The sequence below is a fragment of the Novosphingobium sp. NBM11 genome (assembly GCF_015390225.1).
In the GTDB taxonomy this organism is placed as follows: Bacteria; Pseudomonadota; Alphaproteobacteria; order Sphingomonadales; family Sphingomonadaceae; genus Novosphingobium.
In genome coordinates, this window is sequence record NZ_VUOG01000001.1 from 1744731 (window position 1) to 1855864 (window position 111134).

The window sequence follows — 111134 nt, forward strand, 5'->3', positions numbered from 1 at the left end:
CGCGCGGCAAAGCGCGCGCGTGACAGAATCCTTGCAGACCCGCGGGCGGCGTGCAGCGGCCACGGATCGCGCAGAACAGGGCATGGCGCGGGCCATGACGGAAGGCAGCAGGCAGTGAGCCACGACGTCCTCATCATCGGTTCCGGCGCGGCCGGGCTAACCGCCGCGCTGGTGCTGGCGGAAAAGTGCCGCGTCCTCGTGCTGGCCAAGGGCGCGCTCGATGGTGGGTCGACCGCCTGGGCGCAAGGCGGCATCGCCGCCGTGCTCGACGAAGGCGATACCTTCGAGGACCACATCCGCGACACGATGATCGCCGGGTCCGGGCTGAACCGGCACGAGACGGTCGAATTCGTGATCGAGCACGCGCCGGAGGCGATCCGGCGACTCGCCGACCTCGGCGTGCCCTTCAATGCCGAGGCCGGCGCGCTGCACCTGACGCGCGAAGGCGGGCATTCGCACCGGCGTATCGTCCACGTCGACGATGCCACGGGCGCGGCGGTGCAGAAGGCGCTGCTGCAGGCGGCGCGCGAACACCCCAACATCACCCTGCTGCCGGGACGGGCCTGCATCGATCTGATCACCGGGCGGCACGAGCAGGCGCGCTATTCCGGATCGGGCCGGGTCTGGGGAGTCTATGCGCTCGACGAGGCCAGCGGCACGGTGGAAGCGCACACCGCGCGCGCCACGATCCTCGCCACCGGTGGCGCCGGCCGCGTCTATCAGTTCTCCACCGCCCCGCGCGGCGCGACCGGCGACGGCATCGCCATGGCCTGGCGCGCCGGCGCGCGCGTCTCCAACATGGAGATGATGCAGTTTCACCCCACCTGCCTCTATCATCTGGAGGTCAAGAACTTCCTGATTACAGAGGCGGTGCGTGGCGAAGGCGGGCGGCTGATCAATCCGCGCACCGGCAAGCGCTTCATGGAATTCTACGACGCCGAACGGCTCGAACTCGCCCCGCGCGATATCGTGGCGCGCGCGATCGATTCCGAGATCAAGCGCTTCGGCCTCGATTTCGTGCATCTCGACATCAGCCACATGCCGGCCGGCTTCGTGCGCAGCCACTTTCCCAACATCTACGAGAAGCTGCTCGGCCTCGGCATCGACATGACCAAGCAGCCGATCCCGGTTGTGCCCGCGCAGCACTATACCTGCGGCGGCATCCTGATCGACCTGGCCGGCCGTACCGACCTGCCCGGTCTCTACGCGGCGGGCGAATGCACCGAAAGCGGGTTGCACGGCGCCAACCGCCTGGCCTCCAATTCGCTGCTCGAATGCTTCGTGTTCGGCGATGCCGCCGCGCGCGACATCCTCGCGCGGTGGGATAGCTTCGACGCCCCACCCGCGGTGCGCCCGTGGGACGAAAGCCGCGTGACCGATTCCGACGAGGAAGTGGTGATCAAGCAGAACTGGACCGAAATCCGCCGCTTCATGTGGAACTACGTGGGCATCGTGCGCACCGACAAGCGGCTGGAACGCGCCGCGCACCGGATCAAGATGCTGGAGGACGAGGTGAACGACTACTACGGCCACTTCCGCGTCTCGACCGACCTGATCGAACTGCGCAACCTGCTGCAGAGCGCCGACCTGATCGTCCAGTCGGCCCGCGCCCGGCACGAAAGCCGGGGCCTGCACTACAACCTGGATTATCCGCAGACCGACGATGCCGCGCGCGATACCGTCCTGACACCGCGCTGAGCCCCGGCCCCGGGCATCAGGCCATCACGTTGAACAGCGTGCCCGGCTGGAGCGACGCGAGGTAGTCCTGCGCCTTCTGCTCGTCGCTCTTGCCCGTCTTGGTGCCCGACGTGGCATTTGTCGAACCGGTATCGGGTTCCGTGGTCACGCTGGTCTGCGTTTCGGTGCTGCCGTCGCTATAGGTGATGACCGTGGTCATGATCCCGCCGGCGACCGTTTCCACGCGCGAGACTTCGGTCTTGGTGTCGCCCCCACCGCCTCCACCATGACCACCGGCCGGCCGCGCCGAACCGGCCGCCGCTGCCGTGACCGAGGCTGCTCCACTGGCGTCGGTGGAAGCGCTTGCGCCGGAAGCGGTTCCCTCGATCTGATCGAGCGCCTTGCCGACCGCCTCGGCATCCTTCGCGGTCAACTTGCCCGAAGCGACATCGTCGGCGATCTTCGCATCGATCGCGGCGCGGAACGCGGTGCTGTCGACCGTGCCCGAAACGCTGGCCGACATGCTCGACGCCAGCGATTGCTGGGTGTCGGCGAGATCACCTTCGACGATCTTGATCTTGTCGGCGGACAGACCGCTCGTCTGCAACAGGCTGGCCAGCGTGCTGCCGGACGAGGCGGCCGACGTGACGGCCGATGTAATGGAACCGATCGACATGGCTATTCTCCTTGCCCTCGCAAGGACGGACCGAAATGGCGGAATTCTAATATTTTTCGCTACATTTCACCGCGTTTCACACCCTGTCCGGATGCTGCGCGATGTAGCGCCAGATCGCCCCGATTGACGGACTCCTAGTCCAGATTCGGCCGCAGCCACCGCTCCGCCGCAGCCAGGTCCATCCCGCGCCGGCCGGCGTAGTCCTCAAGCTGGTCGCGCCCGATGGTAGCAACGCCGAAGTACTGGCTTTCCGGGTGGGCGAAATAGAAGCCCGAGACCGCCGCCGTGGGCAGCATCGCCTGGCTCTCCGTCAGCACGATCCCGGCGTTCTCTTGCGCGCCCAGCAGATCGAACAGGATCGGCTTCAGGCTGTGATCCGGGCAGGCCGGATAGCCGGGCGCGGGACGGATGCCGCGATACTGTTCCCGGATCAGCGCCTCGTTGGTCAGCTGTTCGCCCGGCGCATAGGCCCACAGCGTCGTGCGCACGTGCTGGTGCAGGCGTTCGGCGAAGGCTTCGGCGAAGCGATCGGCCAGCGCTTTCAGCAGGATGTCCGAATAGTCGTCGTGCGCGGCCTTGAAACGCTCCAGATGCGGTTCGATGCCGTGGATGCCGACGGCGAAGCCGCCCAGCCAGTCGCCCGCCGGATCGATGAAATCGGCCAGGCAGAAATTGGCCCTCCCCGTTCCATTTGGCCCCCGGCTCTTGATGAATTGCTGACGCAGGAACGGCAGGCGCACTGACCGTTCGTCGTCATCGGGATGCAGCACCACGTCGTCGCCGTGGCGGGCGCAGGGCCAGAACCCGGCGACAGCCTTGGCCGTCAGCCACTTTTCGGCGACGATGGTTTCGAGCATCGCGCGGGCATCGGCGTAGAGGTTGCGCGCGCTTTCGCCCACCACCGCGTCGTCGAGGATCGCGGGATAAGTGCCGGCCAGTTCCCAGGCGCGGAAGAACGGCGTCCAGTCGAAACAGTCGACCAGATCGGCGAGATCCCATTCGGGAAATACGTGCAGGCCCGGCTGTTCGGGCGGCGGCGCCTTTTCCGAGAAATCGGGGGCGAAGGCGTTGGCGCGCGCATCCGCCAGCGGCAGCAGCTTGGACCCGCCCTTGCCCGCGCGGGCATCGCGCACGTGCTGGTAATCGGCGGCGGTCGCCTTCACGAAGCCATCGTGCTGCGTATCCGACAGCAACTGGCTGGCGACCCCGACCGCGCGACTGGCGTCGAGCACGTGGACCACCGGGCCGTCATAAGCCGGATCGATGCGCAGCGCGGTGTGGACCTTGCTGGTGGTGGCCCCGCCGATCAGCAGCGGGATGGTCATGCCGGCGCGCTGCATTTCCTCGGCCACGGTCACCATCTCGTCGAGCGAGGGGGTGATGAGGCCCGAGAGGCCGATGATGTCGGCCTCGTTCTCGTTGGCGGCCTGCAGGATCGTCGCCCACGGCACCATCACGCCCAGGTCGATCACCTCGTAGCCGTTGCACTGCAGCACGACGCCGACGATGTTCTTGCCGATATCGTGCACGTCGCCCTTGACCGTGGCCATCACGATGCGGCCCTTGGCCTTGGAGCCGGCGTCCTTCTCCGCCTCGATGAACGGGATCAGGTGGGCCACCGCCTTCTTCATCACGCGCGCGGACTTGACCACCTGCGGCAGGAACATCTTGCCCGATCCGAACAGGTCGCCAACGGTGTTCATGCCTTCCATCAGCGGGCCTTCGATCACTTCGATCGGGCGGCCGTTGCGCGCGGCGATCTGCTGGCGCGCTTCCTCGGTATCGTCGACGATATGGGCGTCTATGCCCTTTACCAGCGCGTGTTCCAGCCGGCGCACGACATCCCAGCCGCGCCATTCCTCGGCCGCCTTCTCGGCCGCCTTGTCCTGGCCCTTGTAGCTTTCCGCCAGATCGATCAGCCGCTCGGTGGCGTCTGCCCGGCGCATCAGCAGCACGTCCTCGCAGGCTTCGCGCAGCACGGGATCGATCTGGTCGTAGATGTCGAGCTGGCCGGCGTTGACGATCGCCATGTCCATGCCCGCCGGGATGGCGTGGTAGAGGAACACCGAATGCATGGCGCGCCGCACCGTCTCGTTGCCGCGGAACGAGAACGAGAGGTTGGACAGGCCGCCGGAGATGTGGACGTGCGGGCAGGCCGCCTTGATCTCGCGCGTGGCCTCGATGAAATCGAGCGCGTAGCGGTCGTGCTCCTCGATGCCGGTGGCAACGGCGAAGACGTTGGGATCGAACACGATGTCTTCGGGCGGGAAGCCGATGCCGGTCAGCAGCGTGTAGGCGCGGCTGCAGATTTCGACCTTGCGCTCCTTGGTGTCGGCCTGGCCCTTTTCATCGAAGGCCATCACGACCACGGCCGCGCCATAGTCCATGCATTTGCGCGCGTGATCGAGGAAGGCTTCCTCGCCTTCCTTCATCGAAATCGAATTGACGATCGGCTTGCCCGAGACACACTTGAGGCCCGCCTCGATCACCTCCCACTTGGAGCTGTCGATCATCACCGGCACGCGCGCGATGTCGGGCTCGGCGGCGATCAGCTTGAGGAACGTGGTCATCGCCTCGACCGCGTCGAGCAGGCCCTCGTCCATGTTGACGTCGATCACCTGCGCGCCGTTCTCGACCTGCTGGCGCGCGACCTCGACCGCCTTCGCGTAGTCCCCCGCGAGGATCAGCTTCTTGAACGCGGCGGAACCGGTAACGTTGGTGCGTTCGCCGACGTTGACGAAACGGGAAGAGGCTTGGGTGGTCATCTGATGCTCCCCCCTCCCGCTTGCGGGAGGGGCCGGGGGTGGGTTCTTTTCTCTTGGAGCGGGCGCCGTTGCGCTGCCCACCCCTGCCCCCTCCCGCTAGCGGGAGGGGAACTGGTTCACGCCGCCATCACGAACGGTTCCAGCCCGGCCAGGCGCGTGACCTGATCGGGATGGGGCAAGGCGCGCGGGGCAAGCCCGGCAACCGTCTGGGCCATCGCCGCGATGTGATCGGGCGTGGACCCACAGCAGCCGCCGAGGATGTTGACCTGGCCGTGATCGGCCCATTCCCGGACGAGACCGGCGGTGGTCAGCGGCATCTCGTCGTATTCGCCCAGTTCGTTGGGCAGGCCGGCGTTGGGATAGACCATGATCAGCGTGTCGGCGATTTCCGACAGCGCCTTCACGTGCGGGCGCAGCTGGGTGGCGCCGAACGAGCAGTTGAGGCCGATCGTGACCGGCCGGGCATGGCGCACCGCGTACCAGAACGCCTCCACCGTGTGGCCGGAGAGATTGCGGCCGGAAAGGTCGGTCAGCGTCATCGACAGCATGATCGGGATTTCGCGGCCCAGCGCCGCCTCCACCTTGCGCACCGCCATCACCCCGGCCTTGGCGTTCAGCGTATCGAACACCGTCTCGATCAGGATGAAGTCCGCCCCGCCTTCGACCAGCGCGGCGATCTGTTCGGCATAGACATCGACCAGGAAATCCCAGTCGATCTCGCGGAAGCCGGGGTCGTTGACGTCGGGCGAGAGCGACAGCGTCTTGTTGGTCGGACTGATCGCGCCGGCAACGAAGCGCGGGCGGCCATCTTTGGCGGCGAACTCGTCGGCGATCCGCCGGGCGAGCTTCGCGGATTCGAGGTTGATCTCGCGCACCAGATGCTCGGCCGCGTAATCCGCCTGACTGATGCGGTTGGCCGAGAACGTGTTGGTTTCGGCGATGTCCGCCCCGGCCTCAAAATAGGCGCGGTGGATCGATTCGGGCACTTCGGGCTTGGTCAGCGCGAGAATGTCGTTGTTGCCCTTCTGGTCCTTGGCCAGCCCCAGCGTGCCGGCATAGTCCTCCTCGGACAGCTTCCAGCGCTGGATCTCGGTGCCGAAGGCGCCATCGGTGATGAGAATGCGCTGGCGCGCCTGATCGAGCAGCGCGGCGCGGGCGGAGGATGGGGTGAGAGTCATGCGGCCTTTTCCAGTGCGGGACGGCCGGGACGCAGACCAAGCAGGTGGCAGATCGCGTAGCTCAGTTCGGCCCGGTTGAGCGTGTAGAAGTGGAAATCGCGCACGCCGCCGGCATAGAGGCGGCGGCAGAACTCGGCGGCGATCGTCGCGGCGACGAGTTGGCGCGAGGCGGGATGCGTGTCCAGCCCTTCGAACAGGCCATCCATCCACGCCGGGATCGCCGCGCCGCAGGCCGCCGCAAACTTGCGCGTCTGTGCGACGTTCGACACGGGCAGGATACCCGGCAGCACCGGCGCATAGATCCCCGCCGCCGCCAGCTTGTCACGGAAGCGGAAGAACGTCTCGGGTTCGAAGAAGAACTGGCTGATCGCGCGCGTGGCGCCGGCATCGAGCTTGCGCTTGAGGTTGTCGATATCCGCCTGGACGCTGGGCGAATCCGGGTGGCTTTCGGGATAGGCCGCGACCGAAATCTCGAACGGCGCGATCGCCTTCAGCCCGGCGACGAGTTCCGTCGCGTTGGCATAGCCTTCGGGGTGCGGGGTGAACGGCACGCCCGGTGCGCCCATGTCGCCACGCAGCGCCACGATATGCCGCACGCCGGCTTCCCAGTACCCTTCCGCCACCTCGCGGATTTCCGCCTTGCTGGCGTCCACGCAAGTCAGGTGCGCGGCGGCCGGCAGGCGCGCTTCGGAAATGATCCGCGCGACGGTGCCGTGGGTGCGATCGCGCGTGGAGCCGCCCGCGCCGTAAGTCACCGAAACGAACTGCGGCTCCAGTGGCGCCAGCGTGGTCACCACATCCCAAAGCTGCGTCATCAGCGCGTCGGTCTTGGGCGGGAAGAATTCGAAGCTCACGCGAATGTCGCCGGGAAGCCCGGCGAACAAAGGCGTATCGAGAGCGGTGCGCGCTTCGCGCAGCTGATCGTAGGACGTGGTCATGACGTGGCCTTCCGCCCGGTGCGGGCATGTTCGGGCTGGATAGAGGTAACGTTGCCGGCCGGAGCAGCCTGGACGTGCGCGCTGCGGACGCCGGTCCAGACCTTTACGATCAGTTCGTGCCCCGGCAGCGCACGTTCGCCATCGGGTTTGAACCCCGCATCGAGCAGGAGCTTTTCCACCTGGGCGTCTGAAAAGCCAAGACGCGCATGGGCATGGGCAGTGCGCAGTTCCTCGCGGTCGTGCGCGGCGAAATCGACGATGGCGACACGGCCGCCCGGCGCGGTGACCCGCGCGGCTTCGGCCAGCACCGCTTCCGGCGCGATCGCATAGTGCAGCACCTGATGGAACAGCACGGTATCGAAGCTGCCCGGCGCGAACGGCAGTTGCGCGAAATCGCCCTGCACCAGTTCGACCCGGCCGGCGGGCAGATGCTGGAGCCGGGTGCGGGCGACGCGCAGCATTTCCGGGCTCTTGTCGAGCGCCACCACACGATCGGCCCGCGCCGCGAACAGTTCGGCCATGCGCCCGGTGCCGGTGCCCACGTCCAGCACGCGGCCCAGTGCCGGGGATTCCGCACCCTGCCCCAGCATCTCTACCAGCGCGGCTTCCACCGGGCCGTCGGCGATGTGCAGGCTGCGCAGGTGGTCCCATTGCTCGGCATGGCGCGCGAAGTAATCGGCGGCATGCGTCTCGCGCAGGGCGCGCACCGCATCGAGATGCTGGCGATCCTCCGAACAGCGCAGGCCGAACCCGGCATCCGTCTCTTCCGCCACGGCCAGCAGGCGGGCCACCACCACCCCGATCGCGGCGCTCTCGCCCCCGGTATCGGCATCGCTGCCGATCGCGGCGCGCAGGAACACCCATCCGCCTTCGCGGCGGCGCTCGGCCAGCCCGGCATCGCACAGGATCTTCACATGGCGCGAAACGCGCGGCTGGCTTTGCCCCAGCACTTGCGCCAGCTCCCCCACGGCCAGCTCCATGCTGGCCAGCAGCCGCATGATCCGCAATCGCGTGGGATCGGCCAGGGCACGAAGAGTGTCGAGCAGGGTCATGAAGGCACCATATAAAGAAGTCTTTATATCAATCAAGCCACATAAAGACTTCTTTATATCAGTCGTTAGGGTTGCTACCTAAACCCCTTATCAGCGACGTGTCGGCGGCGCAGGTCCCTTTTGTGGTTTGCCTTGGCCCCGCCACGCCGATAGAACGCGCCCGAACGGAAATACAGTAGAGGGACCCCATGAAGAAGATCGCCTTCACCGCCATCGCCTGCGCCGCTGCCCTTTCGCTCAGCGCGTGCGGCAAGTCCGAGGACGCCACCGAAGCCGCCGCCACCGACAACGTCGAGATGCCGGCCGAGGAACTGCCCGCGGTCGATACCTCGGCTGCCGCCGCGCCGGTGGAAGCGCCCGCCGCCGATGCCACGCCGCTTTCGGCAGAAGATGCCGCGCGCAACGCAGCTGACAGCGCCGCCGCCGCCGCTGCCGACGTCAAGAAGGCCGCCGCCGACGCCGCGGCGGACGCCGAAAAGAAGATGTGATCCCGTGCGCCCCGACCGCACCGGCGGGGCGCAGCACGGATTCTCGAGAACGAAGGGGGCGGCAGATGGGAATCTCCGCCCCTTTTCCTTGCCTTTCCGGAGTATCGCGATGCGCGCCCTCAAACCCGCCCTCAACCGGGCGCCGTATCTTCTCCCGCTGCTAGCCCTGGCGAGCTGCGGCCAGAAGGACACCGATCCGGGGCCGGGCGGCGTGACCGTGGGCGAAGCCCGCGCGCTCGACGAAGCCGCCGAAATGCTGGAAAAGCGGCCAGCCCCACCCACGACGGACGCGGACGTGCCGCAGGCCAGCGCCAGCGCGGCCGCCGCTACCCCGCCGGTTCAAGCCTCAGCTCGGGCCGACGCGCCAGCGCACTGAGCGCCCGCCCCAGCTCGTCGAGCGCGGCGGCATCGCGCGATCCGGCGAAGATCGTTGCCGAAAGGCAGAACCGCACCGGCGCAGCGGGCACGACGACGCCCACCGAACAGACGCCGGCGTGAATGTAGCCGTCGTCCACCGCATAGCCGCGCTGGACCGCTTCGGCGACCTGACCCAGCCAGGTGGTGAAGCCCAGCGGGGTACGCCAGCGCACCCTTGCGAAGCGGGCGGCGAGATCATCCCGGCCCAGCGCTTCCGCCGCCGCCAGCGCCCGCCCGGCGGCACCCCCGCCCAGCGGTTGACGCTGGCCTTCGACCATGTGGATGCGGGTCTCCGCCCCGCTTTCGCCCAGCGCGATCAGCGACAGGCGCTCCCCGGCCTGCACCTGCCATAGCCCGGCGGTGGCGTCGTGCGCGGCAGCGAACCGCGCCAGCAAGGGCCGGACGCGAGCGGCGAAACGCGAAACCGCGTTCGCCTGCAGCACCCCAAGATCGCCCCAGCCCGCCGCCAGCCGGTAGCGCTTGCCGCCGGTATCGCGATCGACCGCCCCTTCGGCCACCAGCGTGCGCAGCAGATTCAGTCCGCTCGAGGGGCTGAGACCGGTTTCCCGGCAGATGTCGGACAAAGTCAGCGCTTCGCGCACAGCCAACAGGCGCAGAATGGTGAACCCTTGGGAAAGCGAGCGGACAGGACCGGACATGACGGCATCATATTTTTCATAATGATGAAAAACAATTCCCAATATTGAATTTATCCGCCTGCACGTTTAGCTTCGGCATCGAACCGACTGGAGAGAATCGTTGTCCGGAATCCTGGAAGGCAAGGTCGTCGCGGTAACGGGTGCGGGCCGTGGCATCGGTCGCGAAATCGCACTGCTCTGCGCCCGGCACGGCGCGGCCGTAGTGGTCAACGATCCCGGCGTGGCGCAAGGCGGCGACGGCGGGGATGCCGGGCCGGCGGACACCACCGTCAACGATATCCGCGCGGCGGGCAGCAAGGCCTGGGCCAACCTCGCCAACGTGGCCGACCCCAAGGCCGCCGCCTCGATCGTCGAGGATGCGGTGCAGCGGTTCGGGCGGATCGACGCGGTGGTGAACAACGCCGGCATCCTGCGCGACACCATCTGGCACAAGATGTCCTACGAGGACTGGACCAGCGTGATCGACGTCAACCTGACCGGCGCGTTCAACGTTTCCAAGGCGGCAACGCCCTATTTCCGCGAGCAGCAATCGGGCAGCTTCATCCACTTCACCTCCACCAGCGGGCTGATCGGCAATGTGGGGCAGGCCAACTATTCGGCGGCCAAGCTCGGCCTTGTCGCTCTGTCGCATTCGATCGCGCTCGACATGGCGCGCTGGGGCGTGCGCTCGAACTGCATCGCGCCGTTCGCGTGGAGCCGGATGACCGCCTCAATCCCCGCCGAAACGCCCGAGCAGAAGCTGCGCGTCGAACGGATGAAGACGATGAGCGCGGACAAGATCGCCCCGCTGGTCGCCTATCTCGCCTCCGACGCGGCGAAGGACGTGACCAACCAGATCTTTGCGGTGCGCAAGAACGAGATCGTGCTGTTCAACAAGCCGCGCCCGGTCCGTTCGATGGTCAAGCTGGAAGGCTGGACGCCCGAAGCGATCGCGGAAGAGCTGATCCCCGCGTTCCGCCCCGCCTTCGCGCGCGCCGACGAGGTTTCGGCCCACGTCTTCCCCTACGATCCGGTTTGAGGAGAGGCCCGGTGAGCACGGTGAACCCCGGCATGGATGCCGATGTCTTCGAACAGTTTCTCGACCAGCTGAAGCGCTACGTCCGCGAACGGCTGGTGCCGGCCGAAGCGGAGGTGATCGCCCAGGATCGCATCCCCGACGACCTGCTGGACGAAATGCGCGAGATGGGTCTGTTCGGCCTGACCATGCCCGAGGAATACGGCGGCGCGGGCATGAACGTGTCGCAATATATCGAGACCATCCACACACTGAGCTATGCCATGCCGGCCTACCGCTCGATCGTGTCGATCAACCTCGGCATGGTCTGCTCCGCGATCAAGAACGGCGGCACGGAGGAGCAGAAGGCCACCTGGCTTCCCCGCCTCGCCGCTGGCGAGATCGCGAGCTTCGGGTTGACCGAGCCGGGATCGGGATCGGATTCGGCGGGGCTGCAGACCACCGCCGTCCGTTCGGGCAACGGCTATGTGCTCAACGGCACCAAGCGCTACATCACCAATGCCCCCTTCGCGAAAGTCGCGCTGATCATGGCGCGCACCGCGAAGGAGAATCTGCCCCGCAACGCGCATGTCTCGGCCTTTCTCGTTCCGATGGACACGGCCGGCGTCACGGTGGGCAAGTCCGACAAAAAGATGGGCCAGTCCGGCAGCCACATCGCCGACATCATCCTGGAGGACGTGTTCGTGCCCGGCGACGCGTTGCTGGGTGGCGAGGAAGGCAAGGGCTTCGCCACGGCGATGCAGAGCCTCGACAACGGCCGCCTTTCGGTGGGCGCGGCGAGCACCGCCTATGCCCGGCGCATCCTGGATACCGCCGTGCGCTATGCCACGGAACGCAAGGCGTTCGGCGAACCGATCGCCAACTTCCAGCTGATCCAGGCGATGCTGGCGGACAGCCACGCCGAAATCTACGCCGCCGAATGCATGATGCGCGATGCCATCCGCAAGGCGGACGAAGGGCGCAAGATCCTGCTCGAAGCCGCCGCCTTCAAGATGTTCGCCAGCGAGATGTGCGGCCGCGTTGCCGATCGCTGCGTGCAGGTCCACGGCGGTGCGGGCTACCTCGCGGAGTACGAAGCCGAACGCTTCTTCCGCGACAGCCGCATCTACCGCATCTACGAAGGCACCACGCAGATCATGCAACTGGTGATCGCCAAGCAGATGCTGCGCGATTTCGCCGCCGGCGCGCAAGGCTGAGGGGGACGCAGCGGGTGTACGATCTCCTTGGCGGCCTGTCGGTGATCGAGGCGTCGTCGTTCGTCGCCTCGCCCACCGCTGGTCTCTATTGCGCGCAGATGGGCGCGGACGTGATCCGCGTGGACCAGATTGGCGGCGGCCCGGATTTCCGCCGCTGGCCGGTCACCGCCAACAACGATTCGCTCTATTGGGAAAATCTCAACCGCGCCAAGCGGTCGGTCGCGCTCGATCTGGGCCGGCCCGAAGGGCGCGCGCTGCTGCAGGAACTGATCCGCGCGACGGGGCAGGTCATCACCAACTTCCCGATCGGCGGCTTCATGGCGCATGACGTGCTGGCACAGGGCCGCGCGGACCTGATCACCGTGCGCGTGATGGGCTGGGCGGACGGTTCGCCCGCGCTGGACTACACGGTCAACAACGCGGTCGGCTATCCGATGATGACCGGCCCCGGCCCGGACCCGGTCAACCACGTCCTGCCCGCGTGGGACCTGTTGAGCGGCGCCTATGCGGCCTTCGCGCTGCTTGCCGCGATCCGCCGGCGCGAAACTTCGGGCGCGGGCGGCGAGGTACGGATTCCGCTGTCCGACGTCGCCATCGGCACCGCCGCCAATCTCGGCAGCGTGGCCGAAGTGCTGTACGAAAACGCCAACCGGCCGCGCTTGGGCAATGCCGTCTATGGCCTGTTCGGGCGCGATTTCATGACCGCCGACGGCGTGCGCACGATGATCGTGGTGGTCACCCCGCGCCAGTGGACCAATCTCGTCACCGCGCTGGACCTTGGCGGTGCCATTGCCGCGATCGAGGCGGAACGCGGTGTGTCCTTCGCGAAGGACGACGGGCTGCGCTTCACCCACCGCGATGCGCTCTATCCCCTGTTCGAACGCGCGATCGGCGCGCGCGCGCACGCAGACCTGGCCGCCGCGTTCGATGCCGCCGGCATCGTCCATTCCGCCTATCGCACGATGCTGGAAGCGGTCGAGGATCGCGCGCTGGTGGCCGACAATCCCGTGTTCGGCGCCTGCGATAACCCCAGCGGCTTTACCTATCCGGCGGCGGGCGCCTTCGCCACGCTGCCCCAGGCCGACCGCCAGCCGCCCCGGCCCGCCCCGCGCAACGGCCAGCATTCCGAAGAAGTGCTGGCCACGCGGCTCAACCTTTCGTCGGGCGAAATCGCCCGCCTGATCGATGCCGGCATCGTCGGCACCGCCCCAACCGGAGAATCCTGATGACCCTGCGCCGCGCCGCCATCGTCGCCCCGATCCGCACCCCCGTCGGCAAGTTCGGGGGGGCGCTGTCCGGCCTCACCGCCGGCCAGCTCGGCGCGGTGATCCTCAAGGCACTTGTCGAACGGACGAAGATCGATCCCGCACGGGTGGACGATGTCGTCTTCGCGCAAGGCTATGGCAGCGGCGAAGCGCCGTGCATCGCGCACTGGTCGTGGCTGGCGGCGGACCTGCCGCTGGAGGTGCCGGGCTACCAGCTCGACCGGCGCTGCGGATCGGGCCTGCAGGCGATCGTCAACGCGGCGATGATGGTCCAGACCGGCGCTTCGGACGTGGTCGTGGCCGGCGGCGTCGAATCGATGTCGAACGTCGAACACTACACCACCGACGTGCGCAAGGGCGTGCGCGCCGGCAGCCTGACGCTGCACGACCGGCTGACGCGCGGCCGCGTGATGTCGCAGCCGGTGGAGCGCTTCGGCGTGATCACCGGCATGATCGAGACGGCGGAAAACCTCGCCAAGGACTATGGCATCACGCGCGAACAGGCCGATGCCTATGCCGTGCGCAGCCATCAGCGCGCGACGGCGGCCTGGGCCAGCGGCCTGTTCGCCGACGAACTGGTGCCGGTGCCCGTGCCGCAGAAGAAGGGCGATCCGGTGCTGTTCGATCACGACGAAGGCTATCGCCCGGACGCCAGCCTGGAAACGCTGGGCAAGCTGCGCGCGCTGGAAGGCGGCGTGGTGACGGCGGGCAACGCCAGCCAGCAGAACGACGCGGCGGCCGCCTGCCTGGTCGTGGCCGAGGACAAGCTGGCCGAACTGGGCCTCGAACCGATCGCGTGGTTCCATTCGTGGGCCGCCGCCGGCTGCGATCCCAGCCGCATGGGGATCGGCCCGGTCCCGGCGGTGGAGCGCCTGTTCGCGCGCACCGGCCTCGGCTGGTCCGACATCGATCTGGTCGAGCTGAACGAAGCCTTCGCGCCGCAAGTGCTGGCCGTGCTCAAGGGCTGGGGTTGGAGCGAGGACGACAGCCGCAACGAGATGCTCAACGTCAACGGATCGGGCATCTCGCTCGGCCATCCGATCGGCGCCACCGGCGGGCGCATCCTTGCCAACCTGACCCGCGAACTGGTGCGGCGTGGCGGGCGCTATGGCCTCGAAACGATGTGCATCGGCGGCGGGCAGGGCATCGCCGCGGTGTTCGAACGGGCGTGACGACACAAGCCGCGCTGGAGGCCGCGCGCGCCTATCGCGCGGCGGCTCAGGGCGCCCTGGCCGACCGGCTGGCGACGCGGCCGATCGACGCCGAACAGCGCGCCGCCCACGGCTTCGCCTGGGTGGCGACGAGCGTGGCCGCGCTCGAAGCGATCCACGGCTGGCTGGCTGCCAATGACGACACCAACCCGGTCGACGCGCTGGTCGGCCGACTGGCCTTCGCCGAAACGCTGGCCCAGCTCGCCGGCGGGCTGCCGATGGGGCAGAACGAGCTGTTCCGTCCGGCGGACCTTGGCCTTGGCCCTGCCGCGCGCGCGCTGGCGGAAGCCTGCGCCGGTCTGCTCGATGCCGATCACGCCGCCACGCGCGCCACCCTCGTCGCCGCGCTCGCCGAAGGGAAGTGGCCGAGCGAGACGTTCCACGATGCCGATCTCGACGCGATCCGCGACCAGTTCCGCAAGTTCACCGAGGCGGAAATCCTGCCGCACGCGCACCAGTGGCACCTCGCCAACGCGCTGATCCCCGATGCCACGGTGCAGGCGATGGCCGATCTCGGCACGTTCGGCGTGTGCATCCCCGAAGCGTTCGGGGGGCTCGGCCTCAACAAGCTGGTGATGTGCCTTGTCACCGAGGAGCTTTCGCGCGGGTGGATCGGTGCCGGTTCGCTCGGCACGCGCTCCGAAATCGCCGGCGAGCTGATCGCGATGGGCGGCACGGACGAACAGAAGGCGCACTGGCTGCCCCGCATCGCCAGCGGCGCGGTGCTGCCGACCGCCGTGTTCACCGAACCCGATGTCGGATCGGACCTCGGTTCGTTGCAGACGCGCGCGCGGTTCGACGGCGAAGACTGGGTGATCGTCGGGGCGAAGACCTGGATCACCCACGCCAGCCGGTCCGACCTGATGACGCTGCTGGCGCGCACGGTGCCGGACGCGAAGGGCTATGCCGGCCTGTCGATGCTGCTGGTGCCCAAGCCGCGCGGAACCGAAGCCGATCCCTTCCCCGCCCCCGGCATGACCGGCAGCGAGATCGAAGTACTGGGCTATCGCGGGATGCGCGAATACGCGCTCCAGTTCGACGGAATGCGCGCGCCGGCCGACGCCCTGCTGGGCGGCGAGGAGGGCATGGGCTTCAAGCAGTTGATGCGCACCTTCGAAGGCGCGCGCATCCAGACCGCCGCCCGCGCCGTGGGCGTTGCCCGCCGCGCGCTGGAGCTGGGGCTGGACTATGCCTTGACGCGCCGGCAGTTCGGCAAGGCGATCGTCCACTTCCCGCGCGTGGCCGACAAGCTGGCGATGAGCCTCGTCGATTTCGTCATGGCCCGCGAACTTTCCTACGCCGCCGCGCGCGCCAAGGATTCGGGCAAGCGCTGCGATATCGAGGCCGGCATGGCCAAGCTTCTGGCGGCGCGCGCGGCGTGGTCCAACGCCGATGCCGCGTTGCAGATCCACGGCGGTAACGGCTATGCGCTGGAATACGAAATCAGCCGCGTGCTGTGCGACGCGCGCATCCTCAACATCTTCGAAGGCGCGGCCGAAATCCAGGCGCAGGTGATCGCCCGCGGCCTGGTGGGCGGACGCAATTGAAAGGCGGATCGAGCCGATGAGCGAATGGGCGGCATGGGTCGGGCGGGAGGAAACCCGCTCCGACCGGGTGGACGCGGGCCTGCTGGCGCGCTGGTGCGCCACGCTCGACCGCGCGGCCCCGGTCGGCGGCGCCGCACCGCAGGGCCTGCACTGGTGCCTGTGCCTGCCCGATGCCCCCACCGCCGCGCTGGGGCCGGACGGCCACCCCCGCCGCGACGACGGCCCGGAGGGTTTCCTGCCCCCGGTGCCGCTGCCGCGCCGGATGTGGGCATCGAGCAAGGTCGAGTTCCTGCGCGCGCTGCGCGCGGGCGAAGCGGTCGAGCGGCGTTCGCGCGTGCTGTCGGTAACGCCCAAGCAGGGGGGGTCGGGCCATCTGGTGTTCGTAGACGTGGCGCACGAGACGCTGGGCGATGGCGTGCCCGCCGTGCGCGAGGTGCAGTCGATCGTCTATCGTGAACCCGCGCCCGCCGGCACCCCGCCCGCCCCGCCGCCCCTGGGGGAAGGCCGGTTCGATCCTGCGGCATGGGATGCGGTGCGCACGGTGGAGCCGGATGCGGCGCTGCTGTTCCGCTATTCCGCGCTCACCTTCAACAGCCACCGCATCCATTACGACCGGCCTTACGCCACGGGCGAGGAAGGCTATCGCGGGCTGGTCGTCCACGGGCCGCTGACCGCCACGCTGCTGCTCGATCTCGCCCGGCGGCAACTGGGCGACAACGTGCTGGAACGCTTCGCCTTTCGCGGGCTTTCGCCGGCCGTGGCGGACGAGCCGCTGCACCTTGCCTTCCGCCGGGCGGATGCGGGCTACGAAATGGGCGCCTATGCCGCCGATGGCCGCGCGGTGATGGGAGCGACCGCCGGATAGGGACGCTACAGCGGGATAAGGACGCGACGGCTGCGGCGCCGCTTCAATCCAGCCGCACCTTGCCACGCCCGGCCTTCACCGCGCCGCGCTTCTTCTTGCCTTCCAGCCGTGCGGTCTTGCCCACGCGGTTGAGGCGGGACTTGGCGCGCTTTTCCGGCAGGTTCGTCGCCTCGCGCAACAAGTCAGCCAGGCGCTTGCGCGCATCCTCGCGGTTGGCTTCCTGCGTGCGGTGGCTGCGCGCGGTCAGCACGATCTCGCCCTTCGCGGTGAACTTGCTGCCGGCCAGTTCCTTCAGGCGGTGGAACACCGGCGGCGAGAGGCGCAGCGCGAACACGTCGAGCCGCACCTGCACCGCCGTCGCCACCTTGTTGACGTTCTGCCCGCCCGGCCCGGCGGCCGCGATGAAGCTTTCCTCGATCAGCGGCAGCGCCCGGGCGATGATCTGGTCGGCATCGTCAGCCAAGATCGAATCCCAGCGCGTGGAAATCCGGCGGCAAGGGCGACTGCGCTTCGATCGGCGGCTTGCCTTCACGCGGGACGGTGAGCGCGGCGGCGTGCAGCATCGTCCGCTTGGCACCCTTGCCGTTTCCGTACACGGGATCGCCCACCAGCGCATGGCCCAGCCCCGCCAGGGCGTGCACGCGAATCTGGTGGGTGCGGCCGGTTTCGGGGCGGAATTCCACCAGAGTCAGCGCGTCGCGCCGATCCACCACCCGCCAGTGGGTGACGGCGGGCTTGCCCTTCTTGGCCGGGATCATCCGCCAGCCGTCCTTTTCAGTGCTGACCTTGGACAGGCTGAGGCTCACCGTGCCACTTTCGCCCTCCACCGGCCCCGCGACCACGCCCAGATAGACCTTGCCCACCTGCCGCGCCTCGAACGCGGCGGAAAAGCGCTTCAGCGCCTTGGGATTGCGCGCCAGCAGCAGGCAGCCCGACGTATCGCGATCGAGCCGGTGGACCGGGAAAGGTTCGCGCTGGAAGCCGAACCGCAGATCGTCGAGATGATCCTCCAGGCACGGGCCGCCCGCGCGCGGCCGGTCGAGCGGCAGGCCAGCGGGCTTGTCGATGACCAGCGCTTCGCCGTCTTCAAACAGGATGGAGAAATCGATCATCGCGCAAAAATCCGTTCATGCTGGGCTTGGCGAAGCGCGCACGCCCGCGTGCCGTCTGCGACCGGCTCGGGGTGAACCGCAACGGGCGGCAGGATCATACCACGGCGCCGGCAATGCGCCGCAAGGCTTCTTCCAGAGTCGCCTCGTCGGCCGCGAAGCTGATGCGGAAGCCGTCCCGGCCGCCAAATGCCGAAGCCGCGACCACGGCGACGCCGTGCTCCAGCAAATGCAGGCACAGCGCCTCGTCCGCGTTGGGGCTTTCGCCGCCGAAGCGCGCCATCAGCGGCGCGGCATCGACCATGCAATAGAACGCGCCATCGGGCACCGGGGTCGAAAGGCCCGGAATCGCGTTGATCGCGGCCACGCACAAGTCGCGCCGCGCGCGGAACCGTTCGCGCCAGGCAAGCAGGAAATCCTGCGGGCCTTCGAACGCGGCAACGGCGGCGGCCTGGCTGATCGAGGCGGGATTGCCCGAGGAATGCGATTGCAGCCGCGCCATGGCGTTGATCAGCCACAGCGGCCCGGCGGCGACGCCGATGCGAAAGCCGGTCATCGCGTGGCTCTTGGACACGCCGGACACGGTCAGCACGCGATCGGCCAGGTCCGGGCATTCCACCGCCAGCGTGGCGTGCGCGCCCGCGCCATAGCGCAGCGGCGCATAGATATCGTCGCTCATCACCAGCACGCGCGGGTGGCGGCGCAGCACCTCGCCCAGCGCGCGCAGTTCCTCGGCCGGATAGGTGGCGCCGGTGGGATTGCCGGGGCTGTTGAGCAGCAGCCAACGCGTGGCGGGCGTGATCGCGGCCTCGAGCTGCGCGGCGCTGATGCGAAAGCCCCCGTCCGCCCGCGTCGGCAGGTCCACCACCTCGGCGCCGGCGAAGCGCACGATTTCCGGATAACTCACCCACCACGGACTGGGGATCAGCACCGCGTCGCCCGGATCGAGCGTGGCGAGCAGCGCGTGGAAGATCGCCTGCTTGCCCCCGGCGCTGACGATCACTTGCGCCGGCGGTACGACGATGCCGAGATCGCGTTCGAAATGGAGCGCGGCCGCCGCGCGCAGCCGGGCCGATCCGGCGACGGCGGTGTATTTCGTGTCGCCGGCGTCGAGCGCGTCCTTCGCCGCCTGGACGACATGGGCGGGCGTGGCGAAATCGGGCTCGCCGACGGACAGAGAGATGATGTCGCGCCCTTCGGCCCGCAGCGCCATGGCTCGGTCCGTCATCGCCGTGGTGCGCGACGGCGCGATGCGCGCCAGCGCGCGGCTCAGGGTGGAGTCGGTCATGCCTGTTCGCCGAGCAGCCGCGCCGGCAGCAGGCCGCGCAAGGCGTTGCCGATGAAAAAGCCTCCGGAGAGATCCGCCAGCGTCAGGTCAGCCTCCGCCGCGCGGCCGCTCTCGATCAGGCTGCGGCGCAAGACGCCGGGCAGCAGGCCGAATTCGGCGCGCGGCGTGAGCAGCAGCCCCTCCCGCTCGACGAAAAGATTGGTGAAGCTGCCTTCGGTCAGCAGCCCGTCATCGCGCAGGAACAGTGCCTCGCCCGCGCCGGCCGCCTTCGCCGCGCGCAGTGCCGCTTCGTAGAAGCCGCGATCCGATGTCTTGTGGCGCAACCGCCAGTCGCCGTCGGCCACCGGCAGCGGCAGCACGGCGCACCTCACCGGTCCATTGGCGGGCGCGGGCAGCGCCGATGCCTCCAGCGCCAGCGCGCCGGCCTTCGACACGACCAGCCGCACTTTCGATGGCGCTTCCAGATCGAAGCACAGCGCGTGGATGGCGTTGCGCGCGGCATGACGATCGAACGCGAAGCCCAGCGCCGCCGCACTCCCCTTGATGCGTTCCAGATGCAGTTCCAGCAGCGCGATGCCCTGCGCGGGATCGAAGGCCATCGTTTCGATAAGATCGGCATTGCCGGCGGACAGGCGCAAGAAATCCCCCTTTACCACGCATTCCCGCCATTCGCCCAGCATCGCGGAATCCGCCACGACCGCCGAACCCACCCCCATCACCGCGCGGTCCGTCCGGGGATCGAGGCGCACCGTGCGGATTGCCACATTGAATGCCGCATCACCAGAGGGGTCGATCCGGCCGAACGCGCCACAATAGAGCCCACGCGCATCGCGTTCGGCCGCGTCGATCAGTTCCATCGCGCGAATCTTGGGCGCGCCGGTGATCGAGCCGCACGGGAAGATCGCCCGCACCAGTTCGCGCGCGTCCGCGCCAGCGGTCAACCGGGCGCGGACGGTGGTGACCATCTGGTGCACGGTGGGATAGCTTTCGATCGCGAAAGGCTCTTCCACGCGGACGCTGCCGGGCACCGCCACGCGCGACAGGTCGTTGCGCATGAGGTCCACGATCATCAGGTTTTCCGCGCGGTCCTTGGCGTTGCCCGCCAGCCCGGCGCGGAACGCCTCGTCCTGTCCGGGCGTTTCGCCGCGCGGCGCGGTGCCCTTCATCGGGCGGACCGTGGCCAGGCCGTCCTTCAGCGCGAAGAACAGTTCGGGCGAGAACGACAGGTGCCAGTGCGATCCGTCCCAGCACACCCCGCCATAGCCGGCGCGCGCATCGCGGCGGATCGCGGCGTAGATCGCCAGCGGATCACCCTTCCAGCCCCCGCCCAGCGGAAAGGTCAGGTTCGCCTGATAGATGTCGCCCGCACGGATCGCCTCCTGCACCCGATCGAACGCGCGGCCATAGCCGCCGATCGAGACTTGCGGGTCGAGCGGACCAAGGTTGCCGGGGCCTGCGCCGTGCCGCTCCAGCCAGTTCTCCACCGCATCGGCGGGAAGGGTCTCCACCGCCGCGAAGCGCGCGAACCAAACCAGCGGCCCGGTCGCGCCGGTGCGCGCGGCGGCCAGCGGCATCAGGCGCGGCTCCAACGCCAGCCCGGCCTCATAGGCGATGTAGCCCGCCCATTCGCCCGGTTCGGCGCCGATCCGGGCGAGCGCCGGCGCCACGTCCTCCGGCCGGCGCGCGACCACGATCTCCAGCGGGTCGCGATAGACGCGCGCGTCGCTGGCCCCACCGTTGCGAGCATCGTCGCTGCGGGCATCGTCAAGCAGGATGAAAGGCGTCTGGTCCATGGCCGGTGGCGCGCGCTTTAGCGGCACACCGCCGCGGATGCAAAAACCTCTCGCACCGGGCGCCACCTGTTCGTAAACCCGTGGCGGGACCGGACGCTTTCTTGCGGGGACGACTGTTACATGGACGATATCTACCTTGGCCTCGGCGCCAACGGCGAACGGCAGGTGCTGCGGCTCGGCCGGGCCAACCGGCACGGGCTGGTCGCGGGCGCGACCGGCACCGGCAAGACGGTGACGCTGCAGGGCATCGCCGAACAGTTTTCCGCGCGCGGGGTGCCGGTGTTCCTGGCCGACGTGAAAGGCGATCTTTCGGGCATCGCCATGCCGGGCAGCCCCACCTTCAAGAACGCCGACAAGCTGGAAGCCCGCGCCAAGGAACTGGGCATCACCGATTATACCTATTCCGACAACCCGGCGGTGTTCTGGGATCTCTATGGCGAAAGCGGCCACCCGATCCGCACCACGATCTCGGAAATGGGGCCGCTGCTGCTGGCCCGGCTGATGGGCCTGAACGAAACGCAGGAAGGCGTGCTCAACATCGCCTTCCGCTACGCCGACGAAAACGGCCTGCTGCTGATCGACATGGACGACCTGCAGGCGGTGCTGGCCGCCTGCGCCGAAAACGCCGGCGAACTCGCCACCAAGTACGGCAACGTCACCAAGGCCAGCGTCGGTGCGATCCAGCGCCAGTTGCTCGCCTTCGAAAGCCAGGGCGCGGACCGCTTCTTTGGTGAACCGGCGTTCGAGATTCACGACTTCCTCCGCACCGACGACAAGGGCCGGGGCCTGGTCAACATTCTCGCTGCGGAAAAGCTGATGCAGAGCCCCAAGCTCTACGCCACGTTCCTGCTGTGGCTGCTGTCCGAACTGTTCGAGGCGCTGCCCGAGGTGGGCGATCCTGAAAAGCCCGTGCTGGTGTTCTTCTTCGACGAGGCGCACCTGCTGTTCGACGATGCGCCCGAAGCGCTGTTCGACAAGGTGGAGCAGGTCGTCCGCCTGATCCGCTCGAAGGGCGTGGGCGTCTATTTCGTCACCCAGAACCCGATCGACATTCCCGAAAAGATCGCCGGCCAGCTGGGCAACCGCGTGCAGCACGCGCTGCGCGCCTTCACCCCGCGCGATCAGAAGGCGATCAAGGCCGCGGCGCAGACTTTCCGCATCAACCCCGATCTCGACGTGGAAAAGGCGATCACCGAACTGAAGGTGGGCGAGGCGCTGGTTTCCACGCTGGATGACGATGGCGCGCCCGGCGTGGTGCAGCGCACTCTGATCGCGCCGCCGCGTTCGCGGCTGGGGCCGGTCTCGGCACCCGAACGCGCCGCGATCCAGGCGGCGAGCCCGGTGGAAGGCAAGTACGATACGGCGGTGAACCGCGAATCCGCCGCCGAAGTGCTGGCGAAGAAGGCGGCTGATGCCGCCGCCGCCGCGCAGCAGGTGCAGGAACAGGGCGCGGAGGCACAGCGCGCGGCGCCACGCCAGTCGCCCTCGCTGTGGGACAAGGCGGGCAAGGCGGCGATCGGTGCGGTGGCTTCGTCCGCCGGCGCGGTAATCGCGGCGCAGATCAGCGGCAAGAAAACCCGCGCTTCGCCCGTCGAATCCGGTCTCAGCGCGGTGGTCGGCTCGGTCGCCACCAGCCTGGGCGGCGCCGCGTTCGGCCGCTTCGCGCGCGGCCTGCTGGGCGGTTTGCTGCGCTGATCGCTCCGGCCTGAACGCCTCTATGCCCCCCCATGTTCGACGAACACCATCGCGTGTTCGTCGAACGCGGTTGCGCATGAAACCGGTTAGGCCCTAGTCAGGTGCATTTTCCATTTCCGGAAAGGCTTTCATGCGCTCCTTGTTCCTTGCCGCGACCATGCTTGCTAGCTGTGCCGCGATTCCCCTCGCCCACGCCGAAACGGCCACCCCGCCCGCCGCAGCCATTCCCACCGAAGCCGGCCCAATGCCTGCAGGCAAGCTCGACGGTTCGGTCGTGCCCTCCACCTACCGGCTGGACCTGACCGTCGATCCGGCCAAGGAGCGGTTTTCCGGCCACGTCGAGATCGACGCCACCAGCCGCAAGGCCAGCCGCTTCGTCTGGCTGCACGGCAAGGAACTGAAGGTTTCGCGCGTGACCGCCACGGCCGGCGGCAAGACGCTGACCGGCACGTTCGCGCAAGTCGATCCCACCGGGGTCGCGCTGCTGACCTTCCCCGAAGCGCTGCCCGCCGGCGCGGTGACCTTCGCCTTCGATTACGACGCGCCGTTCGGCGAAGGGCCGGCCGGCATGTTCCGCGTGAAGGTGGGCGACGACTGGTACAGCTGGACCCAGTTCGAATCGATCGACGCGCGCGCCGCCTTCCCCGGCTTCGACGAACCCGGCTTCAAGACGCCGTGGACCGTGACCCTGCGCACCCCCGCCGGCCTCAAGGCGGTGAGCAACGCGCCGGAAACCGCGACGCGGACCGAAAACGGCATGACGGTCCACACCTTCGCGCCGACGCTGCCGCTGCCGAGCTATCTCGTGGCGATGATGGTCGGGCCGTTCGCCACGGTCGAAGGCACCGTGCCGGCCACGCCGCAGCGCGCCACGCCGCTGCCGATCCGCGTGGTCTCGACCAAGCAGAACGCCGACAAGCTGGCCTTCGCGCTGGAAGGCACCAAGGGCATCGTCCAGCACCTCGAAGCTTATTTCGGCCAGTCCTTCCCCTATCCCAAGCTCGACCAGATCACCGCGCCGATCATGCCCGGCGCCATGGAGAACGCGGGCGCCGACCTTTACGAAGACTCCATCCTGGTGATGGACGACAAGGCATCGACCAGCCAGAAGCGCACCTTCGGCATGGTGGTGGCGCACGAGCTGGCGCACCAGTGGTTCGGCGATCTCGTCACCCCGGCATGGTGGGACGACATCTGGCTGAACGAAAGCTTCGCCAACTGGATGGGCTTCCGCATCGGCAACGCTTGGCGGCCGGACCTCAACATCGGCGCGGGGGCGCTGGAAGAAGGCTTCGGCGCGATGAACATCGACGCGCTGATCGCCGGCCGGCCGATCCACCAGCCGATCCCGAAGAACGCCGATATCGACGCCGCGTTCGATACGATCACCTATGGCAAGGGCGGGCATGTGGTGGCGATGATCGCCGCGTTCATGGGCGATACGCGCTTCCGCGATGGCGTGCGCGGCTACATGGCCAAGCATCGCTATGGCAACGCCACCAGCGCAGACTTCTTCGGCGCGATGGCCGATGCGGCGGGTGATCCGCGCATCCTTTCGGCGATGCAGAGCTTCACCGACCAGCAGGGCGTGCCGCTGGTGACGTTCGCGGACGGCAAGAACGGCGCCTGGACGGTGACGCAGAGCCGCTACGTCCGATTGGGCACCCCCGCCCCCGCCACGCAATGGGGCATTCCGCTCTGCGCACGGCAGGGCGATGACCGCCAGTGTTCGCTGATGACCGGGCCGACGATGAAGCTGACGCTGAAGGGCAAGGGGCCGGTGGTGCCCAATGCCGGCGGCACCGGATACTATCGCTTCGAACTGCCGGCGGCCGAATGGGACAAGCTGATCGCCAGCGCGGCCAGCCTGCCCGGCGGCGAGGCTCAGGCGCTGGAAGACAGCATCGCGGCCAGCTTCATGGCGGGGCGCGCCACGCCCGCGCAAGTGATCGCCGCGTCCGCCGCGCTGGCCCGCAACCCGGATAGCTACGCCAGCGGCAACGCCACCTCGCTGCTCGAAACGATGGCTGCGCGCGGCGTGATCGACGAGGCGGCCAAGCCCGCGTTCCGGGGATTTGTCGACAAGCTCTACGCGCCGCAGCTTGAAGCGATGGGCTTTGATCCGCGCGCCGGCGCCCATGCCGGCGACGATCCCGACAAAGCGCAGCGCCGCGTGGCGCTGGTCGCCACCCTGTCGGACACCGCGCGCGATCCGGCGCTGCGGGCGCGGCTGACCACGGCGGCCGAGGGACTGCTGGGCGGCGACAAGGCCGCACTCGATCCCGCGTTCTACGGATCGGGGCTGCGCGCCTGGCTGGCGCAGAACAAGCTGGCCGGTGCGCAAAAGCTGGCGGACAGCGCGCTCGGGTCGGAAGATCCGGTGTTCCGCCCCAGCGCCCTGCGCGCCGTGGCCGCCAGCGGCGACGCCGATACCGCGCGCTGGGTGCTCGACGGGTTCAAGGATGCCCGCCTGCGCCCCAGCGAGCGCCTCAGCATGATCGCCGGCATCCTGGTGACGCCGGAAACGCGCGAGATCGGCTACATCTGGCTCAAGGCGCATCTCGAAGAGATGCTCAGCGGCTCGGGCGGCATCTTCCTCGCCGCGCGGCTACCTGGGACACTGGCCGGGTTCTGCTCGGTCGATCAGGCGAAGGAATTCGAGGCCCTTCGCCCCCGCTTCGCCGGCCGCAGCGGCGCGCTGGAACTGGAACGCACCATCGAGCGGGTCCGCGATTGCGGCGTGCTCAAGGACGCACGCGGGGCGGAACTCTCCGCGGCGGTGGCGAAGATCAAGTAAGCCCAAATGCGGTGAGCATCGCGCACCGCATTTGGGTCAAGCCCGTGCGGCGCTTGAGCATTTCCAAGCCGTGATGCGTCAGCATTTTGGGAGCTTGGCATAAAACACCATCCCGGCACGCGCCGTGCGTGCCGGGATATTTCTGTCACGTAACAGGCAGGCGCAGCGTCGCCACGAGCCCCGCGATCCGGCCCGCTTCCACGCGATTGGCGAGTACCAGCGATCCGCCGTGCTGGTCGGCGATGGCCCGGGCCAGCGTCAGGCCCAACCCGGTGCCGCCGGTCGCGGTGTTGCGCGAGGCTTCGAGGCGCGTGAACGGCTCCATCATCCGGGCGATCTCGCCTTCGGGAATCCCCGGCCCGTCATCCTCGATCCGCAACACGGCCTCGTTGCCCTCGCGCACCAGCGATACGCGCGCGCGCTGGCCATAGCGCAGCGCGTTGGACACCAGGTTGCGCATCGCGCGGCGCAGCCACGTCGCGCGCACCGGCAACACGATGCGCGCGGTATCGCCCAGCGTCACGTCCTCGCCCATGTCCTCGAACTCGTCGGCCACGTCGGCGACGAGCGCCGACAGTTCGGTCATTTCCAGCGGGTCGGACGGACGGCCCACCCGCGCCAGCGAGAGGATATCGTCGAGCGAGCGGTTGATGTCCTCGATCACCTTGGCCATCCGGCCGCGCTCGGCGTCGTCCTCCACCGCCTCGATCCGCACGCGCAGCGCAGCCAGCGGCGTTTTCAGATCGTGCCCGATCGCGCCCAGCATCACGTCCTTTTCGTCGAGCAGCCCGGCGATGCGTGCTTCCATCGCGTTGTGCGCCTCGATCAGGCGGCGGATGTCTTCCGGCCCGCCGGGAACGAGCTGGCCATCGATGCTGCGGTCGCGGGCGAAGTCCTCCACCCGCCGCGTCAGCGCCTTGAGCGGCTGCGCGATGCGACGCAGGATCAGCGCCACCGCGCCGATGAGGACGAGATACAGCAGCACGGTCTGCCACAGCAACGAGATCAGCAACTGCCGCTCGCCCGCCGGCGTCAGGACGCGCGCGGACAGCCACGTGCCGTCGGAGCGCTTGAACGAGGCGATCACCAGGCGCGGCGGCGGTTCGCCATTGCTGAAGGCGGCGAAGCGGTGGCGTTGCTGTTCCCACCATTCGGCAATCACGCTGTCCTGATGGGGATCGCGTTCGAGCACGACCACTTGTGACACCGCGACGCCCTGGTTTTCCAGCACTTCGGTCAGATTCTTCTCGGCCGCGGCGATGCGCCGGTCGCCGGGCTGTTCGGGGCTGGCGTTATCCACGCGCACGCGCAAGGGGCGTGGCAGCCGGTAGCCGTCATCGGGCGGCGGCGGACGACGCCGGAAGCCGGGCGCCCCCGGAGGGCCGCCTTCGCGCGCTTCCGGCCAGCGATCGCGGCGCGTTCCGCCCCGTTCGCCGCCTTCCGCGCCATAGAGCGGAGGGCCAAGCAGACGGAAGGCGGCGGAGTTCACCAGCGCCCCCACGTGCCGTTCATGCTGCGCGCGCCAGATAAGCGCCGCCGAAAGACTCTGCGCGATCAGCAGGGCGATGGCGATGGCGAACAGCATCTGCCCCTGCAGGCTGCGCGGCCAGGGCACGAAACGGGAAAAGGCGCGGGGCAGGTCTCGAAACAAGCGACTACCCCCGCGACGCGATCTTGCGCACTTCGGTGGCCAGCATGTAGCCACCGCCCCAGACCGTCTGGATCAGTTGCGGATTGCGGCTGTCCACTTCCACCTTGCGGCGCAGGCGGCTGATCTGGTTGTCGACGGCGCGGTCGAACAGGTGTGCCTCGCGCCCCTGCACCATGTCGAGCAGGCGATCGCGATCGAGCACCTGGCGCGGATGGTCGAGGAAGGCCATCAGCAGGCGGAACTCGGCGGAGGAGATCGCCACCAGCGCCCCTTCCGGATCGGTCAGCCGCCGCTTGAGCGGATCGAGCTGCCAGCCTTCGAATTCATAGACCACCGCGTCCGCCGGTTCCGCCGCCTGCCGCACCGCGCGCCGCAGCACGCTGCGCACGCGCGCGACCAGCTCGCGCGGATCGAACGGCTTCACCACGTAATCGTCGGCGCCGATTTCCAGACCGACGATGCGGTCGGTCGCCTCGCCCTTGGCGGTGATGAAGATCACCGGGATCTGCCGCGCCTCGACCAGATGGCGGCACAGCGACAGACCGTCCTCGCCCGGCATCATGATATCGAGCAGCACGATGTCGAAGGCGGCTTCCACCAGCCGGCTGCGCGCCTCGGCGGCGGTGCCGGCTTGCGTCACGGCAAACCCCTGGCGGACGAGATAGTCCGCCAGAGGCTCGCGCAGGGCTGCTTCGTCGTCGACGAGCAGCACCCGGATCGGCGAAGTTTCATTCATGCGCTTCGCCGCTCCCCGTCATTCGCCCGGAGGGGGAGGCGGAGGCGGAGGCATGTCGCCGCCCGGCGCACCCGGCCCGCCCGGCCCGCGGCCGAAGCGGGCGCGCATGGCATCGCGCGCGGCCTTGCGTTCTTCCTTGCTGATCTTGCCGTCATGGTTGGTATCGACCCTGTCGAAATGCGCCTTCACCGCCGCATCGTACTCGGCCTTGGTCACAACGCCATCCTTGTTGGCATCGGCCATGCGCAGCACCATGCCCGGACCGCCCATCATGGCGCCATGCATACCAGGTCCGTCCGGACCGGGGCCGCGTCCTTGCGGACCACCGCGTCCGCCGCGATGCCAGCGATGGCCTTCGGCCGGACCGGCGCCCGGACCATCGGCACGCGGACCATCGGCTCCGGGGCCGCGCATCGCATTGTGATGGGCCAGAAACTCGTCGCGGCTGATCGCCCCATCATGGTTGGTATCGATCGCGTCGAACTTTTGCATGACCTTGGCATCGCGATCGGCCTGGTCGAGCTTGCCGTCCTTGTTGACGTCGAGCTTCGCCCACATCTCGTCGGCCTTGGCCTTGGCTTCGGCCCAGGTAACGTCGCCCGCCGGACCTTCGGGGGCAGCGGCATAGAGGGCACCGGCGCCCAGCGCGAACGCGGCGGCGGAAATGCCCAGAACAATCTTCTTCATCGATCCTGACTCCCGTGTGTTCGGAAAGGGGAGGACGTTGCGAGGCCGCCATGAAGGGGGAGAGAGGGAGGCACCCCTTCAGGGGAGGCTGGCGGCCTTCGCAACGACCATGAGCAGGATATAGGAGGCAGTTGTCGCGCAAATATCCCGGCGCGGGCCCGACATTGTCGTAATTTGTCGCGTTTGAGAAAGACCGTTCATTTGGCGGCAAGCGAAGGCCCCGCCCGGTCCCCTCACCCCGTCGTTACCGTGCGCGATGCTCGGTTCCGACGCCCGCCGTGATGAACAGCGCCGATGCCTCGGCCGCGGCATCCGTGGCCACGATATCCGCGGTGTGCCACACGCCCGGCGGATTGATCGCATAGTCGCCGGGCGCGAGCCGGACCAGCTCCAGCCGGCCGTCTGGAAATTCCTGATGCAGCACGATTTCGCCGGAGAGGCACAGTACCACCTCGTCGCCAGCCGGGTGCATTTCCCAGCTGTCCCAGCTTTCGGCGAAACGGAACAGGCTGACCAGCCGGCCTTCCTTCCCGTCATCGGCGTGGCGCGCGACATAGCCGGCGTACCACTCCATTCCGGTGAAGGCCGGCTCGGCCACGGCGCGCGCGCCGAGGCCGAGATGGACCGGGTTTTCCGCCAGCCGATGGCCCGCCCGGATCTCCTTCATTCCGGCGCCGCCATGAGGAAAGCATTGAGCTTGTTGCCATCGGGATCGCGGAAATAGGCGGCATAGAACCCGCCATCGCCGCGCGGCCCCGGCTCGCCTTCGCAGGTGCCTCCGTTGGCCAGCGCGATCGCGTGCAGCCGGACCACCTGTTCCTTGTCCTTCGCCTCGAACGCCACCATCACACCATTGCCGACAGAGGCCGCATTGCCGTCGAACGGCTTGGTCAGGCCGATGCCCGCGCCACCGCCGGGTGCGCCCCAGGCGATCGCGCCGTCCCATTCCATCATCCGGCCCACACCCAGTTCGGCTGTCAGCGCATCATAGAACTTCGCGCCGCGTTCCAGGTCATTGGTGCCGAGCGTCACGTATCCGATCATCGAAACTCTCCCTTCAGCGAATCATGATAGATGGAACATAACACGGACAAATCACCTCTCAAAGCGGCGCGCAGGCCCCTTCAAGCCAGATGCGATCGGCGCCTTCCAGCTGCGGCGAGAGCAGCGCGAGCGTGCCCGCGTGGTATGCGTTCCACCAGTCCCGCTCCTCGGGCGTCAGCAGGGCGACATCCACCAGGTGCCGGTCGATCGGAACGTGCGTCAGCGTCTCGAAGCCATAGAATTCGCCTTCCGCGCCCTCGATTGCACGCGGTTCCACCAGCACCAGGTTCTCGATGCGGATGCCGTAGGCGCCGGTCTTGTAGTAGCCCGGCTCATTCGACAGGATCATGCCCGGCATCAGCACCTGGCCAGTGCCGGCCTGCCCGCCCGCGGCCTTGGCGATGCGCTGCGGTCCTTCGTGCACCGACAGGAAGCTGCCCACGCCGTGCCCGGTGCCGTGCGCGTAATCCAGCCCCGCCGACCACAGGAACTGGCGGGCGAAGCTGTCGAGCTGGCTGCCGGCCGTGCCCTTGGGAAACACCGCCCGCGCCAGCGCGATATGGCCCTTGAGCACGCGGGTGAAGCGGTCCCGGACCTCGGCCGGCGGCTGCCCCGGACCGACCCATACCGTGCGGGTGATGTCGGTGGTGCCATCGACATACTGCGCGCCCGAATCGACGAGATAGACGCTGTTCGGCTCCAGCGTACGGTTGGTTTCCTCGCTGACGCGATAGTGGACGACCGCACCGTTCGGCCCCGCGCCCGAGATCGTGTCGAACGACAGATCGCGCAGCAATCCGCCTTCGGCGCGGAACGCTTCGAGCCGATCGGCCGCCGCCAGCTCGGTCACGCCGCCGCGCGGCGCTTCCACCGAGAGCCAGTGCAGGAAGCGCGAAACGGCGGCTCCATCCCGCGCCTGCGCCGCGCGCTGGCCCGCCTTCTCGACCTCGTTCTTGATCGCCTTGGGCAGCACCACCGGATCGGTCAGCGCGATGGTCTTGGCCCCGGCGCGATCGAGCGTGGCGAAGATCGCCGCAACGGCCCGTTCCGGGTCGACCGCCACACGCTTGCCCGCCATCGCTTCCAGCGCGGGCACGAACCCGTCGCGATCATGGATGCGCACCGCGTTGCCCAGGTGCTGGACCAGCGCCGGCGTGACCTTTTCGGGCGCAATGAACAGATCGGCGGTGCCATCGGCGTGCGCCAGCACGAACGACAGCGCCACCGGCGTGCGTTCCACATCCGCGCCCCGGATATTGAGCAGCCAGGCAATCGAATCGAGCGCAGACACGACGACCGCGTCCAGCTTGCGCTCCGCCAGCCATTCGGCCACCGCCGCGCGCTTTTCCGACGCGGACTGGCCGGCGTGGTCATCGGCATGGACCAGCGCCGGCGCAATCGACGGCGCGGGCCGGTCGGCCCAGACCGCGTCGACGGGATTCGAATCGACCGCCACCAGCCGCGCCCCGCGCGAAGAGAGAGCACTCGCCACCGATTCCACCCACGGCCGGCCGTGCAGCCAGGCGTCGTAGCCGATCCGCGCGCCTTCCGGCGCATGTTCCCCCAGCCATGCGGCGGGGCTGGTCTGCGGCACCGACTGATAGCTGTAGAGCCGGCCATCGACCTGCTCGCGCACTTGCAGGGTATAGCGCCCGTCGACGAAGATCGCGGCTTCATCCCTGAGCACGACCGCCGTGCCGGCCGAACCGCCGAAGCCGGTCAGCCACGCCAGCCGCTGGGCATAGGCGCCGACATATTCGCTCATGTGCTCGTCGGAAATCGGGATGACGAAGCCATCGAGACCGTCCTGCGCCAGTTGCTTGCGCAGGGCATCGAGGCGGGCTTCGTGGGTGTGCATCAGCATGGGATCGTCCTGAATGAAGGCGGCCCGCCTTGCGGGCATCATGGAGGCAACATAGATGCGGGGAATGAGCATTGCCACACCTCCCGTCGCCGCGAAGAAACCGCAGAGCATCACGCACCATGGCATCACGGTCACCGACGATTACGCCTGGCTGCGTGATCCCGGCTATCCCGAAGTCACCGACAAGGCCGTCCTCGCCCATCTCGAAGCCGAAAACGCCTGGTTCGAAAGCCGCATGGCCGATCGCCAGCCGGCGATCGACGCGCTGTTCCGCGAAATGCGCGGGCGCATCAAGGAGGCCGACAAGTCGGTGCCGCAGAAGGATGGAAACTGGCTCTACTGGATCGAATTCGAGGAAGGCGCGGAATACAAGAAATGGTGGCGCCGCCCGGTGGGCGCGGCAGACGATGGCAGCGCCGACGAACTGATTCTCGATGAAGTGACGCTTGCCGAAGGGCTGGACTACTTCCGCCTGGGCGCGATCGCGGTTTCGAACGACGGCACGCGGCTGGCCTGGTCGGTGGACGACAACGGCTCCGAACGCTTCACCGCGCGGATCAAGGTGATCGCCACGGGCGAAGTGCTGCCCGATGAGATTCCCGGCACGCTGTCCGGCCTGATCTGGGTCGCGAACGATACGGGCCTCGTCTATTCGCTCGCCAACGAGAACTGGCGCACCGACAACGCGCGGCTGCACTGGCTGGGCCAGCCGGCCGAAAGCGACATCGAACTGTACCACGAGGACGACGAGGGCTTCCGCGTCGGCGCCGCGCTTTCCGCCAACGAGAAATGGCTGATCGTCTCGACCGGCGATCACGAGACCGGCGAAACGCGCCTGATCCCCGCCGCCGACCCGCTGGCCCCGCCGATCCTCGTCAAGCCGCGCGCCAAGGGCGTGGAATACGACGTCGATGAGCGCGACGGCGTGCTCTACATCCACACCAACGATACGCACGAGAACTTTCGCCTCGCCACCGCGCCGCTCGCCGATCCGGGCAACTGGACCACGCTGATCGCGGGCAGCGACGATTTCTATCTGACCGGGTTCGAGCTGTTCCGCGATTTCTACGTGGTCGAGGGGCGGGTGCGCGGGTTGGACCGGATCGAAGTGCGCTACTACGACGATCCCGCCAGGATCGAGCCGATCGCGTTCCCGGAAGCGAGCTACGAGGCGAGCCTGGGCGACAATCCCGAATGGGCCATGACGGTGCTGCGCGTCGGCTACGAATCGATGGTCAGCCCGGCCTCGGTCTATGACTACGATGTCGCCACCCGCAGCCTCACCCTGCTCAAGGTGCAGGAAATCCCTTCGGGCTACGACGCCACGCTCTACGATACCGCGCGGCTGGACATCGCGGCGCGCGATGGCACGCTGGTCCCGGTCAGCGTGGTCTGGCGCAAGGACCGCGCGCCCGGCGGGCCGCTGCATCTCTATGGCTACGGCGCCTATGGCATCGCCATCGGTCCGGGCTTCTCGACCTCGCGCCTCAGCCTCGTCGATCGCGGCTTCGCCTATGCCATCGCGCATATCCGGGGCGGCGACGATATGGGACGCGCCTGGTACAAGGCGGGCAAGCTGGAACAGCGCACCAACACCTTCAATGATTTCGTGGACGTGGCGAAGGGCCTGATCGCGCGTGGGTTCACCCAGGCGGGGAAGATCAGCATTTCCGGCGGATCGGCCGGGGGCGAGCTGATGGGCGCGGTGATCAATTCCGATCCCGGCCTGTGGGGCGCGGTGGCGGCGCACGTGCCGTTCGTGGACGTGCTCAACACCATGCTTGACGAAAGCCTGCCTTTGACCCCGGGCGAATGGCCCGAATGGGGCAATCCGATCGAGGACAAGGCCGCGTTCGAACTGATCCTGTCCTATTCGCCCTATGACCAGGTGCAGCGCCAGGCCTATCCGCCGCTGCTGGTGACGGCGGGCCTCAACGATCCGCGCGTGACCTATTGGGAGCCGGCAAAATGGGTGGCGAAGCTGCGCGAGCTGAAGACCGACGGCCACGAACTGCTGCTCAAGACCAACATGGGCGCAGGCCACGGCGGCAAGTCCGGCCGGTTCGAAAGCCTGAAGGAAACCGCGGAGGAGTTCGCCTTCATCCTGTGGCAGCTGGGCGTAGAGGCCTGAGGTCCAGCCCGTGAGCAACCGCCATCGCCTGACCTTCACCGCCGCGCCGCAGCACATCGACGAACTGGGCCACGTCAACAACGCGGTGTGGCTGCAGTGGGTTCAGGACATCGCGGTGGCGCACTGGGAAGCGGTAGCCGCGCCCGCACACCAGGCCGCCTATGTCTGGGTCGTGACCCGGCACGAGATCGATTATCGCGGCAATATCGGCGCGGGCGAAAGCGTGACGGCGGAAACCTTCATTCCCGAAGGCCCCACCGGCGCGCGGTTCGACCGGCGCGTGGACTTCACCAATGCCGCCGGCAAGGTGATCGTCAGCGCGCGCACCACCTGGGCGCTGCTCGACCGCGCCTCGGGCCGCCTGCTGCGCGTGCCGCGCGACGTCGCCGCGCCGTTCCTGCCGGAGGGTGCAAACCCCTGAACCGCATGGGAACCGTGCCCTGATTGCGCTTGCAATCCGGCCCTTGGCACCCCATATCCAACCCATCGCCCATTATCGTCTTGCACGTGGGTGGCTGAGAGACCGTCGCGCTCCCGCATTAGGCCGGAGCATGTCGATGGACCTGAATCATCTTCTTTATCACCACCAGCTCTCGATCATGCGGGCGGCATCGCTGCCCGCTGCTTCCAGGGCCGGCGCCTGCAGGCTGGTGAAGCACTATCAGACACGGATCGACCGGCTGCGCCACCAGATGGGTGTCTCTTCCTATCCCGACTGGTGCGGCGGCGCCGTCCCGGCGGGCGCGGTATCATGAGGGCCACGCGCGGAACGGGCCGCGCTAGTGCCGTTGCGCACGGTAGCAGCGGCATAAGTGACCCCCAGGCCCTCAAGCGGCGTGCCGAAGCATTCAACCTGGCCTTCGTGCTGCTGGGCGGACGCCGCGCGGCCAACGGCTTCCTGGATTCCGTGCATCCGGGCATGATCGACGTTCCCCGCCAGCGCGTCGGCGCGTCGGAGCTAGGCCTGATAGAGGTCGTCCGGGTGCTTCGCCGCCAGGCCTTGCGCGCCGCCCCATTGGAGATTCAACCATGACCAAGACCCCCACGGCGTCCAGAAAGCGCGCGCCCGCAAAATCCTGGACGGAACCGGTCGAAACCAGAGTCACGCGGGCGATGAACCTGAACCTGGCCGAACAGGACGTGATCGACCGGTGCCACCGCGAGGCGATCGCGATCAGCGCCATCGAAACGCTCCTGTCGGGTGGAACGCACCTGGTCTGCGTCACCATCGAAGGAGCCGACGAGGCGCGCCACCTGTTCAGGCAGGACGTCAATCTCGGGCCTGTCCGCCGGGCCTCGTTCCAGCGGGTCGATACACCCCGCTTGCGGTAAGTCCGGCCGCCCCCGGACAAGAGAACGCCCCGGGCTGCCTAGATCGACACCGCCTGCGTCAGCGGCTCGACCGGCTCGCCAGCCAGCAGATCGCGCACCGTGCGGTTGCGGCCGCTGCGCTTGGCTTCATAGAGCAGGCGGTCGCAGTGGGCATAGAGGCTGTCGAACGCCCCCAGATCCGGGTTGTCGCCATCGTGCTCGACCAGCCCCATGCTGGCGGTGACGATGCGGTCCAGCCCGGCCACCTCGGCCGCGACACGCGCGGTGATCGCCCGGCGCGCGCGTTCGGCGCGTTCAGCGGCGAAGGGCCCCCGCAGCAGCAGCATGAACTCCTCGCCCCCCATGCGGATCGCGTGGGTATCGCGATCCCCGGCGATCGCGCGCGCGGTCGCCTTCAGCACCGCATCGCCCGTCGCATGGCCGTGGGTGTCGTTGACGTCCTTGAAGTGATCGAGATCGATCACCGCCATGGTGCGAAAGCCGCCTGACAGCAGTTCATCGAACCGACGCTCGATCGACAAGCGGTTGTTGAGCCCGGTCAGCGGATCGCGCCCGACGATGCCTTCCATTTCCTCGGCGCGGGTCATCGCTGAATCGCGTTCCTGCCGCAGCAGGATGAAGCGACCGACGATGCCTACCGCCGTCACGATCACCTCGATCGCCAGCGCGAAGGAATAGAGCACCGATACATCGGGCGTGGCCGAACCGGGCAGGACATAGGTCACGATGCGCAGCAGGCCCACGCCCATCGCCGGTGTCCAGCCCAGCAGCGGATAGATCACCATCCGGCTGCCCTTGCGCCAGGCGTCGTACAGCGCCAGCGAGACGAGCCCGAGCGGAAACAGCATGTTGAGGTGGACCAGCGTGGTGGACCACACACGCAGGAACGGCGCCTGCGAGGTCGTGATCAGCCCCACCACAGCCACTACCACCGCCGCCTGCCGCATGAAGGCGCGCAGGCGCGGGTCGAGGCATTCCGGCTCCAGGAAATTCGCCGCGAACATCATCGCCGCCGCCGCCATCGCAGCGTAGCAGATGTTGGATATGATCGCTTCGGCCGGATCGTGGATGGTCATGACCAGGTGGATAAAGCCGGTACCGATCGCAGTCTGCGCCAGCATGGCCACCACCATCACGAGATGCCAGACCACGAACCGTTTCCGGCAGCACGCTGTAGAACGCCACGTTGAGCAGCAACGGGACCACCAGCATCCCGCAGACGATGCCCAGCGCCGCCACGCGCCACAAGGGCCAGCCGGTGCCTTCGGGCGCGCTGTCCAACCCGGCTTCGGCGAAGATCGCCTTCACCCACGGGCGGTCGATCCGCACGACCACCTCGCGCGTGCGGGCCGTCACGTCGGGCAGCGCCATGCTCATCAGCGGCGCGGCTTCCAGATGGTGCGCCTCGGGCAGTGTGTAATCGATCGTCCGGCGCGCGCCATCGTCATCGATCGCGGTGATCGCGATCTTCTCGAACCGCACCGCATGGGTCACGAAACTGCGCGGCAGTTCGTCCTCGCTCTCGGGCAAGGTGAAGCGCAGGAAGGTGGAATCGGCGGCGATGTCCCAGCCGCCCGGATTGCACGACCAGCGGGCGGCGCGCGCCGCCACGGCGTCATAGCTTTCCCCGATCGCGGCGGCGGCATGGCACAGCCGCGCGCCCTCGACCGGCGCGGCAAGTGCCACGGCCGGCACAAGCCAGCCCAGCAACGCTGCCAGCAGCACAAGGATCTTGCGGCCCGGGACCATCCCCGAAGCCTAAGCCCATGACGTTATAAGGGCGTTAACTCAGTGAAGAATTTCGGCGGAAGACACGAATTCGTAACCCAGTTCGCGCGCCACAGCCTCGAACGTGACCTGGCCGGCATGGACGTTCAGCCCGGCGGCAAGGTGGGGATCGGCGCGCAGCGCCGCGCGCCAGCCCAGATCGGCGATGCGCAGCGCATGGGGCAGGGTCACGTTGTTCAGCGCATAGGTGCTGGTCCGCGCCACCGCGCCAGGCATGTTGGCCACGCAATAGTGGACGATGCCATCGACCAGATAGGTCGGCTCGGCATGGGTCGTGGCATGGCTGGTCTCGAAGCAACCGCCCTGGTCGATCGCCACGTCCACCAGCACCGCGCCGGGCTTCATTGTGCCGAGCATGGCGCGCGTCACCAGCTTGGGCGCAGCCGCGCCGGGGATCAGCACCGCGCCGATCACGAGGTCGGCCTCGGCCACGCTTTCGGCAAGGTTGGCCGTGTTGGAAAAGCGGGTCTTGGCCCGGCTTTCGAAATGGATGCCCAGGCGTTCGAGCGCTTCGGGATCGCGATCGAGAATGGTCACGTCCGCGCCCAGCCCCACCGCCATCTGCGCCGCGTTGAAGCCAACCACGCCGCCGCCGATCACCGCGACCTTGCCCGGCATCACCCCCGGCACGCCGCCCAGCAGCACACCGCGCCCGCCATGCGCCTTTTCCAGCGCGGTGGCGCCGGCCTGGATCGACATGCGCCCGGCCACCTGGCTCATCGGCTTGAGCAGCGGCAGCGTGTTGCCCGCGCCGGTCACCGTCTCGTAGGCGATCGCGGTCACGCCCGAGCGCACGAGATCGGCGGTCTGTCCGGGATCGGGGGCAAGGTGCAGGTAGGTGTAGAGAATCTGCCCTTCGCGCAGCATCGCGCGTTCGATCGCCTGCGGCTCCTTCACTTTCACGATCATTTCGCAGCCATCGAACACCGCGCGGGCATCGGGCTGGATCACCGCGCCGGCCGCCTCGTAATCGCGGTCGGTGGCGCCGATGCCCAGGCCCGCGCCCTGTTCCACCCACACCTCATGGCCATGGGCGGCAAGTTCGCGCACGCTCTCGGGCGTCAGGCCGACACGGTATTCATGATTCTTGATTTCGCGGACGGTGCCTACGCGCATCGGAGTTCTCCCGCAGGGTCGAAAGTCCTGCAAAGATTACGCCGGAATACGTAGAAAGTTTCACCAGAATGTATCTTCCGAACCATTCGCGATAATGATATTTCCCGATTTATAGCCCTTGCGCGGGAAATTTTCGCATGGATCGAGCGGACGTCGCCCTGATTGAAGCGCTGCAGCGCGATTCGTCGCGATCCATCGCGGAGCTTGCGGAGGTGACCGCGCTTTCGCCTTCCGCCTGTCATAGGCGCATTCACGCGCTGCAGGCGCAGGGGATCATCGCCGGCTACAGCGCGCGCATCGATCCGGCCCGGCTGGGACTGACCATGCTCGTCTTCGTCGAGATCACGCTGACCAGCCAGAGCCGCGAGGCGATGGACCGCTTCGAACGGGCGGTGGGCGATTTCGACGACATTCTGGAATGCCACCTGATGTCAGGATCGGCCGATTACCTGCTGCGCGTCGCCGCCGCCGATCTGGCCCAGTACGACCGCATCCATCGCGATTGCCTGGCCCGGCTGCCCGGCGTTTCCGCGATGCGGTCCAGCTTTTCGCTGCGGCAGATCAAGCGCTTTGCGGGCTATCCGGTTCCGCATCGCTGACATCGGCCGGCGGCGAGGCCTTGCGGCCCCGCTTCTTGCGGCCGCTGTCGACCAGCACCAGCGAACTGCCCGGCTCGTTCATCCCGTGTTCTTCGCGCAACTGCAGCTTGAACGCATCGACGGCCGCTTCATCGGGCAGATGCGCGACGGGATAGCGGGCCACGATATAGTCATCCTCGCGATCCAGCACGGTGATGAAGCGCGCCGCGCTTTCCGCCAGCCGCGTGACGTTGAAGCCTCCGGCCAGGAACCAGTTCAGGCGGTTCCAGCTGGTGATCGGCCGATGGCAATGCCGGCACAGGCTGCTGACCGAACCATCGGCTTCGCGATGACGCTTGCGTTCGGGTTGGTGAACGCGGGTGAACCAGCACTGGGTCAGAGCTTCCATGACAACCACTCGTCTTTCGACGACGTGCGTTATCCCTTGCGACCGCCCCCCAACGACCAACGGACTTCGCCGCACTGGTAGGGGTTAATACGCGGAAACCTTTAAGACTCGCTTAAGTGCGGAGGTTCGAGGGCAATCCTACAGCGGGTTGCCGTCGCGATCGCGGTATATCTCGCGCCGGCCGACATGGTTGGCGGGGCCGACCAGCCCATCGGCTTCCATCCGCTCGATCCATTTCGAAGCGGTGTTGTAGCCCACGCCCATCTGGCGCTGGATCCAGCTGGCCGAAGCCTTCTGGCTTTCGAACACCAACTGGCAGACCTGCCGGTACTTGCGGTCTTCCGGATTGTCGGACGCGGCATCGATGTCATCGAAGCCGAAGCCGCCGTCTTCCGGCTCCTCGGTGACCGAATCGACGTATTCGGGCGATCCCTGCGCGCGCCAGTGATCGGCCACGCGCTCCACTTCCTCGTCCGAGACGAACGGACCGTGGACGCGTTTGATCGGGTCGGTGTTGGGCTTGTAGAGCATGTCGCCCTTGCCCAGCAGCTGTTCGGCGCCCTGTTCGCCCAGGATGGTGCGGCTGTCGATGCGGCTGGTGACGGCGAAGCTGATGCGCGTGGGCAGGTTGGCCTTGATAACGCCGGTGATGACGTCCACCGACGGGCGCTGCGTCGCCATGATCAGGTGGATGCCCGCCGCGCGGCTCTTCTGCGAAAGCCGCTGGATCAGCACTTCGATTTCCTTGCCGACGGTGACCATCAGGTCGGCCAGCTCGTCGACGATGACCACGATCTGCGGCAGCGTCTTGTAGTCGAGCTGCTGTTCCTCGAACAGTTCCTCGCCGGTATCGGGATCAAAGCCCACCTGGATTCGCCGGCCCAGCGGCTTGCCCTTGGCTTCGGCGGTGCGGACCTTCTCGTTGAAGCCGGTCAGGTTGCGCACGCCCACCGAGGACATCATGCGGTAGCGCCGCTCCATTTCCTCCACCGCCCATTTCAGCGCGCGAACGGCCTTGGCCGGCTCGGTCACCACGGGCGAGAGCAGGTGCGGAATGTCGTCGTAGCTCTTGAGTTCGAGCACCTTGGGATCGACGAGGATCAGGCGGCACTGCTGCGGCGTGAGCCGGTAGAGCAGCGAGAGCAGGATGCAGTTGAGGCCGACCGACTTGCCCGAGCCGGTGGTGCCGGCGACCAGCAGGTGCGGCATGGTGGCCAGATCGGCCACCACCGGTTCCCCCGCGATGTCCTTGCCCAGGATGATCGGCAACAGCGCCTTCGCATCGACGAACTTGTCGCAAGCCACGATCTCGCGGAACGAGACCATGTCGCGCACGGCGTTGGGCAGCTCGATGCCCATCACGGTGCGGCCGGGGATCGAGGACACGCGCGCCGAAATCGCGCTCATGTTGCGGGCGATGTCGTCCGCCAGGCCGATCACGCGGCTGGCCTTGATGCCGGGGGCCGGCTCCAGCTCGTACATCGTCACCACCGGCCCGGTGCGGACGGCGGTGATCTCGCCCTTCACGTTGAAATCGTCGAGCACGTTCTCGAGCAGGCGCGCGTTGCGTTCCAGCGCCAGCTTGTCGATTTTCGGCTGCGCACTCGCCGGCGCTTCGACCAGCAGGTCAAGGCCCGGCAGCTCGTATTCCGAGAACAGATCGCCCTGCCGTGCCTTGGCGTTGAAGGTGGCGGGCGCCGTCGCGCGCGATGGATCGGTAATTTCGGTCGGTCGGCGCGGCGCAATCGCGGTTTCGACATCCAGCGGGGTTGATGGCGTAACCGTCGACGCCTCGCGCCGCTCGGCCTTTTCCTTTCTGGAAACGGGCGTCGCGGGGGAGTCCGCACCATCCGCCGCCTGCGGCGCGCGGGCCGGCAGCAGACGCGGGAGGCGGAACATGCGTGCCCAGTCGAACGCGAACACCCGCCCCGCGATCAGCGCGCCAACACACAGCGCCACCAGCGCGACGGGAAGAATGATCCAGCCCTCGGCGGGCCCGGCAAGGTGCGCGATGGTGCGCACCGCCGCCGCACCGATCAGGCCGGTAAGGCCGCCCATACCGGCGGGCAGACCGAATCGTGGCGCGGTGAAAGCCAACGCCAGCGTCGTGCCGATCAGCACCATCGCCACCATCAGCAGACCGGTCGGCCGCAACCAGCCCGGATCGGGCGTGGGGTCTTCGTCCTCGTCCGCGTCGATCAGGTCGCCGGCCGCTTCCCACAGCCGGCGCGCAAACACGAACAACAGCGGCAGCAGCAGCACCGAAGCGGCGCCGAACAGCATCAGCACGCGCTCCGCCGCCCAGGCGCCGGGCAGCCCCATCCAGTTTTCGACCGGCCCGCCGGCTGCGGTGCTGCCCGAAGGGTCGGTCTGCGTGTAGCTTGCCAGCGCCAGCGCCAGGAACAGCATCAGCGCGAACAGCGCGGTGCCGCCGATCAGTTCCAGGCTGCGACGCAGGCTGCGGCGCAGAACCGCGCGCCAATCCGCGCCCGCCCTTCCTGGAATGATTGCACGAGATGCCATGATGACCCTTGTCCCTTTCGCCCCATCATGCGCCGGAAGGGGAGTCACCGTCAAGAATCCAAGGGAATCCCGCGAGTCCCACGATCACGAAAGGCCGTCGATGGCGGCCCAGCCGTGGCTGCGCAAACGCCCCGCCCGCCGCCGGTTCATCCCGCCAAGCGCGATCACCGGCACGCCCGACAGCGCCGCGAGCAAGTGGAACCGGACCGGTCCCAGCACGCGCGCGCCGGGGTGGCTGCGCGTCGCGAACGCGGGAGAGAGCAAGACCGCATCCGCCCCGGCGCGGGCCGCCCGGCGCAGTTCCGCCAGATCATGCGCGGTCGCCAGCCGCAGGCCGCTGGTACGCCTGCCAAGGCGCGCCGGCGCGGCATAGGCCCCGTCCGCGCGCCATGCCCGGGCCTCCACCGCCGCGCCCGAGAGGAGAATGGAGTGGCCGTGCCGCCGGCAAAGCCGCCGCAACGCCCCGAATCGCACCCGGCGCGCGGCCGGTGCAAGGTGGTAGTGCCGGAACACCAGCCCGCTTCCGCGTGGCAGGCGGCCCAGCGCGCGTTCCAGCGTGGCATCGTTGCGCGCATCGCTGAGGAGGAGGATCCGGGGGACGGGGTAGCGCTTCGCCATGCGCGCGCTATAGCACCGCGCCATGAGCCAGCCAGCCACTCCGCTTGAAGACATCCGCGCCCGCATCGCCCAGGCCGAACGAATCGCCGGGCGCCCGGCGGGCGAGGTCACGCTCGTCGCCATTTCCAAGACCAAGCCGGCCGAGGCGATCCTGCCGCTGATCGCGCAGGGACAGACCGTGTTCGGCGAAAACCGGGTGCAGGAAGCGCAGGCCAAGTGGCCCGCGCTCCGCGAGGCGCATCCCGCAATCGCGCTGCATCTTGTGGGCCAGCTTCAGTCGAACAAGGCCGAGGACGCGGTACGGCTGTTCGACTGCATCCATTCGCTCGACCGGCCAAGCCTCGTCTCCGCGCTGGCCCGGGCGATGGACAAGGTCGGCCGGCGGCTGCCCTGCTTCGTGCAGGTCAACATCGGGGAAGAGGAACAGAAGGGCGGCTGCGCGATCGCGGACCTGCCGGCGCTGCTGACGGAGGCACGGGCCGCCGATCTGCCACTGGCGGGGCTGATGTGCGTGCCGCCGGCCGGGATCGAACCCGCGCCGTTCTTCGCGCTGCTCGACAAACTGGCGGACGACAACGGCCTTCCCGGCCGCTCGATGGGCATGAGCGGCGATTTCGAGACCGCGATCATGCTGGGCGCGACGCACGTGCGCATCGGCAGCGCGCTGTTCGGCGCGCGATAGGGCGGCCCTCCCCGCGTGGGCGGGAAGGGCCGGCCGGTTACTTGACCTGCTTGACCGTCTTCTTCTCGGGCGCGACCGAGATGCGCAGCGTTTCGCCGTTGTGGCCGGGGAAATCGGTGAACATCGCTTCGACCAGGTTCGGCACCAGATAGGGCAGACGGTTCGATTGCGAGGCCGCCTCGGCCTTGCCCTCGAACAGACGCTTGCCATCGGCGCGGCTATCGATCTTGAGGTCGATCCCGCTGGTATAGACGGTCACCACATCGACCGAGTTGTAGCCGCCGCCCCAGAAGAACGGATCGTACCAGCCGTAACCCCAGCCGCGACGGCCATAGAAACCGCCACCACCGTAAAAGCCGCCACGGCCCCAGAAGCCCGGGCCATAGCCGCCGTACCACGGCCCCCAGAACGGATCCGGGCCGACGCCGGTGGTGCGCACGCGATCGCGCCCCTGGTCGACGCCATAGTCGAAGTGGACGATCAGGTCGGCATTGTCGGGGCTGGCGGCAGGCACGTAGCCCACCTTCTGCAACTGCGCCGCGACCAGCGAGGCGTATTGCGAAAACTCCAGACCGCCTTGGTTGCGCGGGTTTTCGGCAACGATCGCGAACGTCTGTCCGGCCGGGGCGGGCAACTGGCTCTGGAAACGGGAGACCTTGGCGTCAAAGGTCGATGCGCAGCCTCCCAGACTGGCGAGAAGCAGCGGCACGGCAACCAAGGCAAGTCCGCGATTCCGCTTGGTATTCTTGTTCATTCAACGCGACTCCTGTGAGCGGCCCGGCTGCCCCGGTTCAGGCGGACGCACCTGTCTTAGCACGACATCCCGATAGCCGGGAGGTGCTGAATGCGCGTTGAATGGCGCCGAAACATTTCGTGACCGGCGGGAAACTTATGGTCCGAACCGGGGGCTGTTCCACCACGGGACAGCCCCCGTCCGCACCCGTCAGCGTACCAGCCCCAGCGCCGCGTAAGCCGCGTCTAGCGTCGGCACCGCCAGCGCCCGCGCCTTTTCCGCGCCCTTGCGCAGGATGGCGTCGAGCGCCGCGCGATCCTCGCGCAGTTCGCGGTAGCGGGCCGCCATCGGCGCCAGCTTCTCGACCAGCAGTTCGCCCAGCGCCGGCTTGAACGCGCCGAAGCCCTGCCCCGCGAAATCGCGCAGGACATCGGCGGCGGTGACACCGGCCATCGTCGCGTAGATGCCCACGAGGTTCGCCGCCTCGGCGCGCCCGGCCAGCCCTTCGACCTCGCCGGGCAGCGGTTCCGGGTCGGTCCGGGCCTTCTTCACCTTCTGCATGATCGCGTCGGCGTCATCGGTCAGGTTGATACGGCTCATGTCCGAGGGATCGGACTTGGACATCTTGGCCGAACCATCGCGCAGGCTCATGATCCGCGCCGCTTCGGGCGGGATGATCGGTTCGGGCAGGGTGAACACCGGCGCCTCTTCCGATGCGAAGTCGTTGTTGAACTTCTGCGCCACGTCGCGCGCCAGTTCGAGGTGCTGCTTCTGGTCCTCGCCCACGGGGACGTGAGTCGCCTGGTAGAGCAGCACGTCCGCCGCCTGCAGCACCGGATAGGTGAACAGCGCCACCGACGCGCCTTCGCGGTTCTTGCCGGCCTTGTCCTTCCACTGCGTCATGCGGTTGAGCCAGCCCATCCGCGCGGTGCCGTTCAGCAGCCATTGCAGTTCGGCATGGGCTGGCACCTGCGCCTGGTTGAACAGGATCGACCGATCCGGATCGATCCCGCAGGAAACCAGCGCGGCCACCATCTCGCGCGTATTCGAAGCGAGTTCCGCCGGGGTGTGCGGCATGGAAATGGCGTGGAGGTCTGCCAGGAAATAGAGGCAGGTCGCGCCTTTGGCGGTCCATTCGTCCTGCATCCGCACCCAGTTCCGGATCGCACCCAGGTAATTGCCGAGGTGAAGATTGCCCGTGGGCTGGATACCGGAAACGATACGCATGGAACGTGCCTTATGTGGTGCGCCTGCGCCGCAGGAGAAGCCGCAGGTCGTCCTTCGAGAATGCCCCGAGCAGGACGGTGGCGAGCCCATAGACCACGCCGCCCGCCGAAACCAGTGCGGCCAGCGCCAGGCAGCGCACCATCCACGTCCCGTGGACGTAGGGCGTCAGCGCATCCTGCGTCAGCCACAGCACCACGCCCATCGCCAGCGCCGCCAGCGCCAGCCGGGGCGCCCGCCGCCGCAGGCGCGCGTCGGCGGCGAAATGCCCGCGCGCGACCAGCGTGCGATAGAGCAGCCAGACGTTCACGGTGGACGCCAGCGCCGTCGCCAGCGGCGGCCCGATGTGCTTGAGCGGCACGATCAGCAGCAGGTTGCCAACCAGGTTCACCACCATCGACAGCGTGGCATAGCGCACCGGCGTCTTCGTATCCTGCCGGGCATAGAAGCCGGGCGTCAGCACCTTGACCAGGATGTAGCTCGGCAAGCCGATCGAGAAGGCCGCCAGCGCCTGCGCGGTGAAGTGCGTGTCCTGCGCCGTATAGCGGCCATAGCCGAACAGCGCGGCCGCGATCGGCTCGCCGCTGACCACCAGCGCGACCGTAGCCGGCAGCGTCAGCAGCAGCGCCAGCTCCATGCCCCGGTTCTGCGTTTCCATCGCCTCCGCTTCCGCGCCCGCGCCAAGCTGGCGCGAAATGGTGGGCAGCAGCACGGTGCCGAGGCCGATGCCGATCAGACCCAGCGGCAACTGGTTCAGCCGGTCCGCCATGTAGATATAAGTGACGGACCCGTGGGCCAGCAGCGAGGCGGCCAGCGCGGTCGAGATGACGAGGTTGATCTGCACCGCGCCCGCCCCGGCGGCGGCTGGCCAGATCAGCGCCATCAGCCGCTTCACGTCCGGGTTCAGGCGCGGCAGGCGCAACCGCAGGCTGACGCCGTTCTGGCGGCAGGCCCACGCGAGCCACAGCAGCTGGAGCAGGCCCGAAACCGAAACCGCGATCGCCTGGTTGCGCGCGGTCACCAGCGGATCGTGCGAATGGAACAGCAGCAGCGCGGCGATCAGCGTCAGGTTCAGCAGTATCGGCGCGGCGGCGTTGACCCAGAACTTGTGCAGCGAATTGAGAATACCGCCGAACAAAGACACCAGGCTTATCAGCATCAGGTAGGGAATCGTGATCCGCGAAAGCTGCACCGCGAAGGCGAACTGATCGGGACTGACCCCGTTGAACCTGCCCGAAAGCAGGAACGTGACCGGCCAGGCGAACACTTCCAGCAGCACGGTCATCGCCAGCAGCACGGGCAGCAGCACAGCCAGCGCCTGTTCGGCGAAATGCAGCCCGTCCGGCAGCCCCCGCCCTTCCGGATCGCCAACCTTCTGGTTGAACATCGGGATGAACGCCGAGGCGAAGGCGCCTTCCGCGAACAGCGCGCGGAACATGTTGGGCAGGCGGAACGCGACCAGGAACGCGTCCGACGCGAAGCTGGCGCCGATATAGCGCGCGAACAGACTGTCGCGCACCAGCCCGAGCACGCGGCTGGCGAGCGTGAGCCCGCCGATGGTGCCGGTGGCCTTGAGGAGGTTCATGGCCTTGTCATGGCCGCTTCAGGGCTCCGCCCGACCGACCGGCACGCGCCGGATCAGGCGTTGCCGACCGGATCGCCCGCGCCGGCTTCCTCGGCCTGGCGCTGCGAAAGCTGCTGGAGATAGAGCCCGTTGAAGTCGATCGGCTCCAGCATCAGCGGCGGATAGCCGGCGTCGCGCACGGCATCGGCGATGATGCGGCGGGCGAAGGGGAACAGGATGCGCGGGCCTTCCGCGTACAGGAACGGATGCGCCTGATCGTCGGGCACGTTGCGCATGCCGATCAGGCCGCCATAGGACAGTTCCACCAGGAACGCGGTGCCCTGCGCGCCCTTGGACGTCACGTTGATCTTCAGTTCGATCTCATGGACGTCCTGCGCGATGCTGCGCGCGCCGATGTTGAATTCGATCTGGATATCCGGCGCGTCCGTCCACTGGTAGCTTTCCGGCGCGTTCGGATTTTCGACCGAGAGATCCTTCACGTATTGCGAGATCAGGCCGATCGCCGGCGCAGTATCCTCGCCGTTCGGGGCCGGCTGGCCGAGGTTCAGATCGCTGATGATATTGCCTTCGTCGGCCATGTCCGTGCTTTCCTGCAAGAATTGCGGTTCTTTCCGGCGGGCGCGTAGCATCATGGCGCTGGCGCGGCAATCCGGGCCGGGACAGGGACGTTGCGAACCGCACGAAAGCGGCGTTGCAGGCGTGTGACACCTCTTTCACGAAAACGGCCGCGTGACGGAAACGGCTGGTCGTCCATATGTTGTTCATTTGTAATTCGTACCTATTTGAGGCACGATGAACCGGTGTCGGGGAGATATGGCTCCCGGCGCCCGCTTCTTGGGACAATGAGTGTGGTTGTTGAAATTGTCATTCTGGCGATGATCGCGGCTTTCCTCGGCCTCCGGCTCTATTCGGTGCTGGGGCGCCGTCCGGAACAGAACGAGGAACCGCTGCGCCGCCGTGTGGAACAGCCTGATCCGTCCAGCGCGCCGCGCACGCTGGCGCCCAAGCTGCCGGAAAAGGCGCCGGTCGCCCTCCGCCCGCAGACCGCACAACCCGTTGAGTTCACAGGATTCGACCAATCGGCAGAGGCCGGCATTCGGGCCATCATCGGCGCCGACCGCCGGTTCGATGTCGGCCTGTTCCTGGTGGGTGCGCGCGGCGCTTATGGCATGGTGCTGGAAGCGTTCTGGCGCGGCGACAAGGAAGCGCTCGGCCAGTTGTGCGACCGCGATGTCTATGAAGGCTTCGCCGCTGCGATCGATGCGCGCCTCGCCGCAGGCGAAACGCTCGATTCGCGCCTGATCCGAATCGAGGAAGCGAAGATCGTTTCCGCATCGTTCGACGCACCCGTTGCCCGCATCACGGTCCGCTTCACTGCGGATATCGCGTCGGTTACCCGCAATGCCGATGGCGTGGTGGTGGCGGGCTCGCTTGATGACGCGATCGAAAGCCGCGACCTGTGGACGTTCTCGCGCGATCTGACCTCGCGCGATCCGGACTGGCTGCTCGACGAAACCGACGAGGGATAATTTCCCCATGCTGCGGCGCCGCACGGCGGGCCTGCTTCTGGCACTGGCCCTGCTGAGCGGCTGCGTGCAGCTGATCCCGGGAACCACGCCTCCCCCTGTACCGCCCGTCGGCACCACCGCCGCGTCGTCCACCCTCATCCCTGGCCCCCACCCCGGATCGCTGGGCATGGACGCGGGGAGGGCGTCCGACGCGCTCGCGGCCTTCGTCACCAGTTGCCCGCGCCTTGTGGCCCGGGCCGATACCAGCGGCCTCACCCGCCCGCAGGACTGGTCGGACGCCTGCAACGCCGCCCCCGGCTGGCCGGCCGCCGACGCGCGGCGCTTTTTTGCCACGTTCTTCGAGACCGCGAAGGTCGCCGACGGATCGGCGTTCGTCACCGGCTATTACGAACCGGAAATCGCCGGGGTGCGCACGCGTCAGCCGGGATTCGACGTTCCCGTCTATAGCCTGCCGCTGGACCTTGTCCGCGCAAAGCCCGGCGATGCTCCGCCCCTGCCCGACGGGCTGCAGCCCAAGGGCCGCTATGACGAGACCGGGCGGTTCGTGCCCTATTACAGCCGCGCCGAAATCGAGGACGGCGCGCTCGCCGGCAGGGGACTGGAACTGGCCTGGGCGGCCGATCCGATCGCGTTCTTCTTCCTTCAGATTCAAGGATCGGGGCGGCTGCGCGCGCCCGATGGCTCCGTCATCCGGCTGGGTTATGCCGGACAGAACGGGCTGGACTACACCGGGATCGGATCGCTGATGCGCGATCGCGGCCTGATCGGAACCGGACCGGGCCAGTACCCCGGATCGATGCAGGGCATCGTCCAGTACCTGCGCAATCATCCCGCCGAAGGCCATGCGCTGATGCGCCAGAACGCGAGTTGGATCTTCTTCCGCGAACTCACCGGCCCCGGCCCGATCGGCGCGCTGTCCGTGCCGATCAGCGGCAGAACCACGCTCGCCGCCGATCCGGCCTTCGTCCCGCTGGGCGCGCCGGTGTGGCTCCGCACCGACCGGCCGGAAACCAACGGCCTGTGGGTGGCGCAGGATACTGGCGGCGCGATCCGGGGCGCCAACCGCTTCGACAGCTTCTGGGGTGCCGGCGCGGACGCCGCGACCATCGCCGGCGGAATGAGCGCGCATGGCGAAGCGCTGCTGCTGCTGCCGCGCGGCACGCTGGAGCGGCTGGGGCGCCGATGAAACCGCCGCGCGGCCTGTCGCCCGAAGAAGCGGCGCTCTGGCGCAAGGTGGCCGAAACGGTCACGCCGCTGCATCCTGCCCGGCGCGCGCCACCGCCATCGCCGGACGCGGCGGACACGCCGGTTCCCACGCCGCCCGCACCGGTCCGGAAGCCGAAAGGCCGTGTGCCACCGCCCCGGCCCGTTCCGGCTCCGGCAGCCGCTCCCCCGCCGCCGACCCGCAACGGGCTCGATTCGAGCTGGGATCGCAAGCTGGCGCGCGGCACGATCGATCCGGACGTGACGATCGACCTGCACGGCATGGGGCTGGACGCGGCGCATGGCCGTCTCGTCAACGGCGTGGGGCAGGCGCTGGCGATGGGCGCGCGCGTGATCCTGCTGGTCGCGGGCAAGCACCGGCCGCGCGACGACCATGGCTTCCACAGCACCGACGGACGCGGCGAACGGCGCGGGGCGATCCGCGCCAAGCTGCTCGACTGGCTGGCGGCCAGCCCCTATGCCGACAGGATCGCCGCCGTCCGCCCCGCGCAACAGCGCCACGGCGGCAGCGGCGCGGTCTATATCGTCCTGCGCCGCGCGCGGTAAGGCCGTGGCCAGTCAGGTTCGGTAGTCAGGCCAGCGCCGCGCGCACCACGCGATCGTAGATGCGGGTCAGCACGGCCAGGTCTTCCATCGCCACCGCCTCGTCCGTCTTGTGCATCGTCGCGTTGCACAGGCCGAATTCGATCACCGGACAAACCGCGCGCAGGAACCGCGCATCCGATGTTCCCCCGCTGGTGGAAAGCTCGGGCGCAAGGCCGGTTTCCGCCGCGATCGCCTCGCTCAGCAGTGCCGAGAACGCGCCGGGCAGCGTGATGAAGCTCTCGCCCGAGATCACCGCATGAACTTCGACGCGGTGCCGTTCACCGATAGCGTTGACCCGGCCGACCAGTTGCTCGCCCGAATGGAGATCGTTGAACCGGATCGAGAGCCGCGCGGTGGCCTGCGCCGGGATGACATTGGTCGCCGGGTTGCCCACGGTGATGTCGGTGATTTCCAGGTTCGAAGGCTGGAACCAGTCGCTGCCCCGATCCAGCTCCAGCGCGTCCAGCTCGGCCAGCATCGCCACCAGGCGCGGGCAGGGATTGTCGGCGAGATGGGGATAGGCGACATGGCCTTGCGCCCCGCGCGCCGTCAGCCACAGGTTGACCGATCCGCGCCGGCCGATCTTCACCGTATCGCCCAGCCGGTGGACCGAGGTCGGCTCGCCCACCAGGCACAGATCGGGCTGGGCGCCCACGGTGTTCATGTGTTCGATCAGGGCCACGGTGCCAAAGCGGGCCGGGCCTTCCTCGTCCCCGGTGATGATGAAGCTGATCGTGCCGGCCTCGGCCGGAATGGCGGATACCGCCGCCACCATCGCCGCGATCGAGCCTTTCATGTCCACCGCGCCGCGCCCGTACAGCAGATCGCCGCGCCGTTCCGCCACGAAAGGCGCGCTGCTCCAGCCCTCGCCCGGCGGCACTACGTCGACATGGCCCGCGAAGGCGAAGTGGCGGCTGCCCGGCGGCCCCTCGCGGATCGCGAAGAGGTTTTCCACCGGCCCGTCCGGCGGATCGCCAGCGATGAAGCGGTGCACCGCGAACCCCAGCGGTTCGAGCATCGCCTGAAGTGCATCGAACACCAGCCCGGCGGCCGGGGTGACGCTGGGGCATTCGATCAGGCGTTCGGCGAGAAGGACGGGATCGGTGGTCATCGACGCGGCCTTACGCGATGCCCACGCGCTTGGCGAGCCGGGAACAATCCGCAATCACGCGGCGGCGGAAGGCCCGTCGAACTGTTCGATCGTCCATTCCTCCTCGCTGGCGGCGGCCACCCAGGCCCGCACCCATTCGTGATCCCAGATCGCCTGCATATAGGTCACGGCGAAGCCGGGCACCGGCACGCCATAGCTGAGGAAGCGCGAGACGACCGGCGCGTAGATGATGTCAGCCGCGCTGAACGTGCCGAACAGGAACGGCCCCCCCTTGCCAAAACGCGCCCGCGCTTCGGCCCACAGGGTGAGGATGCGCACGATGTCCGCGCGCACCTCGTCGGTCACGGCCACGCCCTGCATCCGCTTGCGGATGTTCATCGGCAGTTGGCGGCGCAGCGGCAGGTAGCTGGAATGCATTTCGGCGACCATCGACCGCGCCATGGCCCGCGCATCATCCGCGCGGGGCCAGAACCGTTCGCGCCCCACCTTGTCGGCCAGGTATTCGATGATGGCCAGGCTGTCCCACACCACCGCGCCATCCGGCCCGTCACCGTCCCAGAGGATCGGCACCTTGCCCGACGAGGGCGCGAGATCCTCGGCCTTGCGGGCCTCGTCCCAGTCTTCGCCATAGAGCGGTACCGTGATTTCCTCGAACGCCAGGCCCGATTGCTTGCAGGCCAGCCAGCCCCGCAGCGACCAGCTCGAATAGTTCTTGTTCCCGATGATGAGCTTCATGGCCGCCCTTTCGCACCTGCGGAGGGCGTAACCGTTCATGCTGGGCCTGTCGAGCATGAACGGGCGAGTGTCCGACAGGGGCAATTGTGCCTTGCAAACAATCATAAAGCCGGGCCGCCCAGCGGCGCCCCGGCTTTACCATGCCCGCGAACCAGCCTTCGCGGGAAAGGCCCGGAAGCGCCCCGCAAGACGCTTCCGGGACGTGTTCAGAAGCGATAGGCCACGCCGGCCAGGACCTGATGACGGTCCCACTTGCCGGTGCCCTGGCTCGCATCGTTGTAGCGGTATTCGAGCCGGGTCGAGAAATGCGGCGTCAGCGAGCGTTCCACGCCGCCACCGACGACCCATGCGTCACGGTCTTCGCCCGCGTTGGCATTGGCCAGATAGGTGCGGGCGCGGATGCTGGAATAGCCGCCACGGGCATAGACGAGCGTCTTGTCGTTGACGAGGTAGCCCGCGCGGACGGTCAGATCGATCGAGCGCTTCGGATCGATGGTGACGCCCGGGCCATAGACGTTGTCCTGGATGCCCCAGTTGATGCCCGCCTCGGCGCCCACGACGACCTTCGGGTTGATCTTGTGGTCATAGCCGATGAAGCCGCCCAGCTCGAAGGAATCCTTCTTGCCGTTCACGCCCACGGCGCCGACATCGGTGTTGATCCCGCCGATCTTGTCCTGGTTCCAACCGGCCTGCACGCCCACGAAAGGCCCGTTGAAGGGTTCGGCCGAGGCCGGAGCGGCCAGCCCGATTGCCAGTGCGGAAGCCGCGGCGGAAACAAGAAAAGTCCTCATATTCAATCTCCTGCAAGACGAGGCGCGTAGCTCAGCGTCTCGGCGGCCCATGTAGTGCGGGCGCAGGCGATTGGGATTGGCATTAGGTCGAAGAAGATGTTCGACCTTTCCCGAACTTGACGGGTTTGCGACGAAGCCGGGATTGGCGGTCAACCCGGCGGAGCGCAGGAAAATCGTCTGCGCGTATTTTGCACCTGCCGCACCCGGGGATCACCGCCGCGCGGCGCCGCCATGCGTGCCCCGTAGGACGCCAGACATGCGTTCAGATTTCGGAATCTTCCAGAACGGCCGCGCGCAGATCCTCGATGCCCAGCTTCAGCTCGGACGAGGTGACCAGCACTTGCGGGTAGGCGGCCGTGCGCTTGCGCGCCGCCGCCTGCGTATCGGCCAGCACTTGCGCCAGGTCGGTGGCCTTGATCTTGTCCGCCTTGGTCAGCACCACGCGATAGCCAACGCCCGCCTCGTCGAGCATCTGCATCATCTCGTCATCGACCGGCTTCACGCCGTGGCGGCTGTCGATCAGCAGCAGCGTGCGCTTCAGCACCACCCGGCCACGCAGGTAATCACGCACCAGACGCCGCCATTGCTCCACCACCTTGGGCGGGGCCTTGGCGAAGCCGTAACCGGGCATGTCGACCAGCCGCAGGCGTGTGGGTTCGCCCACTTCGAAGAAGTTCAGTTCCTGCGTGCGCCCCGGCGTGACCGAGGTGCGCGCGATCGACTTGCGGCCGGTCAGCGCGTTGAGCAGCGAGGACTTGCCGACGTTGGACCGCCCGGCAAAGGCGATCTCCGGCACTTCGGGATCGGGCAAGAACTTGAGCGCCGGGGCGGACTTCAGGAAGTCCACCCGCCCGGCGAACAGCAACCGCGCGCGTTCCAGAAGGTCCGCGCGGGCTGCCTGCTCCTCGGGCGAGAGCGCGGGAGACGAGAGCGCGGGTTCGCTCACCGCGCCTTCGGCTTCTTGTCGCGCGCGGCGGCGCGGTCGATGTCCTGCTGGTCCTTCGACGCCTGCGCCTTCAACTGCGGGTGGCGGCTGTAGAGGTACTTCTGCTGCCCGATGGTGAGCAGGTTGGACGTGATCCAGTAGATCAGCAGGCCCGCCGCGAACGGCGCCATCACGAACATCATGATCCACGGCATCATGCCCATGACCTGCTGCTGCGCCGGGTCCATCGCCGCCGGCTGGAGCTTGAACTGCAGCCACATGGTGATGCCGAGCAGGATCGCGAGGATGCCAATGCCGAGGAAGCTGGGCGGATCGAACGGCAGCAGGCCGAACAGGTTCAGCACGTGCAGCGGATCGGGCGAGGACAGGTCCTTGATCCACAGCACAAACGGCTGGTGGCGCATTTCGATGGTCAGCACCAGCACCTTGTACAGCGCGAAGAACACCGGAATCTGCAGGAAGATCGGCAGGCAGCCGGCAAGCGGGTTGACGCCTTCCTGCTTGTACAGCGCCATCACTTCCTGCTGCTGCTTCTGCTTGTCGTCCTTGTAGCGTTCCTGGATCGCCTTCATCTTCGGCTGGATCGCGCGCATCGCCGCCATCGAGGCGAACTGGCGCTGCGCCACCGGGAACATCATGCCGCGCACGATCAGCGTAAGCAGGATGATCGCCACGCCAAAGTTGCCAACGGTGCGGAACAGCGCATCGAGCAGCCAGAAGATCGGCTTTTCGAACCAGCGGAACCAGCCCCAGTCGATCGACAGCGACAGGTTGGTGATCCCCGCCTTCTCATAGCGTTCGAGCGTGGCGTTTTCCTTGGCCCCGGCGAACAGGCGTACGGTCTGGCTGGCCTGCTGCCCCGCCGCGACGGTAACCGGGTTATAAAGCAGGTCGGCACGGAACAGGCCATCGCCCAGCGCGCGGAAATCGCCCTGCGCCTGCGTGCCGCCATCGGGAATCAGCGCGGAGAGCCAGTAGATGTCGGTAAAGCCGATCCAGTTCGGCTTGCCCTTGGGCGTGACCGTGCCGGTGCCGATCACATCCTTGTAGTTGTTGCTGAAATCGACCGAACCATCGAAGGCGCCGATCGGCCCGGAATGCACGTTCCAGGTATCGAGGCTGGCGGTGCGGTCGGTCCGGTTGACGAGCGCGAAGGGGCGCACCACCACCGGCGCGCCACCCGCGTTGGCCACCGTCTGCGTGGCCGTGACCATATAGGCATCGTCGATCGCGTAACGGATCGCGAAGGTCTGCCCCGTCGGGTTGGTCCACTTGAGCGTGACCGGGGTCTGCTGCGTCAGCTTCCGGCCATCCGCCTGCCAGACCGTGTTGGCATCAGGGGCCTGCACGCCCTGCCCGACCCAGCCGAATTGCGCGAAGTGCTGCGCCGGCGTGCCGGCGGGCGAGAACAGGCGGACAGAGGCGCTGCCCTTGGCGATGGTCTCGCGATACTTGTTGAGCGTGAGGTCATCCAGCACACCGCCGACAAGGTTGATCGAGCCCTTGACGCCCGGCGCCTCGATCGCGACGCGCTGCGGCGAGGCAAGCGCAAGCTTGAGGTCCTGCTTTTCCAGCGCGACATCGGCGGGGTTGAGCAGGCCACCTTCGCGCGTCGGCTTGGCGGGCCGCGCATCCGCACCGGCCGGCGCCGGGGAAGCGCTGGCGCTGGCGACGGGCTTGGCAGGCTGCGGGAAGAAATACCGCGTGCCGAGATCCCAGCCGAGCAGCAGCAGGGCCGTGAGCGCCACCGCCCAGATCAGATTGCGCTGATTTTCCACTCTGCCTCGCGTTCTTGTCTTTGCTTGCCTTGCAGGAAGATGCCCGGTGGACCATGCGACCGCCGGAACATCGCGTCTCAGGGCACCGGATCGTAGCCGTGGCCGCCCCAAGGGTGGCAGCGCAATAGCCGCTTCGTCGCCAGCCAGCCACCCCTAATCGCGCCGTGTTTCTCGACCGCCTCGATCGCGTATTGCGAGCAGGACGGCATGTAGCGGCAGGAGGGCGGAAGCACCCGCGAAGGGCCAAGCTGCCAGCCCCGCGCGATCAGGATGAGCAGGCGTTTCATCATGGCCGGCGCTGTTTGCCGCCCGTTGCCTTGCCGCCCGTTGCCGCGCCGTCTGCCGCCTTGCCGCCGCGGGAGCGCCGGCGTGGCGGATCGCCCTTGCCGGCGGCGGCCCGTGCCAGCGCCTGCGCCAGTTCCTGCCGAAGCAGCGCGAAATCCCGCTCGACGCCGCCTTCGCGGCCGATCAGCACGTGGTCCGCGCCGGGCACACCAATGGCCGGGAGCGCGTCGCGCAGCAGTTCACGGAACCGGCGCTTCATGCGGTTGCGGACCACCGCGTTGCCGATCTTCTTGGTGACCGTAACGCCGAACCGCATCGCCCCTTCGGGGTGCGAAACGGGGTTCACCAACAGCACGAATCCGGGCCTTGCGACCCGGATTCCGCGATTGGCTGCCAGGAAATCCGCACGCTTCGCCAGCGTGGCGGGCTGCTTGCGCGGAACAGGCGGACCGGGCACGTCAGCCCGGATGCCGTCCGCGCAAGTCCGGTCGGCGATCAGGCCGAAAGGTTCTTGCGGCCGCGGGCGCGGCGCGCGCGCAGCACCTTGCGACCACCGACAGTGGCGGTGCGGGCGCGGAAACCGTGACGGCGGGCACGCACGAGGCGGCTGGGCTGGAAAGTGCGCTTCATCGCTAAACTCTTCTCGCTCGAATCTGCAAAAGGACACCGCCGCCGCAAGCGACGGGCCGGAATCAGAGGGCGGCCGATACGCAAGCATGGCCCGCGCGTCAAGCATTCCCGCGCATCATGGCCGCTGACGGCGCCATCCATGGCCCGCCCCATCAGCCGCATGGCCGCTATTGTAGCGCCATCCGCGTTCCGTTAGGCCCTGTCCATGGGTTCAGCGCCAAATCCCCAAACCGCCCCGATCGGCATCACCTCCCCGCCGGGCGGCGGCAGATGGCGCCGCAATGCGCCGCGCACGTCGGTCTTCGCCTTGTTCGGCGTGGTCGCACTGGCGCTTCTGGGCGCTTTCGTCCTGATCTTCGCGACGGTAGAGGCGGAACGGATCCAGCGCAGCCAGGCCGCGCGCACGTCGACCGTTCTGGTCGCCCTCAATGGCGTCGTGGGTGCCACGCTCAACGGAGAAACGGCCCAGCGCGGCTATTTCATCACCTATGACAAGCGCTATCTCGCCCCCTACTGGCGCGGACAGAAGGCCTACGAGACGGAGATCGCGCGGGTGCGGTCCAGCCTTGGGGCAGAGGCCACGCAACAACAGACGGAACTGGTCGACGAGATCGAGCGGCTGGGCGACGCGAAGTGGGCCGAAATGGGCGCGACGGTGACGCTGGTGGCCCGAGGCGAGATCGCCGCGGCGCATGCCCGCATTCTCAGCGACGAAGGGCAACTCGCCATGGACGGGCTGCGCGAGGCGGTCGGACGCCTGGAGACGGTGGAGCGCGCGAGGCTGGCGGACGCCAGCCACCGCGCCGCGCGCACCGAAGCGCGGATCGTGCCGCTGCTGTCGCTGCTGTTCGCGGTGATCGTCTGCGCGCTGGCGCTGGGTCTGTGGCAGACGGTGCGCATGAGCCGCGCCGAGGCCGCCGCCGCCAATGCCGAAGCGATCGCGGAGGCGCGTGACCGTGCCGACCTGCTCGCCAAGGAACTGAACCATCGCGTCAAGAACCTGTTCGCGGTGATTCTGGCGGTGGTGAAGATGTCGGCGCGGGGCGATACCGCTGCCGCGCCCGCGGTGGACCGGATCAGCAAGCGCATCCATGCCCTCGTCACCGCGCACGACGTGACACAGGGTGGCGACGGCGCGGAGGCCGATTCGCGGGTCGACCTGGCCGACCTGATCGGCAAGACGATCGCGCCCTACCGTTCCTCTGGCGAACGCTGCGTGCTCGATGGTCCGGCCCTGGCCATCGACGGGCGGCATGCCATGCCGCTGGGCCTGGTGCTGCACGAAATGGTGACCAATGCGGTCAAGTACGGCGCATGGGCTCGCGCCGGGGGGCTGCTGGAAGTTCGCTGGCAGGATGTGGACGGCCGCGTGCGGCTGGTCTGGCGCGAAGAAAGCGAGAACGCCCCGCCGCCGCCCGAAGGCGGCAAGCCGGAACGCGAAGGCTTTGGATCGATGCTGATGCGCAGCTCGGCCCGCCAGCTCGGTGGCACCATCGAACGCCGCTTCGAGGCGGCCGGCATCGTGATCGAGATCGACTTCCCCAGGGTGGGCTGACAGGAACGGCTTCCCCAACCCGGGGAAGCCGTCCTTCCGGTTACCGGTGCTTGGCCTCGCGCGTGGACTGCACCATGCCGGGCGTGATGAAGCCCAGCGGCCCGGGTTCCATCGCGCGCTTCTTCAGTTCGCCTTTCATCCGGGCGTAGTCTTCCTCCATTTCCGGCGTCACCGTGGCGCGCGAATGTTCGAGCGCATCGGCGAAATCGGCGGCGTTGACCGTTTCCACCCCGCCGCCCGCGCGACGAATGGCGTTCAGGCCGGCGCGGCGCACCACGTCTTCCAGATCGGCGCCGGTGAAGCGCTCGGTCTCCGCCGCGATGCGATCGAGATCGACATCGCCGGCCAGCGGCATCGCCTTGGTGTGGATGCGCAGGATGCGCGCCCGCCCCTCGGCGCTGGGCGTGCCGACATAGACCAGCTCGTCGAAACGGCCGGGGCGCAGCAACGCCGGATCGACCAGGTTGGGCCGGTTGGTGGCGCCGATCAGCACCACCGACTGCAATTCCTCCAGCCCGTCCATCTCCGCCAGGATCGTGTTGACCACGCGCGCCGTCACCTGCGGTTCACCCACCCCGGTCCCGCGCGCGGGAACCAGGCTGTCGATCTCGTCGATGAACACCACGCAGGGCGCCACCTGCCGCGCGCGGGCAAACAGCTTGGCGATCTGCTGTTCGCTTTCGCCGTACCACTTGCTGAGCAGGTCGGAGGACTTGATGGCGATGAAGTTCGCCTCCGCCTCCTTGGCCACCGCCTTGGCCAGCAGCGTCTTGCCGGTGCCCGGCGGGCCATAGAGCAGGAAGCCCTTGGCCGGCCGGATGCCCAGGCGGTGGAACGCTTCGGGCGTCTTCAGCGGCAGTTCCACGCCTTCGCGCAGCTTGTCCTGCGCCTCGTCGAGCCCACCGATGTCGCTCCAGCCGATCGTGGGCGCCTGCACCATGACCTCGCGCATCGCGCTCGGCTGCACGCGCTTGAGCGCCTGGACGAAATCGTCGCGCTCCACGCGCAGCGCGTCGAGCACTTCGGGCGGGATCGTCTGCTGGTCGAAATCGAGCCGGGGCATGATCCGGCGCACCGCCTCGATCGCCGCCTCGCGCGCCAGCGCGGCAAGATCGGCGCCGACAAAGCCGTGCGTAGTCCGCGCCAGTTCGCGCAGATCGACATCCTCCGCCAGCGGCATGCCGCGGGTGTGGATGCCCAGGATCTCGCGCCGGCCGCTCTCGTCGGGCACGCCGACCACGATTTCGCGGTCGAACCGGCCGGGCCGGCGCAGCGCCTCGTCGATCGCGTCGGGCCGGTTGGTCGCGGCGATGACGACGAGGTTGGACCGCGCCTGCAGCCCGTCCATCAGCGTCAGCAGCTGCGCGACCAGCCGCTTCTCCGCCTCGCCATGCACTTCGCTACGCTTGGGCGCGATCGAATCGATCTCGTCGATGAAGATGATCGAGGGCGCGTTCTGGGTCGCCTCCTCGAACACCTCGCGCAGGTGCTTCTCGCTCTCGCCATAGGCCGAGCCCATGATTTCCGGGCCGTTGATGGTGAAGAAGCTGGCGTCGCTTTCGTTGGCGACGGCGCGTGCAAGCCGGGTCTTGCCGGTGCCCGGCGGGCCATGCAGCAGCACGCCCTTCGGCGGATCGACGCCCAGCCGCGTGAACAGTTCGGGATAGCGCAGCGGCAGTTCCACCATCTCGCGCAGCTGGCGGATGGTATCGCCCATGCCGCCCACGTCATCGTAGTTCACGTCGGCGCGGCTGCTGCGCGGTTCCTCGTATTCGGCGCGCAGTTCGACTTCGGTGTTCTCGTCGATGTGGACCACGCCCTTGGGCACGGTCGACACCACGGTGAGGCGGATCTGCGTGAGCGCGAAGGCCGGCGCGTTGAGCATCTGGCGCAGCTGCGGCGGCATGTCGCCCCGGTTGACCTGCTGCTGCCCCGCCGTGGCGACGAGATCCCCGGTCACCAGCGGCCGACCGGCGAAATTGCGCTTGAGCGCGATGGCCGGCCCCTGCAGCCGCAGATCGCGCTGCGCCGGGGCAAAGACCACGCGCTGCGCCGGACGCGTTTCGATCTTGCGCACTTCGACGTGTTCGCCCGAACCAACATCGGCATTGGCACGCTGCAGCCCGTCAAGCCGGATCACTTCCAGCCCCTCGTCTTCGGGATACGGCAGTATCGCCCGCGCGGCCGTGCTGCGCTTGCCGGTGATCTCGATGACGTCGCCTTCGGTCACGCCGAGCTGGCCCATGACCGCGCGGCTGATCCGCGCGATGCCGTGGCCGCTTTCCTCCTGCCGGGCTCCGGCGACCTGAAGCCGCACGACCCTGGTGTCCTCGCGTGTCGCTATATCCGCCATGGCCCCTTTCCGTCCGAAACATTGCCTGATCCAGAGCTAGGAACCGGGCGATGCTTTTTCAAACGTCGAACGGAAGAAACGGTTGCAGGAAAAGCAACCGAAAGCCGGCGCACGCCCAAAGCGCCACCGCGGGGCGTGTCACGAGGACAAGAAAAAGCCCGACCGTTGCCGACCGGGCTGAAAAGTTTTGGGAGAGGATGCCTGAAAGGCAGTTTCTGTATGCCTAGCAAACAAAATTTGTGCAAGTGCGAAACAGTCAACTACAATTGCAAAAACTGCAATACAACTGTTTTCTATCTGCTTTCCTGAACGCTCTCCGTAACTATGCGTAGCAAACGCGTGTCATTTCGGGAGCACGAAGACCACCGCCCGCCACGATGCTGCAGTGCAACCGCAACCGGTCAGCGCCCGCGCGCGCAACCCCGCTCGATGTCCGGCCCGATCTCGCGCGTCACCGCATAAGGGTACACGCGATCGGACATGCCATCGCTGCATGGCCCGGCGGCGATGCGCAGGGTCAGCGGCTTGCCGTCGAGCGTGCCGGCAAATTCGACGAAATCAGGCCCGGCGCGCCGGGTTACGGTGATTTTCGCGCCGGCCGGGAAATCCGGCGTGGAATACGTCAGGGCCGTGCCGTCGATGTCCGCCCCCCAGAACGGTTCGGTGCCGGTGGCGCGCAGCCGGGCGGGCAAGGCCAGCGTATCGGCCGCAACAGTCCCGGCATGGCCCGGACCGGAACGGGGTGACTCGACCGCGACAGAGGGCGATGCCACGATGGCGATGGCCGCATCGGTTGCACCGCCCTGGCCGGTATCGTCTTCGGGCTCTGGCGCGGCATTCCGGCAACCCGTAACCAGCGCGCCGGCCAGCCCCGTCAGCACCAATGCCCTGAAGATGCGCCGCACGGACACGATCATGGTTTCCCGACCACTTGCAGAAAGGCCGGAAACCTAGCCGCAATGCCTCGGGCGCGCCAGTCGGCCGGCGATCAATGCGCCAGAAGCAATGGAATCAGCGACCGGTCGAGCAGGGCGCGCGAAACCCCGCCCAGCAACAGTTCGCGCAACCGGCTGTGCCCGAACACCCCCATCACGATGAGTCCGGCGCCCAGATTGCGCGCCGTCTCCTCGATCGTGGCCGCGATCGTCCCCTTGGGCTCCACCGCGTGAACCTCGGCGGTCACGCCATGCCGCGAAAGGTAGCGCGCCGCATCGGCGGCGGGGAAATCCTCCGATTTCTCCCGCACGGTAACGATGTGGACCTGGCTGGCCAGCCGCAGCAGCGGCAACGACGCACGCAGCGCGTTCGCCGCCTCATGGCCGCCATCCCATGCCACGACAGCCGGACCATCGAACACGAGCATCGGCACGCCCTTGGGCAGGGCCAGAACCGGGCTGCGCACGCCGACGGCGATTTCTTCAAGCGCCGGCTCGTCCAGACTGGCCACTATGACATCGGTAAAGCGCGATGCCGCGGCGACGCCTTCCACGCGGCCATTGTCGACGATTTCCACGTCGAAAGGCACGTCCTGCGGCGCGAGGCGCGCCTCGAGATCGGCCGCGCGCCTTTCATCCGCCTCCCGCACCTCGGCGATGGCGGCGGCGGAAAGGGTCGCACCGCCGAACGGTTCCCACACGGCCATCTGGGCAAACGGCGTGGCGATCTGGAACGTGACGTGCCCGTTCACCACACGGGCCAGGGCCAGCGCTGTTTCGACCCGGTCGTCCAGCGTGGACGACGAATCGACGGGGCAAAGAATGGAGCGCATAGGGATCCTCCTTCAGTGTTGCCTTGTGACTCGCAGCATCGGCCCGCCCGCGCCATGATCCAAGTCAAATCGGATCGATGCGGCGCCGCTTGCCGTGCGGCGTGTGCGCGTCCATGGTCCCGCCGCAAACCCCGAGCAGGGGCCCGGGACAGGGTACATGAGGGAGCAGGCATGGCGTTTCGCGCGGTTATCTTCGATTTTGGCGGCGTCATCACGTCCTCCCCTTTCGAGGCGTTCAACAGGCTGGAGACCGAACGCGGGTTGCCGGCGAACCTGGTCCGCAAAATCAACGCGACCAATCCCGACAGCAACGCCTGGGCGCTGTTCGAGCGCTCGGAGATCGATGCGGCCCGCTTTGACGCGCTGTTTGCCGCCGAAGCGCGTGCGCTGGGGCATGATCTGGAAGGCAGCGCGGTGCTGGCGGTGCTGGCGGGCGCGGTCCGCCCGGCAATGGTCGCCGCGCTCGATCGCATCAAGGCGGCCGGCTATCGCCTGGCCTGCATCACCAACAACGTGCCGGCCGGCCACGGCGCCGGCATGGCGCGCAGCGCCGACGGCAACGACGAGCTGGAACGGATCTTCGCCCGGTTCGAACATGTGATCGAAAGCAGCAAGGCCGGCGTGCGCAAGCCCGATCCGCGCATATACCGGATGATGTGCGAAAAGCTGGGCCTGGAACCGGCGGACTGCATCTACCTCGATGACCTGGGCATAAACTGCAAACCCGCCGCCGCGCTGGGAATGCACGCGATCAAGGTGACGGGCGAGGCGCAGGCGCTGGCGGACCTCTCCACCGCGCTGGGGCTGGACCTGGGCTGATAAGGCTCAGCCTTCGATCCTCAGGGCGCCCGCGCGGCGATAGAGTTCCAGGATCACCGGGTCCTGTTCGGTCGCGCGGATCGCCGCCTCGAAGCGGATCGTCCGGTGCGGGCGCGGCAGCACTTCCACCAGCGTTCCCGCCGCCATTTCGGCGCGCACCATCGTTTCCGGCAGCACCGCCGCGCCGCCGCCGCCCGCCACGATCTCCATAAGCATCCGCACGTTGTTGCAGGTGTTGATCGAAGAAGCCTGCACGCGCTGTTCCGCCAGCGTGGCCATGGTCACCGCGTGGAGCGGCGAATGCGCGGGCACCGACCATACCGGCAAGGGCCGCGCGAACCCGCCCTGGGCGACCGTCCCCGGACTCGCCAGCCAGACCAGCCCGACCGACCCGATCCCGCAGGTCCGGATGCCGGGATTTTCCACCGGCCCGGCCAGGAAGGCAATGTCGGTGGTGCCGGCCAGCACCTGCTGCAGCATCCGCGCGGTCAGGTCGATCTCGATCTCCAGCGTCACGCCGGGCAGGTCGCGCTCGATCTGCTGAACGAAGCCGGGCAGACAGCTGGCCGCCGCGATCTCCCCCGCGCCGATCCGCACCACGCCGCTGGCCCCGGCGAAGTCGCTGGCCTTAAGCAACGCGCGTTCGAAGCCCGCCCACAGCGGCTCGCAATCGCGCACCAGTTCGCGCCCGCGCGCGGTCAGCACCATGCGCCGGCCTTCGCGCTGGAAGATTGCGATGCCGAGCTGATCCTCCAGCTCGCGCACCCGCGCGCTGATCGCCGGCTGCGTGGTGTTGAGCCGCTCCGCCGCCGCGCGGAACGTGCCCAGCCGCGCGATCCACAACAGGGTTTCCAGATGGTAGATGGCGATGCGTTTCATAGCCATTGTTTATCATAAAACATAAAAAAGTATCGCTATTTACAATTGATCTTTGCCGTTAGGATCGCGCGCGGAAAAGGGAGAGACCCGGATGTCCAAGAAGCTCTATCCCGATGCGGCAGCGGCGCTCGACGGCCTGCTGCGCGACGGCCTGCTCATCACCTGCGGCGGCTTCGGCCTGTGCGGCGTGCCCGAACGCCTGCTCGACGCGGTGCGCGATTCGGGCGTGAAGGACCTGACCTTCGCCAGCAACAACGCCGGCATCGACAACGAAGGCATCGGCAAGCTGCTGCGCACGCGGCAGGTGAAGAAGATGATCTCGTCCTACGTGGGCGAGAACAAGGAATTCGAACGCCAGTACCTTTCGGGCGAGCTGGAAGTGGAATTCTGCCCGCAGGGCACGCTGGCCGAGCGGATGCGCGCCGGCGGCGCGGGCATTCCGGGCTTCTACACCAAGACCGGCGTCGGCACGCTGGTGGCCGAAGGCAAGGAAGTGAAAGTCTTCAACGGCGAGGAATATATCCTCGAACAGGGCATCTTCGCCGATCTGGCGCTGGTGAAGGCGTGGAAGGCCGACGAGAGCGGCAACGTGGTGTTCCGCAAGACCGCGCGCAATTTCAACGTGCCCGCCGCCACGGCCGGCAAGGTCTGCGTGGTGGAAGTGGAGGAAGTGGTGCCCACCGGCAGCCTCGATCCCGACGCGATCCACCTGCCGGGCGTTTACGTCCAGCGCATGATCGTGGGCGCGCCCTACGACAAGAAGATCGAATTCCGCACCGTGCGTGCAAGGGAGACCGCGTAATGGCTTGGACCCGCGACGAAATGGCCGCCCGCGCGGCCAAGGAACTGCAGGACGGGTTCTACGTGAACCTGGGCATCGGCATCCCGACGCTGGTGGCGAACCACATTCCCGCCGGCATGGAAGTGACGCTCCAGTCCGAGAACGGGATGCTGGGCATCGGCCCCTTCCCCTATGAGGACGAAGTGGACGCCGACCTGATCAACGCCGGCAAGCAGACGATCAGCGAACTGCCGCAGTCCGCCTATTTCGACAGCGCGCAAAGCTTCGCCATGATCCGGGGCGGGCATATCGACCTGACCGTGCTGGGCGCGATGGAAGTGGCCGAAAACGGCGATATCGCCAACTGGATGGTGCCCGGCAAGATGATCAAGGGCATGGGCGGCGCGATGGATCTCGTCGCCGGCGTGAAGAAGATCATCGTCGTCATGGAACATTGCGCCAAGGACGGCAGCCCCAAGTTCATCCCGGCCTGCACGCTGCCGCTGACCGGCCGCAACGTGGTGGACATGGTCGTGACCGACCTGGCCGTGTTCCAGCGCCCGGACCACGCGTCGCCGTTCCGCCTGATCGAGCTTGCGCCCGGCGTGACGGCGGACGACGTTCGTGCCAAGACGACGGCGCACTATATCGAGTAGGGGACGAATACCATGAGCGCCGAACTCGCCGCGATCCCGCTGACCCGCATCGACGGCCAGCCCGATACCCTGGCCAACCATGCCGGCAACGTCCTGCTGGTGGTGAACGTGGCGTCGAAGTGCGGGCTGACCCCGCAGTACGAGGCGCTGGAGACGCTCTACGAGGCCCGCCGGGATGCGGGTTTCGAGGTGCTGGGATTTCCGGCCAACGATTTCGGCGCGCAGGAGCCCGGCACGCACGAGGAAATCGCCGCGTTCTGTTCGCTGAACTATGGCGTGACCTTCCCGCTTTTTGCCAAGGCGGACGTGACGGGACCGGGCAAGCAGCCGCTCTATGCCGCGCTGACGCAGGCGCAACCCGCCAAGACCGGCCCGGCCGCCGAATTCCGCGAACGGCTGAAGGGCTATGGCATGACGCCTACCGAGGACCCGGAAGTGCTGTGGAACTTCGAGAAGTTCGTGATCGCGCGCGACGGCAGCGTGGTTGCCCGCTTTGCCCCGGCGGTGACGCCCGACGATCCGGCCCTGACAGCGGTGATCGAGGCGGAACTGGCCAAGCCCGCCTGAGGTTCGCATGTCCTACACGCTGATCACCGCTAACCGGAACTATTCCAGCTGGTCGCTGCGGCCCTGGCTATTGATGAAGGCGCTCGGCATTCCCTTCGCGGAACGGTTCGAGCCCTTCACCAAACCCAGCAATTACGACGAGTTCCGGGCCTTTTCGCCAACGGGCCAGGTGCCGGTATTGATCGACGGCGAACGCACTGTGTGGGATTCGCTGGGCATCGCGCTGTACCTGGCGGACCGCCACCCCGGCGTGTGGCCGGCGGATGAGGCGGCGCGCGCCTTTGCCCAGGGCATCGTCGCGGAAATGCACGGCGGCTTCAGCGCGCTGCGCAACGATTGCACGATGAACGTGGGCGTGCGGGTAAAGCCGCGCCCGATGTCGGCGGCGCTGCTGCGCGACGTAGCGCGGGTGGCCGAGATCTTCACGCAGGGCCTCGACCGCTTCGGCGGTCCGTGGCTGGCGGGCGAGGCTTTCAGTGCGGCGGACGCCTTCTTCGCGCCGGTCGCCTTCCGCGTGCGGACCTATGGCCTTGACGTCGGCCGAGGGCAGGCCTGGGTCGATCAGGTGCTGGCGCATCCCGCCATGCGGGACTGGGAACAGCAGGCGCTGGCCGAAACCTGGCGCGAGGCGGGCCATGAAGCGGAGCTCGCTGCCGCCGGCGAGATCATCGCCGACTACCGCAAGGCCTGAGGCCTATTCGCCGCGTTCCTCGCGCTCGCGCGCGTTGAGCTTTGCCCACAGGCCCTCGGTGCCCGCTTCCACCGCCTTGTTCACGTATTGGGAGGCGGCCAGCCAGCCCTTGAACGGGCGCAGCGTGGCAAGGCAGCCGATGGCGAGGACCGGCACCGAGGTCAGCACGTGGACCCACCACGGCGGATCGTAGGCGACCTGCACCCACACGACCAGGAACGTCAACGGAAACGCGGTGATGCACAACGCGAAGAAGGCCGGGCCATCGTCCGTGTTGGCGAAGCTGTAATCCAGCCCGCAGCTTTCGCAGCGGTCCGCCAGCTTCAGCCAGCCCTTGAACATGTGCCCCTTGCCGCAGCGGGGGCAACGCCCTTCCCAGCCGGATTTGAGAATCCAGCGAAACTTGTCGTTTTCGGCCATCGTCCGTGCTTCCTGCCTCGTTTATCTTATTGTTTATCTTGTTCGGCGCGACATCCGCGTCGCGCGGTCGGCACGGTTGGACCATGCTTCGGCCACATCGCATATAGAGCCCTTCAAGAGCGGCGTAAGCCCCTGGGACAATCTGTCCTATCGGCAACTGGTGGAACCGGCTGCTCCGTGCGACATTGGTCTGCATGATCCACGCCATCACCCACGCCTTTCGTGCGCGCTTCCTGGACGTGCTGGCCTCGATCTACCTCTACAACGAACATCGCGGCTACACCGCGCTCGACCGGGTGCTGGAAGCGGTGCGCGTGCAATGCCCGGACGATCCGGCCTTCATTGACGCGATAGAGAAACACCGCGCGGACGAACGCAAACACTATGTCATGTTCCGGCGCTGGTTCGATTTGCAGGGCCGCATGCCGCTGGCGGTCGGTCGGTCGTGCGGCCACATCGACCGGTTCATCGAACGCGTGTTCGGCTGCCCGATCGACGCGCTCGACACCGCCATGATTGCGGCCGACCGGCGCGCCTTCGCGCAGCTCTGCCGGGTGATCATGCTGACCGAACAGCGCGGGATGCGCCAGGTGGAGGTGCTGCTGCGCAACCGCCAGGTCCTTTCCGACCGCGCAATGACGCGGATCTTTCGCGTGGTCGAAAAGGACGAACCGGACCACTGGATACCCTATCGCGACTGGCTGGCGCGCCATGGCGGCACGGCCACGCGCTGGCGCGAGCGCTGGACGGACTATGCGATCCACAAGTCGCTGATGCTGGTCAAGCTGCCGCTGTTGTTCGTGCGACGGAGCACGCCCCGGTTGACGCGCTGGCCCGATGCCGACGAACGGTCCGGCGCGTAACGCCGTGGCTCAATGCCCCATGTCGGCGTCGGGCGGCGGCGCGCCGGGGGCCGGCTTGCCCGCGCGCAGGAAGAACAGGACCGGGATCGCCGCCCAGCACGCGATGGCCATCATCAGGAAATCGTTGAGATAGCTGATCATCGCCGCCTGCTGGTTGACCAGCCCGTCGGCCACGCCCAACGCGGCATCGCCGACCGGCCCGAACGTATCCAGGCGGTTGATGTCGAACGGCACGCTCATCGCGGTCAGCCGCGCGCCCAGCTCCGCGTGGTTGATCTGGATGTTGCGCGCCAGCAGCACCGTGCAGACCGCGATCCCGATCGACGATCCGATGTTGCGGAACAGGTTGGTCATCCCCGCGGCATCCGCGCGCAACTGCGGCGGCAGCGTGGCGAAAGCGATCAGGTTCATCGGAATGAACGTGAAGCTGAGGCCCAGCCCCTGCAACATCCCCGTCAGGAAGATCGGCCGCATCGGCATGTTCGGCGTCCAGCCCGCCATCAGCCACAGCGACCAGCCCGCCAGAAACAGCCCGATGGCCAGCGAAATGCGCGGATCGAACCGGTTGATGAACCGGCCGAACAGGGTGATCGACAGCAGCATGCCCAGGCCGCGCGGTGCCAGCAGCCAGCCCGCGTCGATCGCGGGAAAACCGTATATCCCCTGCAACAGCCCGGGCAGCAGCGCCAGCACCGCCATCATCACCATGCCGACCAGGAAGTAGAGCCCCAGACTGGCGACGTAGTTGCCATCGCGGAACAGCGCGGTCGGGAACAGCGGATGGTCCGCTGTCACCAGATGGACGATCGCCATCCAGAAGGCCACCGCAGCGATCACGGCATAGGCCACGATCTCGCCCGATCCGAACCAGTCCTTCTGCGCGCCGCGATCCAGCATCAGTTGCAGCGTCGAGACCGCCAGCGCGATCAGGACCCAGCCGAACACGTCGAAACGCCGCTCCCGGCGCGGCGTCTGCGGCAGCAGAGCCAGCAGCGCGATCACCGCGCAGATGCCGATCGGCACGTTGATGAAGAACACCCAGCGCCAGCTCACGTTCTCGGTGATGTAGCCACCCAGCACCGGACCGGCGATCGGCCCCAGCATCACGCCTTGCGTGAAGATGCCCATCATGCGCGGCCGTTCCGCCGGCGTGCTGGTATCGAGCATGATCGTTTGCGCCAGCGGCGACAGGAACGCACCGCCCAGCCCTTGCAACACCCGGAAGAACACGATCTGTTCCAGGCTCTGCGCCAGCCCGCACAGTATCGAAGCCGCCGTGAACATCACCACCGAGGAAATGAACACCCGGCGGATGCCGATCGTGTCGACCAGCCATCCGGCCAGCGGCAGCGTGACGGCGGAGGCCAGCACGTAGCTGGTCAGTACCCAGCTGATCGTTTCCTGCGTCGCCGAAAGCGAGGCCTGCATGTGCGGCAGCGCGACGTTGGCGATCGTGGTGTCGAGCATCTGCATGACCATCGCGGCCATGACCGCGAACAGCAGCGGCCCGCGATGCTTGACTACCAGCGGCGGCAGCTCCTCTCGCCGGGGTCCGGACGGCGCCGCCGCTGCCATCAGCGTTTGCCGACGTTGACCGACACCACCGCGCTCAATCCGGCGATGAGCGGCCGGGGCGATCTTTCATCGATGGCGATGCGCACCGGCACGCGCTGGATCACCTTGACCCAGTTGCCGGTGGCGTTCTGCGCGGGCAGGACCGAGAACTCCGACCCGGTGCCCGCGCCGATGCTGTCGACATGGCCCTTCAGCCGCAGCTTGGGATAGGCATCCAGCCGGATTTCCGCCGGCTGCCCCGGCCGCATGCGGTCGAGGTCGGTTTCCTTGAAATTCGCTTCCACCCGCGCGCCGTCGGCCCGCACCAGGCTGAGCATCGGCACGCCGGGGAACACCATCTGCCCGATCTGCAAGCGCGAAACCTGCGTGATCCGGCCATCGGCGGGCGCGCGGACCACCGTGCGCCGCAGATCGAGCGCGGCCTTGGCGTGCGATGCCTGGGCGGCGGCGATCGCCGGGTTCACGCCCGGCACCTGCGCGCCATCTGCCAGCTGCGCGCGCGCCTTGGCCACTTCGGCCTCGATCGCGACCAGCCGGTCGCGCGCGGTGGCGACGGCGTGTTCGGCCGCGTCCATGTTGGCGCGCGTGTTGAAGCCCCGGTCCATCAGCGCCTTGGCGCGATTGTAGTTCGCCTGCGCCAGCGCAAGGTCATCGCGCGCCGCGCCCAGATCGGCGGCGTTGGCGCCAACGTCCGCCTGCAGCGCGGTAACGTGCGCCTGTGCCGTGGCGATCTGCGCATCGGCCTGCCGGATCGCGACCTCGTAGGGCGAGGTATCGATGGTGAAAAGGACATCGCCCGCCTTCACGTCCTGGTTGTCGCGGACCCGGACCGAGGTGATGAGGCCGGTCACCTCCCCGGCGATCGAAACGACGTCCTGCTTGACGTAGGCATTGTCGGTTTCGACCGAACCGGCGTTGCCGAACCAGTACCACAGGCCACCGGCGACGATCAGCGCCGGCACCACGGTCAACAGCACGATCCGCACCCGCTTGAGCCGGGTCCGCGCGGTATGGCGGGCGGCGGAAGCCATTGCTTCCTGCCGCGATTCTACGTCGCTTTCGCCGGGCTTGCCCGGAAAGGGATCGGCTTCAGCCATGGCTCACCCTTGCAGCCGGGGCGCTATCCTCCGCGAGGTTGGCCCGAACACGTTCGAGCAAGCGCACCAGCATGTCCTGTTCATCCTGCGAAAAGCCCGTCAGCGCTTCGGCGAACACGCCTTGCGCGAACAGGGCCAGGTCATCGAGCAACGGCGCGGCTGCATCGGTCAGGAACAAGCGCCAGGCGCGGCGGTCTGCCGGATCGGGCCGGCGCTCCACCAGCCCCGCCTTTTCCAGCCGGTCGATCATCCGTCCGGCCGTGATCGCCTCCACCTCCAGCCACTGCGCCAGGGCGCCCTGGTTGATTCCGGGCGTGCGCTTCAGCGCGGCGAGCACGCGCCATTGCGGCCCCGTTACGCCCAGATCACGGCTGACAACGTCGAAACGCTTGCGGAAGAGACGCCCGACATCGGTGGAGAGGAAGGCAATGTTATTTTGCACGCCATGCCGATAATAGCCATGCTCATTATCGTCAAGCAGCGGACCGTCCCTGCGCGTCGACCGCATCTTTCTTCGACACGCCCCCTTTCCCGCGATAGAAAACCGCATCGGGGGAGAGGACATGCCAGACAACAGGGTGCGGGACCGGCGGCCGGGCCGCCTTTCACGGATCGTGCGGCGCGTGCTGCTGTGGTTCTATCGCCGCCAGGGCTGGAAGGCCGTGGGCACTCCGCCCGCCAGCCGGCGTTGCGTGATCATCGCGGCGCCGCACACGTCTAACTGGGATTTCGTCTATTTCCTGGGCCTGGTCGACGCCCTGGGCATTCGGGCGCATTTCATGGGCAAACGCAGCCTGTTCCGCTGGCCGCTGGGCGGCTTCATGCGCGACATGGGCGGCGTGGCCATCGACCGGTCATCCCGCAACAACATGGTCCAGGCGATGATCGACGAATTCGCCGCACGCGACGAATTCATGCTGACGATCGCCCCCGAAGGCACGCGCGGCGCGGTGCGGCAATGGCGCACGGGCTTCTATCACATCGCGCTGGGCGCGGGTGTTCCGCTGGTGTGCGGCCTGATGGACTATGGCACCAAGACCGGCGGGCTGGGTCCGGAGATCTGGCCCACCGGCGATTACCGCGCCGACATGGAGAAGGTGGCGGCCTTCTACCGCAGCGTCACGCCGCGCCACCCCGCAAAGGGGCTGACCGATTTCGGCAACCTGGACGACTGACGCCGCCGGTCAGCGCCCGACCGGCGCCGCGCGGACTTCCGCCGGGACCGTGCGCAAGGGCACCGCTTTCACCCAGCTCTCCAGCGCCTCCATGTCCGTGGGACCGGTCACCGCATCGGGCTTGCCGACGAAGCCCGAGAAGGTGTCGCCACCCAACGCCAGGAAGCCGTTCACGGTGACGCGATAGCGGGCCTTCAGGTCCAGCGGCTTGCCGTTGAACGTCATCGCCACGATGCGATCGCCGATCGGCCGGCTGCGGTCGAAGCGGAAGCTGAACCCGGCCGAGGGCGAGAGCACCTGCTCCGGCCCGTTGGTGTCGAAGCCCTGTTCCAGCGTCGCCTTGATCTCCGCGCCGGTCATCGTCTCGGTAACCACCTCGTTGCCGAACGGCTGCGTCTGATAGAGATCGCCGAACGTGACCGTGCCATCGGCCGCCGGGACGATCGGCGCGCGCAGGCCGAACGGGTTTATGAAGGCGATCTGCGCACCGGCGGATCGCGTGGCGGCGAGCTGGGCGTCGGCGATCAGGTTGCCCAGCGTGCCACCGAACGCGCTTTCGGCGCCGTCGCCGCGCGTCGCCGGGCCGGAGAGCTTGCCGATCGGGCGCGTGGTGAAGGCCTTGGACGCATCGACGTAGCGCTTCACGTATTCGAGAATGTCGGCCTGCGGCTGGAACTGCGGATAGAGCGTGGTATTTTCGCGCAAGCCGGTGGCCGAGGTATAGGGGATCGACTGCACGATGACGTTGTGGGCCTTCTTCGACACGACCTGGTGCCGCACCGGATCGATCTCCAGCGTAATGTCGGTCACTTCCTTGCCATAGACGCCCGCGCTGGTGAGCAGGATCGGTTTGGCCGGGTTGATCTTGCCGTAATCGCACACGTATTCCCAATGGGTGTGCCCGGAAACGACGAGGTCGACGCGGGTGTCCAGCCGGTCGAGGATCGGCTTGATATCGCCCACCAGATCATTGCAGCCATTGGGATCGGGCGTGCCCTTGGTCTTGCCGCCTTCGTGGATCAGCACGACGATGGCGTCCGCCCCCTGCGCCTTGAGCTGCGGAACCGCCGCGTTGATCGTGTCCGCCTCGTCGGCGAACGTGTAACCCCTGATGCCTTCAGGGCTGACCAGATCGACCGTGCCCTTCAACGTCAGGCCAATCACGCCGATCGTCACCTTGCGGCTGCCTTCGCCGAAGCTCTTGATGCCCGTGGCGGGAAACAGCGTCTTGCCGCTGGCATCCTTCGTGCTTGCCGCGAGATAGCGGAATGTGGCGCCGGTGAATGGTTCGAGCTGGCAGGGCTGCTTGGCCGTGAACTTCTCGCAGCCCCCGTCCTGCATCCGCCGCAGTTCGCGGGTGCCGCGATCGAATTCGTGGTTGCCCACCGCGTTGAAATCGACGCCGATGCGGTTCATCACGCCGATCGTCGGCTCGTCGAGATAGAGCGAGGAGGCTAGTTGCGAGGCCGAGATCATGTCGCCGGCCGAAACCGTCAGATGGTTCGGATATTTAGAGCGGATCGATTCCAGAGCCGAGGCGAACCACGCCGCGCCGCCAGCGGGAACCTGCATCGTTCCGCCCTTGCCGTCTGGCGCCAGCACGGACTGGCGCGGCGGTTCGAGGCTGCCGTGGAAATCGTTGAACGCGATGATGCCCACTTCGACCGGGCCGGCTTCGGTCACGGCGGGGCTGCCCGCGCCCGGACCGGTCGAAGCGATCGGACCGGCACAGGCGGAAAGCAATACGGAAACGGTCAGTGCGACCGCACCGCGCAGAACATACGTCATGGGACCCGAACCTGATTGTCTCTGTTGAAACGATGCAGCGCCTTAGCCGATCGCGATGACGCGATGAAGGCATTCCGCAATGCGGAGCGATTCGTTTTTGCGCGCAATTGAAACCGGTGGGGCGCGTCCCTAGAATCGGATAAAGACACGCCGGGAGGAATCCAAAGCGATGGCCAGTGCCTCAGGAAACGCCGACGACCAGCGCGAACGCCTTGTCACCCTTGCCCGCGCCATCATCGAGGAGCGCGGCGGATCGGGGCTGACCATGCACGAACTGGCCGCGCGCGCCGGAATATCCCCCGCCGTGCTGGGCCGCTACTTCGACGGCAAGGACGCGCTGATGGAGGCGGTGGCCGAATTCTGGTTCCGCCCCAAGGTCGCCATCATGGAAGAAGTGCTTGCCAGCGATCTTCCGCCCCGACGCAAGATGTACGAATTCTTCGCGCGGCGCTTCATCTCGATGCGCAAGGGGTATGATGCCGATCCCACCGCGTTCCGCATGTATGTGGAGATCGGCGAGGAACACTTCGAGCAAGTGCGCAGCTATGTCGATCTGGCCGATCACTATCTGGGCGTGATCATCGGAGAGGCGATGGGCGAAGGCTTTTTCCCCGGACTGGGCGTGGACGAAACCATCAGCCTGGTGAACCAGATGGTCGCGCCCTATTGCTCGATCCCCACCATGATCATGCTGATGGAGCGGCTGAGCGAGGAAAAGCTCGCGCGGATCATCGATGCGGTGTTCGATGGCCTTTCCGCGCAGGACCGGGGCGCCAAAGGGCTGACCGGGCTGCGCGCCGCCTGACGGCTACTTCCCGACGAACAGGAAGCCCACCGCCCCCATCAGGCAGGCGAAGGCGGCGAAATGGCGCCAGTGCAGCGGTTCGCCCAGCACGAACACCATGAACAGGCCGAACACCACCAGCGCGATCGCCTCCTGCACCACCTTGAGCTGCCCCGCGCTCCAGCCATGGGCATAGCCGATGCGGTTGGCCGGCACGGCCAGCGAATATTCAACCAGCGCCAGGCCCCACGAAATCGCGATGACCATCACCACCGGCCGCGCCTCGGCCACTTGCGGGCCGCCGCGCAGGTGCCAGTACCATGCCGTCGTCATGAACAGGTTGGACAGCGACAGCAGCAGGATCGTCTGCATGGCGGGTCAACGAGTCGGCACGGGTTCCGCGCCCGCATAGTCGTAAAATCCGCGTCCGGTCTTGCGGCCGAGCCAGCCGGCCTCGACATATTTCACCAGCAGCGGGGCGGGGCGGTACTTGGGATCGCCGGTCGAATGGAACAGCACGCGGCAGATTTCCAGGCAGGTATCGAGGCCGATGAAATCCGCCAGCTGCAAAGGCCCCATCGGGTGATTCAGCCCCAGCCGGCAGCCCTTGTCGATATCTGCGACCGAAGCCGTGCCCGCGCCCAGCACGAACGCCGCCTCGTTCAACATCGGCACCAGGATGCGATTGACGACGAAGCCCGCCTCGTCCTCCGACTGCACGACCTGCTTGCCCAGCGTTTCGGCGAAGGCGCGCATCCGCGTCACCGTATCGGCGGACGTCGCCAGCCCCGGAATCACCTCGATCAACTGCATGACCGGCACCGGGTTGAAGAAGTGCAGACCAACGAAGCGCGCCGGATCAGGCGACGCGGCGGCCATGCGCGTGATCGGGATCGAGCTGGTGTTGCTCGCCATGATGGCGTTCGCGGCGAGCACTTTGCCGGCGCTTTCGAAAATGCGGCGCTTGATCTCCTCACGCTCGGTCGCGGCCTCGATGATCAGTTCCGCATCGGCCATGGGGGCATAATCCGCCACCGGCGTGATCAGCGCGACGGCGGCGTCCGCGGCGGCGGCGGTGATCTTTTCCTTTTCCACCAGCCGGGCCAGCGCCTTGGCGATACGGTCCTTCGCCTTTTCGGCGAGCGCGAGGTCCACGTCCGACAACAGCACCGGAATGCCGGCCTGCGCGACCACCTGGGTAATGCCGGAGCCCATCTGCCCCGCACCGATCACCGCGACTTTCTGCATGGCTGCCTTCTCCATAGCCGATGGAATGCGCCCTAGGGACAGGACCCGCTACTGGCGCGGTCGAGGCGTCCAAATGGCGAGCATATCGGGCCGAAAGGCGCGCCGCGAAGGCTGGTTGCTTTTGCAAGCGCCTTTCGGTTCGAGATGGAAGCCATTTGGACGTCCCGCAGGGATTTGACCAAAATGGCCTTTTGCGGCGTCGAGACGGCTTGAAATATCGACATATTCCTGCGCCCTCTCTCCTTGCACCAGGCCATTTTGCTTCAAACCTCGACCGCGCCAGTAACGGGTCCTGTCCCTAGCTTCGCACCCGCAGCATGGCAACGCCCATGGATACCGTGCCTAGGGGCGGTTCGCGCCCGGCACCCACAGCGGATCGGCGCCGGCGTTGAGCGCGCGGGCCAGCACGAACAGATAGTCCGACAGGCGGTTGAGATAGGCCAGCGCGGCCGGGTTGACCGGCTCTTCCGCCGCCAGCGCCACCCCGGCCCGCTCCGCGCGCCGCGCGATCGCGCGCGCCAGATGGACCCGTGCCGCCGCTTCGCTTCCGCCGGGCAGGATGAAGCTGGTCAGCGGCGGCAGGCTCTCGTTCAGCACGTCGATCGCCTGTTCCAGCCACGCCACCTGCGCCGGAACGATGCGCAGCACCATCTCGGACGGGCTGAAATCCTCGCCCGGAGTCGCCAGATCGGCGCCGAGATCGAACAGGTCGTTCTGGATGCGATGCAGGTCGCGCGCGGTTGCCTCCGGCGCGGCCACGGCGGCAAGGCCGATGGCGCTGTTCGCCTCGTCCACTTCGCCGATCGCGATCATGCGCGGATCGTGCTTGGCGCGGCGCGACCCATCGACCAGCCCGGTGGTGCCGTCATCGCCCGTGCGGGTGTAGATCTTGTTGAGTTTCACCATCGCTGCAAATCCGGTGCCGGCGGCTTCGTGACGGGATCAGCGCGAAGCGGCGAGCAGGATCACCACGACCAGAACCGCCAGCCCCTGATACTTGATGCGGTTGAACATCATCTTGTTCTGCAGGAGCTGCATTTCGGTCGCGCCTTGCTGATCGCCGCGCTCCAGATCCTCGCGCGTGGACTTCAGGAAGGCGATGATGCCGCGCACCAGCGAGATGACCGCCATGGCCATCAGCACGATCAGCAGCGGGATCAGGACATACTTCATGGCGCTTGGTTTACGTATTCGGAGAGTGAAATACCAGTGTCAAAAAGGGCAGCGCGCAGATCGGCGGCCAGCGCGATGCCATCCTCCCCCGAAAGCCGGCGGTCCGTGAGCGAGGGCGCCCCCCGCCGCTTGGCCAGCTTGCGCCCGTCCGCTTCCACCAGCACGGGGTGGTGATGCCACACCGGCACGGGAAGACCGAGCAAGGCCTGCAACAGCCGGTGGACGTGAGTCGCCGCGAACAGGTCCGCCCCGCGCGTGACCACGGTGATCCCGTCGGCCGCATCGTCCACCGTCGCGGCAAGATGGTAGCTTGCCGGCGCATCCTTGCGCCACAGCACCACATCGCCGAACGCGCCGGGCCGCGCCTGCTGCGTGCCACGCCGCTCGTCGCGCCAGGTGAGTTCCCCAGCGACGATCACGGCGCGCTCCATGTCGAGCCGCCAGGCCACATCGGGTCCGGGCGCGACCGGATGCTCGCGGCCTGTTCCCGGCCTGCACGTACCGGGATAGACCGGCCCGTCCGGCCCCTGCCTTGTCGCCATGGCGGCAATTTCGGCGCGCGTGCAGCGGCACGGATAGAGCAGCCCCGCCGCGCGCAGCGTGTCGGCCGCGGCGGCATAGGTGGCGATGCGTTGCGACTGGGGCGGCACGTCGCGCCACTTCAATCCCAGCCAGGCAAGGTCGGCGCGGAACGCTGCCGCCAGTTCCGGCCGGCTGCGCGCGCCGTCGATGTCCTCGATGCGCAGCAGGAATGCGCCCTGATCCCGCGCCGCGCGATCCTGCGCGACGATCGCGGCATAGGCATGCCCCAGGTGGAGCGGGCCGTTGGGGCTGGGGGCGAAGCGGGTGACGGTCACACTCCGCTGGTGTCCGCGTGCGGGCGGTTCCGTCAAGCATTGACGGCAAAGGCCGGCGCTTGCCCCTCAAACGAATCGCGCACAAACAAAACGGCCGCCCCACCGGGGCAGCCGCTTTTGTCGGTAGCGCTGTATTGGCTGTGCCGTCGGCTCAGGCGAGCGTGACGGTGAACATCATTCCGCTGAGGCCAGCGGCAAGGATGATCGGCAGCGCGTAAGTCGCAAAGCTGCGCATGGTATACCTCCTGTTATGGTGTACCTTCGCAGACATCCTCTCGGTTTCGAGGAAGCGCCGGCAGGGTGGGCTGGAGCTTTTTCGAACCGAGGCGCGCAATACGCCAATTGACGTATGCTGCAAGTGCGAAGCAAGCACCCATGATTGCATGTAACGCAACTGTAATAATCGCGAACAATCGCTTTGAGGGACGCGACGGCTGGACAGAAACCGGCCCTCCCCTTATCGGCCTGCCATGAGCATCGAGCCTTCCGAATCCATCCTCATCGTCGATTTCGGCAGCCAGGTCACGCAGCTGATCGCCCGGCGCGTGCGCGAAGCCGGGGTCTATTCCGAAATCGCGCCGTTCACGCAGGCCGAAGCCGCGTTCCAGCGGATGAAGCCCAAGGGCATCATCCTTTCGGGATCGCCCGCCAGCGTGCCCGCCGATGGCTCTCCCCGCGCGCCGCAGGTGCTGTTCGACAGCGGCTTGCCGATCCTGGGCATCTGCTATGGCCAGCAGGTCATGAGCCACCAGCTCGGCGGCACGGTGGAGCCCGGTGATTCCGGCGAATTCGGCCGCGCCTTCCTGACCGTGACAGAACCCTGCGTGCTGTTCGACGGGCTGTGGCAGACGGGCGAGCGCCATCAGGTGTGGATGAGCCATGGCGACAAGGTGACGCAGTTCGCGCCTGGTTTCCGCATCGTCGCGGTATCGGACGGCGCGCCCTTCGCGGTGATCGCCAACGACGAGAAGAAGTACTACGGCACGCAATTCCACCCCGAAGTGGTCCACACGCCCGATGGCGGCAAGCTGATCGCCAATTTCGTGCGCCACGTCTGCGGCTGCGCCGGCGACTGGACCATGGCGGAATTCCGCAAGACCAAGATCGCCGAAATCCGCGAACAGGTGGGCGATGCCCGGGTGATCTGCGGCCTTTCCGGCGGCGTCGATTCGGCGGTGGCCGCCGTGCTGATCCACGAGGCGATCGGCGATCAGCTTACCTGCGTGTTCGTCGACCACGGCCTGATGCGGCTGGGCGAGGCCGAACAGGTCGTGAGCCTGTTCCGCAACGCCTATCACATCCCGCTGGTCCACGTGGATGCCTCCACGCTGTTCCTCAAGGGGCTCGAAGGCGTGACCGACCCCGAGGCCAAGCGCAAGTTCATCGGCAAGACCTTCATCGACGTGTTCGAGGCCGAGGCGAAGAAAGTCGGTGGCGCCGATTTCCTGGCGCAGGGCACGCTCTATCCCGACGTGATCGAAAGCGTCAGCTTCACCGGCGGTCCTTCGGTGACGATCAAGAGCCACCACAACGTGGGCGGCCTGCCCGAACGCATGAACATGCAGCTGGTCGAACCCTTGCGGGAGCTGTTCAAGGACGAAGTCCGCGCGCTGGGCCGCGAACTGGGCCTGCCCGAGATCTTCGTGGGCCGCCATCCTTTCCCCGGCCCGGGCCTGGCCATCCGCATCCCCGGCGAAGTGACGCGCGACCGTTGCGACATCCTGCGCAAGGCCGATGCGATCTACCTCGAGGAAATCCGCAACGCCGGCCTCTATGACGCGATCTGGCAGGCCTTCGCGGTGCTGCTGCCGGTCAAGACTGTGGGCGTCATGGGCGATTTCCGCACCTACGACAGCGTCTGCGGGCTGCGCGCGGTGACCTCCACCGACGGCATGACGGCGGACATCTACCCGTTTGATGCCGCCTTCCTCAGCCGCGTGGCGACGCGCATCGTCAACGAGGTGAAGGGCATCAACCGCGTGGTCTACGACTACACCAGCAAGCCGCCCGGCACGATCGAGTGGGAATGATTTTTGCCCATCCGGGCGTATCCAAAAATACGCCACGATGAGATATAAGCGACTGAAATATATAAATAAATATCTCTGAATCTTTCGACATCTATCGCTGGGTTAGTCTCCGGAATGACGGTATGGCTGACGGTATGGCGCATCTTGTCTCAGTCGAAGATCGCATATACCGTCAGGGCTAAGAGAGCTTCTAACGGTATATTTTTTGGCGTAATGCTATGTAAACGCAGGGAAAATACCAATCAGAAGGGCCGTTTTTGGCCTGACGGTATAATTGGGCGCTCTCCAGCATATTTTGACCAATCTGGAGGGTGTGGATGTTGACCGACGCCGCCATTAAGGCCCTGAAGCCAAAAGAGAAATTATACAAGATCGTGGACCGTGACGGTATGTATGTCGTGGTCCAGCCCTCGGGCGCGATCGTCTTCCGTCTGGACTACCGACTGAACGGCCGCCGGGAGACGTTGACGCTGGGGCGCTACGGTCCCGCTGGGCTCTCCCTGGCTCGGGCGCGCGAGAAGGTGGTCGATGCTCGACGCGCCATTTCGGAGGGCCGCTCGCCGGCGCAGGAAAAGCAGCGCGAGAAGCGTCGCCTCCAGGAGGCGAAGAGCTTTGGCCAGTTCGGTGAGCGCTGGCTTCAGGAAGCGCGAATGGCGGACAGCACGCGCGCCATGCGTCGATCAATCTTCGAGCGCGACATTCTTCCGGCGTTTCGCAACCGGCTGCTTCCGGAGATCCTGCCGGAGGATCTGCGCGGGCTGTGTGCGAAGGTGAAGGAGCGTGGAGCCCCGGCAACGGCGGTCCACGTCAGGGACATCGTGAAGCTGGTCTTCGCCTTCGCCATTCTGCATGGCGAGAAGGTCGCTAACCCGGCCGACGAAGTTGGCCCGGCGTCGATCGCGACCTTCGTGCCGAAGGACCGATCCCTGTCTCCGGCGGAGATCCGCATCATGCTCAGCCAGATCGAGCATGTGGCGACGCTGCCGACGATCCGGCTCGGGATAAAGCTGATCCTGCTGTCGATGGTACGAAAGAGCGAATTGCAGGACGCGGTTTGGGATGAGGTCGATTTCGAGAACGCCGTCTGGTCGATTCCCAAGGAGCGGATGAAGCGCTCGAAAGCGCACAACGTCTATCTGTCTCAGCAGATGCTCGACATCTTCATCGCTCTGAAGACCTGCGCCGGCAATTCCAAATACGTCCTGCCGTCGCGCTACGACGCCGACGCGCCCATGTCGCGGGCGACGTTCAACCGGATCACGACGGCGGTGGTGGATCGAGCCAAGAAGGAAGGGCTGCCGCTGGAGACCTTTACGGTTCACGATCTCCGGCGCACCGGCTCGACCCTGTTGAACGAGTTGGGCTTCAACAGCGACTGGATCGAGAAGTGTCTGGCTCATGAGGACGGGCGATCCTCACGGGGCATCTACAACAAGGCGGAATACGAGCATCAGCGCCGGCATATGATGCAGGAATGGTCCAACCTGGTGGACGCCTGGGTTGCCGGCCAAAAATACACGCCGACCCTCTATCCGCCGACGATGGACCTGCTTACGCCCGAGCCGGATGTTTGATGGGGCGGGTCTTGCGGAGCTGGACGTTCGGAATGGGCGCCCGCTTCACCGCCTTGGCGCGTGACGCACGTCGCCGTTCTTCCAACCAGGCTTCGACCTCGGATAGATCCCAGACCACGCAGCGGGACGTGAGATAGAAGCGCTGGGGAAATTCGCCGCGCTGTTCCATGTCATAGATTGTGGTGTCAGCCAGCGGGACTATTTCCCGGAGTTGATGCCGCCGGATGGTGCGCTTCATTGTGGGCTCGACTTGCTGCCTCATGCCAAATTCCTTCGGTCGCCTCTCTGAGCGGATAGAAGGCGATAGATGATGCTGAATGAAAGCTCGAATATTCGGGCGTAGCAGCGCGTCGTGCTGTAGCGTGCAAATCGGACAAGCCCGAGGAACACGGCGACAGCATCTCTTCTTGGCAGTCATCCAGCAACCGTCCCTGAATGCGGCTCCTGCTATCCTGGCGTCGTTCGATACCGTCCCTTCCGCCGCGATCCGATATAGCTGATGAGGTTCGCTGCTCTGAGGATGGCGATGTCACGGCGCGCGGTTTTCAGGCTCGCGGTCCAGGCCGCCACGATCTCGTTGGCGCCGCACCGGCCGCGCGTTTCTGGTCGCTGAGCCTCCCGCAAAGCGTTCAATAAGGTAAGGCACCAAGTTTTCGATACCCCATGCTCTGACTTGAAAGTCAGGCAATCTTTCATTAGCTTTCTCCTTGGGTTATTCTAATGAAAAAACGCAATGCATACGCTCGTCGCCGAAATTCCAGATCAATGTCTCAAAGGTGCCCTCGATGCCCTGGCCCTGTTGATTTCTGCTGAGAGTTGACCCGGGAGGGGCGTAAATTTCCACTGAGAAGTGACCCATGTTTTGACCTTCCCCCTGGCTGACAGGTCGGGGGAACGAGGAGTGATCGACATGGACCTTTTGAGTGTGATCCGCCGTTGGCATTTTCGCGAAGAGCTGCCGATCCGGGAGATTGAGCGGCGGACGGGATTGTCGCGCAACACGATCCGCAAGTACCTGCGCGCCGAGACTTTGGTGCCGCAGTTCAGGGTTCCGGAGCGGCCGAGCAAGCTGGACCCGTTTGCCGAGAAGTTGACGGCGTGGCTGCGGGTTGAGGCGGGCAAGTCGCGCAAGCAGAAGCGGACGGCGAAGCAGCTTTATGCGGACCTGACGGTGCTTGGCTTCACCGGTTCCTATGGCCGTGTCGCGGCCTTTGTCCGGGAGTGGAAGCTCGAGCGGCAACGCGATCAGCAGACCAGTGGGCGGGGAACGTTCGTGCCGCTGGCGTTCCAGCCCGGCGAGGCGTTCCAGTTCGACTGGAGCGAGGATTACGCACTGCTTGGCGGCAAGGTGGTCAAGCTGCAGGTGGCCCACACCAAGCTGTCGCACAGCCGGGCATTCGTCGTCAGGGCCTACCTGCTCCAGACCCACGAGATGTTGTTCGATGCGTTGACGCAGGCCTTCAGGGTTCTGGGTGGCATTCCCCAGCGCGGGATTTTCGACAACATGAAGACTGCGGTCGACCGGATCGGTTCGGGCAAGGCCCGGCAGGTCAACGCCCGGTTCGCGGCGATGGTCAGCCACTATCTGTTCGAGGCGGAGTTCTGTAATCCGGCCTCGGGTTGGGAGAAAGGGCAGGTCGAGAAGAACGTCCAGGATGCCCGGCACCGGCTGTGGCAGCCGATGCCCAGCTTCCCCGATCTGGCGGCGCTCAATGCCTGGCTCGAGGTTCAGTGCATCGCGCAATGGCCGCAGATCCAGCATGGTGTGCTGCCCGGCACCATTGCCGACGTGCATGCCGCCGAAGTGGGCTGCCTGATGCCGCTGGGCCGGCCCTTCGACGGCTTCGTCGAGCATGCCAAGCGGGTATCGCCGACCTGCCTGGTGACGTTCGAACGCATCCGCTACAGCGTGCCGGCATCGTTCGCCAACCAGCGGGTGAGCTTGCGGGCCTACCCGGAGCGGATCGTCATCGTCGCCGAAGGGCAGATCCTGTGCGAGCACGCCCGGATCATCGAGCGCTCCCATGATCACCCGGGGCGGACGATCTACGACTGGCGGCATTACCTGGCAGTCATCCAGCGCAAGCCCGGTGCCTTGCGCAATGGCGCTCCCTTCCTCGAGATGCCCGGGCCCTTCCGGCGTCTCCAGGCCGGCCTGCTCAAGCGGCCCGGCGGCGACCGGGAGATGGTGGATATCCTCTCCCTGGTCCTGCATCATGACGAACAGGCCGTGCTGTACGCGGTCGAGTTGGCGCTGGAAGCCGGGCTGCCGACCAAGACCCATGTGCTGAACCTGTTGCATCGCCTGATCGACGGCAAGCCGGTCAACCCGGTCGCCATTGACGCGCCACAGGCCCTGAGCTTGCACCGCGAGCCCAAGGCCAATGTGGCCCGCTATGATGCCCTGCGTGGCAGGAGGTGGCGCCATGCGTCATGATCCCGCCAGCGCCGCCGTCGTCGTCATGCTGCGCGGCCTCAAGATGTACGGCATGGCCCAGGCTGCCGGCGACCTCGCCGAGCAAGGGGCCCCGGCCTTCGATGCTGCCGTGCCCATCCTCTCCCAGCTGCTCAAGGCCGAAGTGGCCGAGCGCGAGGTCAGGTCGATCGCCTACCAGATCAAGGCGGCCCGGTTCCCGGCCTACAAGGATCTGGCCGGCTTCGACTTTGCCGCCAGCGAGGTGAACGAGGCGCTCGTGCGCCAACTCCACCGCGGCGACTTCACGGACAATGCCGACAACGTCGTGCTGATCGGCGGGCCTGGCACCGGCAAAAGCCATCTCGCCACCGCCCTCGGCGTTCATGCCGTTGAGCATCATCGCAAGAAGGTCCGGTTCTTCGCCACGGTCGATCTGGTCAACGCCCTCGAGCAGGAAAAGGCCATGAACAAGGCCGGGCAACTCGCCGAGCGCCTGCTCCGCCTCGACCTCGTCATCCTCGATGAGCTCGGCTATCTGCCGTTCAGCCCATCAGGCGGCGCCCTGCTGTTCCACCTGCTCAGCAAACTCTACGAGCGCACCAGCGTGGTCATCACCACAAACCTCTCCTTCTCCGAGTGGGCCGGCGTGTTCGGCGATGCCAAGATGACCACCGCTCTGCTCGACCGTCTCACGCATCACTGCCACATCATCGAGACCGGAAACGATAGCTTCCGCTTCAAGGCCAGCACCGCTGCCCCAAAATCCAGAAAGGAAAAATCACCCGCTTGACCCAAACCCCGCAGCGCGGGACATAACACCCACCAGGGTCACTTCTCGATGAAAATCCCGGGTCAACTCTCAGCAGAAATCAACAAAGCGCCGCCCTCTCACTCTAGGAGGGCAGCGCCGGCCGGGCGGAAAGGCGTGAAGCGGCAAACCCGCGTCCCCGCCTTTCCGGTTTTCAGGATCATCACGCGGCCTTCCGCTCGTCATCGGCCATGCCGACATCGGCGTCCGGCAGAAAGCCGAGCAGCCAATCGGCCGCCTTGCTGGCCTGGGAGGCGGCGCGGACGATGGCGCGATTGTCCTCGCGCAGCACCGTGACCCAGGAGCCGATATAGTCGGCATGACGGACGGTGGGCGTGATACCGAGCGAGGCGCAGCAGAAGGCTGCGTTGATCTCCGCCACATATCCTGACAGTCCAGCCCAAAAGGGCCGCTGGAAGGTGAAAACCATCGGTTGTCTCCAATCCCACCCAAATCACATGGCCCCCGAGAGGCGGGGGTGGGCGGCGAGAACGACCGAAGAGGCCCGCTGAAGCGGCGGGCTGCACCCGCAGGGGCGAAATGCAATGGAGCAGCGCGGCGGAGCAGCGCTTGCGGCGCGCCGTGGCGGGCCTAGCAGGGAGCGCCGACCAGACCCGCATCGAGGGAGGCCACAACATCGGCGCCGCCGCGCCAGCGGCGACCGCAGGCACGTGGGCGCAGCCCCGGGTCGAGATGGACGATGAAGTGATCAGCCCGTGAGGGCACGGGGGTGATAATCCATGCTGTGGAGACGACCGGGGGATTATCACCTCATATGACAGTCTTCCCCGATCTCGCCTTCATGGCCCGGACGCGGGGTTGTTAGACGGCCGGGTGACTCGCAGCCCTGGCAAGCTTGCAATGGACGTCAGGCTTTCATCATTGCCACGGCGCGATCCGTGGCTTCCCGGGTATCGCCGGCGAGCTTCTTGACCTCGCTTGCGACAATAGCGAACCCTCGACCGGCTTCGCCCGCGCGGGCCGCCTCTATCGTGGCATTGAGGGCGAGGAGATTGGTCTGCGAGGCGATCCGGCCGATCGTCCTGACGATGCCCGATAATTGCAGCATCGTGGCCTCGAGTTCGGCCTTGCGCTGTTCGAGTTCCTTCTGGATGCGCCGTTCTTCCGCCAGATGGTTCGCAATTTCCTGTTCGAGGGCGACTTGCCGCGTCACGTCGGTCGCGACCTTGAGTATCCTCTCGGGTTTTCCAGAGGCGTCTAGGACCGGATTATAGGTCGCCTGAAGGTAAACGATCCGGCCGGCTTTCCCCAGGCGCCGATATTGACCTCCATCGAATTTTCCGGCGCCGAGCTTGGACCAGAATGAGGCGTAGTCCCCGGAGGCTGCCTCCTCGGGCGAAACGAACATCCGATGATGCTGGCCGCGAATCTCCGACAACTCATAGCCGACGGTGGCGAGAAACAGGTCATTGGCAGCAAGAATTGTGCCCTCAGGAGAGAACTCGATGACCGCCTGGCTGCGGTTGAGTGCCATCCAGGCAGCTTCAATGCTGACCGACTGCGGTGCGACGATGTTCATGGAACCTAACCCTCCGGGTTGTCGATTAGCCGGGATTGGTAAACGACCGGTCAACCATGCGGGATGGGAAAGAGAAGCTTCGCTAGCTGCCCCACCGCGAAGCCCCGAGACCGATGGCATCGCAAACCCCCGCCAACTTACAACATCGATCAGGATTTTCCCTTTATTGCTCTACGGGGAATATCAGATCATCATTACCTTATGACTGATCCATCGGAAATATCGGTACAGGCACACCGCCTTGTGAACGAATTTGGTGTAGATGCCTCGGACTATGTACTTTGCCAGATCACGGAAGCGGTGCGGAACAACAATGACGAGCAAGTTCAACAACTTGATCGCCTACTGCGCTCTGTAGAAAAAATGCTGGGCTAGATCGGTATAATTGTCACGCTGCCGACTGCAGCCGTTCGATGTGTGTCAGGACACTTTCCAGACGACCCAGCGTACATGGCTTTCGAAGAACATGGCCCGGCGCAGAAACGCCTTCTTCCTGCCCGGTCATGTAGACTACGTGAAGCGAAGGACGTTGTTCGATTGCCTTCCTTGCGAGCGCATACCCCGTCATATTGGGCATCCGCACATCGGTGAGCAAGAGATCTATCGGCTCATCACCATGTCGCAGATATTCGAGCGCGCTTGTTGCATCGGCAACTTCGATGACTTCGTGCCCCAACTCGCGGAGCAAATCACCCGTGATCTCTCGAACCATCCGATCGTCATCGACACACAAAATAAGCACGGAAGAGCATCCTCCTATTGCCCCCGCCGCTGCAGCCTGTGCAATTCCGCCATTTCCCTAACCCGGCTTATTCATGAGCCCGCTGCACTGGGGCGTGCCGGGTTTGATGTGTCGGTGGCCGCGTGATCCGGGCGCGCGGTTTCGGCGGCGTTTTTCGCCGCAGCAAAACCGATGGCTTTTCGAGGTTGATGGGCGATGGCTCGGGCTTTGTGCGGCACAGCCGCGCTGGCTATGTCGGCGCTGGCCGGAGACTGGTGGCGATGGCTTTGAACACGCCGGCGTCGGGGCATGCTGACGCGAAGGCGACACGGATGCGCGAGGCGGTCTCGATGACGCGGGCGGCGACCTTGAGCAGCCGCAGGCGCAGCGTTGCGAACTCGGCAGTGGCCAGAGAGGTGGCCTTGGGGATGGCCTGCTGGACGCGCCACATCAGCCAGTAGGCGGCGGTATGCAGGATGAGGCGCATCTGGTTGGCATTGGCCGAGCGGCACGAGGTGCGATCGCTGGCCAACTGGGTCTTGTGGCGCTTGATCAGGTTTTCGGCTTGGCCGCGCGCGCAATAGAGCGTGTCGTAAATGTGCTCGGGCGAGCCTTCTGTCAGCGAGGTGACGACATAGCGGATGTCCATGCCCAGCGTGCTGGCCTCAATCCGGGCGACGACGCGGCGTTGGCTCTTCCAGCTTTTGGCGCCGTAGCGGGTCTCGACATAGTTGCGCAGGACCGGATGTTGGGCCTGGGCCCGCTTGACCGCGCAGGCATCGGCGACGGCAACGATGGCCGGATCGGCCCGCAGCGCGGCGTTGGTCGGCAAGCCGAACACGTAATCGACCCCGGCCGCCTCGCAGAACGCCATGATCTCGGGACGGGCGTAGTGCCCATCGCCGCGGATGGTGATGTGGGTATCGGGCCAGTGCTGGCGGATATGACGCACCAGGCGCCGGATGTGGCCGGCACCTTCGGCACCCGACGGCGTCTTGCCAGTGCGCAGCAGCATCGCCACCGGCCGCCCGCTCGCGGTATCGTACACATGGATCGGCAGGAAGCAGCGCTCACCGTGATGTCCGTTCCAGAACGAGAGCTGCTGATAGCCGTGCACGACATCACACGTGTCATCGATATCCAGCGTCACCGCCGCCGGTGGGGCCGGATAGCTGGCACAGTAAACGCCGATCATCGCGACCATCATCCGGGCCAGTTCACGCGTGGTCGGTGCATTCTCCCAGCGGCTCATCGTCGGTTGGCTGGCCAGCCCCGCGCCCGATCCCGGCAACTTGCCCAGCGCCAGGCGGAAGCCCGGATCGTCGCGCAGGGCATCGAGATCATCGGCGTCCTCATAGCCACACGTGATCGCGAACACACGGGCACGCAGAATGTCATCGAGGCGATGGATCACCCGCGTCGGGTCACGCGGATCGGCGATGCACGCAGCAAGCTGCCGGCAGATCCCCATCGCGCGCTCGGCCTGCGCCAGCAGCAGAACGCCGCCGTCAGAGGTCAGCCGGCCACCGTCGAACGCGGTTGTGACCTTCTTGCCGCCAACCGCTGGAAACGAAAATCCCGGTGCGCTATCATCGCTCCCGGCGGGTGTGGTCCGTGGCATAAATTGCCTCGCTGAAGGACTGGTCTAGACACCCATTTTCCTACTGCAAAGCAATCGCTTACGCCACTCCCGCCAACCCTCTCACCCGCCGCGGTGAATAAGACAGGCTAAAGTCAGGTAAGTTACTGAGCCACTCGCCCGCCGCACGCCGCGCCGACCTGACCATTGCCGTGATCTCTGCGCCGGCGTTAAGATGAGGTTGCGCAGCCGGATGTGCCGTTCGCGCGCATCGCCGGTCCGTTCGCCAGCGCCGCCGGCCGCGGCGCGCCTCCCTCTCGATCCCATCGAGAATCTCAGGATTCGACTTTCTCGCTCTAAGCGTTTGACGCCGCACTCCAAGCCGATCATGCGCATCATAGCGGGACCATCTCTTGCCGGTGATGCGAGCACTCACTCCGGAATATTCTGACTCCGTAATTATACCTAAGTTGGAACTATGCACCCATGCTTGGCTTGTCCTTCGCATGGCAGACGGAAACCTTGAATGAATATCCTTTGTTTGGAAGATGATGCGCTGGTCGGCGGCGTGCTGTGCGACCTGATGCGTGATCTGGGGCATGATGTGGTCTACTGCACGACCGGCCACGAAGCGCTTCACCAGCTTTCCGAATCCAGGGGGTTCGACGTGCTCGTGACCGATATTCACCTGCGCGGAGGTGTCGATAGTCGGTCGGTCGTGCAACTCGCCCGCGAAAGCGGTGCCCGGCTTCCCGTGATATATATCACCGGAGACATGAGCGTGCAGGACATAGCACCGGGCGATCAGATATTGAGGAAACCTTGTACGCTGGGCAAGCTGGATGCGGCACTCTCGTCCGTCAGAGCGCGTTAGAGTAGCGGCGGCCTTCCGGAGGTAATCGATATTGAGCCGATCCTCTTCAGTGCTGCGCCTTCTCAAACCGGACACGCTCCTCGCCACTGATCATGTGGGCTTCGAACCCGGCATCCAACCAGGCTTTGCGGTGGACGAAGGTAGCCCCTCCGACAGAATCGTCCCGCCACCATCGGCTTTGCGCCGCAGATGCCGGCAGCATCGTTCCCAGGATCCGTTCGATATGGTCGAATGTCAGTTCAACCGCGGGCGCGTCGTGATTCCTGATTTTCCAGCGACGCAGGAAGGCGCTCAGCGGTGCGTATTTGCCCATTGTCCTGTAGAATCTGCCTTTCCCCCGTTACACTATTTGCCCCGCTGCCCGTTCGTCCATCTCGATGGACATGTTGAGCAAAAGCGGAGCTCTCATTCTTTTGCGGCAGGCAATCCGCGTAACGTCCGGACGGCGTCTTCGTACAGGATCGCCAACCGGCGATGAATCGATTCGACCTCTGGCGTCGCCGCAGCTGTGGCGGCCGCACGTTCCTGCCGCGCTCGCTTCTCATAATATGCAAGGTCGTCCTGACTCGCCTCATGCCGTCTGTCGTCTTCGATCATGACGACGGCATAGCTGGACGGATTTGTTATTGGGAGTCGTTCGCGCATCTTTTGATGCCGTCCGAACTCGGCTGCCGCGCGTGCATCCAATCGGCGGCCGCCTGCGCCTTGCTCGCGGCGGTGAAGATCGCGCGGCTGTCGTCCTTCAGGACGCGGAGCCAGGACGCGATATAGGCAGCATGATCAGGCCGCGGATCATGTGCGATACCCAGGTCAGCGAGTAAGAAAGATGCTGTCAGTTCAACTGTCGCCTCCTCCATCGCCAGGGCATCCTTCGGCCACTTAGAGGTGAAATCCCGGTCGAGCCGATGGGCTGCGCCGCTGGCATGAGCTGCCTCGTGCAGGGCCGTTCTGTGCCAGTTGATCGGCTCGAAATAGGCCAGGGGAGGCGGCACCTGCACGAAGTCGGGCGCCGGGGCGTAGAAGGCGCGATCGCCGCCGATGCGAAAGTCGATGCCCGTCGCCCGGACCAGCGCCTCGACCTGCGGTTCGATGAGGCCGGGCGGAGGCGGCGGGGCCACAATGGCGACATCCTCCGGCAGGCCGTCGCATTGCGCCGCGTTGAACACGGTGAAGCGCTTGAGAAACGGGATCGCGGCGGCGTCCTCGCCGGTTTCGCGGGCGCGGCGCTTCTCGTCCTCCGGCGTGAAGCGGTCGGCATAGACAACGGTGGTGCCGTGTTCGCCGCGCCGGACGTTGCCGCCAAGCGACAGGGCCTGGCGGAAGGTGAGCCAGCTCTGGCTCGGGAAGCCGTGCTGGATCACCGCGCCCCAGAGGATCAGCACATTGATCCCCGAATAGTGCCGGCCGGTGGCGGCGTTCCTCGGCATGGCGAGGGGGGCCTTGGCCGAGGCCGATCCCCAGGGCTGGACCCAGGGTACGCGCCCAGCCTCCAGTTCGCCGATGATCTTGTCGGTGATTTCGTCATAGAGGCTCGCCCGGTCCTGGCCGGCGCGAGCGGATACGGTTCTTCTGGACATCGCGGATCTCCGCGACGGGCGCCGGGAGCCTCTCTCCCAGCCCTCAACCCGTCACGGAAAACCCGTCCGCACTCTCACTCTCAGGGGCGTTGCGGGGCAGGCTGTGCAAAAACTCATTCGTCTAATCCGCCGCCACCAGCACAGCGACGCGCGTCTCACCCCGCTGGCGTCAGTCGCTCGACACCGAAGGCATTTACTGCATGGAGGATGTTGAAGGCGACAATCGAGAGAGCCGCTTCGGCCTTTACCGCTCTGAGACCTCGCGTGAGGAACCTTCCGCCGCCGGACATCCGTTTAATCGTGCCGAAGGGGTGCTCTACAGTACATCGGCGGGTCACCATCAAGCTCGGATCCGCGTAGATTCTGGCCTCCATACGATCCAGCGCCGCCTGGTCGAACAACCGATGGATGGTCCGTTGGGCGCCGGACGTGCATCGGCTCTTCAGCCGACAGTCTTTGCATGCGGACGTTCTATATCGGATCGCACGGTTGCGGGTATGTTTGCCGGATGGTCTCAACGTCTTGCCGGCGGGGCACCGGATTGTGTCGGTCCCCTCATCATACACGAACTGCGCTGGCCGGAAAAAATCGGTGCTCATGGCGCCGCGTTTGATCGGCGCCGCGACCTCAATATGGTCGCGCTCGCATTGCGCGACCGCCTGGGCGTTGGAGTAACCGCCGTCGGCCAGGACTTTGAGCTCGTTAACCTCAAGCACCTCCATCGTCGCCATCGACATTGGATGCAGGAGCTGGCTGTCGTTTGCCTCGTTGGTCACGTCGTGATGTATGATCAGGCCGCTATCTACATCGACCACGCTTTGCATGTTGTAGCAGGGTGTCTTGGGAGAACGTCCATAGCCCATCGGCCGCGCGTCGGACTCGCCAAAGACCAAAGCCGTCTCGTCGCGATCCTTCAGGATGTCCTGCCGGCGCACGAGCCTGTCCTTGCGGCGCCCGAGGGTCTCGATCGCAGTGGTGAACGCCTCCCGATGTTTGGGCTGATCGTCGAACCCCTGGGCCACTGCCTCATCTATGATGTCGAGCCGTTCAAGGTAGTAGGCGATCTCCTTTTCGGTGTGCGCAACGTCACGGGCCAGCCGGTCGGCGCCAGCGATGTTCTTTGGGCTCGCGACCGCGCGCATCTTCGTCCCGTCCAGCGCGACCAATCGACCGCTGATCAAGCCGGTTTCGCGGCAGAACTGGATGAATGCAGCGCTGGCGCCGACAATGGCTTCCGGATTGTCATGACGAAAGGAGGCGATCGTTCGGTAATCCGGGGCGAGCCGGCGCATTAGCCAAAGCGCTTCGAGGTCGCGGACACACGCTCGTTCCAATTGGCGTGAGGACCGTACCTGGTTGAGGTAGCCCCAGATGTACAGCCGGAGCATATCGCCTGGATGGTATCCAGGGCGGCCGGTGACCGCAGCGATAGCACGACCGAAGCCAAGCTCTGCCAAGTTCAAGCTGGTAACAAAAGCATCGACGACTCGGACCAATGCGTCCGGGGAAACATAGTCATCAACACAAGGAGGAAGCAGGCTGACCTGGTCTCGTGCGAGTCCCTCAATAAAACTCATGCACACCCCGGCGTGGAGGATGGGAAGATAATTGGATTCTACACTGACAGGTTCATGAGTAAAAGCTTGTTCTTGGCTTTGAACATCTGCGCTAGGTGGCGTAATAACTCATTACAGATGTTGCGGGCTTCCGAGAAGGATGAGGTCAGAATCGCCGGGTTCTCCGTTACGTCGAAGCAGTGGCCGCTTGCGCATCGAGCTGCCACCCGTAGCTTTTGGAATCCGGTACGAGATCGGCGATGGTGAACTGATCGAGGTGTCGCGCGAAAGCTTCCAGCGCGCCTGCCAAGGCATGGCGCAAGCCGCATGCGGGCGTCACGACGCAGCTGTTGGTCGCCGCGTCGAAGCATTCCACGAAGGTCCCGGTGTCTTCCATGGCGCGCATGATCGAACCGACGTTCAGGGCATTGGCGGGCCGCGCCAGCTTGAGGCCGCCGCTCCGACCGCGCACGCCCTCGACAAATCCTTCCGCAGCCAGTCGCTGCGCCACCTTCATCAGATGGTTCTTCGAGATGCCATAAGCGTGTGCGATCTCGGCGATCGAATGATGGCCGTCCTTCACGGCCAGGAACATCAGTGTGCGAAGGGCATAGTCGGTCTGGACGGACAATCTCATAAAAGATGGATATCATATATTGGTTTTATCCGCCAACGCGCGTAAACCATGCATAGGAATACATCTTAATCGAGTCGAGGCAGGCAATGACGTCGAACCATGCCGAGCAGGCGCGGGCGCGCAAGATGGCGGACGCGCTCGCCTGCGGAATCGATGATGCTTTCATCTCGCAACTCGTGGAGCGGTTCTACAGCACCGTCCGCCAGGACGACATGCTCGGCCCGATCTTTGCGGAACGGATCGGCGACTGGCCGCATCATCTGGCGCGGATGAAGGATTTCTGGGCCTCGGTCATGCTCGAATCCGGGCGCTTCAGCGGCAATCCGATGCGCAAGCACATCGCGATCGGCGGGCTCGATGAGGCGCATTTCGCGCGCTGGCAGTCGCTCTGGAACCAGACGCTTGACCGGATCGCGCCGAACGCCGCGGTCGCGGATCGGTTTCGCGAAGCGGCACTGCGCATTGGCGAGAGCTTGCTGACCGGCATCAAGATCGACCGCGGCGGCCTGGCGGCCATTTCCGCGAGGGCCTCGTCATGACGCCCGCCCCCTATGGCGCCTCGCCGATCTTCGATGAGCAAAGCCTGCCTGATGCCCTACGCAACGATCATCGCACCAAGGCGGGCACCTGGGGATTGCTGCGGGTGCTGGACGGCGAAGTGCGGCTCATTTTCGTCGATCCGCCGAGCGAGCAGCTTGTGACGCCCGACAGGCCCGCGATCATCCCGCCGCAAGCAACCCATCATGTCGTTCCGCTCGGCCCCATGACGATGCAGGTCGAGTTCTACCGGGAACGCCCGTTCCTTGGCGAAGACGCCGGCCGTGGATGACTTCGCCCTTGCTCGCGCGGTGCATGTCATCGCGGTCCTGTTCTGGATAGGCGGCGTCGGCTTCGTCACCCGGGTGCTGATGCCGACGCTGAGGACAACGGAACTGCCTCAGGACCGCCTGCGCCGTTTTCAGCAGATGGAGGCGCGCTTTGCCTGGCAGGCGCGCCTGTGGGTGTTGCTTGCCGGCGCAAGCGGCCTGTGGCTGGTGGTGCGCGCCGATCTGTGGAGCCGTTTCCTCGACGCCCGGTTCTGGTGGATGCACCTGATGGTGGCGCTTTGGGTCGTTTTTGCGCTAATGTTGTTCGTCATCGAGCCACTGCATCTGCACCGCCGACTTGCAGATTCAAAGTCACCGGAGGCGGATTTCGCTCGAATGACGCGACTGCATCAACTATTACTCATCATCAGCATCACAACTATTCTTGGAGCGGTCGGCGGTAGCCACGGGCTATTCTGAATGGAGGGGTTGGAGCATGACGAGCTATCAAACGACATTCAGCATCAAACGGTTGTGGATCATCCTGTCGGTCGGCATGGTGGTCATGTTCGGCATCCTGCTGCTGCTCGGCCAGCAGATCTACCAGCAGGCGCCGCCCATTCCCGAAGCCGTGAAATCCCAAAGCGGCGAAACCTTGTTCACGCGCGCCGACATCGAGACCGGCCAGAATATCTGGCAGTCGATCGGCGGCATGCAACAGGGCTCGATCTGGGGCCATGGCAGCTATCTGGCGCCCGACTGGAGCGCCGATTGGCTGCACCGGGAGGCGGAGGCATTGCTCGCCCTATCGACTTCGCCGGTACCTGAGGGGGTATCCGCGACGCAAGCGGAGGCGATGCGAAAGGCCGCGCTGCAGGAGGAAATGCGCAGGAACACCTATGACCCCGCATCCGGCGTCATAACGGTCAGCGACGCGCGCGCGCGCGCGATCAGGCAGGTGCAGCAGCACTTCGTCAGCCTGTACGATGGCGGCGACCCCGCCTCGCTCCAGCTCCGCCGCGACTATGCCTTTCCGGTCTATGGCGAGCTGTCGGAAGCGGAAGCCCGGCAGCTTGCCGCCTTTTATTTCTGGACGGCATGGGGCGCGACCACGAACCGTCCGGGCCAGACCATTACCTATACCAGCAACTGGCCGCACGAACCCCTGGTGGGCAACAGCCCGACCACCGGTACATTGTTGTGGAGCCTTGCGTCTGTCATCCTGCTGCTTGCCGCAGCCGGGGCGCTGATCGCTTATTATGCCAAGCAGTTTGACGTCTGGCGCGGCGACATCCTGCCCGAGGATGGCATGGCGACCTCCGACCTACTGGGGCAGGCGGTCATCACGCCGTCGATGCGGGCCACGGCGAAATATTTCTGGGTCGTCTGCGCGCTCTTCGTGACGCAGGTGCTGCTCGGCATCGTCACCGCCCATTATGCGGTCGAGGGGCAAGGGCTCTACGGCCTGCCCTTCGCCGAATATCTTCCCTACACGATCACCCGCACATGGCACACGCAGCTCGCGGTGCTGTGGATCGCCACGGCGTGGCTGGCGACCGGGCTCTATGTCGCGCCGATGCTCGGGGGACGCGACCCCAAATTCCAGCGGCTCGGCGTCAACTTTCTGTTCGTCAGCCTTCTGGTCATCGTCATCGGCTCGTTCGCCGGGCAATGGGCGGCGGTCCATCGCTTCTTCACCAACCTGACGGCGAATTTCTGGTTCGGGCACCAGGGCTATGAGTATGTCGACCTAGGCCGTTTCTGGCAGATCTACCTCCTGATCGGCCTGTTCCTGTGGGTGGCATTGGTGGTGCGCGCACTCCGGCCCGTGCTGCGCCGGGAGGGCGGCAAGTCTCTCATCTATCTCGTGCTGGTGTCGGCGCTCGCCATCGGGCTGCTGTATGGCGCCGGGCTGATGTGGGGCCAGCATACGAACATCGCCATCATGGAATATTGGCGCTGGTGGGTTGTGCACCTGTGGGTGGAAGGCATTTTCGAGGTCTTCGCGACCGCCATCATCTCGCTGCTGTTCGTGCAGATGGGGATCCTGCGAACCTCCACCGCCACCGTGATGGTGCTGTTCGCGACGATCATCTTCCTGTTCGGCGGGGTGCTCGGGACCTTCCATCACCTGTATTTCAGTGGGACGCCGACGTCGGTGATTGCGGTCGGCGCGATGATCTCGGCGCTGGAAGTGGTGCCGTTGCTGGTGGTCGGCTTCGAGGCCTATACGCGCCACAAGGTCGAGCATGAGGCCGAGTGGGAACGAATCTACCACTGGCCGTTCATGTTTTTCGCCGCCGTCCTGTTCTGGAATCTGGTCGGCGCCGGGCTGTTCGGCTTCCTCATCAACCCGCCGATCGCGCTCTATTATATGCAGGGGCTGAACACGACGGCCAACCATGGCCACGCCGCGCTGTTCGGCGTCTATGGCATGCTCGGCCTTGGCCTGACGCTCTATTGCATGCGTGGACTGACCGACGTCACGCGGTGGAACCAGAAATGGATCAGGATTTCCTTCTGGTCGCTCAATATCGGCCTTGGCATGATGACGTTCCTGTCGCTGCTCCCGCAGGGCATCCTGCAGACCTACGCCAGCATCGAGCACGGCTATGCCTATGCGCGCTCGGCGGAGTTTATCCATAGCCCGATCATGCAGGCGCTGGTCTGGGCAAGGGTGCCCGGCGACATCGTGTTCGCATTCGGTGTCTTTGCGTTCGCATGGTTCATGGTTCAGGCGTTCATGCACGGCAGGAAGCCGACTCCAGAAACGGCGGCCATTCCAAAGCCGGCGCTTTAGATCCGCCACTCCGCTTCCCGGCTGTACCCCGGTTTTCAACGGACGGCCGGCTAATTTCGGGCGTTGGTCGCTCCCGGCCAACACCATTTGTCCGTGAAACGGCTTCAGGATCGCCGGACAGGCTTGCCTGATCCGTGGGTTTTAGCACACCCTGGGGGTCTCCCCGCAGAAGGGGGCGGCCGAGACCTCGGCTCGGCCGCAGGGGAAGGCTTTCCCCCTATTCGGTATGTTCCCCTGCGCTTCCTTGAAAACTGTCAGAAACTCGCGTATATTTCCAACAGGAGAAAGACGATGACACGGCTGACCGAACAGATTCTGTCGCATGCGACGGGCCTGCCCGAAGGTGCCCCTGTGTCCGCCAAGAGCCTGCTTCACCTCGGCAACCGGGCGGCCGTGGATCAGGCATTGTCGCGCCTGTCCGAGCGCGGGCAGCTCATCCGCGCCGGTCGCGGCGTCTATCTGCGCCCCATCACCAGCCGGTTCGGCGCGCGCATGCCTTCGGTCGAACAGGCTGTCGAAGCGCTTGCGTCCCAGAAGGGGGAGACCATCGTCTCGAACGGCGCGGCTGCGGCGAATGCTCTTGGCTTGACGACGCAGGTGCCCGTTCGCTCGGTCTATCTGACCTCCGGGCGCAGCCGGAAAATGCACCTTGGCAAGCAGGTCGTGGAATTGCGGCACGCGCCGCGCTGGCAATTGGCCCTGGCCAACCGGCCGGCGGGGGAGGCTGTGCGGGCGTTGGCCTGGCTCGGCCCTGAAAGAGCGGAGGCCGCGCTCACGACCTTGAAGCGGAAGATGCCGTCCGACGTGTTCGGCGAACTGGTCGCCGCCGTCCCGCAGCTTCCGACATGGCTCGCACAGAGCGTCGGAAAGGCGGCCTATGGCTGACGTCTTCCTCCAGCTTTCGGCCGAGGATCGGCGCGATGCGTTGGGCGTCGTGGCCGACCGTTCGGGCCGACCCACCCATCTTCTCGAAAAGGATGTGTGGGTGGTGTGGGCGCTGGCGACGCTCTACGCAGCGCCGCTCGGCGAGCATCTGGTGTTCAAGGGCGGCACGTCGCTGTCGAAAGCCTATCAGGTCATTCGCCGTTTTTCGGAGGATGTGGATCTGACCTACGACATTCGGGCGATCGCGCCCGATCTGGTCGGGGACAATGGCGAGGACTTGCCGAAAACCCGCAGCGAGGAAAAGCGCTGGTCCAGCGAGGTCCGCCGGCGTTTGCCGGTCTGGGTCGCCGAGACGGTGCAGCCGGTAATCGCGAAGGCCCTGGCTGTTGAAGGTCTGGCGGCCGCCGTCCGCGTCGAGGATGAGAAGCTCTTCATCAACTATGAGGCGACCGCGACCGGGTCGGGCTATGTGGCTCCAAGCGTCATGCTGGAGTTCGGCGCGCGCTCGACGGGCGAACCCGCGAGCCTGCGCGACGTCGTCTGCGACGCGGCCGGCCTGATCGAGGGGCTGCTATTCCCGACGGCGCGGCCGCGCGTCATGCACGCGGAGCGGACCTTCTGGGAGAAGGCGACCGCCATCCATGTCTTCTGTCTCCAGGAGCGGCTGCGCAGTGACCGCTTCGCGCGACATTGGCACGATGTTGTCCGACTGGAGGAAGCCGGCTTTGCGCAAGCCGCTTTCGCCGATCGCGACCTGGCCAACGCCGTTGCCCGGCACAAGTCGATGTTTTTCGCGGAGAAGGCCGCCGACAGCACGCCGATAGACTATGCGGTGGCCATCAGCGGCGGCTTGCAGCTCGTGCCGGCCGGCGATGGTGCCAAGGCGCTGGAAGACGACTATGCCCGCATGGTCGATGACGGGTTGCTCTTCGACGACGAGGAGTCGTTCGAGGTGCTCATGGCGCGATGCGCGGTCATAGCTGCGCGCGCGAACAACGCAGTCAAATGAGAAACTAGCCCGGCCTATTCATGAGACTGAGGTTCCGGGCTTGTTGGGTGGCGATGCGTTTTCGGTGATGTGATCCGGACGAGCGCCTCTGGCGGTGTTTTTCACCGCGGTGGGATCGATGGGCTTTTCGGGGTTAATGGAGGGGGGCTTGCGGTTCGGCGGCACGGCCGCGCGGGCTATGTAGGAGCAGGCCGAAGGTTGGTGGCGACGGCCTTGAACGTGGCGGCATCGGGGCATGCTGACGCGAAGGCGATGCGGATGCGCGTTGCGGATTCAATGACGCGGGCGGCGACCTTGAGCAACCGGAGGCGGATCGTTGCGAACTCGGCGACGGCAAGCGCGGCAGATTTTGGGATTTCTTGCTGGATCCGCCACAGGAGCCAGTAGGCGGCGGTGTGCAGAATGAGGCGCATCTGGTTGGCATTGGCCGAGCGGCACGAGGTGCGATCGCTGGCGAGCTGGGTCTTGTGCCGCTTGATCAGGTTTTCGGCCTGGCCGCGGGCACAGTAGAGCGTGTCGTAGATGTGCTCGGCCGAGCCTTGGGTCAGCGAAGTGACGACATAGCGGATGTCCATGCCCAGCGTGCTGGCCTCGATCCGGGCGACGACGCGGCGCTGGCCCTTCCAGCTTTTGGCGCCGTAGCGGGTCTCGGCATAGTTTCGCAGGATCACACGCTGCTCCTCGGCCCGCTTGACCGCGCAGGTATCGGCGACGGCGACGATGGCGGGATCGGCCCGCAGCGCAGCGTTGGTTGGCAGGCCGAACACGTAATCGATGCCGTACGCCTCGCAGAACGCCATGACCTCGGGGCGGCCATAGTGCCCGTCACCGCGGATGGTGAGGTGGGTATCGGGCCAGTGCCGGCGGATGTGACGCACCAGACGCCGGATGTGGCCAGCAGCTTCGGCGCCAGATGGCGTCTTGCCGGTGCGAAGCAGCATCGCCACCGGCCGGCCACTGGCGGTGTCGTAGACGTGGATCGGCAGGAAGCAGCGCTCGCCATGGTGCCCGTTCCAGAACGAGAGCTGCTGATAGCCGTGGACGACATCGCAGGTGTCATCGATATCCAACGTCACCGCCGCCGGCGAAGTGGGATAGCTGGCGCAGTAGATATCGATCATGGCGGCCATCAACTTCGCCAGTTCGCGCGTGGTCGGCGCGTTCTCCCAGCGGCTCATCGTGGGTTGGCTCGCAAGCCCGGCACCGGAGCCCGGCAGCTTGCCCAGCGCCAGGCGGAAGCCGGGATCGTCGCGAAGGGCGTCGAGATCGTCGGCATCCTCGTATCCGCAAGCGATCGCGAACACCCGGGCGCGCAGGATGTCGGGCAGCGCATGGATCACCCGGCCAGGGTCACGCGGGTCGGCTATGCAAGCGGCAAGCCGACGGCAGATGCCCATCGCGCGCTCAGCCTGTGCCAGTAGCAGGACGCCGCCGTCCGAGGTCAGCCGACCACCATCAAAGGCGGCTGTGACTTTCCGGCTGCGCACTGCTGGGAATCGGAATGGGTTTGCAGTATCGTCGGTCATGGCGGGGTGGCCTGTGGCATCTTCTGCCCTGCGGCAGGTTCGGCTTAGACACCCAGTTCCTAATTCAGATCAGAGGCTTATGCCACTCCCGCCAACCCTCTCGGCCCAACGCGGTGAATAAGCCGGGCTAGGGCTTGTTACGGGCGTATCCGTTGCCGCCCTCGATAGCGCTGCCTACCCTCAGCATGTCGCCGATCGAGCGGCTCGACTATCGGCCCGAATTCGCTTTCGCAGCTCCGTCAAGCATCGAAATCGCTGGCAATATGGCAAAGAGAACTGATATTTGCACCATAAGCTGATCCGCAGACGATGTTGCTGTTTCAGAATGAGCAGTGGCGGACCTATTGGATAACCGGCGATGGCAGCGAGCTCACTTTCGATTTGGTGGTCAAGGGCGAGAATTTCGATGAGCAGTCTGTTCTGAGTCCTGCCGCGCGGGGGAAACTCGCCGAAGCAAATGCGAAGTATCAGAGCAGGCCGTTCCCCAAGACTATGCATTCGCGCATTTGTCATTCTGGTCGGTCTTTGTGTCGGTCGCTGCACTTTTATTCCTGTGGCTCAATTCCGAGCCGCCTGCGGAAAGACGCTGACGTTAGGCAATTGCTGCTTTCGCTTTCTCGCGTCGGGATCAGACGGTACGACGCTTACCGACATAGTCCGACGATGATTGCATTTGCGCCGGCCGATGCGGCGCTATTAGCGCGAAACCTATTGCGGCGACGCCACCGAGCAGCGTTGCGAAAATGCGATGATCCGCGTTGGCGAGCGGCGCGCCGAAGGCGAGATCAATTAGCGATACGATCGTCATGGTGACCGCCCCCGAGAAAATAGCGTAATGCGCCCGTTGGGCCGCGTAGGACACGAAGGCGGCAACCGAAACGACGGCGATCATCGCCCCCATCTCTAAGTGGACAGCCACCGCATAAGCTGTGGCGAGCGAAGAGCCGCCGAGCGTTCCGACGAGGCGGGCGACGCCGCGGGTCTGTGTGTCGCGCAGCCCGGGTTTGAGCACCAGCAAAGCCGTCATTGGCGCCCAGTAGTCGTTCGACAGGCCAATGACACGCGCGAGGGCCATAGAAACGCCTACGGCTGCGACGGCGCGCAGCGTATGGCCGATAAGGAGACGGAGTTCCGGGTTCGGTCTAAAGCCGCTCGGCGGCAGAGGTTCCGCGCCGGCGGGATAGAGCGAAGCGAGCACACGCACGCAGACGAGTTGCACGAAGCCACCGGCGAGGACCAGCGCGCCGCGTTGCAACGCACCGGCCAGATGATGCGGATAATAGCTCGCCACGACGAAGGCGATGACGGCTTGGAGCATGATCCACCACCAGCCCTCGTCATAAAGCGCAAGTGCGCCGCAGATGCCTGCAAGCGCCGCCGCGACGATCACGGTGAGGGCGAAGGACTGTCCGATCAGGCTTCCCGTGAAAGCCGCCAGCGCGACGCCGAGCGCGGCCGCTATCATTGCCGCCCAGCGCTGTCGCCCCAGCGTCCGCGTCGAGCCAAACCCGACTGAGTATGCCGCGCCGCACATCACCATGGCCTCGAACAATCGGCCGGCTAAGGCGCCGAGAATAAGGATCAACGGCAATGCGGGCGCGCACAATGCCGCCTCGCGCCAGTAAAGTGGCGCGAAGGCGCGCCTGAGCGAACCAGCGATCTCGGAAGACTTACGCAAGCGGGACGTCTCTCAATCGTCTAAGAGGAGGGCGCGCCATCCGCCTCAGCGCGCCGACTTTGGGGGGCGCAATGATACCACAGCGCGGCGAGCGCATGGCCGGCGACAAGTGCGAGCAGAAGGTTCATAATGAGACCGACATGGCACATCTTTGCCAAGCTTTCGAGGCCGACGTTTTTGCCAGTGAGAGAGGGAGTCGCAATATCCAAAACGGCACTTCATCGCCGCTCGCGATTGCGCACGCGACCCCCGCCAGCGGCAGACCAAGTGTCGCCATGTAAAGCCGCGGCAGCTCAGCCGATCAACGCCGTTCCAGCAATCGGCTGAGCTGGATGCGTCAATCGCCAAGCAAGACGGACGATCGACAGCGCCATCGTCTAGTGAAACACGCGGATGGCGGTGTAATGAACGACTTCGCGTACCGTGTCGACATGAAAATTCTCTGCGTCCATTTAACTCTCCTCACGATACCGCCGATCGTGGAATTATGAAGAATTGGCCACGCCGGATATCGATTCTATTATAGCCGCGAGCACGAGCAGTCGCTAGCGATGGGTCGTTAGCGACACAACAGTTCCAAGTCCGTCGATGTCCGAGAGAGCCGATCCGATGACGCCTGATTCCGCGAAGCTCAAAAATGCTCCGACAGTCGCCCCTCGCGCGTCCCGCGACTACGTGCTTCAGAAAATCCAACCAGCGCTACTTGGCCTGATGGACGGTTCGGTTTCGACGCTCGCGCCGATCTTTGCCGCTGCCGGTTTAACGGGACGGCCGATCAATGCCTTTTTCGTCGGTCTCGCCGCCTCGCTTGGAGCCGCAATCAGCATGGGGCTGTCGGAGGCGCTGTCGGATGATGGGAGCGTCACCGGCCGCGGGGGGCCGGTTCGACGCGGCGTCATCACCGGCGTCGCCACCGGGATAGGCGGTATGCTGCACACACTGCCCTTCCTCCTTCCCCACCTATCCATTGCATTGAACGTCGCCTACGCCGTGGTCGCCTGCGAACTCATCGCGATTGCTTTCATTCGCTATCGCTTCATGGGCGGCAAGCTCTTGAACACGATCGTGCAGGTGGTGATCGGTGGAGCGATCGTGTTCGGCATCGGCGTCTGGCTCGGGCGGATCGGCGCGAACTGACCATCAATCGAAGAACGGAACATTCGATGAGCAACTGGATATTGTGGTTGATCGCTGGCGCGATCTCTCTGGCGGGCGGCGTCTGTGCGCTCGCCTACCCCATGGGGGCCACGCTACCGTGGAGCTTTTCGTGAGTTGGACCTTCATTTTCGTCGGCGCGCTGACGGTGGTGTCCGCTTTCGCCGATGCGGAATGGAGCGCACGCCCCCTCGCAGCGCTGCTTGGGTTGATTGTGTTGTTGATCGGCGTCAACCTCGTGCTTCATCCGCTCGCCGGCATTGTTTCGCTTACTCTCCTTGTCGGCGTCATGCTGCTTGGCTCTGGCGTCTTCCGCATCATGCTGGGCGTGGGCGCGTCGCAAAGTGGGCTACGCGGGGCATTGATCCTGTCGGGTGGTCTGGCGCTTTTGCTCGGCGCGATGATCGTCGCAGATTTTCCTCGGTCGGCGCTGGTCATTCTCGGCCTGCTCCTTGCGGTCGACCTGATCTCCAATGGCGTGTCGCTAATATTGCTATCGTTGGCGCGCCGACAAGCGACCAGAGCGTGACGCCGCTTGGCGGAGAGGATCGTCGGCGAGCAAGGTTGCCAACGGACGCGTCGAAGCGAAGTGGGCCATCGCGATCGTTACGATGGCGGTCAACGAGAGGCCGGGGTCGATATCGATATACCTCGCGATCGCCATGGGTCACCATGACATAGCCGAAGCGCGAAGATGAGGGTGGTGTTCTACGTCGAACAAGATGTGCGGGAAAATACCGCCCCTTATCAATCGCTGCTGCTCACAGGCGTGGAGCGCGCGCGGCGTGAAACGAAGAACTGCGTTACTGCAAGGGGCACCAACAGGCCCGTGACCATCACAACCGTGGTCAGGAAAAACGTCGTCAGATCGCTGGCGAATATCTGCACCAAATCGGCCTTCGCATCTGCGCTGACCGAGATCAATTCAATCAGGCTGCTGACGGCGCGAAAGGCAAACAATCCCGGCACCAGCGCCACCACGGCGGCGAAACCCGCCGCCGCAAAAGGCATTCTACGGCATCGCGCAATTGGCGCCAGGATTGCGCCCACAATCAGACAGGCCAATCTGTGGCGCGCCGCCGGCCTGACGCGGCCGTGGAACGATCCCGAGGCGGATTACCGACTGGCGCTGGAAAACGCGGCGTCGACGGTGCTGGTGGCCGAGGACGGCGGGGATACGCTCGCCGGTGCAGTCATGGTCGGGTTCGACGGGCACCGGGGCTGGGTCTATTATCTGGGCGTCGCGCCCGGTCGGCAGCAGCAGGGCATCGGCCGAAGCCTCATGACGGCCGCCGAAGTCTGGCTGCAGGCGCGCGATTGCCCCAAGATCATGTTCATGGTCCGCACCGACAACCTGCCCACCCGCGCCTTCTATGCCGCGCTGGGGTACGAGGATCAGGCGGTGGTGACGATGGGCCGGCGGCTCGACGGGCGCTGACCGCTCACGCCGCCAGCCGGTCGAACCCGCTGGCGCTGCGGTCCTGCCCGAAGCGATAGGCCGACGCGGTGATGCCACCGCGCAGATCGTTCTGCGAATAGATGCAGATGGCCGGATCGCTGCCCGCCGCACCAACGGCGACCATCAGCGGGATCAGGTGGTCCTCGCGCGGGTGGGCGATCCGCGCGGAAGGCGCGGCATCCCACTGCTCCAGCGCCCGCGCGCGATCCTCCGGCGCCAGGTCGATCAGGGCATGGCGGAGCCAGGCGTCGAACTGCGCGGAAGGCGCCGACGCGCGTGCATCGAACATGCGAAGGTTGTGATAGGACAAGCCCGAGCCGATGATCAGCACGCCCTCCGCGCGCAGCGGGGCGAGCGCGCGCCCCAGCGCCAGATGCGCGGCCGGGTCATACCCTTCCTTCATCGACAGGCTTACGACCGGCACTTGCGCATCGGGATAGATCGGCTGGAGCATCGAGAACGTGCCATGATCGAACCCGCGCGTCGGATCGGCGTTCATCGCGATGCCGGCCTGCGCCGCCAGCTCCCGCACGCGCTCCGCCAGCGCGGGCGATCCGGGCGCGGGATAGCGGATGTGGTAGGTGTGCTCGGGAAAGCCGAAATAGTCATAGACCATCCCCGGCTGCGCGGCGCTGGAAACGGTGAAATCCGCTTCTTCCCAATGCCCGGAAATCGCCAGGACAGCCTTGGGCGGTTCGGGCAACTGCCCGGGCAGGGCCTTGAGCGAGGCTTCGAGCCAATCGAAATCGCGCCGGAACGGGCCTTCCAGCCATGGCCAGGGGCCGCCGCCGTGGGACAGGAAATAGACGGGCTGCAACATGATCTCACCTTCTGCTGGCGCCCGGTTTAAGCGCACGGACGCCGGCGGGACAGTGCTCAAATGCCATTGATGATGTTCGGAAATCCGGAACAGGCCCTCCATGGCCAAAACGTAATGTTTTGCTCACGCCACCGTTGCGTGCGCCAGCCTAGAAAACAGCCCGGCGGCAAGGCAGTTGTCGATGGATCGCAACGTGACGGTCCCCTGTTCCGATACATTCTCCAACTGCCTTGCCGTCACCGGCCGCGCGCCAGATGGCGCGAGGCCAGAACCGGGGAATGCTGGTGTCACGTCCAATCTTTTTCGATCCGACTGGCCGCCGCCGCCGCTGGACGCGCCGCGGCGCCTTCGCGATTCTGGCGCTCCTGCTGGCCGTCTGCGCGATTTTCGCGACGACCGTGGCGACCGTCAGCGCCCCTTCCCCCCTGCCGTTCGGGACCGAACGCACCGCACCGCTGCCCCTGAAGGCGCAGGTCAGCCGTCTCTCCCACCGGATCGAGCGCCTGTTCGGTCACAATCCCGCGCCCGCGCGCAAGCCCGGCGCGCCGCTGACTGTTGGTTTCTACACGTCGTGGACCGATGACAGCGCCGATACGCTGGCGCACCACGCCGGCGAGCTCGACTGGGTGGCGCCCACGCTGATGTCGATCGACCAGGCCGGCAATCTCCATGCCAACGACGATGCCCGGATGCGCCGCGTCCTCGCCGCCGCGATTCACCGCCCCCTGGTCGTTCCGGTACTGCAGAACGCCAGCAACGGCACGTGGGACGGCGCGGGCACTGCCCGCGCGCTGGCCAACCCGGCCCGCCGCGCCGCGCTGGTGCAGGGCGTCGACCAATTCCTCGACAAGACCGGCGACGGCGGGGTGATGGTCGATTTCGAGAACATGCCGGAAGGCAGCCTGGGGCTGCTCCGCCAGTTCGTGGCCGATTTGCACGCGCGGCTTGCGCCGAAACACCGGGTGGTATCGGTGACCATGCCGGTCGACGATCCGGCCTGGTCCACGCGCGCCTTCGCGCAAGTGGCCGACAAGGTCGTGCTCATGGCCTATGACGAGCACTGGCAGGGTGGAGAACCCGGCCCGATCGCCTCGAACGGCTGGTTCACGGCGCACCTCGCCGATTCGCTGAAAGGCGTGGCCGCCAGCAAGATCATCGTCGCGCTGGGCAACTATGCCTACGACTGGCACGAAGGCCATGCCGACAGCCTCACGGTGGAGGAAGCCTGGCTTTCCGCACATGCTAGCGGGGCAACGCCCACCTGGGACAAGGCAAGCGGAAACCCCGGTTTCGCCTATACCGACAACGGCGTGCGCCATGACGTGTGGCTGCTCGATGCCGCCGCGAGCTGGAACCAGATGCAGGTGCTTTCGCGCATGGGCATCAATTCGGTCGCGCTGTGGCGGCTGGGCTCGGAAGATCCGGGATTCTGGAACACGCTCAAGAGCTGGAACGCCGGCGCCCGGGCCGGGCGTGCGGCCGGCGCGCGGCCCGACCTTGGCCACATCAGCGAATCGACCAATGCCGATGTCGAGGACAATGGCGAAATCCTGCGCATCGACGCGACGCCGACGCCCGGCCAGCGCGCCGTTTCGTTCGATCCGCGCTCGAACCTGATCACCGGCGAACAGTATGTAACGCTGCCCACACCCTATGTCGTGCGCCGCACCGGCGACCGGCCCAAGCTGGTGGCGCTGACCTTCGACGACGGCCCCGATCCGGTCTGGACGCCGCAAATCCTCTCCGTGCTGGAACAGTACCATGTCCCCGGCACGTTCTTCGTGATCGGCGAAAACGGCGTGGGCAACCGGGGGCTGCTGCGCCGCCTTGTTGCCGAAGGCAACGAGATCGGCAACCACAGCTACACCCATCCGAACATGGCGGACGAGAGCGATACCGGCATCAAGCTGGAGCTCAACGCCACGCAGCGCCTGATCGAAGCCTATACCGGCCGTTCCACCCGCCTGTTCCGCGCGCCCTATTTCGGCGATGCCGAACCGACCACGACCGACGAACTGGGGCCGGCGCTGGTAGCGCAGCAACAGGGCTATACCATCGTCGGCCTCCACGCCGATCCGGGCGACTGGGTCAAGGGCCGCAGCGCCGACGAGATCGTGCAGCGCACGCTCGATGCCGTGCGCAACGGCAACGGCGATCGTTCCGCCAACGTAATCCTGCTGCACGATGGCGGCGGCAACCGGGCGGAAACGGTGAAGGCGCTGCCGCGCATCATCGCCACGCTGCAGGCCGAAGGCTACCGCTTCGTGCCGGTATCGACGCTGGCCGGCCTGACCCGCGACGACGTGATGCCGCAGGTTTCCGGGCTGGATCTGCTGGCCGTGCGCGCCGACGTGGCAATCTTCTCGAGCCTGGCGGCGGCGATCGACGGTCTGGACTGGATCTTCTTCTTCGCCATCGCACTCGGCATGGCGCGGGCGATCAGCATGACCGCGCTAGCCCTGTTTCCCGAACGCCGCCTGGGGCTGTCGCGCGATTCCACCTATCGCCCGCTGGTGAGCGTGATCATCCCCGCCTACAACGAGGAGCGGGTGATCGAGGCGTCGGTCCACCGCATTCTCGCCAGCGACTATCCGCACATGGAAGTGATCGTGGCGGACGACGGATCGAAGGACCGCACCAGCCCGATCGTGTCGGCCGCATTCGGCAACGAACCGCGCGTACGGCTGATGACCATGGCCAACGGCGGCAAGGCCTCGGCGCTCAACCGGGCGCTGGCACAGGCCAGTGGCGAGATCATCGTCGCGCTCGACGCCGATACGCAGTTCGAGCCGCAGACGATCAGCAAACTGGTGCGCTGGTTCGAACTCGATCACATCGGCGCGGTCGCCGGCAATGCCAAGGTCGGCAACCGGGTGAACATCGTCACGCGCTGGCAGGCCGTGGAATACGTCACCGCGCAGAACATCGAACGCCGCGCGCTGACCCGGTTCGACGCGATCATGGTGGTGCCCGGCGCGGTCGGCGCCTGGCGGCGCAGCGCGCTGGAGGACGTCGGCGGCTATCCCGAAGACACGCTGGCCGAGGACCAGGACCTGACCATCGCCATCCAGCGCAAGGGCTGGAAGATCGCCTACGATGAGGACGCGGTGGCGTGGACCGAAGCGCCCGAAACGCTGCGCGCGCTGGGCAAGCAGCGTTTCCGCTGGGCGTTTGGCACGCTCCAGTGCCTGTGGAAGCACCGCGCCATCCTGCGCGAGCGGCACCCCAGCGGGCTTGCCTTCGTGGGCATGCCGCAGGCCTGGCTGTTCCAGATCCTGTTCGCGCTGATTTCGCCGCTGATCGATCTGGCGCTCGGCATCTCGATCGTGGGAACGATCGTGCGCGTGATGCAGCACGGCTGGGATCAGACGCAGACCGACGTATTGCGCATGGGCATCTACTGGATCGGCTTTACCACTGTGGACCTGCTGTGCGGCTGGATCGCCTATCGCCTCGACGTGCGCGAAAAGCGGTTCCCGGCGCTGCTGCTGCTGACGCAACGCTTCGTCTATCGCCAGTTGATGTATGGCGTGGTGATCCGCGCGGTGGGCGCGGCGACGGCGGGGCTGGGGATCGGCTGGGGCAAGCTGGAACGGACTGGCCGCGTAAGCGTCGCCCCGTCGGCCACCGCTGCCGCTCCGGCCCCGGCCGCTCCGCCCGAAGCGCCTTCAGCGCGGGAGCCGCAGGGTAGCCACGAGCCCGCGCTCACCTGACAGCACCAGTTCGCCGCCATGGAGCCGCGCGACGGCGGCGACCATGGCGAGCCCCAGCCCGCCCCCGGTGCGCGTGCGTGCGTTGTCGAGCCGCACGAACCGTTCGACCACGCGCGCCCGGTCCTGCTCGGGAATGCCGGGTCCATCGTCGCTGACGATGATCTCGCCCCAGCCTTCGGCCGCGCGCGTGGCCACGGTGATGGTGGAGCCGCCATATTTCAGCGCGTTGTCGATCAGATTGGCCAGCGCGCGGGACAGGAATTCGCGATCGGCCGGCACGGTGACGCTGCGCGCATCGGCACACAGCGTCACGCCCGATTGTTCCGCCAGCGGTTCGTAGAGTTCGACCAGATCCTCGGCCACGGCGGCCAGATCCAGCGGCACGCGCCGATCCTGGATGGCGCCGCCTTCCAGCCGGCTGATCTCCAGCGCGTTTTCCAGCATCGACCGCAGCGCATCGGCATCCGCCCGCGCCGCCTGCAGAGCATCCGCCGCGCCGGGTTCGTCAACGCGCGCCAGAGCCGTGTCGATCGCCGCCGACAACCGGGTGACGGGGGAGCGCAGGTCGTGCGCCAGCGCGCCGGAAATGGCGCTTAGCTGCGAAACCAGTTCGTCGATCCGTTCGGCCATCAGGTTCATCTGCAGGCGCAGGTGATCGAAGCCGTCCCCCGTATCCCGCGTCGACAGGCGCGCGCCGAAATTGCCGGAAGCCAGTTCCGCCGCGGTGTCGGCGATCTCATGCGTGCGCTGGCTGATCACGAAACCGAGCAGCAGCGCGCTCACGGTGGCAAGGGCTACGGCGATGACGACGGTAAGGCCGATTGCGGCCGCGAAGGCCAGCGTGAAGCGCCGCTCGACCGCGCCGAGCACGCCGACGACCAGCGTATCGCCGCCAGGCAGGCTGCTGGCGATCGCCATCCCCTCCGTTTCGGGCAGGCTGGGGCCGCGATGGATGTGCACGATGTGCGGCTGCGCCGACACCGAAATCGAGGGCACGCGCGACAGGTTGTTGAGGATCGTCGGCCCGTGCCCCGAAAGCGCGATGAACACCGTGGGGTCCGCCGCGCTGCCGCGCTTGGCGTTGATGAAATTGGCCAGTTCGTCGCGGCCGCCATCGTAATAGGCGGTCAGCAGATCGTCGCGCAGGTCGGTCACCTGCCGCACGCGATCGCTGCGCACCACTTCGAGCATCTCGGTGCGCAGGAAGAAGATCGCCGCCATGCTGGACAGGAGTTGCAGCACGAACACGGCGGCAACCAGCCGCATCATGGTTGGAGAAGGGCGCCGCCGGGCCGACATCGGGTCCGCTCAGTCCAGCGCCAGCCGGTATCCCGCACCGCGCACCGTGTGGAACAGCGGCTGATCCTCCCCGTCGTCGATCTTGCGTCGAAGCCGGCTGATATGCACGTCGATGACGTTGGTGCCGGGATCGAAGTGATAGTCCCACACCGCCTCCAGCAGCATGGTTCGCGTCACCACCTCGCCCTGGTGCAGCAGCATGTACTCCAGCAAGCGGAATTCGCGCGGCTGCAGCGCGATCTTGCGCGTTCCCCGGCGCACCTGCCGGGTGAGCCGATCCAGTTCGAGATCGCTGCACCGCAATGTCGTTTCCTGCGCCGGCTTCTGCGCCGTTCCGCCACCACGCCGGATCAGCGCCTGCACGCGTGCCAGCAGTTCGGCGAAGGAAAACGGTTTGCCAAGGTAGTCGTCCGCGCCCGCCGTCAGCCCCGCGATCCGGTCGTCGGTGCTGCCAAGCGCCGACAGGATGATCACCGGCGTCCGCACTTCGGCCGCACGCAGCGCCTTTAGCACGGAAAGGCCATCCATCCCCGGCAGCATCCGGTCCAGCACCACCACGTCAAACTGGCTGTCGGTGGCCAGGAAAAGACCATCGCGCCCGGTTGTGGCGCGATCGACCGTGAAACCTTCCTCATCCAGTCCCCGCGCGATGTAATCGCCGATCTGGGGATCATCTTCGACCAGCAGGATACGTCCAGCCACAAACCCGTTCCATGACAGTTGATGACAGCGTGTTAATGCTTTCCCCACGCGCGGGATAGAGGGCAGCGGGTATCTGAAGCAAATGGCCGATAGCTCTTTGGGTCGCAAATTGCTGGGCTGGGCAGCCGTCCTCCCCATCGTCGCCGTGGCGGCGGTCGGGGCGGGCGGTTGCTTCCTGCGCGATCCGACGCGCTTTCAACCCGCAGCGCGATCCGTTACCGGCCGCCCGGTCGCCGTCTATTTCGCCGGGACAGCCGGGCTGCTGCCGATGGGCGACGAGCCCGACATAGCAACGGCCCTGCGACGCCAGGGCGTGCCCGTGCTGAGGGTGGACACCCCCTCCCTGTTCGTGGGCGACAAGGACCGGGCCTATGTCGATCAACTGGTGGATGACAGCATTCGCAAGGCGCTGTCCGCCAGCGGCGCCGAACACGTCGCGCTGATCGGCTTCACGTTCGGCGCGGACATTCTCGACACCGGACTGGGCGCGGTTCCGCCCGATCTGCGGCATCGCATTTCGTCCGTGGTGCTGATCCGCCCCGATCCCACGGTCCATTTCCACGCAGGGCCGGCGTGGCTGCGGCTGCACGACGTGCCCGATAGCGATCCGCATCGCACCCTGCGCCTGCTGCGTGGTCTCAGCGTCACCTGCATTCAGGCGGATAGCGACAACCTGTGCGCCTCGCCGGGGCTGGAAGGCATGCGGCGCGTGTCGTTAGCCGGCCCCCGCCCGGCATTCTGGCAGAAGCGCGATCTCACCGCAGCGGCCATGCATGCGGTCCTGTTTCCAGCAGGCGTGATGCAATGAGGGGCCGCTTCGCCCTGCGGCGATCAGAACGGATGGCCGCCGCCAGCACCGCCGGGCAGACGGCCGCCGGGGCCTCGTCCGGGCGGGGGCGCGGAATTTTCCTGCGCCGGAGCGCCGGGCACGGCAGCGGAGCCACCTCCCGGCGGAGAGAGAGCGCCGACATAGCC

At 66.4% G+C, this 111134-nt stretch carries 113 protein-coding genes and 1 pseudogene (1 of these 114 only partly in view); 49 read left to right on the top strand and 65 right to left on the bottom strand.

The annotated features are described in order from the left end of the window. Window positions 1-114 precede the first annotated feature (114 nt). Complete coding sequence (gene nadB, locus F1640_RS08330) at window positions 115-1698, top strand: L-aspartate oxidase (protein WP_194918660.1); 1584 nt, start codon at window positions 115-117, stop codon at window positions 1696-1698. Window positions 1699-1714: 16 nt separating this feature from the next. Here nadB and F1640_RS08335 read toward each other — a convergent pair whose 3' ends face one another. From F1640_RS08335 to F1640_RS08355, 5 genes are all read right to left on the bottom strand, one after another. Then, window positions 1715-2353 carry a hypothetical protein gene (locus tag F1640_RS08335; protein WP_194918661.1) on the bottom strand — a complete coding sequence of 213 codons (639 nt, stop codon included), beginning with the start codon at window positions 2351-2353 and terminating at the stop codon, window positions 1715-1717. A 134-nt stretch (window positions 2354-2487) separates the two neighbouring features. Then, the gene (gene metH, locus F1640_RS08340; protein WP_194918663.1) at window positions 2488-5118 is read right to left on the bottom strand and encodes a methionine synthase; all 2631 of its coding nucleotides are present in this window, start codon (window positions 5116-5118) and stop codon (window positions 2488-2490) included. Between the two features lie 116 nt (window positions 5119-5234). Continuing rightward, window positions 5235-6296 carry a homocysteine S-methyltransferase family protein gene (locus F1640_RS08345; protein WP_194918665.1) on the bottom strand — a complete coding sequence of 354 codons (1062 nt, stop codon included), beginning with the start codon at window positions 6294-6296 and terminating at the stop codon, window positions 5235-5237. Next, on the bottom strand, window positions 6293-7234 hold the full coding sequence (metF, locus tag F1640_RS08350) for a methylenetetrahydrofolate reductase [NAD(P)H] (RefSeq protein WP_194918667.1): 942 nt from the start codon (window positions 7232-7234) through the stop codon (window positions 6293-6295). The genes F1640_RS08345 and metF overlap by 4 nt, the downstream gene beginning before the upstream one ends. Continuing rightward, window positions 7231-8286 (bottom strand): metalloregulator ArsR/SmtB family transcription factor, encoded by a 1056-nt coding sequence (locus F1640_RS08355; RefSeq protein ID WP_194918669.1) that lies wholly within the window; start codon window positions 8284-8286, stop codon window positions 7231-7233. The genes metF and F1640_RS08355 overlap by 4 nt, the downstream gene beginning before the upstream one ends. Window positions 8287-8474: 188 nt before the next feature. Here F1640_RS08355 and F1640_RS08360 point away from each other — a divergent pair, with 188 nt between their 5' ends. After that, entirely contained in the window at window positions 8475-8774 is a 300-nt protein-coding gene (locus F1640_RS08360) for a hypothetical protein (protein ID WP_124808179.1), read from the top strand. A gap of 109 nt (window positions 8775-8883) precedes the next feature. After that, window positions 8884-9150, top strand: a complete 267-nt coding sequence (locus F1640_RS08365; protein WP_124808178.1) for a hypothetical protein — start codon at window positions 8884-8886, stop codon at window positions 9148-9150. On the opposite strand, the gene F1640_RS08370 is transcribed toward F1640_RS08365, so the two are convergent. Continuing rightward, the gene (locus F1640_RS08370) at window positions 9101-9850 is read right to left on the bottom strand and encodes a helix-turn-helix domain-containing protein (protein ID WP_194918671.1); all 750 of its coding nucleotides are present in this window, start codon (window positions 9848-9850) and stop codon (window positions 9101-9103) included. The two genes, F1640_RS08365 and F1640_RS08370, sit on opposite strands and share 50 nt — an antisense overlap. Before the next feature lie 100 nt (window positions 9851-9950). On the opposite strand from F1640_RS08370, the gene F1640_RS08375 reads away from it, so the two are divergent. Genes F1640_RS08375 through F1640_RS08400 form a run of 6 tightly spaced genes read left to right on the top strand, consistent with a single transcriptional unit; the run spans window position 9951 to window position 16949 of the window. Continuing rightward, a complete protein-coding gene (locus F1640_RS08375; RefSeq protein ID WP_194918673.1) occupies window positions 9951-10868 on the top strand; it encodes an SDR family NAD(P)-dependent oxidoreductase in 918 nt (305 codons plus the stop codon). Window positions 10869-10900: 32 nt separating this feature from the next. Further along, complete coding sequence (locus F1640_RS08380; protein ID WP_125954157.1) at window positions 10901-12061, top strand: acyl-CoA dehydrogenase family protein; 1161 nt, start codon at window positions 10901-10903, stop codon at window positions 12059-12061. A gap of 14 nt (window positions 12062-12075) precedes the next feature. After that, window positions 12076-13287 carry a CoA transferase gene (locus F1640_RS08385; RefSeq protein ID WP_194918674.1) on the top strand — a complete coding sequence of 404 codons (1212 nt, stop codon included), beginning with the start codon at window positions 12076-12078 and terminating at the stop codon, window positions 13285-13287. Beyond that, entirely contained in the window at window positions 13287-14498 is a 1212-nt protein-coding gene (locus F1640_RS08390; protein WP_194918676.1) for an acetyl-CoA C-acetyltransferase, read from the top strand. The genes F1640_RS08385 and F1640_RS08390 overlap by 1 nt, the downstream gene beginning before the upstream one ends. Continuing rightward, window positions 14495-16084, top strand: a complete 1590-nt coding sequence (locus F1640_RS08395) for an acyl-CoA dehydrogenase family protein (RefSeq protein WP_194918678.1) — start codon at window positions 14495-14497, stop codon at window positions 16082-16084. The genes F1640_RS08390 and F1640_RS08395 overlap by 4 nt, the downstream gene beginning before the upstream one ends. Before the next feature lie 16 nt (window positions 16085-16100). Beyond that, window positions 16101-16949: a MaoC family dehydratase N-terminal domain-containing protein gene (locus tag F1640_RS08400; RefSeq protein ID WP_194918680.1), complete on the top strand. Its 849-nt coding sequence runs from the start codon at window positions 16101-16103 to the stop codon at window positions 16947-16949. 43 nt (window positions 16950-16992) lie between these two features. Here F1640_RS08400 and arfB read toward each other — a convergent pair whose 3' ends face one another. From arfB to pabB, 4 genes are all read right to left on the bottom strand, one after another. After that, a complete protein-coding gene (gene arfB, locus F1640_RS08405) occupies window positions 16993-17412 on the bottom strand; it encodes an alternative ribosome rescue aminoacyl-tRNA hydrolase ArfB (protein ID WP_194918683.1) in 420 nt (139 codons plus the stop codon). Then, window positions 17405-18061 (bottom strand): RluA family pseudouridine synthase, encoded by a 657-nt coding sequence (locus tag F1640_RS08410; RefSeq protein WP_124808170.1) that lies wholly within the window; start codon window positions 18059-18061, stop codon window positions 17405-17407. The genes arfB and F1640_RS08410 overlap by 8 nt, the downstream gene beginning before the upstream one ends. 94 nt (window positions 18062-18155) lie before the next feature. Beyond that, a complete protein-coding gene (locus F1640_RS08415; RefSeq protein WP_194918684.1) occupies window positions 18156-19346 on the bottom strand; it encodes a pyridoxal phosphate-dependent aminotransferase in 1191 nt (396 codons plus the stop codon). Further along, on the bottom strand, window positions 19343-21139 hold the full coding sequence (gene pabB / locus F1640_RS08420) for an aminodeoxychorismate synthase component I (RefSeq protein WP_194918687.1): 1797 nt from the start codon (window positions 21137-21139) through the stop codon (window positions 19343-19345). The genes F1640_RS08415 and pabB overlap by 4 nt, the downstream gene beginning before the upstream one ends. A 120-nt stretch (window positions 21140-21259) precedes the next feature. On the opposite strand from pabB, the gene F1640_RS08425 reads away from it, so the two are divergent. Together F1640_RS08425 and F1640_RS08430 are read left to right on the top strand one after the other, a co-directional pair. Further along, complete coding sequence (locus tag F1640_RS08425; RefSeq protein ID WP_194918689.1) at window positions 21260-22834, top strand: helicase HerA-like domain-containing protein; 1575 nt, start codon at window positions 21260-21262, stop codon at window positions 22832-22834. 130 nt (window positions 22835-22964) lie between these two features. Continuing rightward, window positions 22965-25631, top strand: coding sequence for a M1 family metallopeptidase (locus F1640_RS08430; RefSeq protein WP_194918691.1), 2667 nt, complete (start codon window positions 22965-22967; stop codon window positions 25629-25631). Between the two features lie 145 nt (window positions 25632-25776). Here the strand turns inward: F1640_RS08430 and F1640_RS08435 are convergent, their stop codons facing one another. The 6 genes from F1640_RS08435 to F1640_RS08460 form a co-directional block, all read right to left on the bottom strand. After that, a complete protein-coding gene (locus F1640_RS08435; protein WP_309229225.1) occupies window positions 25777-27282 on the bottom strand; it encodes an ATP-binding protein in 1506 nt (501 codons plus the stop codon). Window positions 27283-27286: 4 nt separating this feature from the next. Beyond that, window positions 27287-28018 (bottom strand): response regulator, encoded by a 732-nt coding sequence (locus F1640_RS08440; protein ID WP_124808165.1) that lies wholly within the window; start codon window positions 28016-28018, stop codon window positions 27287-27289. A gap of 18 nt (window positions 28019-28036) precedes the next feature. Continuing rightward, window positions 28037-28705, bottom strand: coding sequence for an EF-hand domain-containing protein (locus F1640_RS08445; RefSeq protein WP_194918693.1), 669 nt, complete (start codon window positions 28703-28705; stop codon window positions 28037-28039). A gap of 244 nt (window positions 28706-28949) precedes the next feature. Next, the gene (locus tag F1640_RS08450) at window positions 28950-29372 is read right to left on the bottom strand and encodes a cupin domain-containing protein (RefSeq protein ID WP_194918695.1); all 423 of its coding nucleotides are present in this window, start codon (window positions 29370-29372) and stop codon (window positions 28950-28952) included. Next, the gene (locus F1640_RS08455) at window positions 29369-29749 is read right to left on the bottom strand and encodes a VOC family protein (RefSeq protein ID WP_124808162.1); all 381 of its coding nucleotides are present in this window, start codon (window positions 29747-29749) and stop codon (window positions 29369-29371) included. Before F1640_RS08455 ends, F1640_RS08450 begins: the two co-directional genes overlap by 4 nt. A 58-nt stretch (window positions 29750-29807) precedes the next feature. Then, window positions 29808-31607 carry an aminopeptidase P family protein gene (locus tag F1640_RS08460; RefSeq protein ID WP_194921273.1) on the bottom strand — a complete coding sequence of 600 codons (1800 nt, stop codon included), beginning with the start codon at window positions 31605-31607 and terminating at the stop codon, window positions 29808-29810. Window positions 31608-31668: 61 nt separating this feature from the next. On the opposite strand from F1640_RS08460, the gene F1640_RS08465 reads away from it, so the two are divergent. From F1640_RS08465 to F1640_RS08485, 5 genes are all read left to right on the top strand, one after another. After that, the gene (locus F1640_RS08465; protein ID WP_194918697.1) at window positions 31669-33744 is read left to right on the top strand and encodes a S9 family peptidase; all 2076 of its coding nucleotides are present in this window, start codon (window positions 31669-31671) and stop codon (window positions 33742-33744) included. A gap of 10 nt (window positions 33745-33754) precedes the next feature. Then, window positions 33755-34165, top strand: a complete 411-nt coding sequence (locus tag F1640_RS08470; protein WP_124808160.1) for a thioesterase family protein — start codon at window positions 33755-33757, stop codon at window positions 34163-34165. Between the two features lie 136 nt (window positions 34166-34301). Then, window positions 34302-34499: a hypothetical protein gene (locus tag F1640_RS08475; protein ID WP_125954038.1), complete on the top strand. Its 198-nt coding sequence runs from the start codon at window positions 34302-34304 to the stop codon at window positions 34497-34499. After that, window positions 34496-34777 (top strand): hypothetical protein, encoded by a 282-nt coding sequence (locus F1640_RS08480; protein WP_125954039.1) that lies wholly within the window; start codon window positions 34496-34498, stop codon window positions 34775-34777. The genes F1640_RS08475 and F1640_RS08480 overlap by 4 nt, the downstream gene beginning before the upstream one ends. After that, a complete protein-coding gene (locus F1640_RS08485) occupies window positions 34774-35076 on the top strand; it encodes a hypothetical protein (protein ID WP_233497376.1) in 303 nt (100 codons plus the stop codon). The genes F1640_RS08480 and F1640_RS08485 overlap by 4 nt, the downstream gene beginning before the upstream one ends. 38 nt (window positions 35077-35114) lie before the next feature. Here the strand turns inward: F1640_RS08485 and F1640_RS25785 are convergent, their stop codons facing one another. Beyond that, window positions 35115-36227 carry a GGDEF domain-containing protein gene (locus tag F1640_RS25785; protein WP_194918699.1) on the bottom strand — a complete coding sequence of 371 codons (1113 nt, stop codon included), beginning with the start codon at window positions 36225-36227 and terminating at the stop codon, window positions 35115-35117. A gap of 35 nt (window positions 36228-36262) precedes the next feature. Between F1640_RS25785 and F1640_RS08495 the strand changes: the two genes are divergently transcribed. Both F1640_RS08495 and F1640_RS08500 read left to right on the top strand, forming a co-directional pair. Then, window positions 36263-36496, top strand: a complete 234-nt coding sequence (locus F1640_RS08495; protein ID WP_194918700.1) for a hypothetical protein — start codon at window positions 36263-36265, stop codon at window positions 36494-36496. A gap of 36 nt (window positions 36497-36532) precedes the next feature. Beyond that, window positions 36533-36697 carry a hypothetical protein gene (locus F1640_RS08500; protein WP_194918702.1) on the top strand — a complete coding sequence of 55 codons (165 nt, stop codon included), beginning with the start codon at window positions 36533-36535 and terminating at the stop codon, window positions 36695-36697. A gap of 167 nt (window positions 36698-36864) precedes the next feature. On the opposite strand, the gene ald is transcribed toward F1640_RS08500, so the two are convergent. After that, window positions 36865-37980, bottom strand: a complete 1116-nt coding sequence (gene ald / locus F1640_RS08505) for an alanine dehydrogenase (protein WP_194918704.1) — start codon at window positions 37978-37980, stop codon at window positions 36865-36867. Window positions 37981-38117: 137 nt separating this feature from the next. Between ald and F1640_RS08510 the strand changes: the two genes are divergently transcribed. Then, window positions 38118-38579, top strand: coding sequence for an Lrp/AsnC family transcriptional regulator (locus F1640_RS08510; RefSeq protein WP_125954042.1), 462 nt, complete (start codon window positions 38118-38120; stop codon window positions 38577-38579). On the opposite strand, the gene F1640_RS08515 is transcribed toward F1640_RS08510, so the two are convergent. From F1640_RS08515 to F1640_RS08525, 3 genes are all read right to left on the bottom strand, one after another. Next, window positions 38542-38967 (bottom strand): hypothetical protein, encoded by a 426-nt coding sequence (locus F1640_RS08515; RefSeq protein ID WP_194918706.1) that lies wholly within the window; start codon window positions 38965-38967, stop codon window positions 38542-38544. The two genes, F1640_RS08510 and F1640_RS08515, sit on opposite strands and share 38 nt — an antisense overlap. A 138-nt stretch (window positions 38968-39105) precedes the next feature. Next, entirely contained in the window at window positions 39106-41490 is a 2385-nt protein-coding gene (locus F1640_RS08520) for a DNA translocase FtsK 4TM domain-containing protein (RefSeq protein WP_194918708.1), read from the bottom strand. 84 nt (window positions 41491-41574) lie between these two features. Further along, window positions 41575-42132 carry a thiamine phosphate synthase gene (locus F1640_RS08525; protein ID WP_194918710.1) on the bottom strand — a complete coding sequence of 186 codons (558 nt, stop codon included), beginning with the start codon at window positions 42130-42132 and terminating at the stop codon, window positions 41575-41577. On the opposite strand from F1640_RS08525, the gene F1640_RS08530 reads away from it, so the two are divergent. After that, entirely contained in the window at window positions 42131-42790 is a 660-nt protein-coding gene (locus tag F1640_RS08530; RefSeq protein WP_194918712.1) for a YggS family pyridoxal phosphate-dependent enzyme, read from the top strand. The two genes, F1640_RS08525 and F1640_RS08530, sit on opposite strands and share 2 nt — an antisense overlap. Before the next feature lie 37 nt (window positions 42791-42827). Here F1640_RS08530 and F1640_RS08535 read toward each other — a convergent pair whose 3' ends face one another. The 4 genes from F1640_RS08535 to secB form a co-directional block, all read right to left on the bottom strand. Then, window positions 42828-43544, bottom strand: coding sequence for a DUF4136 domain-containing protein (locus F1640_RS08535; protein ID WP_124808150.1), 717 nt, complete (start codon window positions 43542-43544; stop codon window positions 42828-42830). A gap of 189 nt (window positions 43545-43733) precedes the next feature. Continuing rightward, the gene (gene trpS / locus F1640_RS08540) at window positions 43734-44750 is read right to left on the bottom strand and encodes a tryptophan--tRNA ligase (RefSeq protein ID WP_194918714.1); all 1017 of its coding nucleotides are present in this window, start codon (window positions 44748-44750) and stop codon (window positions 43734-43736) included. A 10-nt stretch (window positions 44751-44760) separates the two neighbouring features. Further along, window positions 44761-46332: a murein biosynthesis integral membrane protein MurJ gene (gene murJ / locus F1640_RS08545; RefSeq protein ID WP_194918716.1), complete on the bottom strand. Its 1572-nt coding sequence runs from the start codon at window positions 46330-46332 to the stop codon at window positions 44761-44763. Between the two features lie 53 nt (window positions 46333-46385). After that, a complete protein-coding gene (gene secB, locus F1640_RS08550; RefSeq protein ID WP_124808147.1) occupies window positions 46386-46910 on the bottom strand; it encodes a protein-export chaperone SecB in 525 nt (174 codons plus the stop codon). 270 nt (window positions 46911-47180) lie between these two features. Here secB and F1640_RS08555 point away from each other — a divergent pair, with 270 nt between their 5' ends. The 3 genes from F1640_RS08555 to F1640_RS08565 are packed head-to-tail and all read left to right on the top strand — an operon-like array spanning window position 47181 to window position 49631. Then, window positions 47181-47861, top strand: coding sequence for a Tim44/TimA family putative adaptor protein (locus F1640_RS08555; protein ID WP_125954048.1), 681 nt, complete (start codon window positions 47181-47183; stop codon window positions 47859-47861). 7 nt (window positions 47862-47868) lie between these two features. Further along, on the top strand, window positions 47869-49047 hold the full coding sequence (locus F1640_RS08560; protein WP_194918718.1) for a murein transglycosylase A: 1179 nt from the start codon (window positions 47869-47871) through the stop codon (window positions 49045-49047). Continuing rightward, window positions 49044-49631 (top strand): Smr/MutS family protein, encoded by a 588-nt coding sequence (locus F1640_RS08565; protein ID WP_194918720.1) that lies wholly within the window; start codon window positions 49044-49046, stop codon window positions 49629-49631. Before F1640_RS08560 ends, F1640_RS08565 begins: the two co-directional genes overlap by 4 nt. A 25-nt stretch (window positions 49632-49656) precedes the next feature. Here F1640_RS08565 and dapE read toward each other — a convergent pair whose 3' ends face one another. From dapE to rpmH, 8 genes are all read right to left on the bottom strand, one after another. Next, window positions 49657-50781, bottom strand: a complete 1125-nt coding sequence (dapE, locus tag F1640_RS08570; RefSeq protein ID WP_194918722.1) for a succinyl-diaminopimelate desuccinylase — start codon at window positions 50779-50781, stop codon at window positions 49657-49659. A 54-nt stretch (window positions 50782-50835) separates the two neighbouring features. Continuing rightward, on the bottom strand, window positions 50836-51516 hold the full coding sequence (locus F1640_RS08575) for a glutathione S-transferase family protein (RefSeq protein WP_194918724.1): 681 nt from the start codon (window positions 51514-51516) through the stop codon (window positions 50836-50838). A 206-nt stretch (window positions 51517-51722) separates the two neighbouring features. Continuing rightward, a complete protein-coding gene (locus F1640_RS08580) occupies window positions 51723-52307 on the bottom strand; it encodes an outer membrane protein (protein WP_125954051.1) in 585 nt (194 codons plus the stop codon). A 262-nt stretch (window positions 52308-52569) separates the two neighbouring features. Continuing rightward, complete coding sequence (gene yihA, locus F1640_RS08585; protein WP_124808141.1) at window positions 52570-53253, bottom strand: ribosome biogenesis GTP-binding protein YihA/YsxC; 684 nt, start codon at window positions 53251-53253, stop codon at window positions 52570-52572. Next, window positions 53250-55031: a membrane protein insertase YidC gene (gene yidC / locus F1640_RS08590; RefSeq protein WP_194918726.1), complete on the bottom strand. Its 1782-nt coding sequence runs from the start codon at window positions 55029-55031 to the stop codon at window positions 53250-53252. The genes yihA and yidC overlap by 4 nt, the downstream gene beginning before the upstream one ends. A 77-nt stretch (window positions 55032-55108) precedes the next feature. Next, the gene (gene yidD, locus F1640_RS08595; protein WP_124808139.1) at window positions 55109-55321 is read right to left on the bottom strand and encodes a membrane protein insertion efficiency factor YidD; all 213 of its coding nucleotides are present in this window, start codon (window positions 55319-55321) and stop codon (window positions 55109-55111) included. Continuing rightward, a complete protein-coding gene (gene rnpA, locus F1640_RS08600) occupies window positions 55318-55773 on the bottom strand; it encodes a ribonuclease P protein component (protein WP_309229226.1) in 456 nt (151 codons plus the stop codon). Before rnpA ends, yidD begins: the two co-directional genes overlap by 4 nt. A 38-nt stretch (window positions 55774-55811) precedes the next feature. Beyond that, entirely contained in the window at window positions 55812-55946 is a 135-nt protein-coding gene (gene rpmH / locus F1640_RS08605) for a 50S ribosomal protein L34 (protein ID WP_018075531.1), read from the bottom strand. Window positions 55947-56151: 205 nt separating this feature from the next. On the opposite strand from rpmH, the gene F1640_RS08610 reads away from it, so the two are divergent. After that, complete coding sequence (locus F1640_RS08610; RefSeq protein ID WP_194918728.1) at window positions 56152-57501, top strand: sensor histidine kinase; 1350 nt, start codon at window positions 56152-56154, stop codon at window positions 57499-57501. Window positions 57502-57541: 40 nt separating this feature from the next. Here the strand turns inward: F1640_RS08610 and F1640_RS08615 are convergent, their stop codons facing one another. The 3 genes from F1640_RS08615 to F1640_RS08625 form a co-directional block, all read right to left on the bottom strand. Continuing rightward, window positions 57542-59854 carry a CDC48 family AAA ATPase gene (locus tag F1640_RS08615; RefSeq protein ID WP_124808137.1) on the bottom strand — a complete coding sequence of 771 codons (2313 nt, stop codon included), beginning with the start codon at window positions 59852-59854 and terminating at the stop codon, window positions 57542-57544. 401 nt (window positions 59855-60255) lie between these two features. Further along, window positions 60256-60771, bottom strand: coding sequence for a COG3650 family protein (locus tag F1640_RS08620; RefSeq protein WP_194918730.1), 516 nt, complete (start codon window positions 60769-60771; stop codon window positions 60256-60258). Between the two features lie 71 nt (window positions 60772-60842). Then, entirely contained in the window at window positions 60843-61622 is a 780-nt protein-coding gene (locus tag F1640_RS08625; RefSeq protein ID WP_124808135.1) for a universal stress protein, read from the bottom strand. Window positions 61623-61793: 171 nt separating this feature from the next. Here F1640_RS08625 and F1640_RS08630 point away from each other — a divergent pair, with 171 nt between their 5' ends. Further along, the gene (locus tag F1640_RS08630) at window positions 61794-62441 is read left to right on the top strand and encodes an HAD-IA family hydrolase (protein WP_194918732.1); all 648 of its coding nucleotides are present in this window, start codon (window positions 61794-61796) and stop codon (window positions 62439-62441) included. Between the two features lie 6 nt (window positions 62442-62447). On the opposite strand, the gene F1640_RS08635 is transcribed toward F1640_RS08630, so the two are convergent. Beyond that, on the bottom strand, window positions 62448-63320 hold the full coding sequence (locus F1640_RS08635) for a LysR family transcriptional regulator (protein WP_194918734.1): 873 nt from the start codon (window positions 63318-63320) through the stop codon (window positions 62448-62450). A 91-nt stretch (window positions 63321-63411) separates the two neighbouring features. On the opposite strand from F1640_RS08635, the gene F1640_RS08640 reads away from it, so the two are divergent. Genes F1640_RS08640 through F1640_RS08655 form a run of 4 tightly spaced genes read left to right on the top strand, consistent with a single transcriptional unit; the run spans window position 63412 to window position 66015 of the window. Further along, window positions 63412-64122, top strand: a complete 711-nt coding sequence (locus tag F1640_RS08640) for a CoA transferase subunit A (RefSeq protein ID WP_124808132.1) — start codon at window positions 63412-63414, stop codon at window positions 64120-64122. Then, window positions 64122-64757 carry a CoA transferase subunit B gene (locus F1640_RS08645; RefSeq protein ID WP_194918735.1) on the top strand — a complete coding sequence of 212 codons (636 nt, stop codon included), beginning with the start codon at window positions 64122-64124 and terminating at the stop codon, window positions 64755-64757. The genes F1640_RS08640 and F1640_RS08645 overlap by 1 nt, the downstream gene beginning before the upstream one ends. A gap of 12 nt (window positions 64758-64769) precedes the next feature. Then, on the top strand, window positions 64770-65324 hold the full coding sequence (locus tag F1640_RS08650) for a glutathione peroxidase (protein WP_194918737.1): 555 nt from the start codon (window positions 64770-64772) through the stop codon (window positions 65322-65324). Window positions 65325-65331: 7 nt separating this feature from the next. Further along, window positions 65332-66015 carry a glutathione S-transferase gene (locus tag F1640_RS08655; RefSeq protein ID WP_194918739.1) on the top strand — a complete coding sequence of 228 codons (684 nt, stop codon included), beginning with the start codon at window positions 65332-65334 and terminating at the stop codon, window positions 66013-66015. A 3-nt stretch (window positions 66016-66018) separates the two neighbouring features. On the opposite strand, the gene F1640_RS08660 is transcribed toward F1640_RS08655, so the two are convergent. Then, entirely contained in the window at window positions 66019-66435 is a 417-nt protein-coding gene (locus F1640_RS08660; RefSeq protein WP_124808128.1) for a DUF983 domain-containing protein, read from the bottom strand. Window positions 66436-66629: 194 nt separating this feature from the next. Between F1640_RS08660 and F1640_RS08665 the strand changes: the two genes are divergently transcribed. After that, window positions 66630-67298, top strand: a complete 669-nt coding sequence (locus F1640_RS08665) for a ferritin-like domain-containing protein (RefSeq protein ID WP_194918742.1) — start codon at window positions 66630-66632, stop codon at window positions 67296-67298. 9 nt (window positions 67299-67307) lie between these two features. Here F1640_RS08665 and F1640_RS08670 read toward each other — a convergent pair whose 3' ends face one another. From F1640_RS08670 to F1640_RS08680, 3 genes are read right to left on the bottom strand one after another with little or no spacing between them, the layout of a single operon-like run. After that, complete coding sequence (locus F1640_RS08670; RefSeq protein ID WP_124808126.1) at window positions 67308-68873, bottom strand: MDR family MFS transporter; 1566 nt, start codon at window positions 68871-68873, stop codon at window positions 67308-67310. After that, on the bottom strand, window positions 68873-69970 hold the full coding sequence (locus F1640_RS08675) for an HlyD family secretion protein (protein ID WP_194918744.1): 1098 nt from the start codon (window positions 69968-69970) through the stop codon (window positions 68873-68875). Before F1640_RS08675 ends, F1640_RS08670 begins: the two co-directional genes overlap by 1 nt. Next, window positions 69963-70478: a MarR family winged helix-turn-helix transcriptional regulator gene (locus F1640_RS08680; RefSeq protein WP_168196061.1), complete on the bottom strand. Its 516-nt coding sequence runs from the start codon at window positions 70476-70478 to the stop codon at window positions 69963-69965. Before F1640_RS08680 ends, F1640_RS08675 begins: the two co-directional genes overlap by 8 nt. Before the next feature lie 55 nt (window positions 70479-70533). On the opposite strand from F1640_RS08680, the gene F1640_RS08685 reads away from it, so the two are divergent. Further along, window positions 70534-71145, top strand: coding sequence for a lysophospholipid acyltransferase family protein (locus F1640_RS08685; RefSeq protein WP_194918746.1), 612 nt, complete (start codon window positions 70534-70536; stop codon window positions 71143-71145). A 9-nt stretch (window positions 71146-71154) separates the two neighbouring features. On the opposite strand, the gene F1640_RS08690 is transcribed toward F1640_RS08685, so the two are convergent. Continuing rightward, window positions 71155-72933 carry a bifunctional UDP-sugar hydrolase/5'-nucleotidase gene (locus tag F1640_RS08690; protein ID WP_194918748.1) on the bottom strand — a complete coding sequence of 593 codons (1779 nt, stop codon included), beginning with the start codon at window positions 72931-72933 and terminating at the stop codon, window positions 71155-71157. A gap of 169 nt (window positions 72934-73102) precedes the next feature. Between F1640_RS08690 and F1640_RS08695 the strand changes: the two genes are divergently transcribed. Beyond that, window positions 73103-73738, top strand: coding sequence for a TetR/AcrR family transcriptional regulator (locus F1640_RS08695; protein WP_124808122.1), 636 nt, complete (start codon window positions 73103-73105; stop codon window positions 73736-73738). Window positions 73739-73741: 3 nt separating this feature from the next. Here F1640_RS08695 and F1640_RS08700 read toward each other — a convergent pair whose 3' ends face one another. The 5 genes from F1640_RS08700 to gluQRS all read right to left on the bottom strand — a co-directional run bounded on the left by F1640_RS08700 (window position 73742) and on the right by gluQRS (window position 76995). Then, window positions 73742-74089: a DMT family protein gene (locus F1640_RS08700; protein WP_124808121.1), complete on the bottom strand. Its 348-nt coding sequence runs from the start codon at window positions 74087-74089 to the stop codon at window positions 73742-73744. Window positions 74090-74095: 6 nt separating this feature from the next. Continuing rightward, window positions 74096-74965, bottom strand: coding sequence for a 3-hydroxyacyl-CoA dehydrogenase family protein (locus F1640_RS08705; RefSeq protein ID WP_124808120.1), 870 nt, complete (start codon window positions 74963-74965; stop codon window positions 74096-74098). A gap of 342 nt (window positions 74966-75307) precedes the next feature. Then, window positions 75308-75871, bottom strand: a complete 564-nt coding sequence (locus F1640_RS08710; protein ID WP_194918750.1) for a cob(I)yrinic acid a,c-diamide adenosyltransferase — start codon at window positions 75869-75871, stop codon at window positions 75308-75310. Between the two features lie 36 nt (window positions 75872-75907). Beyond that, window positions 75908-76138, bottom strand: coding sequence for an HIG1 domain-containing protein (locus F1640_RS08715; RefSeq protein ID WP_124808118.1), 231 nt, complete (start codon window positions 76136-76138; stop codon window positions 75908-75910). Next, the gene (gluQRS, locus tag F1640_RS08720; RefSeq protein WP_194918752.1) at window positions 76135-76995 is read right to left on the bottom strand and encodes a tRNA glutamyl-Q(34) synthetase GluQRS; all 861 of its coding nucleotides are present in this window, start codon (window positions 76993-76995) and stop codon (window positions 76135-76137) included. Before gluQRS ends, F1640_RS08715 begins: the two co-directional genes overlap by 4 nt. A 470-nt stretch (window positions 76996-77465) precedes the next feature. Here gluQRS and guaA point away from each other — a divergent pair, with 470 nt between their 5' ends. Then, a complete protein-coding gene (guaA, locus tag F1640_RS08725; protein WP_124808116.1) occupies window positions 77466-79025 on the top strand; it encodes a glutamine-hydrolyzing GMP synthase in 1560 nt (519 codons plus the stop codon). A gap of 317 nt (window positions 79026-79342) precedes the next feature. After that, window positions 79343-80599: a tyrosine-type recombinase/integrase gene (locus F1640_RS08730; protein WP_194918754.1), complete on the top strand. Its 1257-nt coding sequence runs from the start codon at window positions 79343-79345 to the stop codon at window positions 80597-80599. Here F1640_RS08730 and F1640_RS08735 read toward each other — a convergent pair. Beyond that, window positions 80577-80861 (bottom strand): AlpA family transcriptional regulator, encoded by a 285-nt coding sequence (locus F1640_RS08735; protein WP_255530317.1) that lies wholly within the window; start codon window positions 80859-80861, stop codon window positions 80577-80579. The two genes, F1640_RS08730 and F1640_RS08735, sit on opposite strands and share 23 nt — an antisense overlap. 648 nt (window positions 80862-81509) lie before the next feature. On the opposite strand from F1640_RS08735, the gene istA reads away from it, so the two are divergent. Both istA and istB read left to right on the top strand, forming a co-directional pair. Continuing rightward, window positions 81510-83036, top strand: coding sequence for an IS21 family transposase (gene istA, locus F1640_RS08740; protein WP_194918756.1), 1527 nt, complete (start codon window positions 81510-81512; stop codon window positions 83034-83036). Continuing rightward, entirely contained in the window at window positions 83026-83805 is a 780-nt protein-coding gene (gene istB / locus F1640_RS08745) for an IS21-like element helper ATPase IstB (protein ID WP_194918758.1), read from the top strand. Before istA ends, istB begins: the two co-directional genes overlap by 11 nt. Window positions 83806-83986: 181 nt before the next feature. Here istB and F1640_RS08750 read toward each other — a convergent pair. Then, window positions 83987-84205, bottom strand: a pseudogene (locus tag F1640_RS08750) (zincin-like metallopeptidase domain-containing protein); the annotation flags it as partial. A gap of 158 nt (window positions 84206-84363) precedes the next feature. Here F1640_RS08750 and F1640_RS08755 point away from each other — a divergent pair. Further along, window positions 84364-84543 carry a hypothetical protein gene (locus F1640_RS08755; protein WP_194918764.1) on the top strand — a complete coding sequence of 60 codons (180 nt, stop codon included), beginning with the start codon at window positions 84364-84366 and terminating at the stop codon, window positions 84541-84543. Window positions 84544-84691: 148 nt separating this feature from the next. Here F1640_RS08755 and F1640_RS25705 read toward each other — a convergent pair whose 3' ends face one another. The 3 genes from F1640_RS25705 to F1640_RS08770 all read right to left on the bottom strand — a co-directional run bounded on the left by F1640_RS25705 (window position 84692) and on the right by F1640_RS08770 (window position 87705). Next, window positions 84692-85363 carry a methyl-accepting chemotaxis protein gene (locus F1640_RS25705; protein ID WP_305082348.1) on the bottom strand — a complete coding sequence of 224 codons (672 nt, stop codon included), beginning with the start codon at window positions 85361-85363 and terminating at the stop codon, window positions 84692-84694. Window positions 85364-85751: 388 nt separating this feature from the next. Then, on the bottom strand, window positions 85752-86105 hold the full coding sequence (locus F1640_RS08765; RefSeq protein WP_309229227.1) for a response regulator: 354 nt from the start codon (window positions 86103-86105) through the stop codon (window positions 85752-85754). A 229-nt stretch (window positions 86106-86334) separates the two neighbouring features. Beyond that, the gene (locus F1640_RS08770; protein WP_066763960.1) at window positions 86335-87705 is read right to left on the bottom strand and encodes an IS1380 family transposase; all 1371 of its coding nucleotides are present in this window, start codon (window positions 87703-87705) and stop codon (window positions 86335-86337) included. A 484-nt stretch (window positions 87706-88189) separates the two neighbouring features. Between F1640_RS08770 and F1640_RS08775 the strand changes: the two genes are divergently transcribed. After that, complete coding sequence (locus tag F1640_RS08775) at window positions 88190-88537, top strand: response regulator (protein ID WP_194918769.1); 348 nt, start codon at window positions 88190-88192, stop codon at window positions 88535-88537. A 46-nt stretch (window positions 88538-88583) separates the two neighbouring features. On the opposite strand, the gene F1640_RS08780 is transcribed toward F1640_RS08775, so the two are convergent. The 5 genes from F1640_RS08780 to F1640_RS08800 all read right to left on the bottom strand — a co-directional run bounded on the left by F1640_RS08780 (window position 88584) and on the right by F1640_RS08800 (window position 92307). Beyond that, on the bottom strand, window positions 88584-88850 hold the full coding sequence (locus F1640_RS08780; protein ID WP_194918771.1) for a hypothetical protein: 267 nt from the start codon (window positions 88848-88850) through the stop codon (window positions 88584-88586). Between the two features lie 92 nt (window positions 88851-88942). Continuing rightward, window positions 88943-89134: a hypothetical protein gene (locus F1640_RS08785; protein WP_194918773.1), complete on the bottom strand. Its 192-nt coding sequence runs from the start codon at window positions 89132-89134 to the stop codon at window positions 88943-88945. 26 nt (window positions 89135-89160) lie between these two features. Further along, window positions 89161-90114, bottom strand: coding sequence for an ArdC family protein (locus F1640_RS08790; RefSeq protein ID WP_194918775.1), 954 nt, complete (start codon window positions 90112-90114; stop codon window positions 89161-89163). Between the two features lie 155 nt (window positions 90115-90269). Then, window positions 90270-91691 carry an IS1182 family transposase gene (locus F1640_RS08795; protein WP_065846905.1) on the bottom strand — a complete coding sequence of 474 codons (1422 nt, stop codon included), beginning with the start codon at window positions 91689-91691 and terminating at the stop codon, window positions 90270-90272. Window positions 91692-91857: 166 nt separating this feature from the next. Continuing rightward, window positions 91858-92307 (bottom strand): Rrf2 family transcriptional regulator, encoded by a 450-nt coding sequence (locus F1640_RS08800; RefSeq protein WP_065846908.1) that lies wholly within the window; start codon window positions 92305-92307, stop codon window positions 91858-91860. An 86-nt stretch (window positions 92308-92393) separates the two neighbouring features. Between F1640_RS08800 and F1640_RS08805 the strand changes: the two genes are divergently transcribed. The 6 genes from F1640_RS08805 to F1640_RS08830 all read left to right on the top strand — a co-directional run bounded on the left by F1640_RS08805 (window position 92394) and on the right by F1640_RS08830 (window position 97807). After that, window positions 92394-92846 (top strand): group III truncated hemoglobin, encoded by a 453-nt coding sequence (locus F1640_RS08805; RefSeq protein WP_010335698.1) that lies wholly within the window; start codon window positions 92394-92396, stop codon window positions 92844-92846. Next, window positions 92843-93136 carry a DUF1971 domain-containing protein gene (locus tag F1640_RS08810; RefSeq protein WP_010335699.1) on the top strand — a complete coding sequence of 98 codons (294 nt, stop codon included), beginning with the start codon at window positions 92843-92845 and terminating at the stop codon, window positions 93134-93136. Before F1640_RS08805 ends, F1640_RS08810 begins: the two co-directional genes overlap by 4 nt. Beyond that, a complete protein-coding gene (locus tag F1640_RS08815) occupies window positions 93129-93593 on the top strand; it encodes a hypothetical protein (RefSeq protein ID WP_194921279.1) in 465 nt (154 codons plus the stop codon). Before F1640_RS08810 ends, F1640_RS08815 begins: the two co-directional genes overlap by 8 nt. Before the next feature lie 16 nt (window positions 93594-93609). Continuing rightward, a complete protein-coding gene (locus tag F1640_RS08820; RefSeq protein ID WP_194918777.1) occupies window positions 93610-95913 on the top strand; it encodes a nitric-oxide reductase large subunit in 2304 nt (767 codons plus the stop codon). Between the two features lie 291 nt (window positions 95914-96204). Beyond that, window positions 96205-96798 (top strand): DUF6088 family protein, encoded by a 594-nt coding sequence (locus tag F1640_RS08825; protein WP_194918779.1) that lies wholly within the window; start codon window positions 96205-96207, stop codon window positions 96796-96798. Next, on the top strand, window positions 96791-97807 hold the full coding sequence (locus F1640_RS08830; protein WP_194918781.1) for a nucleotidyl transferase AbiEii/AbiGii toxin family protein: 1017 nt from the start codon (window positions 96791-96793) through the stop codon (window positions 97805-97807). Before F1640_RS08825 ends, F1640_RS08830 begins: the two co-directional genes overlap by 8 nt. A 176-nt stretch (window positions 97808-97983) precedes the next feature. On the opposite strand, the gene F1640_RS08835 is transcribed toward F1640_RS08830, so the two are convergent. Together F1640_RS08835 and F1640_RS08840 are read right to left on the bottom strand one after the other, a co-directional pair. Beyond that, window positions 97984-99333, bottom strand: a complete 1350-nt coding sequence (locus F1640_RS08835; protein ID WP_194917264.1) for an IS1380 family transposase — start codon at window positions 99331-99333, stop codon at window positions 97984-97986. Window positions 99334-99961: 628 nt separating this feature from the next. Beyond that, window positions 99962-101011, bottom strand: a complete 1050-nt coding sequence (locus F1640_RS08840) for an FUSC family protein (protein WP_194918783.1) — start codon at window positions 101009-101011, stop codon at window positions 99962-99964. A gap of 609 nt (window positions 101012-101620) precedes the next feature. On the opposite strand from F1640_RS08840, the gene F1640_RS08845 reads away from it, so the two are divergent. Both F1640_RS08845 and F1640_RS08850 read left to right on the top strand, forming a co-directional pair. Further along, window positions 101621-102148, top strand: a complete 528-nt coding sequence (locus tag F1640_RS08845) for a hypothetical protein (RefSeq protein ID WP_206694660.1) — start codon at window positions 101621-101623, stop codon at window positions 102146-102148. 130 nt (window positions 102149-102278) lie between these two features. Then, window positions 102279-102695, top strand: a complete 417-nt coding sequence (locus tag F1640_RS08850) for a DUF308 domain-containing protein (protein WP_194918785.1) — start codon at window positions 102279-102281, stop codon at window positions 102693-102695. Between the two features lie 218 nt (window positions 102696-102913). On the opposite strand, the gene F1640_RS26005 is transcribed toward F1640_RS08850, so the two are convergent. Beyond that, window positions 102914-103177, bottom strand: a complete 264-nt coding sequence (locus tag F1640_RS26005; protein ID WP_375336202.1) for a hypothetical protein — start codon at window positions 103175-103177, stop codon at window positions 102914-102916. Window positions 103178-103232: 55 nt separating this feature from the next. Here F1640_RS26005 and F1640_RS26010 point away from each other — a divergent pair, with 55 nt between their 5' ends. Continuing rightward, the gene (locus tag F1640_RS26010) at window positions 103233-103604 is read left to right on the top strand and encodes a GNAT family acetyltransferase (RefSeq protein WP_255530496.1); all 372 of its coding nucleotides are present in this window, start codon (window positions 103233-103235) and stop codon (window positions 103602-103604) included. 4 nt (window positions 103605-103608) lie between these two features. On the opposite strand, the gene F1640_RS08860 is transcribed toward F1640_RS26010, so the two are convergent. Continuing rightward, window positions 103609-104445 carry a class III extradiol ring-cleavage dioxygenase gene (locus F1640_RS08860; protein WP_125954066.1) on the bottom strand — a complete coding sequence of 279 codons (837 nt, stop codon included), beginning with the start codon at window positions 104443-104445 and terminating at the stop codon, window positions 103609-103611. Window positions 104446-104568: 123 nt separating this feature from the next. After that, window positions 104569-104736 (bottom strand): hypothetical protein, encoded by a 168-nt coding sequence (locus F1640_RS08865; protein WP_194918788.1) that lies wholly within the window; start codon window positions 104734-104736, stop codon window positions 104569-104571. Between F1640_RS08865 and F1640_RS08870 the strand changes: the two genes are divergently transcribed. After that, window positions 104730-108158, top strand: a complete 3429-nt coding sequence (locus tag F1640_RS08870) for a glycosyltransferase (RefSeq protein WP_194918790.1) — start codon at window positions 104730-104732, stop codon at window positions 108156-108158. The two genes, F1640_RS08865 and F1640_RS08870, sit on opposite strands and share 7 nt — an antisense overlap. Here the strand turns inward: F1640_RS08870 and F1640_RS08875 are convergent. Together F1640_RS08875 and F1640_RS08880 are read right to left on the bottom strand one after the other, a co-directional pair. Beyond that, window positions 108114-109427 (bottom strand): ATP-binding protein, encoded by a 1314-nt coding sequence (locus F1640_RS08875; RefSeq protein ID WP_124808112.1) that lies wholly within the window; start codon window positions 109425-109427, stop codon window positions 108114-108116. The two genes, F1640_RS08870 and F1640_RS08875, sit on opposite strands and share 45 nt — an antisense overlap. A 39-nt stretch (window positions 109428-109466) precedes the next feature. Continuing rightward, a complete protein-coding gene (locus F1640_RS08880) occupies window positions 109467-110159 on the bottom strand; it encodes a response regulator transcription factor (RefSeq protein ID WP_124808111.1) in 693 nt (230 codons plus the stop codon). An 82-nt stretch (window positions 110160-110241) separates the two neighbouring features. Between F1640_RS08880 and F1640_RS08885 the strand changes: the two genes are divergently transcribed. Continuing rightward, window positions 110242-110967, top strand: a complete 726-nt coding sequence (locus tag F1640_RS08885) for an AcvB/VirJ family lysyl-phosphatidylglycerol hydrolase (RefSeq protein WP_124808110.1) — start codon at window positions 110242-110244, stop codon at window positions 110965-110967. 23 nt (window positions 110968-110990) lie between these two features. Here F1640_RS08885 and F1640_RS08890 read toward each other — a convergent pair whose 3' ends face one another. Next, window positions 110991-111134: the 3' end of a hypothetical protein gene (locus F1640_RS08890; protein ID WP_194918792.1), read on the bottom strand. 666 nt of this gene lie beyond the right edge of the window; 144 of the gene's 810 nt are visible here — the last part of the coding sequence; its start codon lies beyond the right edge, outside the window; the stop codon is at window positions 110991-110993.

Bases quoted from the DNA above. Each gene is read 5' to 3' on its own strand.
- F1640_RS08510 (WP_125954042.1), top strand. From the start codon at position 38,118: ATGGATCGAGCGGACGTCGCCCTGATTGAAGCGCTGCAGCGCGATTCG.
- F1640_RS08700 (WP_124808121.1), bottom strand. From the start codon at position 74,089: ATGCAGACGATCCTGCTGCTGTCGCTGTCCAACCTGTTCATGACGACG.
- F1640_RS08565 (WP_194918720.1), top strand. From the start codon at position 49,044: ATGAAACCGCCGCGCGGCCTGTCGCCCGAAGAAGCGGCGCTCTGGCGC.
- F1640_RS08455 (WP_124808162.1), bottom strand. From the start codon at position 29,749: ATGATCGGATACGTGACGCTCGGCACCAATGACCTGGAACGCGGCGCG.
- F1640_RS08655 (WP_194918739.1), top strand. From the start codon at position 65,332: ATGTCCTACACGCTGATCACCGCTAACCGGAACTATTCCAGCTGGTCG.
- F1640_RS08620 (WP_194918730.1), bottom strand. From the start codon at position 60,771: ATGATCGTGTCCGTGCGGCGCATCTTCAGGGCATTGGTGCTGACGGGG.
- F1640_RS08795 (WP_065846905.1), bottom strand. From the start codon at position 91,691: ATGAGTTTTATTGAGGGACTCGCACGAGACCAGGTCAGCCTGCTTCCT.
- istA (WP_194918756.1), top strand. From the start codon at position 81,510: ATGGACCTTTTGAGTGTGATCCGCCGTTGGCATTTTCGCGAAGAGCTG.
- F1640_RS08445 (WP_194918693.1), bottom strand. From the start codon at position 28,705: ATGAAGAAGATTGTTCTGGGCATTTCCGCCGCCGCGTTCGCGCTGGGC.
- F1640_RS08680 (WP_168196061.1), bottom strand. From the start codon at position 70,478: ATGCGGTCGACGCGCAGGGACGGTCCGCTGCTTGACGATAATGAGCAT.
- F1640_RS08345 (WP_194918665.1), bottom strand. From the start codon at position 6,296: ATGACTCTCACCCCATCCTCCGCCCGCGCCGCGCTGCTCGATCAGGCG.
- trpS (WP_194918714.1), bottom strand. From the start codon at position 44,750: ATGCGTATCGTTTCCGGTATCCAGCCCACGGGCAATCTTCACCTCGGC.
- secB (WP_124808147.1), bottom strand. From the start codon at position 46,910: ATGGCCGACGAAGGCAATATCATCAGCGATCTGAACCTCGGCCAGCCG.
- F1640_RS08830 (WP_194918781.1), top strand. From the start codon at position 96,791: ATGGCTGACGTCTTCCTCCAGCTTTCGGCCGAGGATCGGCGCGATGCG.
- F1640_RS08610 (WP_194918728.1), top strand. From the start codon at position 56,152: ATGGGTTCAGCGCCAAATCCCCAAACCGCCCCGATCGGCATCACCTCC.
- F1640_RS08425 (WP_194918689.1), top strand. From the start codon at position 21,260: ATGGACGATATCTACCTTGGCCTCGGCGCCAACGGCGAACGGCAGGTG.
- F1640_RS08705 (WP_124808120.1), bottom strand. From the start codon at position 74,965: ATGCAGAAAGTCGCGGTGATCGGTGCGGGGCAGATGGGCTCCGGCATT.
- F1640_RS08685 (WP_194918746.1), top strand. From the start codon at position 70,534: ATGCCAGACAACAGGGTGCGGGACCGGCGGCCGGGCCGCCTTTCACGG.
- F1640_RS08730 (WP_194918754.1), top strand. From the start codon at position 79,343: ATGTTGACCGACGCCGCCATTAAGGCCCTGAAGCCAAAAGAGAAATTA.
- F1640_RS08715 (WP_124808118.1), bottom strand. From the start codon at position 76,138: ATGAAGTATGTCCTGATCCCGCTGCTGATCGTGCTGATGGCCATGGCG.
- F1640_RS08575 (WP_194918724.1), bottom strand. From the start codon at position 51,516: ATGAAGCTCATCATCGGGAACAAGAACTATTCGAGCTGGTCGCTGCGG.
- F1640_RS08885 (WP_124808110.1), top strand. From the start codon at position 110,242: ATGGCCGATAGCTCTTTGGGTCGCAAATTGCTGGGCTGGGCAGCCGTC.
- F1640_RS08355 (WP_194918669.1), bottom strand. From the start codon at position 8,286: ATGACCCTGCTCGACACTCTTCGTGCCCTGGCCGATCCCACGCGATTG.
- F1640_RS08380 (WP_125954157.1), top strand. From the start codon at position 10,901: ATGGATGCCGATGTCTTCGAACAGTTTCTCGACCAGCTGAAGCGCTAC.
- F1640_RS08365 (WP_124808178.1), top strand. From the start codon at position 8,884: ATGCGCGCCCTCAAACCCGCCCTCAACCGGGCGCCGTATCTTCTCCCG.
- F1640_RS25705 (WP_305082348.1), bottom strand. From the start codon at position 85,363: ATGAACATCGTCGCACCGCAGTCGGTCAGCATTGAAGCTGCCTGGATG.
- F1640_RS08785 (WP_194918773.1), bottom strand. From the start codon at position 89,134: ATGATCGAAGACGACAGACGGCATGAGGCGAGTCAGGACGACCTTGCA.
- F1640_RS08400 (WP_194918680.1), top strand. From the start codon at position 16,101: ATGAGCGAATGGGCGGCATGGGTCGGGCGGGAGGAAACCCGCTCCGAC.
- F1640_RS08410 (WP_124808170.1), bottom strand. From the start codon at position 18,061: ATGATCGATTTCTCCATCCTGTTTGAAGACGGCGAAGCGCTGGTCATC.
- F1640_RS08710 (WP_194918750.1), bottom strand. From the start codon at position 75,871: ATGGTGAAACTCAACAAGATCTACACCCGCACGGGCGATGACGGCACC.
- F1640_RS08825 (WP_194918779.1), top strand. From the start codon at position 96,205: ATGACACGGCTGACCGAACAGATTCTGTCGCATGCGACGGGCCTGCCC.
- F1640_RS08335 (WP_194918661.1), bottom strand. From the start codon at position 2,353: ATGTCGATCGGTTCCATTACATCGGCCGTCACGTCGGCCGCCTCGTCC.
- F1640_RS08520 (WP_194918708.1), bottom strand. From the start codon at position 41,490: ATGGCATCTCGTGCAATCATTCCAGGAAGGGCGGGCGCGGATTGGCGC.
- F1640_RS08665 (WP_194918742.1), top strand. From the start codon at position 66,630: ATGATCCACGCCATCACCCACGCCTTTCGTGCGCGCTTCCTGGACGTG.
- F1640_RS08660 (WP_124808128.1), bottom strand. From the start codon at position 66,435: ATGGCCGAAAACGACAAGTTTCGCTGGATTCTCAAATCCGGCTGGGAA.
- F1640_RS26005 (WP_375336202.1), bottom strand. From the start codon at position 103,177: ATGCCTTTTGCGGCGGCGGGTTTCGCCGCCGTGGTGGCGCTGGTGCCG.
- rpmH (WP_018075531.1), bottom strand. From the start codon at position 55,946: ATGAAGCGCACTTTCCAGCCCAGCCGCCTCGTGCGTGCCCGCCGTCAC.
- pabB (WP_194918687.1), bottom strand. From the start codon at position 21,139: ATGGACCAGACGCCTTTCATCCTGCTTGACGATGCCCGCAGCGACGAT.
- F1640_RS08530 (WP_194918712.1), top strand. From the start codon at position 42,131: ATGAGCCAGCCAGCCACTCCGCTTGAAGACATCCGCGCCCGCATCGCC.
- F1640_RS08535 (WP_124808150.1), bottom strand. From the start codon at position 43,544: ATGAACAAGAATACCAAGCGGAATCGCGGACTTGCCTTGGTTGCCGTG.
- F1640_RS08845 (WP_206694660.1), top strand. From the start codon at position 101,621: ATGACGCCTGATTCCGCGAAGCTCAAAAATGCTCCGACAGTCGCCCCT.
- F1640_RS08810 (WP_010335699.1), top strand. From the start codon at position 92,843: ATGACGCCCGCCCCCTATGGCGCCTCGCCGATCTTCGATGAGCAAAGC.
- F1640_RS08690 (WP_194918748.1), bottom strand. From the start codon at position 72,933: ATGACGTATGTTCTGCGCGGTGCGGTCGCACTGACCGTTTCCGTATTG.
- F1640_RS08640 (WP_124808132.1), top strand. From the start codon at position 63,412: ATGTCCAAGAAGCTCTATCCCGATGCGGCAGCGGCGCTCGACGGCCTG.
- metH (WP_194918663.1), bottom strand. From the start codon at position 5,118: ATGACCACCCAAGCCTCTTCCCGTTTCGTCAACGTCGGCGAACGCACC.
- F1640_RS08695 (WP_124808122.1), top strand. From the start codon at position 73,103: ATGGCCAGTGCCTCAGGAAACGCCGACGACCAGCGCGAACGCCTTGTC.
- F1640_RS08635 (WP_194918734.1), bottom strand. From the start codon at position 63,320: ATGAAACGCATCGCCATCTACCATCTGGAAACCCTGTTGTGGATCGCG.
- F1640_RS08820 (WP_194918777.1), top strand. From the start codon at position 93,610: ATGACGAGCTATCAAACGACATTCAGCATCAAACGGTTGTGGATCATC.
- F1640_RS08860 (WP_125954066.1), bottom strand. From the start codon at position 104,445: ATGTTGCAGCCCGTCTATTTCCTGTCCCACGGCGGCGGCCCCTGGCCA.
- dapE (WP_194918722.1), bottom strand. From the start codon at position 50,781: ATGACCACCGATCCCGTCCTTCTCGCCGAACGCCTGATCGAATGCCCC.
- F1640_RS08755 (WP_194918764.1), top strand. From the start codon at position 84,364: ATGCAATGGAGCAGCGCGGCGGAGCAGCGCTTGCGGCGCGCCGTGGCG.
- F1640_RS08450 (WP_194918695.1), bottom strand. From the start codon at position 29,372: ATGAAGGAGATCCGGGCGGGCCATCGGCTGGCGGAAAACCCGGTCCAT.
- F1640_RS08415 (WP_194918684.1), bottom strand. From the start codon at position 19,346: ATGACCGACTCCACCCTGAGCCGCGCGCTGGCGCGCATCGCGCCGTCG.
- F1640_RS08875 (WP_124808112.1), bottom strand. From the start codon at position 109,427: ATGATGCGGCTGGTTGCCGCCGTGTTCGTGCTGCAACTCCTGTCCAGC.
- guaA (WP_124808116.1), top strand. From the start codon at position 77,466: ATGAGCATCGAGCCTTCCGAATCCATCCTCATCGTCGATTTCGGCAGC.
- F1640_RS08625 (WP_124808135.1), bottom strand. From the start codon at position 61,622: ATGCGCTCCATTCTTTGCCCCGTCGATTCGTCGTCCACGCTGGACGAC.
- F1640_RS08475 (WP_125954038.1), top strand. From the start codon at position 34,302: ATGGACCTGAATCATCTTCTTTATCACCACCAGCTCTCGATCATGCGG.
- F1640_RS08805 (WP_010335698.1), top strand. From the start codon at position 92,394: ATGACGTCGAACCATGCCGAGCAGGCGCGGGCGCGCAAGATGGCGGAC.
- F1640_RS08465 (WP_194918697.1), top strand. From the start codon at position 31,669: ATGCGGGGAATGAGCATTGCCACACCTCCCGTCGCCGCGAAGAAACCG.
- ald (WP_194918704.1), bottom strand. From the start codon at position 37,980: ATGCGCGTAGGCACCGTCCGCGAAATCAAGAATCATGAATACCGTGTC.
- F1640_RS08430 (WP_194918691.1), top strand. From the start codon at position 22,965: ATGCGCTCCTTGTTCCTTGCCGCGACCATGCTTGCTAGCTGTGCCGCG.
- metF (WP_194918667.1), bottom strand. From the start codon at position 7,234: ATGACCACGTCCTACGATCAGCTGCGCGAAGCGCGCACCGCTCTCGAT.
- F1640_RS08780 (WP_194918771.1), bottom strand. From the start codon at position 88,850: ATGGGCAAATACGCACCGCTGAGCGCCTTCCTGCGTCGCTGGAAAATC.
- F1640_RS08580 (WP_125954051.1), bottom strand. From the start codon at position 52,307: ATGAGGACTTTTCTTGTTTCCGCCGCGGCTTCCGCACTGGCAATCGGG.
- F1640_RS08650 (WP_194918737.1), top strand. From the start codon at position 64,770: ATGAGCGCCGAACTCGCCGCGATCCCGCTGACCCGCATCGACGGCCAG.
- F1640_RS08370 (WP_194918671.1), bottom strand. From the start codon at position 9,850: ATGTCCGGTCCTGTCCGCTCGCTTTCCCAAGGGTTCACCATTCTGCGC.
- F1640_RS08560 (WP_194918718.1), top strand. From the start codon at position 47,869: ATGCTGCGGCGCCGCACGGCGGGCCTGCTTCTGGCACTGGCCCTGCTG.
- F1640_RS08775 (WP_194918769.1), top strand. From the start codon at position 88,190: ATGAATATCCTTTGTTTGGAAGATGATGCGCTGGTCGGCGGCGTGCTG.
- F1640_RS08515 (WP_194918706.1), bottom strand. From the start codon at position 38,967: ATGGAAGCTCTGACCCAGTGCTGGTTCACCCGCGTTCACCAACCCGAA.
- F1640_RS08485 (WP_233497376.1), top strand. From the start codon at position 34,774: ATGACCAAGACCCCCACGGCGTCCAGAAAGCGCGCGCCCGCAAAATCC.
- F1640_RS08630 (WP_194918732.1), top strand. From the start codon at position 61,794: ATGGCGTTTCGCGCGGTTATCTTCGATTTTGGCGGCGTCATCACGTCC.
- F1640_RS08790 (WP_194918775.1), bottom strand. From the start codon at position 90,114: ATGTCCAGAAGAACCGTATCCGCTCGCGCCGGCCAGGACCGGGCGAGC.
- F1640_RS08735 (WP_255530317.1), bottom strand. From the start codon at position 80,861: ATGAGGCAGCAAGTCGAGCCCACAATGAAGCGCACCATCCGGCGGCAT.
- F1640_RS08460 (WP_194921273.1), bottom strand. From the start codon at position 31,607: ATGCACACCCACGAAGCCCGCCTCGATGCCCTGCGCAAGCAACTGGCG.
- F1640_RS08670 (WP_124808126.1), bottom strand. From the start codon at position 68,873: ATGGCAGCGGCGGCGCCGTCCGGACCCCGGCGAGAGGAGCTGCCGCCG.
- F1640_RS08615 (WP_124808137.1), bottom strand. From the start codon at position 59,854: ATGGCGGATATAGCGACACGCGAGGACACCAGGGTCGTGCGGCTTCAG.
- F1640_RS08675 (WP_194918744.1), bottom strand. From the start codon at position 69,970: ATGGCTGAAGCCGATCCCTTTCCGGGCAAGCCCGGCGAAAGCGACGTA.
- F1640_RS08360 (WP_124808179.1), top strand. From the start codon at position 8,475: ATGAAGAAGATCGCCTTCACCGCCATCGCCTGCGCCGCTGCCCTTTCG.
- F1640_RS08770 (WP_066763960.1), bottom strand. From the start codon at position 87,705: ATGCCACGGACCACACCCGCCGGGAGCGATGATAGCGCACCGGGATTT.
- yidD (WP_124808139.1), bottom strand. From the start codon at position 55,321: ATGATGAAACGCCTGCTCATCCTGATCGCGCGGGGCTGGCAGCTTGGC.
- F1640_RS08525 (WP_194918710.1), bottom strand. From the start codon at position 42,132: ATGGCGCGGTGCTATAGCGCGCGCATGGCGAAGCGCTACCCCGTCCCC.
- F1640_RS08835 (WP_194917264.1), bottom strand. From the start codon at position 99,333: ATGACCGACGATACTGCAAACCCATTCCGATTCCCAGCAGTGCGCAGC.
- F1640_RS08645 (WP_194918735.1), top strand. From the start codon at position 64,122: ATGGCTTGGACCCGCGACGAAATGGCCGCCCGCGCGGCCAAGGAACTG.
- F1640_RS08800 (WP_065846908.1), bottom strand. From the start codon at position 92,307: ATGAGATTGTCCGTCCAGACCGACTATGCCCTTCGCACACTGATGTTC.
- F1640_RS08390 (WP_194918676.1), top strand. From the start codon at position 13,287: ATGACCCTGCGCCGCGCCGCCATCGTCGCCCCGATCCGCACCCCCGTC.
- istB (WP_194918758.1), top strand. From the start codon at position 83,026: ATGCGTCATGATCCCGCCAGCGCCGCCGTCGTCGTCATGCTGCGCGGC.
- F1640_RS08440 (WP_124808165.1), bottom strand. From the start codon at position 28,018: ATGAATGAAACTTCGCCGATCCGGGTGCTGCTCGTCGACGACGAAGCA.
- murJ (WP_194918716.1), bottom strand. From the start codon at position 46,332: ATGAACCTCCTCAAGGCCACCGGCACCATCGGCGGGCTCACGCTCGCC.
- F1640_RS08480 (WP_125954039.1), top strand. From the start codon at position 34,496: ATGAGGGCCACGCGCGGAACGGGCCGCGCTAGTGCCGTTGCGCACGGT.